Source organism: Flavobacterium sp. DG1-102-2 (genome assembly GCF_033042555.1).
Taxonomy (GTDB): Bacteria; Bacteroidota; Bacteroidia; order Flavobacteriales; family Flavobacteriaceae; genus Flavobacterium.
Genome location: NZ_JAWLIK010000001.1, coordinates 692,060 through 773,503 on the forward strand (window position 1 = coordinate 692,060; position 81,444 = coordinate 773,503).

Annotated in this window: 68 protein-coding genes (1 of these 68 running past the window's edge); 32 read left to right on the forward strand and 36 right to left on the reverse strand. The window is 39.4% G+C overall.

Annotation, left to right across the window (positions count from 1 at the left end; genetic code table 11):
* The 3 genes in view from R1T16_RS03045 to R1T16_RS03055 are tightly spaced (at most 36 nt apart) and all read right to left on the reverse strand, a layout consistent with a single transcriptional unit that may run on beyond the window.
* A protein-coding gene (locus R1T16_RS03045) for a DUF5458 family protein (RefSeq protein WP_317499586.1) crosses the window boundary here: on the reverse strand, nucleotides 1-1,034 show its 5' portion. It extends 334 nt beyond the left edge of the window; 1,034 of the gene's 1,368 nt are visible here — the first part of the coding sequence; it begins with the start codon at nucleotides 1,032-1,034; its stop codon lies beyond the left edge, outside the window.
* A gap of 9 nt (nucleotides 1,035-1,043) precedes the next feature.
* The gene (locus R1T16_RS03050) at nucleotides 1,044-1,508 is read right to left on the reverse strand and encodes a hypothetical protein (RefSeq protein WP_317499587.1); all 465 of its coding nucleotides are present in this window, start codon (nucleotides 1,506-1,508) and stop codon (nucleotides 1,044-1,046) included.
* A 36-nt stretch (nucleotides 1,509-1,544) separates the two neighbouring features.
* Entirely contained in the window at nucleotides 1,545-2,537 is a 993-nt protein-coding gene (locus R1T16_RS03055) for a PKD domain-containing protein (RefSeq protein ID WP_317499588.1), read from the reverse strand.
* Between the two features lie 313 nt (nucleotides 2,538-2,850).
* Here R1T16_RS03055 and R1T16_RS03060 point away from each other — a divergent pair, with 313 nt between their 5' ends.
* From R1T16_RS03060 to R1T16_RS03145, 19 genes are all read left to right on the forward strand, one after another.
* The gene (locus tag R1T16_RS03060; protein ID WP_317499589.1) at nucleotides 2,851-3,441 is read left to right on the forward strand and encodes an NlpC/P60 family protein; all 591 of its coding nucleotides are present in this window, start codon (nucleotides 2,851-2,853) and stop codon (nucleotides 3,439-3,441) included.
* Between the two features lie 3 nt (nucleotides 3,442-3,444).
* A complete protein-coding gene (locus R1T16_RS03065; protein ID WP_317499590.1) occupies nucleotides 3,445-4,374 on the forward strand; it encodes a hypothetical protein in 930 nt (309 codons plus the stop codon).
* A complete protein-coding gene (locus R1T16_RS03070) occupies nucleotides 4,374-5,237 on the forward strand; it encodes a TssN family type VI secretion system protein (RefSeq protein WP_317499591.1) in 864 nt (287 codons plus the stop codon). Before R1T16_RS03065 ends, R1T16_RS03070 begins: the two co-directional genes overlap by 1 nt.
* A 12-nt stretch (nucleotides 5,238-5,249) precedes the next feature.
* On the forward strand, nucleotides 5,250-6,437 hold the full coding sequence (locus tag R1T16_RS03075) for a hypothetical protein (RefSeq protein WP_317499592.1): 1,188 nt from the start codon (nucleotides 5,250-5,252) through the stop codon (nucleotides 6,435-6,437).
* Nucleotides 6,438-6,441: 4 nt separating this feature from the next.
* The gene (gene tssO / locus R1T16_RS03080) at nucleotides 6,442-6,957 is read left to right on the forward strand and encodes a type VI secretion system TssO (protein WP_317499593.1); all 516 of its coding nucleotides are present in this window, start codon (nucleotides 6,442-6,444) and stop codon (nucleotides 6,955-6,957) included.
* A 2-nt stretch (nucleotides 6,958-6,959) separates the two neighbouring features.
* Nucleotides 6,960-9,404 carry an ATP-dependent Clp protease ATP-binding subunit gene (locus R1T16_RS03085; protein ID WP_317499594.1) on the forward strand — a complete coding sequence of 815 codons (2,445 nt, stop codon included), beginning with the start codon at nucleotides 6,960-6,962 and terminating at the stop codon, nucleotides 9,402-9,404.
* A complete protein-coding gene (locus R1T16_RS03090) occupies nucleotides 9,385-9,816 on the forward strand; it encodes a hypothetical protein (RefSeq protein ID WP_317499595.1) in 432 nt (143 codons plus the stop codon). The genes R1T16_RS03085 and R1T16_RS03090 overlap by 20 nt, the downstream gene beginning before the upstream one ends.
* A 6-nt stretch (nucleotides 9,817-9,822) precedes the next feature.
* On the forward strand, nucleotides 9,823-11,682 hold the full coding sequence (locus R1T16_RS03095) for a hypothetical protein (RefSeq protein WP_317499596.1): 1,860 nt from the start codon (nucleotides 9,823-9,825) through the stop codon (nucleotides 11,680-11,682).
* 214 nt (nucleotides 11,683-11,896) lie between these two features.
* Nucleotides 11,897-14,671: an aconitate hydratase AcnA gene (acnA, locus tag R1T16_RS03100; RefSeq protein WP_317499597.1), complete on the forward strand. Its 2,775-nt coding sequence runs from the start codon at nucleotides 11,897-11,899 to the stop codon at nucleotides 14,669-14,671.
* 158 nt (nucleotides 14,672-14,829) lie between these two features.
* Nucleotides 14,830-15,558, forward strand: a complete 729-nt coding sequence (locus R1T16_RS03105) for an MBL fold metallo-hydrolase (protein ID WP_317499598.1) — start codon at nucleotides 14,830-14,832, stop codon at nucleotides 15,556-15,558.
* 52 nt (nucleotides 15,559-15,610) lie between these two features.
* Entirely contained in the window at nucleotides 15,611-16,966 is a 1,356-nt protein-coding gene (locus R1T16_RS03110; protein WP_317499599.1) for a sigma-54 dependent transcriptional regulator, read from the forward strand.
* 166 nt (nucleotides 16,967-17,132) lie between these two features.
* Entirely contained in the window at nucleotides 17,133-17,414 is a 282-nt protein-coding gene (locus tag R1T16_RS03115) for a hypothetical protein (protein WP_317499600.1), read from the forward strand.
* Nucleotides 17,415-17,515: 101 nt separating this feature from the next.
* Entirely contained in the window at nucleotides 17,516-17,593 is a 78-nt protein-coding gene (locus tag R1T16_RS18390; RefSeq protein ID WP_411162014.1) for a potassium-transporting ATPase subunit F, read from the forward strand.
* Between the two features lie 30 nt (nucleotides 17,594-17,623).
* Entirely contained in the window at nucleotides 17,624-19,312 is a 1,689-nt protein-coding gene (kdpA, locus tag R1T16_RS03120; protein ID WP_317499601.1) for a potassium-transporting ATPase subunit KdpA, read from the forward strand.
* 9 nt (nucleotides 19,313-19,321) lie between these two features.
* On the forward strand, nucleotides 19,322-21,355 hold the full coding sequence (gene kdpB, locus R1T16_RS03125; protein WP_317499602.1) for a potassium-transporting ATPase subunit KdpB: 2,034 nt from the start codon (nucleotides 19,322-19,324) through the stop codon (nucleotides 21,353-21,355).
* A gap of 10 nt (nucleotides 21,356-21,365) precedes the next feature.
* On the forward strand, nucleotides 21,366-21,932 hold the full coding sequence (locus R1T16_RS03130; protein ID WP_317499603.1) for a K(+)-transporting ATPase subunit C: 567 nt from the start codon (nucleotides 21,366-21,368) through the stop codon (nucleotides 21,930-21,932).
* Between the two features lie 60 nt (nucleotides 21,933-21,992).
* The gene (locus tag R1T16_RS03135; protein ID WP_317499604.1) at nucleotides 21,993-23,369 is read left to right on the forward strand and encodes an outer membrane beta-barrel protein; all 1,377 of its coding nucleotides are present in this window, start codon (nucleotides 21,993-21,995) and stop codon (nucleotides 23,367-23,369) included.
* Nucleotides 23,370-23,371: 2 nt separating this feature from the next.
* Nucleotides 23,372-24,499 (forward strand): sensor protein KdpD, encoded by a 1,128-nt coding sequence (locus tag R1T16_RS03140; RefSeq protein ID WP_317499605.1) that lies wholly within the window; start codon nucleotides 23,372-23,374, stop codon nucleotides 24,497-24,499.
* Nucleotides 24,500-24,501: 2 nt separating this feature from the next.
* Nucleotides 24,502-26,220: an ATP-binding protein gene (locus R1T16_RS03145; protein WP_317499606.1), complete on the forward strand. Its 1,719-nt coding sequence runs from the start codon at nucleotides 24,502-24,504 to the stop codon at nucleotides 26,218-26,220.
* Nucleotides 26,221-26,222: 2 nt separating this feature from the next.
* On the opposite strand, the gene R1T16_RS03150 is transcribed toward R1T16_RS03145, so the two are convergent.
* The 12 genes from R1T16_RS03150 to R1T16_RS03205 form a co-directional block, all read right to left on the reverse strand.
* Entirely contained in the window at nucleotides 26,223-26,726 is a 504-nt protein-coding gene (locus R1T16_RS03150) for a methylated-DNA--[protein]-cysteine S-methyltransferase (protein ID WP_317499607.1), read from the reverse strand.
* Nucleotides 26,727-26,777: 51 nt separating this feature from the next.
* Complete coding sequence (locus tag R1T16_RS03155) at nucleotides 26,778-27,815, reverse strand: LacI family DNA-binding transcriptional regulator (RefSeq protein WP_317499608.1); 1,038 nt, start codon at nucleotides 27,813-27,815, stop codon at nucleotides 26,778-26,780.
* Nucleotides 27,816-28,031: 216 nt separating this feature from the next.
* Nucleotides 28,032-31,133: a CusA/CzcA family heavy metal efflux RND transporter gene (locus tag R1T16_RS03160; protein ID WP_317499609.1), complete on the reverse strand. Its 3,102-nt coding sequence runs from the start codon at nucleotides 31,131-31,133 to the stop codon at nucleotides 28,032-28,034.
* Between the two features lie 11 nt (nucleotides 31,134-31,144).
* On the reverse strand, nucleotides 31,145-32,239 hold the full coding sequence (locus R1T16_RS03165) for an efflux RND transporter periplasmic adaptor subunit (RefSeq protein ID WP_317499610.1): 1,095 nt from the start codon (nucleotides 32,237-32,239) through the stop codon (nucleotides 31,145-31,147).
* Nucleotides 32,239-33,504 carry a TolC family protein gene (locus tag R1T16_RS03170; protein WP_317499611.1) on the reverse strand — a complete coding sequence of 422 codons (1,266 nt, stop codon included), beginning with the start codon at nucleotides 33,502-33,504 and terminating at the stop codon, nucleotides 32,239-32,241. The genes R1T16_RS03165 and R1T16_RS03170 overlap by 1 nt, the downstream gene beginning before the upstream one ends.
* Before the next feature lie 138 nt (nucleotides 33,505-33,642).
* Nucleotides 33,643-34,032: a hypothetical protein gene (locus tag R1T16_RS03175; RefSeq protein WP_317499612.1), complete on the reverse strand. Its 390-nt coding sequence runs from the start codon at nucleotides 34,030-34,032 to the stop codon at nucleotides 33,643-33,645.
* A 234-nt stretch (nucleotides 34,033-34,266) separates the two neighbouring features.
* Nucleotides 34,267-36,282 carry a glycoside hydrolase family 97 protein gene (locus R1T16_RS03180; RefSeq protein ID WP_317499613.1) on the reverse strand — a complete coding sequence of 672 codons (2,016 nt, stop codon included), beginning with the start codon at nucleotides 36,280-36,282 and terminating at the stop codon, nucleotides 34,267-34,269.
* Between the two features lie 20 nt (nucleotides 36,283-36,302).
* Nucleotides 36,303-37,547, reverse strand: a complete 1,245-nt coding sequence (locus R1T16_RS03185) for a glycoside hydrolase family 71/99-like protein (RefSeq protein WP_317499614.1) — start codon at nucleotides 37,545-37,547, stop codon at nucleotides 36,303-36,305.
* Nucleotides 37,548-37,624: 77 nt separating this feature from the next.
* Nucleotides 37,625-39,127 (reverse strand): RagB/SusD family nutrient uptake outer membrane protein, encoded by a 1,503-nt coding sequence (locus R1T16_RS03190; RefSeq protein ID WP_317499615.1) that lies wholly within the window; start codon nucleotides 39,125-39,127, stop codon nucleotides 37,625-37,627.
* A 30-nt stretch (nucleotides 39,128-39,157) separates the two neighbouring features.
* Nucleotides 39,158-42,091: a TonB-dependent receptor gene (locus R1T16_RS03195; protein WP_317499616.1), complete on the reverse strand. Its 2,934-nt coding sequence runs from the start codon at nucleotides 42,089-42,091 to the stop codon at nucleotides 39,158-39,160.
* Between the two features lie 28 nt (nucleotides 42,092-42,119).
* Nucleotides 42,120-43,196: a hypothetical protein gene (locus tag R1T16_RS03200; RefSeq protein ID WP_317499617.1), complete on the reverse strand. Its 1,077-nt coding sequence runs from the start codon at nucleotides 43,194-43,196 to the stop codon at nucleotides 42,120-42,122.
* Nucleotides 43,197-43,204: 8 nt separating this feature from the next.
* Entirely contained in the window at nucleotides 43,205-43,723 is a 519-nt protein-coding gene (locus R1T16_RS03205) for a DUF5004 domain-containing protein (protein WP_317499618.1), read from the reverse strand.
* Between the two features lie 394 nt (nucleotides 43,724-44,117).
* Here R1T16_RS03205 and R1T16_RS03210 point away from each other — a divergent pair, with 394 nt between their 5' ends.
* Nucleotides 44,118-45,713, forward strand: coding sequence for a DUF6377 domain-containing protein (locus tag R1T16_RS03210; protein ID WP_317499619.1), 1,596 nt, complete (start codon nucleotides 44,118-44,120; stop codon nucleotides 45,711-45,713).
* Nucleotides 45,714-45,764: 51 nt separating this feature from the next.
* On the opposite strand, the gene R1T16_RS03215 is transcribed toward R1T16_RS03210, so the two are convergent.
* Nucleotides 45,765-47,231, reverse strand: a complete 1,467-nt coding sequence (locus R1T16_RS03215; RefSeq protein WP_317499620.1) for a sigma 54-interacting transcriptional regulator — start codon at nucleotides 47,229-47,231, stop codon at nucleotides 45,765-45,767.
* Nucleotides 47,232-47,249: 18 nt separating this feature from the next.
* Nucleotides 47,250-48,368 (reverse strand): vWA domain-containing protein, encoded by a 1,119-nt coding sequence (locus tag R1T16_RS03220; RefSeq protein WP_317499621.1) that lies wholly within the window; start codon nucleotides 48,366-48,368, stop codon nucleotides 47,250-47,252.
* A gap of 183 nt (nucleotides 48,369-48,551) precedes the next feature.
* Between R1T16_RS03220 and R1T16_RS03225 the strand changes: the two genes are divergently transcribed.
* Nucleotides 48,552-48,983, forward strand: a complete 432-nt coding sequence (locus R1T16_RS03225) for a DoxX family protein (protein WP_317499622.1) — start codon at nucleotides 48,552-48,554, stop codon at nucleotides 48,981-48,983.
* A gap of 31 nt (nucleotides 48,984-49,014) precedes the next feature.
* Here R1T16_RS03225 and R1T16_RS03230 read toward each other — a convergent pair whose 3' ends face one another.
* The 3 genes from R1T16_RS03230 to R1T16_RS03240 are packed head-to-tail and all read right to left on the reverse strand — an operon-like array spanning nucleotide 49,015 to nucleotide 52,780.
* On the reverse strand, nucleotides 49,015-50,616 hold the full coding sequence (locus tag R1T16_RS03230; protein ID WP_317499623.1) for a Na+/H+ antiporter: 1,602 nt from the start codon (nucleotides 50,614-50,616) through the stop codon (nucleotides 49,015-49,017).
* A gap of 53 nt (nucleotides 50,617-50,669) precedes the next feature.
* Nucleotides 50,670-51,566, reverse strand: coding sequence for an aldo/keto reductase (locus R1T16_RS03235; RefSeq protein ID WP_317499624.1), 897 nt, complete (start codon nucleotides 51,564-51,566; stop codon nucleotides 50,670-50,672).
* A gap of 8 nt (nucleotides 51,567-51,574) precedes the next feature.
* Nucleotides 51,575-52,780: a glycoside hydrolase family 88 protein gene (locus tag R1T16_RS03240; RefSeq protein WP_317499625.1), complete on the reverse strand. Its 1,206-nt coding sequence runs from the start codon at nucleotides 52,778-52,780 to the stop codon at nucleotides 51,575-51,577.
* A gap of 157 nt (nucleotides 52,781-52,937) precedes the next feature.
* Here R1T16_RS03240 and trhA point away from each other — a divergent pair, with 157 nt between their 5' ends.
* Nucleotides 52,938-53,573 carry a PAQR family membrane homeostasis protein TrhA gene (gene trhA / locus R1T16_RS03245; RefSeq protein WP_317499626.1) on the forward strand — a complete coding sequence of 212 codons (636 nt, stop codon included), beginning with the start codon at nucleotides 52,938-52,940 and terminating at the stop codon, nucleotides 53,571-53,573.
* Between the two features lie 46 nt (nucleotides 53,574-53,619).
* On the forward strand, nucleotides 53,620-57,657 hold the full coding sequence (locus R1T16_RS03250; RefSeq protein WP_317499627.1) for a PAS domain S-box protein: 4,038 nt from the start codon (nucleotides 53,620-53,622) through the stop codon (nucleotides 57,655-57,657).
* A gap of 5 nt (nucleotides 57,658-57,662) precedes the next feature.
* On the opposite strand, the gene R1T16_RS03255 is transcribed toward R1T16_RS03250, so the two are convergent.
* The 4 genes from R1T16_RS03255 to R1T16_RS03270 form a co-directional block, all read right to left on the reverse strand.
* Nucleotides 57,663-58,322, reverse strand: a complete 660-nt coding sequence (locus R1T16_RS03255) for a response regulator transcription factor (protein ID WP_317499628.1) — start codon at nucleotides 58,320-58,322, stop codon at nucleotides 57,663-57,665.
* Nucleotides 58,323-58,325: 3 nt separating this feature from the next.
* Nucleotides 58,326-59,099 carry a sensor histidine kinase gene (locus R1T16_RS03260; protein WP_317499629.1) on the reverse strand — a complete coding sequence of 258 codons (774 nt, stop codon included), beginning with the start codon at nucleotides 59,097-59,099 and terminating at the stop codon, nucleotides 58,326-58,328.
* Nucleotides 59,089-59,499: a hypothetical protein gene (locus R1T16_RS03265; protein WP_317499630.1), complete on the reverse strand. Its 411-nt coding sequence runs from the start codon at nucleotides 59,497-59,499 to the stop codon at nucleotides 59,089-59,091. The genes R1T16_RS03260 and R1T16_RS03265 overlap by 11 nt, the downstream gene beginning before the upstream one ends.
* Nucleotides 59,500-59,761: 262 nt before the next feature.
* Nucleotides 59,762-60,421 (reverse strand): hypothetical protein, encoded by a 660-nt coding sequence (locus R1T16_RS03270; RefSeq protein WP_317499631.1) that lies wholly within the window; start codon nucleotides 60,419-60,421, stop codon nucleotides 59,762-59,764.
* Between the two features lie 289 nt (nucleotides 60,422-60,710).
* Here R1T16_RS03270 and R1T16_RS03275 point away from each other — a divergent pair, with 289 nt between their 5' ends.
* From R1T16_RS03275 to R1T16_RS03285, 3 genes are all read left to right on the forward strand, one after another.
* Nucleotides 60,711-61,586: a carbon-nitrogen hydrolase gene (locus R1T16_RS03275; RefSeq protein WP_317499632.1), complete on the forward strand. Its 876-nt coding sequence runs from the start codon at nucleotides 60,711-60,713 to the stop codon at nucleotides 61,584-61,586.
* A gap of 87 nt (nucleotides 61,587-61,673) precedes the next feature.
* The gene (locus R1T16_RS03280; RefSeq protein WP_317499633.1) at nucleotides 61,674-62,120 is read left to right on the forward strand and encodes a four helix bundle protein; all 447 of its coding nucleotides are present in this window, start codon (nucleotides 61,674-61,676) and stop codon (nucleotides 62,118-62,120) included.
* Nucleotides 62,059-63,159: an agmatine deiminase family protein gene (locus R1T16_RS03285; protein WP_317499634.1), complete on the forward strand. Its 1,101-nt coding sequence runs from the start codon at nucleotides 62,059-62,061 to the stop codon at nucleotides 63,157-63,159. Before R1T16_RS03280 ends, R1T16_RS03285 begins: the two co-directional genes overlap by 62 nt.
* Nucleotides 63,160-63,240: 81 nt before the next feature.
* Here R1T16_RS03285 and trxA read toward each other — a convergent pair whose 3' ends face one another.
* Entirely contained in the window at nucleotides 63,241-63,543 is a 303-nt protein-coding gene (gene trxA / locus R1T16_RS03290; protein ID WP_317499635.1) for a thioredoxin, read from the reverse strand.
* A gap of 272 nt (nucleotides 63,544-63,815) precedes the next feature.
* On the opposite strand from trxA, the gene R1T16_RS03295 reads away from it, so the two are divergent.
* Nucleotides 63,816-65,396 carry a murein L,D-transpeptidase gene (locus R1T16_RS03295; protein ID WP_317499636.1) on the forward strand — a complete coding sequence of 527 codons (1,581 nt, stop codon included), beginning with the start codon at nucleotides 63,816-63,818 and terminating at the stop codon, nucleotides 65,394-65,396.
* Nucleotides 65,397-65,560: 164 nt separating this feature from the next.
* On the opposite strand, the gene R1T16_RS03300 is transcribed toward R1T16_RS03295, so the two are convergent.
* A complete protein-coding gene (locus R1T16_RS03300) occupies nucleotides 65,561-66,088 on the reverse strand; it encodes a C40 family peptidase (RefSeq protein WP_317499637.1) in 528 nt (175 codons plus the stop codon).
* A 315-nt stretch (nucleotides 66,089-66,403) separates the two neighbouring features.
* Here R1T16_RS03300 and R1T16_RS03305 point away from each other — a divergent pair, with 315 nt between their 5' ends.
* Nucleotides 66,404-67,198: a prohibitin family protein gene (locus R1T16_RS03305; RefSeq protein WP_317499638.1), complete on the forward strand. Its 795-nt coding sequence runs from the start codon at nucleotides 66,404-66,406 to the stop codon at nucleotides 67,196-67,198.
* 83 nt (nucleotides 67,199-67,281) lie between these two features.
* Here R1T16_RS03305 and R1T16_RS03310 read toward each other — a convergent pair whose 3' ends face one another.
* A complete protein-coding gene (locus R1T16_RS03310; protein WP_317499639.1) occupies nucleotides 67,282-67,575 on the reverse strand; it encodes a putative quinol monooxygenase in 294 nt (97 codons plus the stop codon).
* On the reverse strand, nucleotides 67,565-68,170 hold the full coding sequence (locus R1T16_RS03315) for an NAD(P)H-dependent oxidoreductase (RefSeq protein WP_317499640.1): 606 nt from the start codon (nucleotides 68,168-68,170) through the stop codon (nucleotides 67,565-67,567). The genes R1T16_RS03310 and R1T16_RS03315 overlap by 11 nt, the downstream gene beginning before the upstream one ends.
* 101 nt (nucleotides 68,171-68,271) lie before the next feature.
* On the opposite strand from R1T16_RS03315, the gene R1T16_RS03320 reads away from it, so the two are divergent.
* The 3 genes from R1T16_RS03320 to R1T16_RS03330 all read left to right on the forward strand — a co-directional run bounded on the left by R1T16_RS03320 (nucleotide 68,272) and on the right by R1T16_RS03330 (nucleotide 70,093).
* Nucleotides 68,272-69,186 carry a LysR family transcriptional regulator gene (locus R1T16_RS03320; protein WP_317499641.1) on the forward strand — a complete coding sequence of 305 codons (915 nt, stop codon included), beginning with the start codon at nucleotides 68,272-68,274 and terminating at the stop codon, nucleotides 69,184-69,186.
* Between the two features lie 75 nt (nucleotides 69,187-69,261).
* Nucleotides 69,262-69,690, forward strand: coding sequence for an SRPBCC family protein (locus R1T16_RS03325; RefSeq protein ID WP_317499642.1), 429 nt, complete (start codon nucleotides 69,262-69,264; stop codon nucleotides 69,688-69,690).
* Between the two features lie 106 nt (nucleotides 69,691-69,796).
* Entirely contained in the window at nucleotides 69,797-70,093 is a 297-nt protein-coding gene (locus R1T16_RS03330) for a hypothetical protein (RefSeq protein ID WP_317499643.1), read from the forward strand.
* A 62-nt stretch (nucleotides 70,094-70,155) separates the two neighbouring features.
* Here R1T16_RS03330 and R1T16_RS03335 read toward each other — a convergent pair whose 3' ends face one another.
* The 4 genes from R1T16_RS03335 to R1T16_RS03350 form a co-directional block, all read right to left on the reverse strand.
* Nucleotides 70,156-71,553, reverse strand: coding sequence for a HAMP domain-containing sensor histidine kinase (locus tag R1T16_RS03335; RefSeq protein WP_317499644.1), 1,398 nt, complete (start codon nucleotides 71,551-71,553; stop codon nucleotides 70,156-70,158).
* The gene (locus R1T16_RS03340) at nucleotides 71,540-72,211 is read right to left on the reverse strand and encodes a response regulator transcription factor (RefSeq protein ID WP_317499645.1); all 672 of its coding nucleotides are present in this window, start codon (nucleotides 72,209-72,211) and stop codon (nucleotides 71,540-71,542) included. Before R1T16_RS03340 ends, R1T16_RS03335 begins: the two co-directional genes overlap by 14 nt.
* Before the next feature lie 61 nt (nucleotides 72,212-72,272).
* On the reverse strand, nucleotides 72,273-73,043 hold the full coding sequence (locus tag R1T16_RS03345; RefSeq protein WP_317499646.1) for a phosphatase PAP2 family protein: 771 nt from the start codon (nucleotides 73,041-73,043) through the stop codon (nucleotides 72,273-72,275).
* Nucleotides 73,044-73,214: 171 nt separating this feature from the next.
* A complete protein-coding gene (locus R1T16_RS03350; protein WP_317499647.1) occupies nucleotides 73,215-75,191 on the reverse strand; it encodes an LTA synthase family protein in 1,977 nt (658 codons plus the stop codon).
* Between the two features lie 243 nt (nucleotides 75,192-75,434).
* Here R1T16_RS03350 and R1T16_RS03355 point away from each other — a divergent pair, with 243 nt between their 5' ends.
* The gene (locus R1T16_RS03355) at nucleotides 75,435-76,853 is read left to right on the forward strand and encodes an alkaline phosphatase (protein ID WP_317499648.1); all 1,419 of its coding nucleotides are present in this window, start codon (nucleotides 75,435-75,437) and stop codon (nucleotides 76,851-76,853) included.
* Nucleotides 76,854-76,900: 47 nt separating this feature from the next.
* Here R1T16_RS03355 and R1T16_RS03360 read toward each other — a convergent pair whose 3' ends face one another.
* From R1T16_RS03360 to R1T16_RS03375, 4 genes are all read right to left on the reverse strand, one after another.
* Nucleotides 76,901-77,263 carry an Atu4866 domain-containing protein gene (locus tag R1T16_RS03360; protein WP_317499649.1) on the reverse strand — a complete coding sequence of 121 codons (363 nt, stop codon included), beginning with the start codon at nucleotides 77,261-77,263 and terminating at the stop codon, nucleotides 76,901-76,903.
* A gap of 251 nt (nucleotides 77,264-77,514) precedes the next feature.
* Entirely contained in the window at nucleotides 77,515-77,877 is a 363-nt protein-coding gene (locus tag R1T16_RS03365) for a putative quinol monooxygenase (RefSeq protein WP_317499650.1), read from the reverse strand.
* 148 nt (nucleotides 77,878-78,025) lie between these two features.
* Nucleotides 78,026-78,874, reverse strand: a complete 849-nt coding sequence (locus R1T16_RS03370) for an SDR family NAD(P)-dependent oxidoreductase (protein WP_317499651.1) — start codon at nucleotides 78,872-78,874, stop codon at nucleotides 78,026-78,028.
* 188 nt (nucleotides 78,875-79,062) lie between these two features.
* Nucleotides 79,063-81,444: T9SS type A sorting domain-containing protein (locus tag R1T16_RS03375; RefSeq protein ID WP_317499652.1), on the reverse strand; the 2,382-nt coding region annotated here is incomplete at its 5' end.

Genomic DNA, 81,444 nt, shown 5'->3' on the forward strand with positions numbered 1-81,444 from the left:
CCAAGATTATCTCCGTTAAATAAAGTCTTGCCCGAAAAAGCCATTACCTTACCATATTCGTTTACCATAGGAATAAGCCCAAGGTTTTCAAGGTTTGCAATTTCGCTTTTCTTAAGGTCAAACTTCACACCGTCTACCTCATTGATACCACCATATTTTTTACCGGCAGTAACCTGAGACATCAACGTGTTGTATATCTTACCTGCCAATGCAGTAGATGGCGGTATGTATAAATGATCATCTTCCTCTATTTCGTCATGTTTGCCACGACCTACAAGCCAGTTACACGTCATCATAACGTTAGATCTGTAGGTGTCGCCTCCTGTTAAGTTAGCCGATTCAAACATTTCCATAACGTCGTCCGGTTCGTCAAGATGTTGAAAATCAGTAATAAGCATTACTTTGTTGTCATAAGCTATTTTAGCCCACTTTTCTATAACCTTATTCGAACCAAGGTAACCCGGAATTACAAGCATAGAATAGTTTTGCCTAAGATCTAAACGGTCAAAACCGTTTACAAGCTCTTCCTGAATATTATCAATAAAACGCGAGTTATCAAGATCTTTTAGCTGATCCAGCTCTGCGTTCATGATAGCTATGTTTTTCACTTTACTTTCTTCAGTATTTTTGAAGAAAAGTGATAGTGTCCTATAGTTTTCCTCAAGTTCTTTAGACTCGTCAACAGCAGAAGAAAGATTTTTCTTTAGCATTTTTTCAGTTTGCTCAGACTGTTTTACACACTCTTCAACAAGGTCTACAAGATTATCAGATTTTTTTAAAGATTCTGACCAAAGTTTAAGAACCGTTTTTAAAGAGTTACGTTCAGCTTTTTTAGCATTTTCGCTCAAAAAGATATTCTTACGGGCTTTTCTCTCAGGATTAAGGTTTTGTATCCCTTCAATAGAGCCTTCAAGAAGGTCAAATCCTCCGTATTGTATAAACGAATCTAAGCTTTGTTCCAGTGATCTTGAACCGAGAACCTGCTCTTCCTGAGCAGCACTTACAGCAGTTTTTGTATTTTCAGAATTTATCATAGCGAAGAATTATTTATCGGTTTGTTCAAGTTCCTGGATCAATGCCTCAAGAGAAGCGATTACAGCTCTTTTTGCATCAGGATCCTGAAGCGCTAATTTTAAAACTTTATTTGTTTTCAACTGCTTAATCATTTTTTGATATTGCTCATTTTTAGTCTTAAGATCCTGTAAAAACGGACTTTGTGCAGTTAATCCGTTAAGAGAAAAATCGCCTACACTTTTAAAGGCTAATTCCTCATGAGTAATGCGTCCTTCATTATCTTCAAAGGCTACTTTAACCCTTGGGTCAAAATGTTCAAACACTTCATCCATATTTTGAAGGCCGGTAACTATTTCGGGCCTTACAGGTGTATTTGGTGTAAGCTTTTGTGCTATCAGGGTTTTATTTTGTGGAATTTCCAAAATGGCTTCCTGCCCCTCCTGCCTTACCTCATTACCACCTATTCCGTAGCTGTTAGAAAATGTATTTGCCATGCTATTATTATTTTAGAATATTGAAACTTTGTTTTATTAGAAAAGTGAACGGGTTTTATAATCAAGCACTATCAGCGTTACGCAATTATCTTTATCCCTGTGTAGTGCAACATGCTTAATTTTAACAGTTTTATTCCTTACCGCCTCGTCAAGCGCTTTAAGGCTTATAGTACCTCCTTTTTTAACCTGCACAAGAGGTAGTTCATCTTCACAGAAATATTTTGTAAGGTTCTGGTAGGATAACTTATTCTCTGCAATGCCCAGCAGCAGAGCGGTGAATTTAGCCTCGTTGATATTGTCTATCTCAGGACCTCTTTTAGGAGCTTCAGGTACCTGGCTAAAGTATTCTTTAACAGGGTCTACCCTGCTGTCGCTTCGGCGCTCTATCCTTTCTTTAATCCAATCCTTCTTAGACGTCTTTGCAGGAAGAACTGTAATTTTATGGTATTGTACATATTTTATATCGCCGTTCACTACCAGTGTAACTATGCGTTCACCCGGTTTCCTGTAAACGTGTTTTGGATTTTTATCAATTGCATCAATCTTATTACCATCGCCAAACCTCCATTCCCAACTTTTAGCGTGAGGTGTAGCGTCTACAAATCTCACCTCTTCACCCTCATGTACAACTGTAGGACCTGAAAATTTTGGAATCAGTGCCGTGTTGAGTACTTCTTTCTTAGGGATAATGGTTATTTCTTTTTCAACAGTACAATTATTATTCACGAGCAGCTTTACAGTATACTTACCTGATTTGGCAAATGAATGCCCAACCCTTGATCGGAATGAAATATCAGTTCCATCACCAAAGTACCATCTCCACTCATAAGCGCCCGGTGTAACGTCAGTAAAAGTGATCAACTCGCCCTCTTTGAAAGAGTTAGACTTTATGTTAAAAGCTTTAACGTTACAGTCGGCAACAGCATTTATCTTGAATGCCAGCAAACCGCATGAAATAAGGAATACCACTAATAAAAGCAGTATTACTTTTCCGTCAAAATGGGTCTTTATTTGTACTTTTTTGCTCATTTAACAGTTATTTAAATAATAACTAAATCATTAAATATTGAATAAAACACGTTTATTTTTCACGGTATAACAAAGCAATCAAATTTTTGTTAGTAAAAACTCACTATTAACATAACTTTTTAAAATATTTAACAAAACCTAAAGATGTAAGATTTTATTCCCATAAAATTTTGTTAAATATGCTATAACAAAAAGTTAAGAGAGAACCAGCTCTTCTAAAATATACTAATTTAACCTCGTTTTATTATGTAATTATTGCTTACAAAAAGATAACATAACGGTAACCGTATTAATAGTTTAAGATTTTAAAAGAATGATTAATGATTTACTCAAAAAAACGTTTTTAGTGGGTTTTACGCTGATTTTGGTCAGTTCATGCCGTTCTAAAAATGATTTTGTGATTACAGATGACTATGTGGATAAAGAGCTCGGGATTAAACCCGGCAAAGATGGAAAACAGGTTACATTAACAGAAACGGAGAAAAAATATTTTGCGCTTAAGCTTGAAGTTATGCCGTCTGAAATTAATAATGACAGGCTGTATTCATTTGTAAAAAGATGGGAAGGGCAGACACATAATCCGGATGATAAAAAGAAAAGCGTTAATGACGTTTATGTTACAAAACAGCTATATTCTTTTGTGTATAATAAAAAACTGAGCGGCCTTCCTGCCGATATGGTTACTGATAAAAAAATAGAACTTTTTAAAGCAACCGAGAACCTTAAGGAAGGTGATCTTTTATTTTTCAGGCTTAATGATGACGATATTATATCTCACGTAGGTGTATACCTAAAAAACAACAGGTTCTTTTCTGCAATTCAGGGAGACGACGCAGAAATATTCAACCTTAAAAAAGACTATTGGAAAAACAATTTTGTAACAGCCGGCAGGTATAAACAATAGCGTATGATTAGTAATCAGTTTATAATAAACAATTACCGCCAGCTTGCCCGTTTTGATGCACGGGTTGAAGTTCTTTTTGAAGCGCTGCTCTCAAGAGGCATAGACAATTCTGATATCATTATTAAACCCGGCGGACTCTTTTACAGAAAGTTCAGTAAAGACTTAATGGGAGTTACTCAAGACCCGCACGATTCTGATATTCTGAATTTGAGTATCAGCCGAGATGGTTTTTACGACATACTACCCGAGAGCTTAACGCATAATTATAGAGGCCGTGAGTACAGGGAAGATCCTGTACAGGATTTTAAGACCCGGAAAAAAGAGGAAAAAGAAGCAAGACATTTTTATAACCCGCTGGAAAATGAATTTTTCAGGTTTAGGCATTCTATAGAAAAATATGAGTCAGACTTCTTCTCTACCCTAAGCATTAATGGTGTTGCGGACATTATTAAGGACATACTGGGCATAGAAAAGAAAGTTCCTGACTTCTTATTGGTTAAAATGTTTTATGCACTTATGAACCAAAAAACAAATCCTAAAAGCGACAGCAAAGATATTGCCGCCGTATTAGAAAACATTTTGGGAGAACATGTAACATATACGCGATCGCATATTCAGCTTGAGCATAATTTTGATATAGAAGATGCAAAAGAAGAAATGATAATGGGTATTAATACAACCCTCGCCAGCAGTGAGCAGATATTTCTATATAAATATCATTTTAAGGTAGGGCCACTAAAAAACCCTGATAACCTGCCGCTTTATTTTGAAGGCGAAGAGCTGGAAAATTTTATCCATACATTTTTTGACCTGTTTGTTCCATTTCATTCACAGTTTTCATTTGAGATCAATCTGAATCATGAAGACGAAATGTTTTCTATGGACGACACTACAATTTACAAATCTAGATTAGGAATTTCAACGGTATTATAATGCGTAAATATTTATCTCAGATAGGCGGCGGAGAAGCTATGCTTTACATTTTTATTGCCATAGCTTTTGCTATGATAGCCTGTGCACTTTTAGCGACTAAAATACCTAAGATGCGACAGGAAAAAAAGAAGTACTTTTTTTACACAGTGCTTCAGGGGCTTTTCTTTATAATTTTTGGAGCCATACTTTACAATCTTAAAAACACATCACTAAACGCCCGTTTCATATCAATACAGTCTTATATGCTTATTGCCGGTATTATTCAGGTACTTGCTTTCAGGCATTTTTTTCAGCGTTTTGAGACAAGGGCTATTATTAAAGAAATTGGTGTTGCAGTAGTATCTGCCATATTTCAGGCTGCTTTCCTTATTATGGTGGTAGTACACTTTAGGGAACTCACCTATATGTACTATCTATTAGGCACATTGTTATTTTTCATTGTGCCTACACTTTGCTACTGCCTTTTTGAAACTGCCGTATCTATACCCGCAAAGCTGCATAAACGCTGGTTTTATCCTGTTAACTTTAAATATCCGGCGCCTCAGGCATCAGATATGCGTAACGTGATAATACTCAATTTTGTGTTTCAGAAAAAAGAGAACGATAAAGACTTTATAAACTTCAAGGTAAAAGCGCCACGCGCTTTCGAATTTGGCAAGCTGTTCTATTATTTCATTAATGATTATAACGAAAAGAACCCCAACAGCCAGATACGCTACATGGATAATAAGGACGAACCTTACGGATGGTATTTCTATACCAAACCCAAATGGTTTGGATCTTCAGACTATATCGACCCCGAACTCGCTATAGATACCAACAATATTAAAGACGGTGAAACAATAATTTGTCAACGAATATAATTACAAAATAAAATGGCTGAAAATATTAAACACTTTCCAGTTAACTGGATTGACGGAATGAAGATCAATAAAAATCACTTTATTGACCTGCAAAACAATATAGAAGACATTATACGCGATGCCAGGACGCTTAACGTTAATACTATTGATTACGGACTTATGCCTACACATTTGGCAAGGCCTTTTCAATATACAGTATCTATAGACACACATAAGGAACTAAGCGTAAACATAAAATTCCTTAAAGCCCTTACGCCTGGCGGCGGAAGAATTGAGATTACCGACTTTACAGGAGATTTTAACGAAAGGCTGGCACTTAATGATTTTGATTTTAAGGAAAATAATTACTTCCTGCTGCTAAATATCAACCCGTTTAAAAGGATTCCGTCAGGTGAGCAGAATATGGAGGAAGTTCCTCCCCGCTATCCTAATGCACTGCCGCAGTATTACCTGACCAGTGTACTTGAAAGTGAAGTGAACCAAAATAATATAGGGCCGCTACAATTTCCATTAGCTAAATTCAGGACATCTTCAGAAAATTATGAGATCCTTACAGATTTTATTCCACCGAGTCTCGTTGCTAACAGCCATCCTACGCTTGTTACCCTGTTTGAGAATTATGAAACTTTCTTTAAGCAGCTTGAATTTACAAGCGTGCAAATATGCCAGAAAATTCGTTTTAGGAATAGTACAGAAGACGAAAACATCATTGCAAAAATGGTATTTGACGCTTGCGAAAACATAAAGACTTATGTAGCCCAGGCTATAACCCGCAACAAATGGGTAGGCTTTAACATGAAGCCAATGGACATTCTTGAAAATACGGTGAGCCTTGCCAGGGTAATGAAAAATACCTTTGATTCATTTTCGGGAGATGGAAAGGAAATGCTGTTCAATTATTTTTCAGAATGGACAGATATGTCAAGCGGGGATTATGAGAGGCTTTTTAGTGAGACTATCAATGTAAAATATAATGCGTTTGATAGCGCTCCAACAGTGGCTCAGGCAAATAAATTTATTGAACGCATTGAGCAGCTGTTCATTATACTAAATCAGCTTGATTACATCGGCAAGAAAAAAGATGCAGGAATATTTGTTAACGAGAATGTACTAAAAACAGAAAAAACAGCTATGTGGGGAAGCTACGCTAATAACAATAACGATCAGCAAAGTTCTTCACCATCATTTTTAGCAGAATAAGATTATGGAAATACTAAATAAAAAAGAGCGACTGTCGGCATTTTTGCTGTTTTTATTAATGTTTGCAATTACTACGAGCGTACTTGTAGCTGCAATATTTTTCAATTTCAGGCTGCCCTTAAAGGAAAATGAAGTGTTGAAAGCTGAAAACGAAAAAATACTATCGGAATTCAACTTCCAGAAAACCTTTGCAGACAAGGTAGAATATATTGCTACCCTTGTGGACTCACTTGATAAAGCACCTGAAAGTTTTCAGTTTACAGAGCAGACTATTAATGTTGAGCTCGTAAACCTTAACGAAAAGATACAGGCAAAAGGAAGCAAAGAGAACAACAAACTTTATGACAACACTATCATCACTATCAAGGAGCTTGTAAATACTAAAAAACAGCTGCTTACAGTAGCCGATTCTAAGAAAGATCTTGAGGCTCTTAACAGCCAGATAAAGGCTTACGAAGAAGAAAACAAAGATTTATTACGTGAACTTGAACTGTCAAGGCAGCTAAGCAGAAGAAATTAATTATGGCTAACGAAGATATTTTACAGGCGGTACACATTGCAAAACATCTGGCGAAGGATAACCTTAATGCCAAATATGCTCCTGCTCATTTACTTAAGGCTTTACTGAGCCAGCAGTTCTCGTTTATGAAAGAACTTGACGCTAAGGGCATCGATGTTTTTTACCTGGATGAATGGGCGGATATAAAAATGGGAGAATGCTCTAAGACAGCACGAACTAGCGACGATCCTGAAGGCGACAGCGCAGTTAATACCGTACTTGCTGAAGCCGAATCGATGGCTGCTAAACAGGGAGACGAAATTAACTTTTCTTATCTTTTAGCCGCGATTGTAACTCCTGGTGTTGGTTTCTCACACGATCAGTTAAAATCATTACCCCTTTCTCCAAATGAAATCATTACTCCTAAAGACAGCAGCGGCAAAGCAAGACCAAATGCAAGCCCTTCAAGAAACGGAAGCACAGCAGCTTCTTTACTTGACAAGTATACGACTGATAAAATAAAGCAATTTCAGAACAAGGAATTTATGCCTATCATTGGCCGTGATGAAGAGCTTAAAACCATAACTGAAGTACTTAACCGAAAACTGAAACCCCACATTATAATAACCGGCGACAGCGGTGTGGGAAAATCAACCCTTGCAGAAGGTTTCTTTCATAAGATAGCGAACAAATCGTCTTTGAATATTTTTCACGATGCATCGGTTTTTGAGCTTAATATGGGTGCCCTTTTTGCCGGAGCTTCTTATAAAGGTGAGGTTGAAGACAGGCTTCAGAAAATATTTAATGAAGTAAAAGCTCACTCGCGCCCTATTATTTTTATAGATGATATTCACGAGCTTTTTGATTCAAATCAGGGATCGGGTATTGCGAGTATTATAAAATCAGAACTGAGCAAAGGTGAAATCACTTTTATAGGCGCCACGACCATAGATAAATACAGGAAGTCATTAGGCAAGGATGATGCCCTTTCTCGCAGGTTTGAAACCCTCGAAATCTATGAGCCAAGTGTAGAGCTTGCGCAAAAAATGATAAAGAACGTCATAGAACATTACCAGTCGCATCATGGATTTACTATTGATGATGACAGCCTTGCAGAATCTATACGCCTGTCAAAACGATACCTTAAGGAAAAATCACTCCCGGATTCAGCGCTTGACCTGATAGACAGGACAATGTCGTCTCTTAAGGTTGCAAAGGAAATTATCAAAAAAGAACTGCCTAATTTAAAACAGCAGTCCGAAGACATAGGCACATCATCTGAAACAGAAAAAGAACAAATGCTGCATGATCTTTACACAGAGATTGCTTCAAGAAGCCACAAACTTTTTGATGATGATGACACATCCTCATTCCATTCATTAGAAAATGAAGAAGGGAAACAGCAGTATATAAATGCACTATTAGATAAGCTGGACCAGCTGAATACAGAAGATAATAAGGTACTTCCCGCACATCTTTCTATTGTGGTGTCAGGAATTACAGGTATACCTGCCGGAAAAGTAAAAGAAAATGAAAGGGAAAGGCTTCTTGATATAGAAAACACTTTAAAAAAGAGGGTTATAGGACAGGATCATGCCGTTAAGGTCGTGGCAGATGCCATACTTGAATCACGCTCGGGTTTAACAAAACCGGGGCAGCCCATAGGTTCGTTCTTTTTCCTTGGCCCAACAGGTACAGGTAAAACCGAACTCGCAAAATCATTAGCTGATTTCCTTTTTGGTGACGAAAATGCAATCATTCGCTTTGATATGTCGGAATTCAAAGAAGAACATTCGGCAGCGTTGCTTTATGGCGCACCTCCGGGATATGTGGGCTATGAAGAAGGCGGTATGCTGGTTAACAAAATACGTCAGCAGCCCTACTCAATTGTGCTTTTTGATGAGATTGAAAAGGCACACAAATCGGTTTTTGATGTATTCCTTCAGATACTTGATGAAGGAAAACTGCACGACAGGCTGGGTAAGGAAGGTGACTTTAGTAACGCGGTAATACTCTTTACCTCAAATATAGGATCAGACTATATCGTTAAATCTTTTCAAGAAGATATAATCCCGGATAGCAACAGCCTTATAAAAATAATGAGTTCGTTTTTCAGGCCTGAATTTTTGGGAAGGCTTACAGAGATAATTCCCTTTGCACCTATCAGTTCTAAAAGTGTTGCAAAGATATTTGATATCCACCTTAAAAAAGAACTCCTGCAATTGCTTGAAAAACTTGACATGACATTGGAAATTGAAGAGAAAGACAAGGAAGAAATTGCCCTGAAAGGCTTTAGCCCCGAATATGGTGCAAGGCCGATTAAAGGGATTATACGTAACCAGCTAAAAAGGCCTTTATCGCGTATGATCATTTCGAACGAACTTCAAAAGGGAGATAAACTGAAAGTGACGATCAATGAAGACGGAACCCTAAATTTTGAGAATACAAATGAAAGATCTGTATTATAAAATTCCATTAGATTTTAAAAATTTAACACGTGGCGAAGATATTCCTAAGGTAACTATAGAAGAATCGTTAGCACAATACATTTCGCTTATCATTACCACCATTTTTGGTGAATATAAACATGATGACGGTTTTGGGACCATGATCTGGGAAACCGATTTTAATCTCCTTGCAAATGTTAACCAACTGAAAGATACCATTAAAGAATCGGTATTTGCTAAAGTGAAACAATATGAAAAGCGCATGAACATAACCGACGTCACTCTTGGAATAAGCGAAGACACCGTTAGTTATGCGACAAACATACGCGTTAAAAAGCGCCTTGATATTGTGGTGTATGGCGTTATAAAAAAGACCAATCAGCCTTATTATTATAAGAGCTCTTATTTTTTGGCTCCTTTTTCCTTTAAATAAAAAAACATGAAAGAGTTATCTAAAGAACATATAAAAGACCGCCTGCTAAAACGAGCAGCAAGGCAATGGGGCTACAGTGACATTGAACTTGAAAATGTATTTGATCCTATTGTAAACCTGCTTTTTGATGTTTGTGCCAAAGAGCTTGAAAAGATAGCAGGAGAAATTTACTCCAGCAGAAGAAGGATGACTGAGCGTTTAGTAGATATCCTGACGCCTACAGCAGCTACAAAAGCGGCACCCGCACGCGGAATACTAAGAGCCTATCCTGCAGAAAATGAAGTTATATTAAGTGACCATCATCAGTTTTACTATCAAAGAAAGGAAACCAATCCGTATAACCCTACCGAAAGCAATATTAAAAATTACTTTTTTGGCCCCACAGCTCCTGTAAAGCTAACACGTAATAAATTACAATATGTAGTATTGCCTAGTGGAGTACAGGAAGTGGTTAAAGAACAATTCCGTGAAAGTGTTGCCGGAGATAAATACCTTAAATCATCTCCACATGGTTCTATGTGGCTTGGTATAAAACATGAAGGCAGCGGAATTATTAAAGACCTTATGTTCTACTTTTTCCTCAAAAATATTGATAACAGAAACGTATTTTTTCATTTCCTGCCTAAGGCCAAATGGTATATAGGAAATCATCTTTTGCAAACCGAACAAGGCTATAATACAAATGAAGATCTTGGAACGCTTAAAGGAGGACTGATAAATGACAGCTTTTACCATATCGAAAAAATGCAGGAACAGGTAAATGACTTTTACAGGAAGCAGTTTATAACTATAAAAGACATTATGAGCATAGACGCGGGTGATTTTGCACTACCCGAAGAATTTTCTTCTTTTATAGACGCGGAAAACCTTAAAGAACTTGATAATCAAAAATTATTATGGATCAAGATTGAATTTCCTAACGTAATCAATAACGAAATTTTGTCTCAGGTATATAGTGCGGTAAATTGTTTTCCGGCCATCAACAAAAGGCTTAATGAGACTCAGGGCAGCATTAAAAGCTTATTGAACATTTATCCGTTAAGCACTAACGAAGAATATTTTCTTGAGGTACTCTCGGCATCAGATGATAAAAATAATGATATAGATATCATGGATGCCATAGACGACAGTGCTAACGATAATGACCTTGATCATGCATATCTTAGATTTGGAGGGATTGCCCGTTTTGACGAACGCAATGCCGGCGAAGAAATTAATTACCTGATTGACCTTGTACGTGACGAAGCTGCGGCATTTTCAAGGCTGGGGCATGATTTTACCGATGGTAATCTTAAAGAGATCAACCAGATCATATCAAGGTTTAAAAACAAGATGTCACAACTTGGCATGCAGGACACAAGCAATCCATATCTTGTATTCAGAAGTAAAGACCCAGACAAAAAAGGGACGTTGTTTGTAAAATACTGGACTACAAATGGCGAGGCAGCAAACAAAATTAACACCTTTTCAAGGCTGGCACTTCACAAAGGGGCCGATTTTGAAAAGGATTCCATCATGTTCTTATCAACAACTCAGGGCGGTAAAAATGAGCTTTCAAATTCTGAAAAGATATATGCCTACCGCGAAAACCTGATTTCGAATCAAAGGGTAGTTACAAGGCAGGATATAATAATCCTTTGCAAAAACCATTATGGAGAAAGTGTGGGTACTATTGAGATAAAAAACGGGATACAAACCAGCCTTGAAGAAAATGTTGGATACACACCTACCATTGATATTCATCTTCACCGAAAAGATACCGAAACCTATACCGATGAAGAATGGTATTACCTTAGCGAAAATTTAAAGCTTTCTATTGAAAAACGAGCTTTGGATATCGTTCCTTTCAGGATATTTTATAATTAAAACCTAAACCGCCAATCGGAAAGCCTGCAAAGATTTTTTGCAGGCTTTTTTATGTTTTTATCCCTTTAAATTATCTTATTTATATTACAGATAAATAACAGTAATCAATGATTTAAGGTAAAAAATCTCTAACTTTGGGTAAACCCCTTCTTTTGGAGTCTTTACAAGTCAAAAGAAAACAAACACTAACAATCCGATTAAATATTCTTTTACCATGACAAATGATATTTATCAAATCAAAAAGCTGTTAAATACTAAAAACGGCACTTTCACTTACTATAGCCTTGCCGAAATGCAGAAAAAGGGATTTAACATTGAAAAACTCCCGTTTTCCATCAGGATACTTTTAGAGAATGTGCTGCGTAATTATGATGATTTTGCAATTACACGCGAAAGTATTGAAACCATATTAAACTGGAAACCTGAACCATCAGATAAAGATATTCCTTTTAAGCCTGCACGGGTATTAATGCAGGATTTTACCGGAGTGCCTGCCGTGGTAGATATTGCATCTTTACGCGCAGAAGTTGCCAGAAAGGGCAAAAACCCTGACGAAATTAACCCGCTGATACCTGTAGACCTTGTTATAGACCACTCTGTGCAAGTTGATTATTTTGGAACCCAATATGCGTATGAGCGCAACATGGACGAAGAATACAAGCGTAACAAGGAGCGCTATCAGTTCCTTAAATGGGCACAGCAATCATTCAGTAACTTTAGTGTGGTACCCCCAGGTATGGGAATTTGCCATCAGGTTAACCTTGAATACCTTTCTAAAGGCGTTATCGAGCGTAATGGAGAATTATTTCCTGACACCCTTGTAGGAACCGACAGCCATACACCCATGGTAAATGGTATAGGCGTAATTGCCTGGGGTGTAGGTGGTATAGAGGCTGAAGCCGCCATCTTAGGTCAGCCTATATACTTTATCATGCCCGAAGTCATAGGGCTAAAGCTTACTGGCAAAATTCCGTTAGGATCTACTGCTACCGATATGGTACTTACAATCGCCGAACTATTGAGAAAATATGGCGTTGTGGGCAAATTTGTAGAAGTTTTTGGCTCTGGGCTGGATAACCTTTCGGTACCCGACAGGGCGACAATAGGTAATATGTCACCGGAATTTGGCTGTACTGTAACCTACTTTCCTATAGACGACAAGACGCTTGAATATATGCGCCTAAGCAACAGGTCTGAAGATCAGGTAAAACTTGTAGAAGATTATTGTAAAGCTAACCTACTCTGGAGAACAGGTAATGAAGATATTACATATACAGATGTTTTAGAACTCGACCTTTCTACCATAGAGCCTACAGTTTCAGGTCCAAAAAGACCTCAGGATAAGATATTGCTTAAAGATTTTAAATCTACTTTTATAGATGTGCTTCATAAGAGCTTTGGCCGAAAATATATAAAGCCACAACAGCTAACGCAGTGGTTTGCCGAAGGTGGAGGGTCTGCACCCATACCCGTAGTGACACCGATGCAGCCCGAAACTAAGATAGAGGAAAAAATAGAAGATGGCAGCAAAGTGGTAGCTGTAACCGTCGGACAGGAACAATTCATGCTTTCAGACGGTTCTGTGGTAGTTGCAGCGATAACATCCTGTACTAACACCTCTAACCCTTATGTAATGATAGGCGCCGGACTCGTAGCCCGAAAAGCCCGTGAGCATGGCCTTAATGTAAAACCATGGGTTAAAACATCTTTAGCGCCGGGATCTAAAGTGGTAACGGATTACCTTATCAAAGCTGATCTTTTGGATGATTTTGAGTCTATGAAATTCCACGTTGTGGGTTACGGATGCACATCTTGCATAGGGAACTCCGGTCCGTTGCCTTCACACATTGCGAAAGCTATAGATGAACACGAACTTGTAGTTGCATCTGTACTATCGGGCAACCGTAATTTTGAAGCCAGGATACACCCACAGATAAAAATGAACTTCCTGATGTCGCCAATGCTTGTAGTGGCTTATGCCATCGCAGGCCGTGTGGATATAGACCTTATTAATGAACCTATCAGCTACGATCCTAACCAGCAGCCGGTGTATCTTAAAGATATATGGCCTGCCGATGACGAAATAAATACTGTATTACGCGAAGTTCTCTCTCCGCAGCAGTTTGCTGACAGCTATGGAACTATTTTTGACGGTAATGAAATATGGCAGAATCTTGAAATCCCGCAGGAAAAAATATATGTCTGGGATGATAATTCAACTTACATAAAAGACGCGCCTTTCTTTAAAGACCTTCCAGAAAATCCTCAGCCATTAAAAGATATTGAAAATGCAAATGTGCTATTATCACTAGGCGACAGCATTACTACAGACCACATTTCTCCCGCAGGATCATATAACGAAACTTCTGCTGCTGGTAAATACCTCCTTGAACGTGGAGTTGAAAAAGCAGATTTTAACTCATACGGTTCACGACGCGGGCATGATGAAGTTATGATAAGGGGAACTTTTGCCAACGTACGCATCAAAAACCTTATTGCAGATAAGGAAGGCGGATATACCAAATTTTTGCCTACAGGTGAAGAAATGAGTGTTTATGATGCATCTGTAAAATATAAGGAAGCACATATACCATTAGTAATTCTCGCCGGTAAAGAATACGGAAGCGGTTCTTCGAGGGACTGGGCTGCAAAAGGAACTTTCCTTTTAGGTGTTAAAGCCGTGCTGGCAGAAAGCTACGAAAGAATTCATCGAAGCAACCTTGTGGGTATGGGTGTATTACCGTTACAATACAAGCCAGGAGAAAATGCTGCAAGCCTTGGCCTTACAGGAAAAGAGCAATTTACAATAACCGGAATTGCAAACAACATCAGTCCGTTAAAAGAAGTTGACGTTACCGCTGTAAAGGAAAATGGTGATAAGATACAGTTTAAAGCCATAGCAAGGCTCGACTCTAAAGTAGAAATTGAATATTACAGGAACGAAGGCATATTGCAATACGTATTGAGACAGTTTCTGCAAAAAGCATAATATTTTGAAATACTAATATGAAGCAGGATGAAAGTCCTGCTTTTCATTTTTCTCCTTTTCATAGGTATTAATAACTAAGCATTAAGGCGTGCCATTGTTTTTTATTTGTTATAATTTTGTTTTTCCATTACTATTCTAAAATACCATAAACCAAATTCATGAAAATTATTGCACTAAATGAAGGTACGTATGCTGTAACCAAAGAAAAAGATTTTACACTTGTAACCACTACAGATCGTCAGGAAAACCAATTTCTTACCATGGCTGTATGCCCTTTTTTAATAGTCACAAAAACCGATATACTGCTTCTTGATACAGGTTTAGGATTTAAGAATAATGACGTGCCGCTAATTGTAGACCTTATTGAAAAGAATGGTTATAAAGCATCAGATGTTACAAAAGTGCTACTATCTCACCTGCACAAAGACCATGTAGATGGAATAGGCAGATTTGAAGATGGTAAATTTGTGTCTAACTTTCCTGAAGCAGCGATATATATACAGGAAAGAGAACTCGATTATGCGTTATCTCAACAAACAGGATATTCTTTCAACCAGGAAGTTTTAGAAGAGTTGTCGTCACTCCCAAACCTTCATTTGATGAACGAAGATAAGGGAACGATAGGCGACACTATTTCTTTTGAAGTTACAGGTGGGCACTCCCCTTTTCACCAGGTATTCTGGATCAGGGAAAATAACGAAATTGTTTTCTACGGAGCTGATAACCTGCCTCAGCGCAGTTACCTTAAATTTCATATAGCGTATAAAAGTGACTTTGACGGCAAAAAAGCCATGGAACTTCGTCAGCATTGGGAGCAACTGGCTAAAGACGAACAATGGCAGGTATTGTTCTACCATGATATAAAAAACAATATTGTTCAGTACTAATAATGCATTTAGCAATTTGTTTTTACTATAACTTTGCTTCAAATTATCTGCATTGAAAAAGAAGATCCTTTTAATTGACGACGAAGAAAAGCTGAGAAGCTTAATGGCCCGCATTATTACCCTTGAGGGTTTTGAAGTGATACAGGCCGCCGACTGTAAGGCCGGTTTAAAGAAACTTCAGCATGAAGTCATAGACATTGTGCTTTGTGATGTTAAGCTGCCTGATGGTAATGGCGTAGACCTAACGCTTACTGTAAAGCAAGCCTATCCGCATATTGAAATCATATTACTTACCGCTTATGGCAATATACCAGATGGTATACAAGCCATTAAGAACGGCGCTTTTGACTATATCGTAAAAGGAGATGATAATAACAAGATCATTCCGCTTATCCATCGCGCAATCGAGAAAGCCGGACTTCAAAAGCGTGTGGATATTCTGGAAGCAAAACTTGAAAAGAAATACTCTTTCGAAGGCATTATAGGTAAATCTAAAAATATAGGCGAAGCCATAAGCCTTGCCCAAAAAGTAGCCCCAACAGATACTACCGTTCTTCTTACCGGCGAAACCGGAACAGGAAAAGAAGTATTTGCAAATGCCATCCATCAGAACAGTGCACGGAAGAATAAAAACTTTGTAGCTATTAACTGTTCTGCGTTTAGCCATGACCTGCTGGAAAGTGAAATGTTTGGGCATGCCGCAGGTGCCTTTACCGGAGCTATTAAAGACAAAAAAGGCTTATTTGAAGAAGCCAATAACGGAACCATATTTTTGGATGAAGTTGGCGAAATGCCCATTGACCTCCAGGCGAAACTGCTCAGGGTTATAGAAGTGGGCGAATTTATAAAAGTAGGCGAAAGCAAAGTCACAAAAATAGATCTCAGAATTGTAGCGGCAACAAACCGTAACCTGACAAAAGAGATTGAAGCCGGTAACTTTAGGCAGGATCTGTATTACAGGCTGTCTATTTTCAGCATCTACCTCCCTGCCCTGCGCGAACGCCTTGTAGATATTGAAGAATTATCTAAATTTTTCCTGAAATCATTTTCGAACAAGACCAATAAAAAAATACACCAGCTCTCTGCCGAATATTTACACTTCTTAAAACTGCACAATTGGCCCGGTAACATCCGTGAACTTAAAAATGTTCTTGAACGCAGCGTGATACTGGAAAACAGCAATACCCTTACTATTGACAGCCTTCCGTACGAAATTCAGCAGCTAAGTGATATAAAAGAAAACGAAGATGGCAAAATGCTGTCGGCTTTTTCATTGGCTTCTGCCGAAAAGATACATATCCAGAAAGTGATCAATTATACCAATGGCAATAAGACCGAAACTGCTAAACTGCTCAATATTGCCCTTACCACTCTTTACCGTAAGCTGGAAGAGTATAAAATACAATAAAACACTATCGTTTTGAAAGTGCCAACCCTATCATTTTGATAGGGTTTTTTATTGGTACAACCTCATTAATACATATAATCGCCTATATATCAAAACATAAGGAGGTTTTTAGAAATAAGGGCATTCATTTTGGCTATTAGTGGTAAAACAAATAATAATTATCAAAATGAAAAATCAGGCCAAATCTGCTTGTGCAAAAGCAGTTCAGTTTGCAGAGATCACTAAAAACCTAATACGTAAAGGAAACATTCTGAGGGTTAAAAAATGCCTTAGCGTTGCAGAACAGCTATTAGCAACAGGTAATACAGAAACTAAAAACGTAATCTCTAACATTTATGTCTTTTCGGTTTCCACTTTTATGGAAATGCATAATTGCAGCATTGCCAACCTTTTTCCGCAATCGCTGCGAAAAGAATACATCGCACAGGTTAACGCATCCGGGGTTTAATTTCATTCACTATGATACTTACCATAGTTCTTGTGGCAGCGGGCGCAGCGCTTTTTGCCATCTGTTTTAAATCGATTGACTTTTTTGATAAAATCTAGACCATGACAGCACTATTTATACTCGCCGTTTTTGTTTTTGTGTACATCTGTTATGTACTTATTAAGCCCGAAAAATTTTAACCTGCACGTTGTGCAATCACACATTAAGCAATGAACACCGAAATCTTAGGCATTATACTAATGTTTGCCCTTACACTGCTGCTGGCAATTCCTTTTGGAAAATACATAGCGCGCGTTTACCAGGGCAGCAACACTTTTCTTGATCCTGTTTTTAATCCGATCGAAAAATTGTTTTACCGCGCCAGCGGCATAGACCACACTGAGGAAATGGGATGGAAAAGACACCTAAAAATTCTACTTTCTATAAACTTTATTTGGTTTATTTGGGGAATGACAGTGCTGATGTGCCAGGGATGGCTTCCTCTCAATCCGGACAGTAATCCGAATATGACAGCCGACCTGGCCTTTAACACCTCCGTATCTTTTGTAGTTAACTGTAACTTGCAGCATTACTCCGGCGAAACAGGATTAAGCTATTTGTCGCAATTATTCCTAATGTTCTTACAGTTTGTATCAGCAGGAACAGGGCTTGCTGCCGCTGCCATATTGTTTAACGCCTTAAAAGAAAGGACAACCGAAACACTGGGTAACTTTTATGTGTACTTTATTAAATCGTGTACACGCATATTACTACCCTTATCTATCATAACTGCTGTTATCTTAATGGTTAACGGTACGCCAATGACATTTGACGGAAAGCAGGATATGCTAACCATGGAAGGCAAAACCGTACAGGTATCTACAGGGCCGGTGGCTGCATTAACAGCGATAAAACACATCGGCACAAATGGCGGCGGCTTCTTCGGGACCAACTCGGCCCATCCGTTTGAAAACCCAAATTACTTTACCAATATCATAGAGATGACCGCACAGATGATTGTGCCGTTTGCCATGATATTTACTCTTGGATTTTACCTGAAAAGAAAAAAACTGGCTTTAATGATATTTGGCGTTATGACAGTCGGTTTCCTGCTGCTAACGATACCAACGGTCATGGCCGAAATGAATGGGAATCCCGCGCTGAGCCAAATGGGTATTGATACTTCGGCAGGAGCTACAGAAGGAAAAGAGACACGGTTTGGCGCAGCCGCTTCCGGCTACTGGAGCATTGCTACCACTGTAATATCTACGGGGTCTGTAAACTCTATGCACGACAGTGCCATGCCAGTATCAGGCCTGTCTCAATTACTGGCCATGATGGTAAACTGCTTTTATGGTGGCTGCGGCGTAGGCATCCTTAACTTCTACATATTTATTATACTGGCAGTCTTTATAAGCGGGCTCATGGTGGGCAGGACACCGGAATTTTTGGGTAAAAAGATAGAAGCCCGCGAAATGAAGATTGCCATGATAATTGCGTTGCTGCATACACTCCTTATCCTTTCGGGTACAGCGTTAAGCACTGCATTGCCGGAGTATGGCGCAAGCACGCTTAACAATCCTGGCTTTCATGGCTTTAGCGAGATACTATATGAATTCACCTCATCTTCCGCCAATAACGGCAGCGGCTTTGAAGGCCTTGGCGACAATAACCTCTGGTGGAATATTTCTACCGGAATCGTATTACTGCTATCACGCTTCCTGCCTATCATCGGCCCGATAGCTATTGCGGGTATACTGGCTTCTAAAAAGCATATCCCGGAAAGTTCAGGTACACTGAAAACAGACACCTCAACCTTTGGACTAATGGTATTTGCAGTAATTTTCATCATCGCTGCACTATCCTTCTTCCCTGCCCTGGCCCTTGGCCCAATAGCCGAATACTTTTCACCAGCTTAATATAATTGTATGAAAAATAATAAATCACTGTTTCAGAAAGAACTGGTGCTTGAAGCATTAAAACAGTCTTTTGTGAAACTGAACCCTAAGAGCCTTTCCCGTAACCCAATTATGTTTACGGTAGAGATAGGCACTGCAGTTATGCTGTGCGTATGCCTATGGATACTTAGCGGTGAACAGGGACAGGGAAGTTTTGCCTATAACTTTGTAATATTCCTTGTCCTCCTGTTTACGTTGTTGTTTGCCAATTTTGCCGAGGCTATCGCCGAGGCACGTGGCAAAGCACAGGCGGACAGCCTTAGAAAAACCCGTGAAGAAACCCCGGCTAAAAAGATATTTCCTGTGGGTGAAGTGTATGTAGACGAAGTAAATATTGTGCCCTCTTCTACCCTTATTAAAGGAGATGTTTTTATCTGCGAAGCGGGAGATATTATCCCAACCGATGGTGAGATCATTAAAGGGCTCGCTACTATTGACGAAAGCGCCATTACTGGTGAGAGCGCCCCTGTAATACGTGAAGCGGGAGGCGATAAAAGTTCGGTTACCGGTGGTACAAAAGTATTATCAGATAAGATAACCGTAAAGGTTACAACCAATGCAGGAGAAAGCTTTCTTGATAAAATGATTGCCCTTGTAGAAGGTGCAAGCAGGCAGAAAACGCCAAATGAGATCGCACTAACTATATTATTAGCAGGCTTTACCCTTGTTTTCATAATAGTTTGCATCACCCTTAAGCCTTTTGCCGATTTTGCCCACGCGCCTATTACCATAGCTGCTTTCATTTCGCTGTTCGTTTGCCTTATACCTACTACCATAGGAGGACTGCTATCAGCCATTGGTATAGCAGGTATGGACAGGGCATTGCGTGCCAATGTAATTACTAAATCAGGTAAAGCGGTTGAAACTGCCGGAGATATAGATGTATTGCTTTTGGATAAAACCGGGACGATAACTATAGGTAACCGTAAGGCTACACATTTCTACGCTGCCGATGGTGTGACCGAAAAACATTTTATTGAGGCAGCTGTATTAAGCTCGCTGGCGGATGAAACCCCTGAAGGCAAAAGCATTATAGAGCTTGCGGGTGTAGATCCTAACTTTAAAGTAAAAGACTCTGTGTTCATAAAATTCACAGCTGAAACAAGAAGCTCAGGTGTTGATACCGATGGTAAGAGAATTCGTAAAGGCGCTTCAGATGCCATGAAAAACCTGGTGGAAAAACACGGTAATCTTTATCCTGATATGGTAGCTAAAAAAGTGGCAAAAATATCAGGTAAAGGCGGAACACCACTGGTTGTCACCGAAAATGAAAAGGTGCTGGGCGTTATAGAACTCCAGGACATTATTAAAACGGGTATTCAGGAGCGTTTTGAAAGGCTGCGTAAAATGGGTGTAAAAACGGTAATGGTTACGGGCGATAATCCGCTAACTGCCAAATTTATTGCCGAAAAAGCAGGTGTGGATGATTTTATAGCCGAAGCAAAGCCTGAAGACAAAATGAACTACATAAAAGATGAGCAGGCAAAAGGTAAGCTGGTTGCCATGATGGGTGATGGTACTAATGACGCCCCTGCGCTTGCCCAGGCCGATGTGGGCGTTGCGATGAACAGCGGAACGCAGGCTGCAAAAGAAGCCGGCAATATGGTAGACCTTGATAATGACCCTACCAAACTTATTGAAATAGTAGAAATAGGCAAACAGCTGCTAATGACACGCGGTACGTTGACCACCTTTAGCATTGCTAATGACGTTGCCAAGTACTTTGCCATTATCCCGGCACTGTTTATAGCCGCTATTCCTGCGCTACAGGGACTTAATATTATGCACCTGCACAGCCCTGAAAGCGCCATACTATCGGCCGTACTATTTAATGCAATAATTATCCCGTTCCTTATTCCGCTGGCGCTTAAAGGCGTTGCTTATAAACCTATTGGGGCATCGGCATTATTGAGGCGAAACCTATTTATCTATGGACTCGGAGGTGTAATCGTTCCATTCATCGGCATAAAAATTATAGACGTTGCCGTGGCTTTCTTCATCTAAAATTAAAATCATGAAAAATATATTTTTACAAACCCTGAAGCTCACTGTTATATGTATTGTTTGCTTCTCGGGAATATATACCGCAATAATATACGGCGTTGCACAGGCAATGCCCAACCGTGGTAAAGGCGAAACGATTTCGGCTAACGGAAAAACATATTATGCCAACATTGGGCAGGAGTTTAAAAGTGAGGGTTACTTTAATGCTAGACCATCGGCGGTGGCATACAATGCCGCCGGTTCCGGTGGCAGCAACAAAGGCCCGTCTAACCCTGAATATCTTGCCGATGCACAAAAAAGGATAGACAGTATACTTTCTCAAAACCCTGATATGCAAAAGAAAGACATTCCTGTAGAAATGGTAACGGCAAGCGCCAGCGGGCTTGATCCTCACATCTCGGTACTATCGGCTAAATTCCAGATGAAAAGAATCGCTAAAGCGAGAAATATAAAAGTAGCCGAACTGGAAACCCTTATAGAAAACAATACAGATAAACCATTACTAAGGTTATTTGGCCCGGAAAAAATAAACGTATTGAAACTAAATATCGCTTTAGATAAGTTGGCAAACAAATAATATTAAATCAAACCCCTCCTGCAAGGTTTTCAAACAAATTAAAAACAAATAAACATTCTCATGAAAGCAATTAGCACAGTTGTACTACTATTTATTACTGTAATGGCCGTACAGGCTCAGGACACCATAACTAAAAAAGTTCCTTTTGACGGTATGGACCTAACATGGATAAACGGACAGAACAGACAGAAAAATTTTCCGCTAACATTAAAAGACAAGGATGGCGAAACAATACTTACAGGCGTAACTTATCTTGATGCCTACTATAATTATAACTTTGCTAACCCGACTGATAACACCCAAACCATATCATCTACAATTGGTCGTCATAATGAGTTTACTTTAAATTTAGCTAGTATTGGTCTTGAAACCAATTACAAAAACATTATTGGCCGTGTGTGGCTTCAATACGGGCAGATGGGATCTATTGTTAACGATCTTGACGGATCTGTAAACAGAGGCCGTAACACGAGCATCTATAACCTAAAATATATCCGTGAGGCAGCAGCAGGATACCATTTTAATACTTGGTATGGCATCAATGTAGAGATGGGTATATTTATGAGTTACATTGGCTTAGAGAGTTATGTAACCCAGGAAAACTGGAGCTACCAGAGAAGTATGCTGTGTGACTTTACTCCTTTCTATTTTACAGGTGCACGCGTTCAGGTACATCCTTCTAAAAATCTTAGGACTGAATTATGGCTGCTAAACGGATGGCAAAGCTACAACAGCTTTAGTAAAGGCCCGGGTCTTGGAAGCTCAACCTATTATCGCCCGAGCGAGAATCTCCAGTTAGTTGCTAACTTCTATTTAGGTCGCGATACGCAAAATCCCGATACAGAAGGTAACCAGTCTGAAAGGGTTCGTTTTCACCATGACAATAGTATAGTAGGTCGTTACTACAAGAATCCTGAGTCTAAAGGAATTTCGCAGGCGGCATTCAGCCTTAACTCCCACTACGGTTTCCAGAGTAACGATCAGGAGGGCGACATCGTAAAAGCAAAGGACAACTTTATGATAGGTACATCGTTGGCTAACCGTGTATGGTTCAATAAAAATAAAATGGCGGTAACACTAAGGGCTGATTATATGACAAATCAATCGGTAGTTAATGGTGTAAATGTTTCACCTTACCTTGCCTTTACTCCTGCCACTACAGGCGATGTACCCAACAATTATGATAGTGCTATTGCCAATGGCGACAAGCTGAAGATATTTCAGTTTACCACTACTTTTGATATTATGCCAAGCGATTTTGTAACATTTAGGTTAGAATATGGATACCGTAACGCAAGCGTGCCTTACTTTACAGGCAGCGGCGGAACAACATCGGCAAGTGGATGGACAAACGGCCCAACAGGTACTACGCCCTGGGCTGCAGATTTAAAGAAAAGCGAAAACAGAATTACCCTTGCAGTTAACTTCAGGTTATAAACGTGGACAGTGAAAAAGAAAATAATGTAAAACATTTTCTCGACCTGATCCAGAAATCGAGAAAAGGTAAGTTTAAGGTCTACATCGGCATGAGTGCCGGTGTAGGCAAAACTTTTCGTATGCTACAGGAAGCGCATACCTTACTGCGCAATGGCATTGATGTTAAAATAGGCTTTATTGAAACCCATAACCGCAAAGAGACACACGATCTTTTAGACGGATTGCCAATAGTGCCCAAACGCTCTATTTTCTACAAAGGCAAATACCTCGAGGAAATGGATGTGCAGGCTATAATAAACCTTCGTCCTGAAGTAGTAGTGGTGGATGAACTGGCACATACCAATATTGAGGGCAGCAAAAATGAAAAACGCTGGCAGGATGTAATTGACATAATTGACGCAGGTATCAATGTGATTAGCGCTGTAAACATTCAGCATATTGAAAGCCTTAATGATGACATAAAAGAAATTACCGGTGTTGAGGTTAAGGAAAGAATACCTGATAGCGTACTTAAAGCCGCTGATGAGGTGGTAAACATTGACCTCACTGCCGATGAATTGATTACACGTTTAAAAGAAGGTAAGATCTACACGCCCGATAAAATACAATCGGCTCTGTCTAACTTTTTTAAAGCAGAGCATATCCTACAACTGCGCGAACTTGCTCTTAAAGAGGTAGCCAGCCAGGTGGAACGAAAAGTAGAAAGCGAGATTACGGGTATAGCTAATTTTAAACAGGAACGTTTTATGGCCTGCATAAGCAGTAATCATAACACAGCTAAAAAAGTGATACGTAAAACAGCCCGACTTGCCAATTATTACCACAGCAAATGGTTTTTACTTTATGTAGAACTGCCGCATGAAAGCAGCGACAGGATTGCGCTCGACAAACAACGCCACCTTATAAACAACTTTAAGCTGGCAACCGAACTGGGAGCAGAAATAATAAGAATTCAGCATACAAAAATAGCCACAGCCATTATAGAACAGGCCGAAGCACGTAGGGCAACCACGATATGTGTTGGCAAACCGCACCTTACTTTATTTAAAGTTATCTTGTCTACAAACATTTTTAAGGAATTGCTAAATAAACTATCTTCGAGTGAGATTGACCTCATCATTTTGTCCTGATCATGAAAATTAAAACAAAACTCATTATAGCCGTCAGCCTGTTATTCCTGATGATAACAGTGCTTTCTGCCATTGGCATCCGACAGGTAAACGTATTGGCCGGCGAAACCAAAAACATATTAACGGACAACTACCATTCGCTTGATTATTCACGTAATATGTACAAGATTCTTGATGAACAGGAAACCGGGCCCGATCTCCAAAAGTTCAGGGTATTTCTTGAAAAACAACAACAAAATGTTACTGAAGTCGGCGAAAGTGAAATAACATCAGACCTGACAGAACATTTTGCTGCCTTTGAAAAATATCCCAAAGACACTATACTGCTTGAAAAAGTAAGAGCCGATCTTAACGCCATCATGAAACTCAACATGGACGCTATTCAGCGGAAAAGCAATTCGGCAGATAAGACAGCAGATGATTCTATTGTATGGATGTCGCTGGTAAGTTCGTTTTGTTTCATTATTGGCTTTACGCTTATCATTAACCTACCAGGTTATATAGCCAACCCGATACGCGACCTTACAGAAAGTATCCGCCAGATTGCTGCTAAAAACTATTCGCAACGCCTATACTTTAAAGGACATGATGAGTTTACTACACTGGCAAAATCGTTTAACTCAATGGCAGAGAAGCTTCAGGAGTATAATGCCAGTGATTTCGCCAAACTGATGATGGAAAAGAAACGTATAGAAACGCTTATAAACACTCTACACGACCCTGTAATCGGCCTTGATGAAAGAAACAGGATACTTTTTATTAATGAAGCTGCATTGAAAGTCTCCGGGCTAACCAATGAAGACCTTACAGGTAAACAAGCTGAAGAAATTGCACTGCATAATGACCTGATGCGATCGCTATTGCAGCACTTGGTATCGGATGACAGTAAAAACGAAACCCTAAAGATATACTCTGATAATAAAGAAAGCTATTTTGAAAAACAGATTGTAAACATTGGTATAATACCAACCGGCGAAACCGAGAAGAAAGAAATTGGCTCGTTTATTATATTAAGGAACATTACACCCTACAAGGAACTTGATGCCGCAAAAACCAATTTTATAGCAACAGTATCGCACGAATTCAAAACACCAATAGCTTCTATGAAGATGAGCCTTCAATTGCTGGAAAATGAACGCACCGGCAATTTAAATCGCGAGCAAAAAGAATTAATAGGTGGATTAAAAGATGATGCCGAAAGACTCTTACGCACCACGGGAGAATTGCTTAACATAACACAGGTGGAAACAGGAAAATCAGAATTAAAAATAGAGTCTTGTGATGTTTCTGAAATTGTAGATGACGCTGTCTTAGCAACTCAAAAGCTGGCTAAACAAAAAACAATTATTATACAGGATTACCTTGAAAACAGTTTACCTGATATAATATCTGACAAAGAAAAAGCTACCTGGATAATTTCTAATCTGCTTTCGAATGCTGTACGTTATTCTTATGAAAATTCCTCAATAGAAATCAAAAATAAAATTATGCCGTTGCATGTTGAGGTACATATAACAGATCACGGCGTAGGTATAGACCCGCAATTTCAGGATAAGGTATTTGATAAATACTTTCGGGTGCCGGGTACAGAAAAAGAAGGTACAGGTCTTGGACTTGCAATAAGTAAAGAGTTTGTAGATGCTATGGGAGGTTATATATCCTTAGTAAGTGCGCTAGGCAGTGGTAGTACATTTATAGTAGGGTTCAGAAGAAATGCATAACGTTACCAAAGTGTCGGGTTTTTAAACGATGACTCAATATGCAGTAGTCGCGCTTTATTTTCAAGGCCTCCTGCAAAACCGGTCAATTTACCGGACGCTCCAATTACACGATGGCATGGAGCAATAATAGAGATAGGATTTTTACCATTAGCGGCGCCTACCGCCCTCACTGCATTTATATCACCTAACTGCCTGGCTATATCTCCATAGGTTCGGGTTTCGCCAAAAGGAATTTTAAGCAGTTCCAACCAAACCTTTTTTTGAAATTCAGTTCCGGTAAAATCAAGAGGAATGGTAAATACATATCGTTGCTGTAAAAAATATTCACTAAGTTGCTTTTCAGTTTCGAGAAGTACAGAATGATTGTTATCCTCAATACTGTCTGTACCTGTTTTTACTCGCTCAGGGTTATCATTTTCCCATAGTATGGCAACAAGGCCCTTCTCGCCTGCAATAAGCTTTAATTCTCCTACAGGGGTTTTAATAAATTTATGATAATACAGCATAACCGCGAAAATTTTTATAAAATTAAAGAATTTGCAGCTAGCAGCACCTTATTATTTTAAGCGCCTCTTTTCAGTTGAAGACTCTCTTACTTTTAGTTCTGCTTTTAATACGATTTTTTGAGTATCTTCTTTTACGTCTTTCTTTTTGAGGAGTTGAAGCATCACTTCCATAAGTTCGGTACCAATTTGCCACATTGGTTGGGCAACAGCTGTTATTGTTGGGCTAAAGATTCTGAAAAGGTCGTTATCGTCAAAGGTTACTATCCCCAGATCATCTATTAACTGCGGGCTCTCGTTCTTAAATACTTCAAGCCCTAAAAGGGCTAAATAGTTAGTAGCAAAAAAAACAGCATCAGGTTTAGCAGCATTCTTTACAAAATCTGTAATAAGTTTTTTTCCTGCCTCTGTTCCCGCCTGTGTAAAGGGTACAAATACTACTTCCGGAGCTAGGCCGGCTTCATTTACAGCCCTCTTATAACCTGCAAGGCGATCCAGCATTTGTGTCTGTTCTGTATCAGTGGTTATAAAAGTTATATTTTTATATTTATTGTCAATAAGATGTTTTGTTGCAGTGTAAGAAGCTTCTTCATTGTCAATAACCACAACATTACTTTCAAGGTCTTCAAAATACCTATCCAGCAATACAACAGGAATATTATCATCTATGAGTTGTCTTACTGTTTCTTTTATACCTGCCGAAGGAACTATTATGAAGCCATCTACCTGCCTGAAGTTGAATACCTCAATAAGATCATTAGATTTATCATCATCATTTTCATTACTGCAAAAAATCACCTTATACCCTTTTTCATATGCTATATCCTCGATACTCCTTGCAAGGTTAGCAAAGAAGCTGTTAGATATATCTTCTACCATAAATACAAGAATCTTCGATTTACCTGTACGAAGGCTCTGTGCGATCTGGTTAGGCCGATAATTTATCGCTGCAGCATAATCAAGTACTTTTTTTGTAAGCTCTTTAGAAATATGTTTCTCTTCTGCCTTACCATTAAGTATAAAAGAAACAGATGTAACTGAAATACTTAGCGCATCTGCAATATCCTTTATTGAAACTCTTTTCTTTTTCATAGACAAACGGATAAAAATTAAAATTTATATAATTTTTAAGAAAAACACTTCAACAAATATAATAAAAGTTATGTAAACGCCCCTTTTATTGATTATTCCATATAATTTAATTTATATAATTGACAATATAGTATCAATATTAAAATGGAAACCCGACCGAAACATTACATTCCGGCCGGGCTTCACTTAACAAAAACCAAATCTAAAAATCTATCGTTATTCCATCATTTTCTGATGTTTTTTTCGCATTGCCCAGTAGAAGAAATTAGGGAAAACCAAAAGTGTAAATACAGTCGCAGTTACTAAACCACCAATGATTGATACCGCTAATGGTTTCTGGGATTCTGAACCGATACCTGTGGACAACGCTGCCGGCATAAGCCCAATAGCTGCCATGAGTGCCGTCATTACAACCGGCCTTGTCCTTGATTTCACGCCCTCAATAATCGACTCATGAAGTGACATCTTGCTCTTAAGATTCGTATGGAATTCCGAAACGAGGATAACGCCATTCTGGATACATATACCCAGCAATGCGATAAACCCTACCCCTGCCGAAATACCAAAATTGATACCCGTAATATGAAGTGCCAGTATACCGCCTATTACAGCAAATGGTACATTGACAAGGACCAGTAGCGAATCTTTTATATTACCAAACATTATGAACAGCAAGACAAATATCAAAACCAATGATATTGGAACTACCTGAGCCAGTTTAGCACTCGCCCTAATCTGGTTCTCATATTCACCCGTCCATCCTATAGAATAGCCCTCAGGAATCTTAACTGCTTTAACCTTAGCCTGTGCATCAGCAATTGTGCTTCCAAGGTCACGGTCACGAACAGAGAATTTGACACCTATAAAACGTTTGGTATTATCCCGGTAAATAAGTGCCGGGCCTGTTTCTGTGCTAAGCTGCGCTATCTCTTTAAGCGGCACTTTAGTTCCGCGAAGCGTAGGCACCATAAGGTTCATGATATCCTGTTCATCTTTACGGTAATCTTTCTGGTAACGCAGCCTGATGTCAAATTTCTTTTCGCCTTCATATTTCTGCGTTGCTGTTTTACCGCCAATTGCCATTTCTATTATACTTTGCGCATCTTGTTTCTGTACACCATATAGCGCCATTTTTTCTTCATCAAACTTAACGCTTATGCCCGGCTGACCAAGATTACGAAGTACACCTACATCTTTAACACCATCAACGTGTTTGATCTTTTCCATCACCTGATTGGCAAGCTTATCAAGTTCTTCTAAGTCATCTCCATATATCTTGACAGCATTAGACGCTTTAAATCCTGCAACGGCCTCAGCCACGTTATCTACAACAGGCTGTGAGTAATTCCATGTAATACCCTGATAGCGACTGAGCTTATGGTTCATTTCCTCGATAAGTTCATCCTGAGATACTCCCCTTGTCCATTCATCCTTTGGCTTAAGGTCCACCTGAAACTGAAGGAAGCCAAATCCATTTGGATCGGTACCATCATTACTACGTCCTGTTTGCGACAATACATCGTCAACTTCAGGAAATTCTTTTAACTCCTTTCGGATGATCTTCGCCATTTTTACACTTTCGGTAAGCGAATTACTAATCGGTAACTCTGCGGTAACCCAAAGCGCACCCTCATTAAGAGGCGGTAGAAATTCTGATCCCAGGAACCTTGTAGAAAACAGGGTTAGCCCTAATACTATCAATGAAATGATGATAGATATCTTCTTGTGTTTAAAAGTAATATTGAAACCTTTAGTAACTATTTTATTAAAGAACTCAACAAATACATTGTGTTTCTCTTTTACATTTTTGTTCAGTAAAATAGAACACAATAAAGGTACAAGGGTCAATGTAAATAATAATGCTCCAAGCAGCGCAAAACCTAATGTCCATGCCAATGGAGAGAACATTTTGCCTTCTACTTTCTCAAATGAAAATATTGGCAGTAATGCAGAGATTATGATCAGTTTACTAAAAAAGATCGCTATACCAAGTTTAGTTCCCGCTTTTCTTATAAGTCCAAGTTTAGAAAGCTTATTGTAACGTTCAGGCCCTATTTTATGCTGGAGCTGGTCTAAGGTCACAAAGAGCCCTTCGACCATGACGACGGCACCATCTATGATAATACCAAAGTCAACCGCACCAAGTGAAAGCAGGTTGGCACTCATTCCTTTCAGCTTAAGGCATAAAAACGCAAACAGCAGTGCAAGCGGAATAATTATGGAAACGATTACCGTAGTACGCCAGTCGGCCATAAATAAAAACACAATAACGGTAACCAGGATAATACCTTCAACAAGGTTGTGCGTTACAGTATGTGTACAGTACTCCATAAGCCTGTCACGGTCATAAAATGTTTCCATTTTTACATCCTTAGGCAGTACATTTTCCTGAACATATTCAATTTTCTCTTTGAGGCGGGCCAATACTTCAGACGGGTTTTCGTTTTTACGCATTACTACAATACCCTCAACAACGTCATCATTGCCATTAAGACCTGCCTGCCCAACACGCGGAATATTAGATTCAGTCACCTTAGCAATATTCTTAATAAGAATTGGGTTACCGTCAGATTGTGCAACGATTGTATTTTCAATATCTGCACGCGAATCAAGTAAGCCTACACCGCGCACTACATACGCCTGGCCATTTTTCTCAATAATATCGCCACCTACATTTACGTTGGCTTTGCTTATCGCCTCATACACTTCAGGAGATGTCAATTCATATTTTTGCAGTAAGATAGGGTCTATTTCTACCTCGTATGTTTTTTCGCGTCCGCCAAAAGCCACAACATCAGCGATACCCGGTACAGCTCTTAATTGTCTGTCTATAACCCAGTTTTGTATGGTAAGAAGCTCACGTGTGTCTTTCTCTTTACTATTTAATGTATACCTAAAAATTTCGCCTGTAGGCCCATAAGGAGGCTGAACTTCAGGGTCTACGTCATCAGGCAGCTGCACGTTCTTAAGCTGATTATTAACCTGCTGACGGGCAAAAAAATCGTCTACATCGTCATCAAAAATTATCTTTATCACAGAAAGCCCAAACATGGTAACACTACGCACATTTTCTTTTTTCTGTACCGAGTTCATTGCAATCTCAACCGGAGACGTAACAAAACGTTCTACCTCTTCGGCACTTCTACCCGGCCATTGCGTTACAATTATTATCTGTGTGTTGGTAACATCAGGAAATGCCTCAACAGGAATGTTTTTATAGCTTATAATACCTGCAATAACTACTATACCTATCCAAAAAAAGGTAAACAGCTTATTGCGTAGGGAAAACCCTATTATGCCTTTAATTAATTTGTTCATTGCTGTTTAATTTAATCGTTTATAGCGTCGTATATAAGTAAATTGCCTTTCACAATAACTTTCTCTCCCTCTTTAAGGCCGCCTTTGAGATATGTTTTGTCATCAAGTGCCCTGTAGATAGTAACCTCGCGTGTTTCTACATCATCTTTCGCTTTGTATACCATTACAAAGTTTTTGTTTTTGTCAAAAACTACGGCGGCTGATGGCACTGCTATATATTTCTCGTTATCTGAATAATGTACGGTAACTGTAGCATTCATTTCAGGCTTAAGCGATCCGTCATTGTTTGGTACTTTGATAAGTGCTTTTGCTGCCCTTGTTTGTGGATCTATCACGTTAAATATCTTGTCTATTTTACCAGTAATCTTTTTATCAGGATAAGCAATTGTCTGGATGCTTACCTCCTGCCCTTGTTTAATTCGTGCAAGGTCACTTTCGTTGACGTTAGCTAAGACCCATACATTATCAAGCTTTGCGATAGTAAAAACTGCTTCGTCCCTGTTATTGCTAAGCATTTCGTTCGGGCTTATGTCTTTAGCCACCACATAGCCGCTTATTGGCGCATACATATTATAAACCGATCCGCTTTTTAAACGATATATCTTGTTTACTTCGGTCATTCTTTCTTTTTCGGCACGTGCCTTATCAAGCTCTTTCTTTGCCATTACAAGTTCCTTTTCAGACGCAAGTTTTCCGTCATAAAGATCTTTTACACTTTGCAGGTTACGTTCGGCAATGCTAACATCGGCATCGGCATCACTTGTCTGGCTCTGGAAACCTGCGACCTCACTACTCTGAACGCTTGCAAGAAGCTGCCCCTGTTTTACATAGTCTCCAAGTTCTGCTTTAATGCTCATTACGCTCCCGCCTACGGCTGGAAATACCTGAGCCATATTATTATTTTCGGCAGTTACCTTACCAAATAGCCTTATCTCATTTTGTGCATCTTCCATTTTAACATCGGCAAAAGTGCTGGTGTTAAACATAGTATCGCTCATTACAAACTTCTTGTTCTCGTCAGTATGTGTTTCTTCCTTTTTAGAGCAGCTTGTTAGCGCTGCTGTAAATAATGCCGTAAGGAATATATATTTAAATGTTTTCATCATTAAAAGTTATTTGTGCCTGTTACATAATTAATTTGAGCTGCTGCTATTGCCAACTGCTTCTTTACTCTCTCAACTTCAGTTTGTGCTTCATTATATGCTTCAAAAAAATCGGTAAACTCAATCATAGAAACATTACCTTTCTGAAAGTTGGTATTGATACCATTAAACACAGCATCAAAATCATCATTAACCAGAGCGTTTATATTTTTATATTCTTCTACGCTCCTTGTGTAATTTTGATAAGCAGCAAGTGTTTGATTTTGAATCTCAAGCTCTTTGTATGAAACATTCTTTGTTTGTTGTTCCTGCCTAATTTTCGCAGACTGTATGTTACCCCTGTTCCTGTCAAAAATTGGAAGCGGAATACCTATTCCCACATTATATTGATTATTAAAAGCATCTCCCTGCTGGTTATATCCTGCCCTAAGTGTTACATCAGGAATATTTTGTTTTCTCTGTAGCGAAACATTAAGTTTTGCCGATTCTATTTCAAGCTTTGCCTGGTTAAGATCCGGCCTGTTCTCTAATGACTCATTCAGTATCAGGTCATATAGCAACGGTTTCCCTGAATATGCTTTTGCGTCATTTACAGTATAAACTGTCTGTATAACTGTATTAGTTCCTAATAGTATATTAAGCTTAGACTGTTCTTCAATAAGCACTTCTGATTCTTCAGATTTATCATTGTTTATTTTTACATAAACTGATTTAAGCCTTACAAGGTCTTTAAGCGCAATGTTGTTCTTTGCCACCTGGGCTTCATAACTTGTTATAAGCGACTGAAGCCTGCTAAGCAGATTATTATATTTTTCAATAAGTTTCTGCTGATGGTGAAGCGTGTAAAAAGACTGCCATATTTGTAACTGAAGATTTCTGGTAAGATCTGTAAGCTCGGCCTCAGCGATCTTTTTATCCATTTTAGCAATCTCAATCTGCTTACGGCGTTTTCCGCCCATAAGGATAACCTGTTCAAGACCTGCTGCAAAATTGCCGTGATTCCAGCTTGGAAAATATAAATTTTCCTGTCCCTGATAGGCAACCATATCTGCCGTAATTTGCGGGTTCGGATATACTTTAGACTGAATGATCGCAGCACCTGCCCTGTCAATATCATATTGCTGGGCTAAAAGCATAAAGTTGTTCTTGAAGAAAAGTTCCTCCGCCTGTTTTATTGTGAGTGTCACCGGTTCAGTAGTCTGCGCTACACCCACTGCCTGGATAAACAATATAGCTATCCAGCCAAAGAATTTACGTTTAAATTCCATAGGTAAAATTGTGTTTAAATACTATATAGGAAATAATATGCAGGAGTATATGCCAAACATTGAAATAGCATCAATGATAACATAAGGCATGCAAAAGTCTCTCGACAGTATAACTGTCAAGCCAAAAATAAATAGTATTTAAGCCTCGGGCGGCGGGGAAAATATACTCACGAGAGGTGAGTTATATATAGGATTTTTATAACTGATGTCCGGCACTACAATTTTAAAATTTACAACCAGAGGTTCGTTAAATTTTAAAGCTGCAGGCTCTTCAAACATCATTACAAATTTCTTAACGTTGAATTTGTGCGATAGCGGCGTTTTAGAGTGATGTTCGGGTATTGCATTATCAATATTTAAAACATCTTCAAGTACAAGCTCTACAACACTATCCACCTCTTCAAAGTCAGAATCTACTTTGCTGTGTTCAAAAAGAGTGTGAGGGTTATCAATACTAAAGTTGAATATGTGCAATGCCATAAGCACCCACATAATTCTTAAACCTATATGTACCTTGTTAACTCTCATTTGTAATTGCAAAAGTATTACATTAAATTTTATCAAGCACAAATCCTGCCAGAATTATCAATTTTTAATTTTTTGTTAAAATATTTTACTTATAAGTGCAAAATAGTGCTCATAAATACTAAATAAGCTGTTCCCTTAAAACATTACATTTTGTTTTCACGCAAAAAAAGCGGGGCATCCCTGCCCCGCTTACCCAAAAATTAACAAATTACTGAAGTCAATTTTTTCCAATTATTATTTGCTTACCGGTGTAAATTTAATTGCTGTTCCCCCACCTGCTGCCAGGTTTAGGTCAAGAACCGATTTGCTATTCACTTCCTTAGAAGAGATCGTTACAGGCGTTGGATTTGTCTTATAATTAGCCCCTGCACCATCAGCATAGATTTCTGCTTTGTATGTCTTACCTACTTCAAGGAAATCAAGCGATACCGTTAATTTACGTGAATTGCTGTTAGATATAGCGCCTAGGTACCAGCTGTTGCCATCCCAGTCCTTACGCGCTACAGTAACATATTCTCCTATTTTAGAATCAAGCATTTTAGTTTCAGACCACTTGCATGGTACATATTTTACAAACTGGAATTCTTTTTTGCCTTCGTAATTCTTAGGCTCGTCTGATGCCATTTGAAGCGGGCTGTAAATAACTACATAAAGCGCAAGCTGTTTGGCAAGTGTTGTCTGTACTTTTGCTCCTGACGGTGTTTTATAATCAAAATTAAATGTACCCGGCGTAAAATCAAACGGCCCTGCAAGCATCCTTGTAAAAGGTATTATCGTTGTGTGCTCAGGGTTGTTACCCCCATCTGCCGACCATGCATCATATTCCTGACCTCTTGCTCCTTCCTGAGCCATAAGGTTAGGATATGTACGGTTAAGCCCGGTACCTTTTACCGGCTCATGATTATCTATCATGATGTGGTATTTAGCAGCTGTCTCAATAACTTTTCTGTAATGACGAACACCGTATTGACCGTCGTGCCATTCCTTTTTATCAAGAAATTTGTTTACATATCCTGTCTTTACCGTATTAACGCCAAACTTGTTATACATCTTGAATGCCTCATCCATCTGGCTTTCGTAATGTTTAGAAGCTCCGGCAGTTTCATGATGGCCAATAAGGCGTACATTTTTTGATGCAGCATATTTAGTAATCTCTTCTATATCAAAATCAGGATAAGGCTTTACAAAGCTAAATGAACTGCCATCTGCCGTCCAGTCGCCATCCCAGCCAATGTTCCATCCTTCTACAAGAACACCATCCAGCTTATTTTTGGCTGCAAAATCTATGTATTCTTTCGTATTCTTTGTTGTTGCGCCATGCTTAGGCCCCTGGCTCCAGGTATAGTTATCTAAGTGAATACCCCACCATATACCAATATATTTAGAAGTTTCAATCCACGAGGTATCCTCAATTTTTGATGGTTCGTTTAGATTTAGCGTAAGCTGAGATACTGCTAAATCACCCGGTGTTTTACCAACTATGACTGTTCTCCATGGCGTATAAAAAGGTGTTTCTGCATATACCTTAATACCATCTGCCCAAGGCACAAGGTCACTTTTGTATTGATTACCTTTACCTTTAACAAGCGTCATGGATGCGAAGTCTGTAAGGTTTGCCTCGTGTATGGCTACATACAGCTTGTTTTTCATTTCAAAAGTTGCCGGAGTGTTTATGGTATCCGTCTGGCTCATTGGCGACTTTTTGTAATAACTTTCATAGTAGCTGTTTTCGTTATGTACCGGTGTCCACCACACGTCATTATTATCCGCAAAAGTAAATTGCGTTACTTCGTTAGAAATTTTCACTTTACCCAGCTTAGGCTGTTTCGGAAAGTAATACCTAAAACCAAGTCCGTCATCAAATACCCTGAAGATAAGGTCAACAAACCTTTGCTCACCCTTAGCCTCTTTTAAGTGTACAATAAGTTCGTTATGCTTATCGGTCATTTTTCTAAACTCGCCCCATGGCTGTTCCCAGTTTTGGTTTACCAATTTTTGTTCAGTACTAACCACCATAAAACCAGTAGTCATTTTTTCAAGATCCTGAAATTCGAATCCAAGTAATGACGGCTCTATTACTGATTTTCCGTTAGCTTTAAAACGGTATTCAGGCTCGCCCGTTTTAGTGAGGTCAAAAATAAGTTCATTATTTTTTCCCGGAGATTTAATCGTGTACGTTTTTTGGGCACTGCACGACAGCGAGACAAATACTATCGCCGCCAGGCACTGCTTGTAAATTCTGTTTTTCATTCTTTAATATGTGTTTATCCTTATTCTATTTCATTAAGCAGCGCTACTGCTTTATCCGGCTGCATAGAAACAAAATAGTCAAATGCTCTATTTAGTTTAGCCTGGATGCCGGAGTTGTTCTTGTGTTGCTTTCTTAAATTATAAAGCCTGCTGATTTCAGAAAATGCTACGGGAGCACTCTGAACGCCTGCAAATGCCTTTACCTTCTCGATATATGAATAGCCAAACTCAATCGTTGGTTCAAACATAGTACCCTCTCCAAAATCGTTCCACGTTATTAGCTGAAGGTATTTTAAATTAGCATTTTGAGCCATAGCCAGAGTTTCATCAAGCGTAGCGCCATTATTATGATCTATTGTCCAGCCAATAGCTTCTCCTCCACCTCCCTGTGCATAAAAATCATTAAAACCGGGATAAGCGCTGCCCATTGCTACAGGAAGAGTAGGAAGTTTATTAGCATAAAAATTACTTATATGCGTATTATCCTGATACACCCATGCATATTCTCCCGATGCATTTGCCCCGGCATCGCCAGACTCATACCAAAGGGTTAAAAACGTAGGCTTGGCACTGAACACGCTAAATGCATTGGTCCAGTCAGCAGGAGTTGCAAGTGTAATTGGCCCGAAGTTTAACAACAGCGGTTTGCCATCAACCTTAATGTAATTAGCATCGTTAAAATAGTTGTTCTGCATGTAGCTGAAATCTGTTTTAGCGGCACTTATCACCGTAGGCGAGAGCCCTGCATCTACAATGTTTGTTAAAAAACGGTCTTCATATACTATGGCATACTCAAGCCCTACTTTGTCAAGCATATCAATAAGCGCTTCGGCATTGTCACGGTTAATCCTGTAATCGTTTAGGTTATATGTACCATACCAGTCAATTAATACGCCATCTATTCCTGCATATTTCATAAGCAGCAAGTGGTTTTCAATAACCTCTTTATCACCCGAATGATAAGGCCCAATAAGCGGATAGTAATGTGATGCAATCTCGCGTTTGCCATTAGCATCCACATTGTCAGGATTTTTATTAGCCATTGTCCAGTGATAACCCCACTGATTGTTAGTACTACTTTCCTTAGTTTCAAACCAAGGCATATAATGCATATATATCTTGGTATTGTTTGTCTTAACGACAGCAACCGGATCTAAATTTTCCGGCTGTGATGTTGCAGAGTTCTTATTATCGTCACTGCTACAGCTCATTATAGCAGTAACGCTTAATAAGCCGGCAAACAGTAGTGTTGTAATTTTTTTCATTAGCTATGCTATTAATTTAATATGAGATGCCGATCCCCTATGACTAACCCCCCATAGAAGACCGGCACTCAGATAACTTAGTATTGAGGATTCTGCACAAGATTTGAATTGGTATCCATTACCGCTTTAGGAATAGGGAAAATGCTCCTGTAAGCAGGAGTAGCTCCTTTTTCCCACCATGGCTGGAAGAATGTACCAAACCTAATGTTGTCTGTCCTTCTTCGCCCTTCAAACACAAATTCACGGCGAAGTTCCTGGTCTATAAATTCAAGATCTATTGCTGCCGGCGTATCAAGGCCTGCACGCGTCCTTATCTGTTCAACAAATGGTGCTGCAAGCGTAGGAGAGCCTAAACGAACATAGCATTCTGCCTGCATCATAAGTATCTCCGCATAACGAATTACAACCCAATCATGGTCACGTTCCCACTGCTCACCAGCTTTCATCTCATATTTACCAAGCCTTACACCTTCATTTTGCTTAGCATTTGTAAAATTTACGATGTCTTCTGTATACGTAAGTGGCAATCCGCTGTCCATAATAATTACCGATCCCGATGCAAGGTTGATCTGGTCACCTTCAATCATCGATTTCTTTCTCTTATCGGCATCATCAAAAGACGAATAGAGGCCGGGCTGTCCGCATATCCCGTTTGCACTCCATGGGTAATCGCCTGTAGGAGAGATTGCAAACCTTTGCATATAATGGCAGCTCATAGAAGAAAGGTAATTACCTACAGTCCCTGCTTTCTGGTCATACGGTATAGCAAATACAATTTCCGGAGACGTTTGGTTATTTGTCGTAAAGCTTGCAAAATAGTCGGGCGTTATTGTGTATCCAGAGATATTCTGGCACATATCTATGCATTCCTGCCAACGGGCAGTACCTACAAACGCTTCAGAGTTTAAATACAATCTTGCCAATAAAGCATACGCTACATTCTTAGTAAATTTAGAATATACCACATTTGGTTTAAGGTATGGCAAAGAATTAACCAACTCGCTTTCCACAAAGTTATAAACTTCCTGACGTGAAGAGTTAGATGGCAATCCCTGATCTTCAAAATTGGTAACAATAGGCACATTACCAAACATATCAAGAAGCATATAGTAGTAATATGCCCTAATAGACTTAAGCTCGGCATAAATAGGTTTTCTTGCCTCTTCTGTCAAACCTGACTTATCTACCTGGTAAATGATAGAGTTTACCTTTGCAATACCGGCGTAACAATAACGCCATGCCGAAAGTATCATCCCATTTTCATAGTTCCATTGGTGCCTTTGCACATCCTGATAACGCCCGCCGTCAAACCAGTCTGTTCCCCTTGTAGGTATTACTGCTTCATCTGAAGCTACCTCGTTCAAAAAGAACACATATTCGCAGGTAGGAAAAGAGTTTGATATCGCATCGCTAAATCCTCTAAGTGAAGAATATGCACCACCTACAAGCGCTTCAATTTCTGTTGGTGTTTTTCCAAATTCGTCGTCCGGTACCCTATCATACAGATCTTCTTCCAGATTAGTACATGATAAAGTAAAAAGCGAGCTAAAAAATAATGCTGCTATTATTTTGACTTTCATTTCGTATATTTTATAATTAATCTGTTATGTTTAGTCTGCCAGTGTAAAATTCAATCCAAAGGTTATTGTCCTTGGCCTTGGGTAGTTATTAAACCTTTCAATACCAGGGCTTTCAAGTCCGCTGTAGTTTACCTCAGGGTCTACACCTTTGTATTTTGTAAATACGGCAAGGTTTTGTCCTGTAACATATAATCTAAGTTTAGATTTAGTATCCTTAAAAGGTATTGTATAACCAAGGCTTACTGTTTGCAGCCTGAAGAAAGAACCGTCTTCTATCCAGTAGCTTGAATATTTAGGCGATGATTTTATACCGCTTCCTAAATAATCATCGCTAACATTGTAAGATGGCAGCCTGTTAGGGTCGTTAAGCATCATATCTGTTGCGTTAAGTATATCCTGTCCAAACATTCCGTAACCTGTAAAGCCAAAATCTACATTTTTGTATGTAAAGTTCATTCCAAAACCAAGCGTGAAGTCCGGTTGTGCATTACCTATCACTTTGTCTTCAGTACCTACAATTATGTTTCCGTCAGCATCAAGTCCCTGTGCTTCCGGTCCCCAGAATGTACCTACCGGATATCCTTCTTTAATAACCTGAGAAAACTGGTTAGACATACCCGATAATCCGTGAAGCGATCCGCTGTAAATAACATCTGTTTTATACGCCTGGTTAGAAAGTTTTTCTATTTTTTGTTTGTTCTTGGCAAAGTTAAAGCTGGTATCCCAGGTAAAGTCTTTGTTGTTAATGATGTTAGCATTAAGCGTAACCTCTACACCTTTATTAGAAAGATCACCCACGTTAGCAAGCATTGTACCTACTAAATAAGGGGGCTGTGGTACCTGATACGTATATAATAAATCTTCAGTCTGTTTGTCATACACCTCGATCGAACCTGTAATCCTGTCAAAAAGGCTGAAATCTAAACCAATGTTAAGCTGTCTCGTAGACTCCCATTTAAGGTCAGGGTTAGGGTTTTGCGTTGGCGAATAGGCAAGGCTCCACGTTCCAGTTGCAGGATCATAATAACTGTCTCTGCCTACCCCAAGGATCGAAAGAGATTTGTATTCGCCAATACCATCCTGGTTACCTGTAACACCATAACCGGCCCTAAGTTTAAGGTTAGATAACCAGCCAGACGTTGAACTCATAAATTCTTCTCCTGAAATTTTCCACGCTGCAGAAGCAGAAGGGAACACACCCCACTTGTTGTTAGCTCCAAAACGGCTTGAACCATCTCTCCTAACAGTTCCTGTAAGCATATATTTTCCGTCAAACGAATAATTAGCCCTACCAAAGAAAGACACGAGATTAGACTTTCCCTTGTATGAATACACGTCACCTAAACGGTAGTTGTATCCCGCGCCAAGATTGTTGTATCCAAAAAGATCTGTTACGAAACCACTTCTCTGTGCGCCAAAGCCTTTATAGATATTTTCATAGTATGAATAACCTGCCGTTGCGCTAACGCTGTGTTTGCCCAGCATTTTACTGTACCCAACATACGCCTCAAGTTGTGCATTAGTGTATTCTTCGTATGTTTTTTGTGCGTAACCACGTTCAGTACGGCCTTCCATCATTGCGTAAGATGGCTTGTAAGTACTTCCCTGCATAGCATTATGCTCTAAAGAAAGGTTTACCGTAGCTGTAAAATCATTGAGGAATTTAGCTTCTGTCTTGAAGTATCCAAGAACCCTGTGCCTTTCGTTATCAGCAGCCCTGTTTGTTTGTATCTCAACAGGGTTTTCATTTAGCGTACCGCCTACCTGAGTAAAATCTCCGTTAGCATCTCTTACCGGTATTGTAGGGTTAAGGTTAAATGACCTTTCAAAAATTCTGTAATCTAACGGCTGCCATTTATCAATATTAGCAAAAAGTCCGGTATCAAACTTAAGAGCTTTATTGGCAGAATATTGTGTGCCTACGATATTAGCGCTTAAACGTTCTAACCCTGTTGTTTTAACAACACCATCATTTTTAAGATAAAGTATAGACGTACGCAGGTTACTCATCTCACTTCCTGAAGTAATGCTAAGATTGTGCGACTGTGTAAAAGCAGTTTGCTGCAATTCTTTCTGCCAGTTTGTGTTTCCACCATAATCTACAGCATCGGTAAGGTTATTTTGTCTTACATACCCCCTCCACTGATCAGCAGAAAGAAGGTCAAGATTGTTTGAAGCCTGGCTTACACCTGTGTATCCATTATATACTAACGACGTTCCGCCTTTGCTTCCGTTTTTTGTTGTGATGATAATTACACCATTAGCACCCCTTGAACCATAGATTGCAGTTGCAGAGGCATCCTTTAATACATCAACCGATTTAATATCTGACGGCTGAACAACATTTATGTCTACACCTGCTATACCATCTACAACAATAAGCGGGCTGTTGCTTGCTGTAAGCGATGTTCCTCCCCTTAAGCGTAATGTTGCACCGCTGCTTGGATCACCAGTGCTCTGCGTCACCGCTAAACCGGCAACTTTACCCTGAAGTGCCTGCTCCGTAGAGGTAATAACACCTTTTACAAGGTCTTCCCCTTTTACTGAAGATATGGCTCCTGTAAGGTCTGATTTTCTCATGGTACCATAACCTACAGATACAAGCTCCACGCCTTCAAGCATGATTGCGCTTTCTTCGAGTGTAACAGAAAGATTTTTTGTCGAAGCATCTACTATAATATTCTGTGTAGTGAAACCAACAGAAGATATGATGATCGTGCTTCCCGTTTTTACCTCAAGTACAAATTTACCATCTGCATCTGTAGAGGTAGCATTTGTAGTTCCTGCCTCAAGAATGTTGGCTCCCGGCATTGGAAATTTGGTATTATCATAAACAACACCCGTAATCAGCTTTTTGTTCTGGGCAAATGCGCCTACAGAAAGAAAAAGCATGAAAAGAATGAATACCAACGATTTATTACCCCAATTATGACCCTGGGACACATTTGTATTTATATTATTCATTAGAATTTGTTTTAGGTTGATCAGGTTTTTAGTCTACCGTCTTAAGCGGCATTACAGTATCAGAAATCGTTCTTCCATTATTATCCTTCACAAGGACATGGATCTCGGTAGCATTAACCCCGTTCAGTTCTGATACCAGGTTAACAAAACCTTTAATTTCACTTACACCTCCCGAAAATTCACCGTTAATGATGTGATCGCCCGCTGTAACCGTATAGATCAGTTTATTTACGTTAGACTCATTGTTAGTCCTGATTATTCCTAAAAAGTCTTTTTTACTTACCTGAGACGGGAAAAACATAAATTTAGGCGGCGGTGGCGGAATGTATTCTGCTGCATTGATAACCTGATCAGGTGATGTTCCTGCCCAATCGTCTTTAACCATCAAGAAAACCAGGTTTTGCATTACATAATCAGCTGGGGCGTTATAATAAACGGATGGTATAAGATCCATTTTGTAGATACCGCCACCTAAGTTCTTAAGTTTTGTTTTTTCTACTATTTCCGGTAACCACGCCTGATATTCCTGTTTAAGATCCCAGTTGTTAAGACCGCTATGAAAATGTACACTTGTAGCGTCTTCAAAACCCGGAACAAGGTTAGCATTAAACAATATGCTCAATCCTCCTGTTAACGTTGGCGCCGGCGGATAAGCCCTTATAATCTCATTCGCAGTACTAAAATCATCAAACGGAGTATATACGACATTGGCAACCTCTGTCTGTTTAGTTCCTGTTTTATCTTTTAGCCTGCACCAAAAACCAGCACTTGCAGCAATTTCTGCGGGAGTCTTAGAGAAATAAACTGTAGGAGTAAGTTTAAAGCTCCACACTTTGTTACCTACGTAAGTAAGTTTTGCAAATTCTGACGAGTTTTCAAAGTTACCCGCATCCGGTTCAGATGGCGACCATATCCAAAGATATACGTCTTCATTTTCCGCAAACGTTGTAGTGGAAAGATCAAAAAACCACGTTACTTCTTCGTCGTATTTATAAACAACCGGGTACGACCAAATCTTCCCCGGAGTACCTGTAGATTGCTGCGCCTGTACAAAATTTGGTACCATTACAAAGGCAAGCAATAATATATGTATTAGTTTTTTCATACCGATATTTAGTTAATTGCATTTAGTTTAAATGAATAAGAAACGAATGCTATTCCTCCGGATGTCCTCAATAATTGTAATTCCATCTCTTCATTGCTTCCCGGTACCGCTGTAAGCCTAAGTTCATCTGTCTTAATGGTCTTCTGCGCATCGCTATACAGATAAATTCTTACAGGCTCTCCGGTAGACTGCTGAAAATCTGAACTTAACTTCCAGTAACCGCTAAGTGCAAATAGTGGCGGTACATCTCCGGTAACTTCATAAGAAGTAGGGACCATGTTGTCGTCAACATTAAATTTAATCCTGAAATTGTCATAATTAAATAATGTGCTCAATACCTGTTCAGACGGTTCCAGCTTGTTTGTCTTAGCTACCTCGTCTACCATTTTAAGGTTCATCAGTCCCCATTCACCTGTAATCTTTTCATTAAGGGTAATTGGGTCTACATGGCTGCCATCATCCATTTCATTGCAGCTTACTGCAAGGAGCGAAAAGAAGGCCAGCAAATAGATAATTTTACATCTCATACGTTTGTTGTTTTTTGTTAGGTTAAATTGTTGTTTGAATAGGGCGAAGCTAGACGTTAAAATCATCTTAAAAAAAACATTCAGCTAAAATCAAGATACTACAACGATATATTTTATTTCAAAATACTGTTAAACAACCAATTGAAAACAATATGTTATAGAAAAAATCAAGATTTAATTTAGACCAAAATAGCCCATACAAAGGCTAAAGAAATACCAATATGAAAATTTTAACCACCCTTTTTTTAATATATAGTTGCCTTTAAAGATTTTTTTTAATGAATTATAATATTTTGAAGTATATTTAACACCTTTAAGGATTATGTTAAAATTTAGACCTCGATTTTAGCAAAAAGGCTCTTTTGAGACCATAAAAACTATCTGAATAATTCTGATGCGTAAATTTTATCTACTACTATTATTCCTGACAAGCGTTTCTCACGCAGCTATTGTTGACCCTATAATTGACAGTCTTGACCATATATTGTTAAAGAAAGAAATCTATGTTAAGCAGAAACATGCCAGGATAAGAAACCTAAAAAAGAACGTACATAAGTTTACTTTAAGCAGTGATAATAAAAGTCTTTATCATGATTATATGAAACTGTTTGAAGAGTATAAATCATTTAAATATGACTCGGCTTATTATTACCTTGAATCGGCTAAATCAAGGGCGCATGTCTTAAAAGACGGTAGACTGCTTTCTAAAACCAAAATAAAAGAGGGGTTTGTGCTCCTATCTTCAGGATTGTTCAAGGAAGCTATAGATACGTTAAACAGTATAGATATAAATCTGCTTGACGTACACAATAAGTATGAGTACTATTCGGTTAAAGCACGTGCGTTTTACGATTTGGCAGATTATACTAAAGACCAGCGCTATAATATAAACTACCTGCAAAAAGGCAACCAGTGCCTTGAAATAGCAATATCATTAGTGAAACGTAACACAAATGATTACTGGGCTGCAGAAAGCCTTCAAAGGTTAAAGCAACAAGATTGGGAAGGTGCAGAAAAAGCATTTAGCTATTGGGTAAATAACTTTAAGCTTCCACCTGAATATTACGGTATAGCGACATCCAGCCTGGGTTATATTTATTCTGAAAAAGGCAATACTGATAAGGCTATCTATTACCTTACACTCGCCGCAATTGCCGACGTTAAGAACGCTACAAAAGAAACCGTAGCCCTGCGTAACCTTGCTAACGAACTTTTTAAGAAAGGACACCTTGAAAAGGCCAACCAATACATTAACCTGGCTATGGACGATGCTACCTTCTATGACGCAAGGCATAGAAAGATTGAGATATCATCCATACTTCCAATCATTGAAAAGGCACAGCTTAATAAAGTAAATGACAAAAATGACCTGCTTGAAAAAATTGTGATACTTCTTACCGTATTAGCTTTAATAATCATACTGTTCCTTGTCATCATCTTTAAACAACTTAAGGAACGTAATGCTTCGCGAAAAGCAATGGCCGAATCGTATGAAAAGCTACAGCATATGAACAAGAGCCTTAGTGAGGCCAATACCATTAAAGAAGAATACATAGCCTATTTTATAAGGGCGACATCAGAATTTATTAATAAGATAGACCATATCCAAAAAAGTACAATCCAGAAGATAATATCTAAAAAAACCGATGAAGTGCTTACCAGCCTTAAAGGTTATAATGTAAAAAAGGAGAGAGAAAACCTGTTCCATCAGTTTGATGAGATATTTCTAAGGCTTTTTCCTTCTTTCATTGCCGACTTTAACGCACTCTTCCCTCCTGACCACAGGACTATTGTAAAAAAAGGAGATCTTCTTAATACCGAACTTAGGATATATGCCCTGTACCGACTTGGCATACAGGACAGCAGCCAGATAGCTGACTTTTTAGAGCTTTCAGTATCTACTATTTATACCTACAAAACCCGTATAAAAAGTAAATCTGACTTTAAAGAAGTTTTTGAAGAAAAAATAATGGCTATAGAAACGATATAAAAAAAGCCTGCTGTTATGAGCAGGCTTTCATTTTATATAAATCAGAATAAATTATAAATTCTTACTGATATAACTTCCGTAAAGATCTTTAAACTGGTACCCTTCGGTATAGCGATCTTTGCTTAGCTTTTTAAATTCAGACAATCCCCAAAGGATAAACTCTTTCAGGAAGTACTGGTCTTCTTTTGGCGCATGAGGATGGTATTTCTGCACTAATTGTTTTAACGGAATGATAGAATCCAGCAGCTTTTTATATTCTTTGTCAGATGCATCATCAGGTAGTTCAAAGCCGCTTTCGTTAAAGAACCAGTCTATAACTTCCTGATACTCGTTTTTTTCATTCTGTTTTTCAAGTTTTTCAATTTTCGGAAAGAAATCAGGGAAAAGCGTTTTAACAGCTTCACTTAATAAATGTTCCGCCACTACCGCTGCGCCTTCCTGCTCGCCTTCATAAACCAACTCTACTTTTCCTGTAATTGCAGGAATGATACCCATAAAGTCAGACAGCCTTACCGTAGTCTTATCGTCACCCGAACGTAATGCCCTTCTTTCGGCAGTACTTAGCAGGTTCTCAAAAGCTGTTATGCTCATCCTTGCGCTCACTCCACTTTTATAGTCGATGAATTCACTTTCGCGGGCCTCAAAACCTATCTGTTCCAACAAGTCTTTTGCTAACGATGGCACATGGATAAATTCGCTTTGGCGCCCGTCAAGATTGGCTTCCTGTTCTGTAATGGTTCTTGCAATTTTAATGGTCTCAGGGTAGTGTGTCAGGATCTGCGAACCTATCCTGTCTTTAAGGGGTGTCACTATGCTTCCCCTGTTTGTATAATCTTCAGGGTTTGCTGTAAAGATAAATTGCAGGTCAAGATGCATACGCACTTTAAAGCCGCGTATCTGGATATCGCCTTCCTGCAGGATATTGAACAATGCTACCTGTATTCTTGCCTGAAGATCGGGCAATTCATTGATTACAAAAATGCATCGGTTGGCACGAGGAATCATACCAAAGTGGATAACCCGGTCATCAGCATACGATAGTTTAAGGTTGGCTGCCTTAATAGGGTCAATATCGCCTATAATATCTGCAACGGTAACATCGGGTGTTGCGAGTTTTTCATAAAAGCGTTCGCTCCTGTGCAGCCAGCTTATTGGCGTATCGTCGCCTTTTTCTTCGATAAGGTTTTTTGCATAGCGAGAAATAGGCTTAAGCGGATCATCATTAATCTCAGAACCTTCAACAAACGGGATATATTCATCAAGCAGGTTTACCATAAGCCTTGCCAGCCTGGTCTTCGCCTGCCCTCTTAAACCTAAAAGGTTAATGTTGTGGCGTGATAATATGGCGCGTTCCAGTTCAGGTATTACGGTATTCTCAAAACCCCAAACACCTTCAAAAACTGTTTCGCCTTTGCTTATTTTCTTTCTGAGGTTATTTCTTAATTCGTCTTTAATGCCAATGCTTTTGCACCCTGCTTTTTTAAGGTCGCCCAGCGTTTTTATCTTTTCTATATTCATCGTTCCTTTTCTAAATTCTTATTTAACTCTTTTTTTCCTGTTGGTCTCATAGTCTTCAAAGATCATCTCTCCAAGACCTTTAAGGCCGGTATAAAATGCCTTGCCCTGATTGGCTTCTGTAAACTGGTTTACAAAACGTTGCAGGTAAGGGTCGTTTGCAATCATGAATGTGGTAATAGGTATGTGCAGTTTCCTTGCCTGAGAGGCCATGCTGTAACACTGGTCTACAATATACTCGTCAAGCCCGTTACTGTTCATGTAATAACTTCCATCTTTTTCCTTAACACAGCTTGGTTTACCATCAGTAATCATAAAGATCTGCTTGTTGGTATTACGCTTTCTGCGCAGCATATCCATAGCCAGCTGAAGCCCCGCTACAGTATTGGTATGAAAAGGCCCAACCTGAAGATACGGCAAATCCTTAATGGCGATTGGCCATGCATCATTACCAAATACGAGTATATCCAGCGTGTCTTTAGGATAACGTGTCGTGATAAGTTCTGCCAGTGCCATAGCCACCTTTTTAGCCGGAGTGATACGGTCTTCGCCATACAATATCATACTATGGCTAATGTCTATCATCAGCACCGTACTCATTTGCGATTTATGGTGCGAATCTTCAACGACCAAATCATTTTCGGTAAGCATAAACCTGTCTACCCCATTGTTTACCTGTGCATTTTTCAGGCTTTCGGTAAGGGCAATCCTGTCAAGGCCGTCTCCAAAATGATATTCCCTGAATTCGCCGGTATGCTCATCGCCGCTGCCGGAATGTTTTGTTTTATGATTACCCGATCCGCTCCGGTTTAAATTACCAAAGATCTGGTTAAGTGCCTGCTGCCTGATAGACCTCTCGGTTTTTGCCGTAATCTTTAACCCGCCGCTGCCATCGTCCTTAGTTTCGTCTTTTATATAGCCTTTCTTTTTAAGGTCTTCAATAAAATCGTCTATGGTGTAGTTTTCGTCGGTAAGCTTATATTCTTTGTCCAGCTGTCGCAGCCAGTCTAAGGCTTCATCAAGGTCGCCTGATGTATGTGTGATTAATTCGGTAAAAATCTCGAAGAGTTTGTCAAACGGAGACACATACGGAGCTTCATATTGCTTAAATATAAAGCCTCTTTTATTATTTGTTTCCATAGCCTATAAAATTATTACATAATTGAATTGGCTCAACAAAAAGCGAAATAAATTTTTAGTTAAAAATGATCAATTATGTACGTCAACTGATTTAGAGAAGTAAAGACAAGCATTTCTTAATCATGATTAAGTTTTTTGATAAAATCAATTACCAACTTTGCATCATAACAAAATCACCTCATCATGAAAAACACAATTCAGCTTTATCTGCGCCTGGCACTGGGCATTGGTTTTATACTTCCGGTAATGGATCGTTTAAGTATGCTTGGCCTTCCGGGCTCACCTAATGTGGGCTGGGGCAACTGGAGTAATTTTGTAGATTATACTAACTCGCTTATGCCCTATCTCAACCGAAGCCTTGCCGAAATATTCGGCGCAATAGCTTCTGTAGCCGAAGTAGTGTTTGGCATACTCCTGATCATTGGTTACAAAACAAAATATGCTGCTATAGGCAGTGGATTGCTGACACTTACTTTTGCGGTAAGTATGATGTTCTTTGCAGGTTACAGGGCACCGTTTAACTATTCGGTATTTACCTGTAGTGCTGCGAGTTTTTTGCTTTCGGCTATTGAGAATTATAAGTGGAGTATTGACGAGAGGTTAAACGCCAATTAATACGATGGCGCGGGTTTGCGGTATGTCCTAACTACCCATCATACATATCCATATTCAGTCTGGTCTCTTCAAGGTCAAGTTCGCGCTCAATCTTGCGGAGTATCTCCTCATTGGCTTTGCCCTGGCGGTGCATTTCGTCTATTTTTTTGCGCTCTACATTTAACAAATCAATTTGAAGTTGGGTATACTCATTAAAGATATTAGTCGATAATGGTGCTCCGTTACCAAAGAAATGCGACGGAAGCTCGGTTTTTTGGAGCCGGTTGAATTTTACCTCATATTTGCTTTTGATGTTATTCAGCAGTTCATCCTGCAATAGCGAATAGTTCTCTTCAATATGCGCGATGGTTTCAGACACAATAATGTTACGCACCTCATACTCTTCGGCAAAGATGGAATACGGGCTCATTTTCATCTTTTTGATGATCCAGGGCAGCGTAAAGCCAAGCGGTATAAGCGTTGCCAATATCACGCAAAATGTAAGGTATATGATAAGATTTCGGTGTGGAAAAGCTGTACCGTCATCGAGCGTAAGCGGAATCGCCAGTGCTGCCGCCATAGATACAACACCACGCATCCCTGCCCAGCCAAATATTACAAGGTTGCGTTTGTCTAAAGCTTCTGTTTCCCTTATGTGTTTACTAAAGTACCGGGGCAGCATTGTTGCCGGCACTACCCAGAGAAAGCGGACAATTATCACCACAAAACTTATTACTGCTCCCCAAATTAGTAAAGACAATGTAGAGTAGTCGCCTATGCCATCCATGATCTGGCGCAGCTGAAGTCCGATCAATATAAAGATGAGTCCGTTTAGTATGTAGGCAACAACATCCCAAACGGTAACAGTCATAACCCTGCTTTGATGCGTAAATATCTCACCGGATCTAAAAGAGAGATATAATCCTGTAGACACAACGGCAAGAACCCCTGAGAAATGAAAGTGCTCTGCAAAAAGGTAGGCTGCAAAAGGCGTAAGGAATGTAAGTGTCACCTCAACAATTGGGTCGCATACAAATCTTTTATGGATAAGGTACATGATATATCCCATACCAAGGCCAATAGCTACTCCTGCGCCTGCTACAACTATAAAGTTTAGCCCTGCCTCCCATAACACAAAGTTTCCGGCAGTAACAGCGGCAAGCGCATATTTATAGGCTACAAGTCCGCTGGCATCGTTAACAAGGCTTTCGCCGTCAAGTATGGTTAACAGCCTGGGGTGAAGCCCAAGCCCTTTTGTAATAGAAGTAGCGGCAACAGCATCAGGAGGCGATACAATAGCCCCTATAACGAATGCCAGTGGCCAACTTAAATCGTCTATAAGCTCGTGTGCTACGACGGCAACTGACAGCGTAGTAAACAGTACTAACCCAATTGCTGCAAGGGTAATAGGTCTTCTTGCCGCTTTAAAATCGTGCCAGCTTGTGTGCCACGCGGCGTGGTACAGCAATGGCGGCAAAAATATTATAAACACAATATCGGGGCTCAGCGTTATTGATGGAAGCCCGGGAATAATACTGATAAGCAGTCCTGAAAGCACCAGGACAATGGGAAATGGAAAATTAAACCTGTTGCTCAACAAGCCTAAAAAAGCAATGCCAAACAAAAGCATAATAATTATAGTAACGTTTTCCATATAGAGAAATAATCTTTTTAACTTTTTAAATATACATACTTATTGGCAATATCTTACCTATGCTCGTTGTAATGATTTCCCTTCCATAAAGAGCGTAATTGTTCTATATCACTTGCCGATAGGCCTGTTACGTTAGATGCCTGCAATGCATCCTCAAGCTGCGGAATAGTCCTTATTCCCGCCACGGCTGTGGTCACAGCCTGATGCCCGGTTACATATTTCATTACGGTATCCTGAATTGTTTTGTCCTCCGGCAGATGCTGCTTTAGGACGTTAACAATGTTCTCCACTTCTGAAGCTTTCAGGTCAAGGTAATCCTTAGCAGGTTTATCTATAAGTAATCCCGATGCCATACTGCCACGTGCAAGCACACCAACATTGTTATGATGTAACAAATCTAATGTTTCTTCTTCCGGCCTGCGGTCAAGATAACTGTATTGCGTCATGACGGCAGCGATGTTAGAGCGGTTTGAATATTCCCGTATAACATTGGGGCGTATTGATGACAACCCATAACTGCGAATCTTTCCCATATCTACCAGCCGTTCAAAGGCTTCGACGGTTTCATCTATAGGGTCTTCCATCGTGCCGCCGTGCAGCAGGTACATATCTATGTAATCCGTCTGAAGGCGTTTCAGGCTTTCGTCAATCGCTTTAAGAATATATTCTTTGCGCGGACACCATTCCCAGCCGGAGCCATCTTCTTTCCATCGGTTACCTACTTTGGTACTGATAAAAACATTATTGCGCCTGTCTTTAAGGGCTTTACCCAACAATATCTCATTTTGCCCTTTTTCATAAAGGTCAGCTGTATCAAATAAATTGATGCCTCCTTCTATGGCATTGTGGATTATAGTATTGTTATCTATAGCATCACTTTTAAGCGACATACAGCCAAAACTAACCTCGCTTATTTTAAATCCTGTCTTTTGTATCGTGTTGTATTTCATTTTTAGTTTTAAAAAAAGCGTTTAACCCATCGTAGTTTTTCCAGCCTTACAAGGCATTCCAGGTAATAGTAGTCGGCATAAATGATTGAGCTGTCAATCTCGCCATTCGCCGGTTTATGGCCTGTAGAATGCATAAGCAGTGCATTGTTGGCATATCGGCTCTGATAGTGGGCTGTAAGTTCGGTAATCATTTTCATTGCCTTTTCTTCGTATTCCCTTTTAAGGGTCCTGTCTCTTGTAAAAGTGGCAAGTTCCAGTAATGCAGATGCCGTTATGGCTGCCGCCGAAGCATCTCTTGGCGCAGCAGGAATATCGGGTGCATTAAAATCCCAGTACGGGATAAGGTCTGCCGGAAGGCGGTCCAAATATACACGGGTAATCTTGTGCGCAAAGTCAAGAAATTTACGGTCGCCCGTTTCACGATATACCATTGTAAAGCCATAAATAGCCCATGCCTGCCCTCTCGCCCACATGCTTTCATCAGAATAGCCCTGAGCAGTTACTGCCTTTATTTTTTTACCTGTTACAGAATCATATACAACTACGTGATATGCACTGTAGTCAGGCTTAAAATGGTTTTGCATGGTCGTTTCGGCGTGTTTTACAGCAATCTTATATAGCTTCTTATCACCACCGTGCTTAGATGCCCAGAAAAGCATTTCAAGGTTCATCATATTGTCTATTATGGTATTATGACCTCCATAATCATTATGAGGCCACGATTGTAGTGTCCCTACTTTTGGGTTGAAAAGCGTCGCCAGTGTATCCGCTGTCCTCAGTACTGCTTCTTTATATTCCTTTTTACCTGTGAGTTGATAGCCGACGCCAAAACTATTGAACACCTGAAAGCCCAAATCGTGATCTGCGGCCTTTGTTTTGGTTAACGGTAACAGGTACTGGGTATACTTATCTGCGGCTACGGCCCATTTTTTATCATTAGTTGTTTCATAAATAAACCACAGCTGCCCTGGCCAAAAACCGCTTGTCCAATCTTTGTAATCTACATAGTTCCAGTCTTTGTTTCCTGCGGGAACACTACGGGGGATGGACTTACCATCATTCGGAATCGCAGCAAGTGAATTGGCAGTATGCACTTTGCAATATTCAAGCTGGGTTAATACATCCAGTTTTACAATATCTTTTTTGAGCGTTTGTCCATTGGTATAGGTAACAGCCAGTAAAAGCAGGCCGGATAATTGTAATCTTATGTTCATTAGCATCGTTGGTTCTTGTATTGGAATCTCAAAAGTAAAAAAGATTATTGGCTATGGCTATTATTGGCAGCATTTTTAGATTGTAACAAAAATTTATAATTTCTATAATATCGGTACACTATGTAAAATGTATCTTTGTTTATTATACTTATAAACAATGCCTAAGAAGAACAGGAAAAGGGAAGAATTATGGAATGTAATCACGCACGGAACAGGGGCTTTGCTATCTGTAGCTGCGTTGATCGCGTTACTAATTTTTTCTATGCTAAAAGGTACTAAAATGCATCTGGCAGCATCCCTTGTTTTTGGCATTAGCCTGGTGCTATTATATTCTGCATCTACCATTTACCATGCTGTTTACAAACTTAAATGGAAACGCATTTTTCAGCGTGTAGACCATTTATGCATTTATGTACTTATAGCAGGTACATATACACCAATTGCCCTTTTAGGGCTTAAAGGTGCCTGGGGATGGAGTGTGTTTGGGTTTATTTGGGCTTTTGCTATAGCAGGATTCATATTTAAATTTTCTCCGTTGCGAAAATCAGAAAAATTGTCGCTAACGCTTTATGCACTCATGGGATGGTTAATAATTGTAGCGATCAAGCCGCTTATAGAAAACGTAGCGGCAGGAGCATTATATTATCTTTTAGGCGGAGGCCTTTGCTATACCATAGGCATCTATTTTTTCGCTAAAGAAAAAATCCCATATAACCATGCAATTTGGCACGTATTTGTTTTGGGCGGCAGCGCATTGCATTTTTTTGGTATCTTCTTTTACCTGATACCCTGATTACATTTATATTTTATTATTTTAGTTAAAACATATTTCCTTACTATTGAAACATAATTCTACACAATATCCTTACTTGCAGGGTGGCGGCGAAATGGGTGAACTTACCCGAAATTACGATTGGTCATCTACAGTTCTTGGCCCTATTGAGCAGTGGCCGTTAAGCTTGCGCAATACGGTATCTATGATATTGTCGTCTAAATTTCCTATGTTTTTGTTTTGGGGGCCTGACCATATACAATTTTACAATGATGCTTACCGCCCGAGTTTAGGCAGTAGTGGTAAACATCCTATGGCTCTTGGCCAAAAAGGCGTTGATTGCTGGCCGGAAATATGGGATACCATTAACCCTTTAATGGTGAAGGTATTAAACGGAGAAGATGGTGTATGGTTTGAAGATCTTTACCTGCCAATATACCGCAACGGGCAACTTGAAGATGCCTATTGGACATTTAGCTATAGCTCTGTATATGGAGATACCGGAACCATTGAAGGCATACTCGTTATATGTAATGAAACGACCGAAAAACTAAATGTCATAAAACACCTGGAAGATGGTAGGAATGAACTCGAATTTGCCATAGATGCTGCAGAATTAGGAGTTTGGGATTTTAACCCAAATACATGGACTTTTTCCGGCAATACAAGGCTTAAAGAATGGTTTGGGTTACGTCATGACGAATATGTAAATCTCGACCTGGCTACGTCTGTAATTGCTGAGGAGGACAGAGAAAGAGTAAATGCAGCAATTGCTTTTGCTATGCAATATGAGTCCGGAGGAATTTATGACACTGAATACACCATAATACATCCTGTCACAAAATATGAAAGGATAGTAAGGGCAAAAGGACGTGCGTGGTTTAACGGTGACAACAAAGCATATCGTTTTAACGGTACGCTGCAGGATATTACAGAAAGTAGAAAAGCAGAGCAAAAAATTGCCGAAGCCAATCATCTTAACGACCTGATACTTAAAAGTGCAGGTATAGGTTTGTTTAGGGTAGACCTTCTTACAGGCCACATAGAATACAGCCCGTCGTTTGCAGCTATAGTTACTGGAAATCCTGAGAAAAAAGAGATTTCACGAAAGGTTTTTAGCAATTATGTTCATCCTGAAGATCGCGCCGAACGGGAGGCTGCACTTATTGAAGGTGCAAAAACCAACGAATTTTATTACTCGCCCCGCGTAATTTGGGATGACGGGACGATACACCGTATACACGTAATGGGTACCAACACCCTGGATGCTAATGGTAAACCCTTAATTTTTTCAGGTACCGTTCGCGATATAACCATGCTGGAAGACCATCGTGTGGCACTTGAAAAGGCAGAGACACAGCAGCATGAAAGTGATGCCATGTTTCGTACCGTTACCGATAGTTCCCCTACCGGACTTTGGCTGTCTGATACTAATGGCATAATTACCTACGTGAATAAAGCGATGATAGAATGGACGGGATTGTCGTATCAGGAATATGTAAGTGGTGATTCCCAAAGTTCTATTTATAAAGAAGACAGGCAAAAGTGTGCCGACGCATTTGCCTTAGCTAGTGCCACTAAATCTCACTATAACGTAATATTCAGGCTTAATAAAGTTGATGGAACTACCTTATGGTGCCGCGCCGGCGGTGATCCTTATTACAACAGTAATGGCGATTTTGAAGGATACGCAGGATATTGCATGGATATAAATGAGATAATGCAAAGTCGTAAAGCACTGCTTGATAGTGAGGAGCGTTTTAGATCAATGATTGATCAGGCTCCTATAGCAACCTGCCTATTCACCGGTTTAGACATGAAGGTAGAAGTAGCAAACGATCTTATGCTTAATCTCTGGGGAAGTGATAGTTCTGTCATTGGAAAACCTCTAAGTGAGGCAGTACCTGAATTAAAAGGCCAGCCCTTCCTTGATATATTAAAAGAAGTTTATACAACCGGTATACCTTACCAAATGAATGCTGCACCTGCACAGCTAAAGTTAGGTGGCGTCTTTGGTACATACTACTTTGATTTTACTTATCAGCCTGTTTTCGATGTTAACGGGAACGTATATGGCGTTATGGATATGGCAATTGACGTTACTGCTCAAGTACTTGCACAGCAACGTGTAAAAGAAAGCCAGCAGCAAATACTGGATTCTTTTGAACAGGCACCAGTTGGAATAGCTGTTTTATCGGGTAAAGGCCTCATTTTTACCATGGCAAATCCTTTTTATGGAGAACTTGTCGGAAGAAAACCTGAGGAAATTATCGGAAAAACACTTATGACAGCCCTACCTGAACTTGAAGGACAGGGCTTTGATAAATTACTGGAAAATGTCATCATAACCGGTATACCATACGCTGCAAAAGAAGTTGCTGTTACTTTACTAAGAAACAATAACCTCGACGTAATTTATGTTGACCTTACCTACCAGCCAATGTATGACCGCGATAGGAACGTGGTTGGCGTACTTGTGGTTGCTACAGATGTTACCCAACAGGTACATTCAAGAAACAAGGTAGAAATGAGTGAAGCAAAACTGCGCTCTATCATTGCTACCGCTCCCGCAGGAATGGGACTGTTTGTAGGCAGGGATCTTATCGTAGAAATGCCTAACCAGACATTTATTGACATTGTAGGTAAAGGATGGGATATTGTTGGTAAACCGCTTCGTGAAGCAATGCCTGAACTGATAACCCATGGACAGCCGTTCCTTAAAATACTTGATGATGTGTATACCACAGGTAAGATGTACCAGAGTTATGGCGATCAGGTAATTATCATTCAAAATGGAGTTACCACATACAACTATTATAATATTACCTATACCCCGGTATTTGATGAAAACAACGAAGTATATGCAATATTAGACATTGCTATTGACGTTACTGATGCTGTTATGGCCCGTCAGAAAGCCGAAAATACGGGAGTAGCACTACGAGGGGCAATTGAACTTGCCGGACTTGCTACATGGCGGTTTAACATTAAAGACGATACTTTCACTTATTCGCAGCGATTTATGGACTGGCTGGGCTTCTCTGAAGAAACTGCGTCTATAGATCAGGCTTACAATCCGCTTCCGGCAGATTATGTGGAGCTGGTAGATGATGCCATAAGGGCTGCAATTGCGCAGGGATCTAACGGTATATATGATAATGAACACCCTATAATTAACCGTGTTACGGGGCAGATACGCATTATCCATGCGCAGGCACAGGTAACCTATGACAGCGCCGGAAATCCTGAATTCCTTACAGGAAGCGCACAGGATGTAACCAAAGAACGTAAACTCCAGCAAGAATTGGAATTTCAGGTTAAACAGCGTACTGAAGAACTTCAGGCTGCCAATAACGAGCTTGCGGGAGCCATAAATGCACTGCAGCAAAATAACACTGAACTTCAGCAGTTTGCCTATATAGCCTCACACGATTTACAGGAGCCTACCCGCAAAATAAGCATTTTTGCAAAAATGCTTATGGAAAGCCTTGGGGCGATAGATGACAGATCTAAAACCTACCTGAAAAAGATAAACATATCGGCAGACAGGATGAGCGACCTTATCAGTGATATACTTGCCTACTCCCAACTTTCAAAAGATAACAGCCTTGTAATGCCTGTAGACCTTAACAAGGTACTAAAAGATGCCGTTACCGATTTTGAACTTGTTATTGAACAAACCGGTGCCGTAATTGATTTTGAAGAGCTGCCTGTTGTAGAAGCTATTCCAAGACAAATGTCGCAACTATTCAGTAACCTTATTTCCAACTCGCTTAAATACAGAAGGGCAAACGTTAATCCGGTTATAAATATAACGGTAAACCTGCTTCCTGTAGATGAAGGCTCGGCCGACGATACCCTTTACTACCGCTTTGATTTTACAGATAACGGGATAGGATTTAGCCAGGAATATGCCGATAAGATCTTTAATATTTTCCAAAGGCTTCACGGTAAGTCGGAGTACTCAGGAACAGGTATAGGGTTGTCAATCTGTAAAAAGATCGTACAGAACCATCATGGCTTTATTGAAGCCAAAGGTAATGAAGGCCATGGCGCGGCATTCATTATAACCCTGCCCGCAAAACAAAACTTTGCAGAAGAATAAAGAACTTATATAAAAGGTGGTGTAAGCTTGTATTTATAAGAAAAAAGCACCAGACCCACTTTAGATTTGATGTTATATTTCTCGAAAAGTGCTGTACGGTAGGCCTCTATAGATTTGACAGAAACCGACATGATATCTGCCATTTGCTCATAAGTATATTCTTTTTCATTGCACACAAGCGTGAGAAATTCCTGTTCCCTTGCGGTGAGTTTTATCCCATTATCAGGTTCAGCTGTTGCCGAAGGATCATATTTGCGTACACGTTTTAATATCTCAACCACGTTATTATATCCTATTGTAGCGATATTGTCTATTGCAAATTTAAGGTCCTGTGCTGTACAGTTTTTATGAAGGAAACCGCGGGCTCCATGATGATAAGCAGCATCAATGATCTGCTCATCAAAATGCTGTGTAAGCAAAAGAACTTTGTATTCTTCGTCTATATCTTCCAGAGCCTTAAGTACCTCTACCCCATTAAGCCCGGGCATTGAATAATCTATGATAAATAAGTTAGGCTTATCCTGCATTGGCAATGCATCAAGAAACTCATTACCCGTCTCAAATTCGGCAACTACCTTATAATTGCTTATTTTTTCGAGCAGTTCCTTAAGCCCCTGCCTAACGATCTTATGGTCATCTACAATACCGATAGTAATTTTTTCCATAGGCTATTTTTGAGAAAGTGTTATTGTTGTTCCTGTTAAAGGGATTGCATCAATCTTAACCTTAAAATTAATAATCCCTGCGCGATTTATAATGTTTTTAAGTCCCATTCCTGCCTTAGCAGTAGTATTTTCACTAAGATCAAATCCCTTACCATTGTCTGAAACCGAAAGTTCAAAATGTGGTTCGGTCTTCAAAATAACACCGACACTTGTTGCCCCTGAATGTTTGAGTGCATTATTAATAATTTCCTGAAAAATGCGGTATACTACAATTTTTTCATTGTTATCTAATGTATTCTTCCGGATGCCGAACAGTTTAAATTCAAATTGTATGCGTGTATTGCTCTTAAGGCGCTCCACCTCTGCTTCAATAGCCTTCACGATGCTTTCCTGAACCAATAGCTGGCTGTTTAACGAATGGCTTATGCTGCGGATGGAACTAGACAATGTACCGATAGACTGGCTAAGTGGTGTGAGCGCGTCATTAAGCGCAGGGTTATCGTATTTTAAGTTCTCTACAACAAAGTTAATATAGGTAAGCTGCTGGCCGGCATCGTCATGCAAATCCTGTGAGATGTTATTAAGTACCTGCTCCTGAGTTTCCTGTATAGTCACATTTAGAGTTTTCTGAAAATCAATGTCTTTTTGGTAAATAAGCTTTGTGTAGTTCTTTATCTTATTGATGTATAGCTTAACAATCAAAACGCAAAACAGCACTATCAGCGCTGAAAAAAATACAGCTATCAAAATACCAAAAGCTATAGTACTATTTTGCATTTCTTATTCTTTTTTCACGTAATATAAAAACAGTAATTAAACCGTAATAAAGTATATTTACAAAGTAAATTATAACATCATATAACCTTAAATCTTTAATTATTTCAACATTCCCTATTGATGAATCCTTAAAACCAAAATAAAAACTTAAACCAAGAAAGAAAAATACCGGTGAAAATAACAGCAAGTAGTCATTTGAGTAAAAAAAGCTAAAATTCTCAAGTTGAAGGTGTTTAAAACTAACAATTAAAAATACCGACAAGTATAAAAACCCTCCACTTACAAATGTGTATCTGTTAAAATATTCAATCCCTTCAAACAGTAATAAGTTTAAAATAGAGAATAAAATATAGGCGGCAATGAGATATCTAAAAAGCCTATTGTTTAAAATTTTATCCATCAGTAACAGCCATAAACAATTATGAACAATCGCACTAACTGAGTAAGAAAGTCCGTAATTGCCACCATTGGCTATGAGGATAAGTACTATTACCTCATTAATAAAATTGCAACTTAATATACCTACTAGAAATTTATGGGATATTTTTTTTGATTCAAAATTAAACAACACTATGCATAAGGCTAAAAAGACCAATACAAATACGAGATTTAAATATGAAACTAAATTTACAAACATACATTACTAATCCTGATATTTAATATTACTTTTTGTAAATAGACGTAAACGGCGGATTACGAGAGAAATCGTAGTAAAATGACTGAAATGTATTGTTAGGCAGATATCTCTTAACTTCAAAAATAAATTTATCTATTCCATCTTCAGTGGTTCTTGTGAAACAAAATTGATCTCTGTGTGACAGTGCTAATTTCTTTCCTATCGATGACAAAAAAGGTTTAGAATAACAGGTTTCATCTGTAGTAAAAAGTTGTACTTTTTTGAAACCCAAATTATTGTTTTCAAATGTAAATCCTACATATTCATCATAACACTGGATATCGCTAATAAAATTTTCTACATCCTGCCATGTCTTTGTGTAAAACTTAATTCCTGTAGCATTATCCGGGTGGAGATTTGCCAGGGAATCAAACTTAGCCTTGCTGTCAATCTTATGCAATGGTTCTATACATTCTATTAATTCGCCATTCTCTCCATCACAAATTTGCTTTCCGTTTAACTTTATCCAGGCAACTATTTCATCTTGATTCTGATCACGCATTTGGATAATTAATGGGTGATTATCACAGTCTACAGAAGCATTTGCTGAGGCCTGTATATTAGATTTATCAGAATCTGTGTTATCCTTCTCTTTGCAACTTACAGCCACTGCAAAAATCATCACTAAAAATAAAATTCGTTTCATATAATAAAGTTTTAATTGGTTACTAATTATCCCTTCAAAGTTGGTTTAATAATGCATCAACATACTAGGCAAAACCCTATTCTGCCTATGGTTGTTTACCTCAGGACTTAATTGTTAAAAATAACAAAATTTTTCTGAATAAAATATTCAAAATTTAATATTTGGGTTACGAATTAGTAAAGCGACGATATATTACGATACCGTTTCATTTTAACCAAACCCTAACGGTAACGACTTTAAAAAACCAAACTTTTTGCGTAAATTTGCCCCTCAATTTTTATGTAACGCCATGAGTAAAGTAAAAGTAGGATTAGTACAGATGAGCTGCGTTCAAGACAAGCAGCCTAATATTGATAAAGCAATCAGGGAAATTCGCAAAGCTGCTGCCGATGGCGCACAGATCGTTTGCCTCCAAGAGCTGTTTACTTCGCTGTATTTTTGCGATGTAGAGGATTATGAAAACTTTAAGCTTGCCGAAGCTATTCCGGGACCAAGCACAGACGCTTTGAGTCCGCTTGCTAAGGAACTGAATGTGGTAATTATTGCATCTCTATTTGAAAAACGCGCGGAAGGTCTTTACCATAATACTACTGCTGTTATTGATGCCGATGGTACTTACCTTGGTAAATACCGCAAAATGCATATTCCGGACGATCCGGCTTTCTACGAAAAATTCTATTTTACTCCGGGCGACCTGGGTTATAAAGTATTCCAGACTAAATACGCCAAAATTGGTATCCTTATCTGCTGGGATCAGTGGTATCCTGAAGCCAGCCGCATCACGGCGCTTATGGGCGCTGAGATTATGTTCTACCCTACTGCTATTGGTTGGGCTACAGATCAGGAAGAGGAAACTAATAAAGAGCAGTATGATGCATGGCAGATCATCCAGCGTTCGCATGCGGTGGCTAACGGTGTTCACGTAGTGAGCGTAAACCGTGTTGGCTTTGAGCAGGATGGCGCTATGAAATTCTGGGGAGGCAGCTTTGTAGCTAATCCTCAGGGCAAGCTGATGTATCTTGGGTCTCACGACAATGAAGAGACTACAGTTGTTGAGCTTGATACCCAAAAAACAGATCATTACCGTACGCACTGGCCTTTTCTTCGTGACAGAAGAATTGACAGCTACCAGCCTATAACAAAACGCTATATTGACGAGGAGTAGATTTAAAGTCGGATGTCCGAAGTCCGAAGCTGCAGTTGGAAGTAATATGTTTTTTTTGTTATTGTTGAATCATAAACCGTCAATCATATGATACAACTCAAACAATTTAAATTTGAAAAACTTCAGGTCTGGGAAATAGCAATGGATTATGCTGAAAAAATACAGTCAATCTCTGCCAATTTTCCACCTAAAGAATTATACAATCTCCAAAGTCAGATTAACAGAGCTTTAGACAGTATTGCTTTAAACATTTCTGAAGGAGCGACAGGTAATTCAAATCCAGAGTTTCGAAAATTTTTAGGATATTCTATTCGCTCAATTGCAGAAGTAGTTTGCTGCCTTTTTAAGGCAAAAAGAAGAAATTATATAAATGAGGAAACATTTAATGCACTCTATTCTGAAGCATTTGTATTAATGAATAGAACAGCTGCCTTAAAAAATTCTCTTGTAACAAAAAATAACATTTTGTCTCATGACAACAAACAATATACATCCGACACTTCGGACTTCGGACTTCGGACATTCTACTCCTAAACAATTAGGTTTTTCTTTTCCGGCAGAATTTGCACAGCAGCGTGCACTATGGCTTTCATGGCCTCATAAAGAGGCTTCGTGGCCGGGTAAGCTTCATACTATCTATAAGCCATACTGCGAGTTTATACTTCAGGTATCGCGCCACCAGAAAGTATGCATTAACGTTGCCGATGCTGCCATGCAGCAGTTTGCACTGACTGAAATTGAAAAATTTGCACCTACTGTTCCCGGAGCAAGACTAAACGAAATTAGTTTTTACCTGCATCCTACTAATGATGCATGGTGCCGTGATCACGGGCCTGCATTTTTGGTGAACAAACAAACGGGTGAAAAAGCTATTGTAGACTGGGGTTATAACGCATGGGGTGATAAATATCCTCCATACGATTTAGACGATGTTATCCCTACGCGCATAGGTGAGGCTTTAGGTTTTAAAGTTTTCCATCCGGGTATTGTGATGGAGGGCGGTTCTGTTGAGTTTAACGGCAGGGGTACAATAATGACAACTACAGCATGCCTTTTAAATAAAAACCGTAACCCGCACCTTAGCCAAAAACAGATCGAGGAATATCTTTCTGAGTATTATGGCGCTGACCATATTCTGTGGCTGGGCGATGGTATTGTTGGTGACGATACTGACGGGCACATTGATGATATTACCCGTTTTGTGAATGAAGACACAGTAGTAACTGTTGTTGAACACGACAAAAACGATGATAATTACGAACTGCTTCAGGACAACCTGAAACTCCTTCACAAAATGCGCCTTGAAGATGGCAAACAGCTTAACGTTATTGAGCTGCCTATGCCTAAGGCTGTTATTTATGAGGACCAAAGGCTTCCGGCTTCGTATGCTAACTTTTATATTGCAAACAAAAGCATTATCGTACCTACTTTTCAGGATAGCGTAAACGATGATAAAGCTTTAGATATTATACAATTATGCTTTAAAGACCGTGAGGTTATTGGCATAGATTCTACCGACCTTATCTGGGGGCTTGGCAGCTTTCATTGCCTTAGCCAGCAGGAACCGGTTTAATAGTTGGCAGTTTGCAGTCTTAGTTTGCAGTAAGTTTCACTCGGAGTGAACACTGAAAACTGAGACTGCGACTGAAAATTTTTACTGGAAACTTGTTATCGTCCTTATCAGCTCTTCTTTAGGCACAACGCCGCTTTGTCTCCATAACATCTTTCCGTTTTTAAACAGCATCAGCGTTGGTACACCTTTTACCTGAAACTGAGGGTTTATCATAAGCGACTGATTCTTATCTACATCTACCTTTATAATCTTTATACGGTCTCCAAGCGTGTCCTTAACTTCTTTAAGTATAGGCGCCAGCATTTGGCATGGGCCGCACCAGGTGGCAAAAAAATCTACAAGTACCGGCTCAGTACTGTTTATAAGAGCTGAAAAGCTTTCCATAGCATCTAATTTATTCGGTTATACCCAAATTTACAAAAAACGAATGCCTTATCCTAAATCTAAGATTTGGCTTTACGTTAATATTTAGTTAGAAAATCAGGCAGCCTTCAGTTCCCTTTCAAAGGTGAGTTCAAAGCGATTGGCAGGGGTCAGTGCGTATTTGTAATCTCTTAAGGGATAATCACAATTGTAAGTTAAACCAATGCCTTAGGGCTGCAAATCCCATTTCTATAACAAAATATTTCTTACTTTTAATCTAAACATAAAACGCCATGAAAAAAACAAATGCATTATTAGCCTTTATCTTAGGATGCACCTTTTTGGTTACCTCGTGTAACAAGAAAAAGGATGGGGAAAACGTATCTGACAACACCGAAGTACACGATCACGATGACGCGCAAATACCATTAGACACAACTCAGTTTGCCGCTTTTTTTCAAAAGCACCCCGACTTTAAACAATTTGAGGGTGAAGTAAGTAAACTATATTCAAAACACCACCACTACATATGGCATGACAAAGGAGGACTTATTGAGTTTGCCGATGTGGTGCATAACAGGGTAAACCAACTTGATAATGAAGGATTGGAGATTAAAGTCCCTTATAAAGAAGAACTTAATGAGGTTTTTGACAATCCTAAAAGTAAGCCGGATACTAACAGTGAGTTGCTTATAAGCTCTATGTACTTCTATTACACAAAGAATGTACTGGAAGGATTAGACAAAACGAAGAGCCAGCAAACAGGGTGGTACCTGCCACGCGAGAGGGTAGATTATGTAGCCTATCTTGATACGCTGATGCAGGATCCTAAACTGATAAAACGCGACGAGTCTGAGCTTTTTAGCCAATATTATAACCTGCGTAAAGGACTTCAGAAATACCGTGAAATTGAGAAGAAAGGTGGATGGGGAGCCATAAAACTTGACGAAGGCGTAAAATCACTTAAAGAAGGCGACTCTGCGGCGGCTATTGTGCAGATCCGTAAACGCCTTGTTCTTGAGGGGTATATGAAAAATGATTCGGGTAAATCGGTTTACGACAGCGAACTGAAAGAAGGCCTTAAGGCATACGAACAAAAACACAACCGTGAGTTTGACGGTAAAATAGGGCCGGCAATCGTAACCGAAATGAATATGCCGGTAGCCCAGCTTATCAAAGCAATTTCCATAAACATGGAACGCTGCCGATGGATCTCGCCAAAAATGGACAAGGCACCTGAGGTTATTGCGGTAAATATACCATCGTACCGACTGGTATATTTTAAAAAGGGTAAACCTGCCTTTACATCTAAAGTCGTAGTAGGTAAAGAACTGAATAAGACAGTAGTGTTTAGCGGAAACATGAGTTACCTTAACTTTGCTCCGTATTGGAATATACCAACCAGTATATTAAATAAAGAGATAAAACCGGGTATCGCAAAAGATCCTAACTACTTAGCTAAACACAACATGGAATGGGTGGGCAAAAGAGTACGTCAAAAACCGGGTGGACAAAACTCACTGGGTAAAGTAAAATTCATGTTCCCCAACCAAAATAACATCTATCTGCACGATACACCTGCCAAAAGCCTGTTCAACCAGGATGACAGGGCATTTAGCCACGGCTGTGTACGTGTGGAAAAAGCGCGTGACCTTGCTATAATGATCACAAAAGAAGATGGCAACTGGACCGAAGCAAAAGTAGACAAAGCCATGAATGCGGGCAAGGAAAGCACTTACAGCCTTAAGAAAAAAATACCGGTTTACATCGCTTATTTTACAGCGTGGGCTGATGAAAACGGTAACGTTGCTTTCTTTGAAGATATTTATAAACGTGACGAAAGGCTGGCAGGATTACTGTATGCTGCAAAATAGTTTCAGGGTTATTGCGTTCTGGGTTTGAGGCTGCTGACTCATGCCGTCCAACAGACACCAAAAAATAAAACAGGTTATTCCAAAATGGAGTAACCTGTTTTGCTTTATGATTCTTTTGTCTTTTCTATTATCCGACAACTGTCAGCTACAAACTGACAACCAATTTACAATTTAAAAGGATCAATACACTTATAAAACCTTTTGGTGTACATGTCAGATCCTAACTCGCTTATTGTAACCGCCATTTCTTTTCCTGACGAAGAGTGGATAAATTTAGATTTCATGCCATTGGCTTCGTAAACTATACCCACGTGCCCTACAGATTTGCTGTCTTTGTATCCGTAAAATACCAACACATCCCCTACTCTAAACTCTTCGGGTTTTAATGGTTTACCAATATTTGTAAATCCTGATGAACTCCTTGGCAGTTCCATATCAAAATGTTTGAATACAAAATTTACAAAGCCGGAACAATCAAAACCTTTCTCAGGGCTCCCACCGGCATAGCAGTACTTGGTACCCATGTATTTTTTGGCAAAGGCTATTATCTCCTCACGTTTGGTGTCTTCCGCTGTAGTTTTAATTGCAGCACTATTAGATTCTTTAACTACTACATCCTTTTTTTCACCCGGATGGCAAAAGGAAAAGGCGGCAGCAGTAAAAAGAAGTACAGGTATCTTATATAATCTCATAGGTCAGTTTTTAGATAGGTCTATAAGTTACCCAAAAACTAAGCCATTACAACAGTAGTGTTGTAAAATTGTGTAAAACTTTATATCTTGACCGCACGAAAATTTTGTTAAAACAAAAGAAATGAAGAACGGAACATTACTGCTCTTAGGCATAGCAATAGTAAGTGCACTAATACTTTCATGGATATTTACACAGGCTTTCCGCCTACTCACTGCACCATCAGACCTGTCGGTTGCAGAGGGAATTCTCTTATTAACCCTTTGCGTTTTAGCGACAATCAAATTATCAACTTATCTATTAAAAAAACTGTTTAAATGAGATCTAAAGTTACCTATGCTATCAGCGGTATATTTGCTGCAATATTAATTCTTATTCTTTTTAACTCCTGCAATGAGCGTATTGACGCTGGCTATGAAGGTATACTCGTAAAACTTTATGGATCTGATAAAGGAGTACAGGATGTAAGCCTGGTTACAGGCCGCGTGTGGTACAATCCTTTTACTGAGGATGTCTATGAATTTCCTACGTATGTACAAACCATAAACTATTCAGCATTTACCGTTAATGCAAAAGATGGTTCTGTTTTTACGGTAGACCCTACCCTTTCTTTCAAAGTAAAAGATGGGTTTAGCCCGGTTATCTTTAAAAAGTATAGGAAAGATATCGCTGAAATAACAGAGACCACACTTTTTAATTATATAAAAGACGCATTCCGTATCGAATTCAACAAATACACGACAGACAGCATAATAAGCAACCGTGAAAAATTTGAGAATTCAATACAAAAAAATATGGGTAAACTTTTAAATACAGAAGGTTTCTCCCTGGAACAAATGACAAGCGGCATACAATATCCCGAGGCCATCACTAAGGCCATTAATGCTAAAAATGCTGCTGTTCAGCAGGCAATGCGTGTAGAAAATGAACTTAAAATAGCGCAGGCCGAAGCCCGAAAACTAATTGTACTTGCCGAATCGGAAGCGAAGGCAAATGAATTAAGAAAAATGTCTCTTAATCCACTATTGATACAACAGCAGTTCATTGAGAAATGGGACGGAAAAACCCCAATTTACGGAAATGCACCTGCTTTTTTTAAGAGTGTTCAATAAAATAAAAGCCGGTTGTCAGATATGACAGCCGGCTTTTAAAATCCCTTAATGAATACCTCAAACTTCAATTTGGTAACCTGTGGTTATTCACCTATCCTGTTTGTTATGTAAATCCCCGGTGCATCTGCCAGTAGCGGCTTAGCGTCTTCAATAAATTTTAGCACGTGCGGGGTTTTATTATGCTGTTCCAGGCTTTTGGCGTCTTGCCATATTTCGTGAAAAATGAATATGTTAGGATAGTCTGCTGCCTGATTAAGCTCGTATTTGATGCAGGCTGCTTCTTTAGTTGAACCCTCTACAAGTTCCAGCAACACTGCTTTAAGCGCTTCTTCTTTACCCGGAAGGCTTTTTATTACTGCGGTTAAATTAATTTGCATATTCTTTAATAAATAGGTTTTCTAAATGTTCTTTGTATCGTTTCATATCACGCATTATGTCTGAGTTTTTCTCTACATCGTGAAAGTGCATTGATGGCAATTGTTCCATACCCGTAAAGGCATTCATTCGGTGGAAGCCAAATAACGGGCCATCATCTACACTGCGTTCATTAAAGAACTCACCGGGAAGCGTAAAGGCTTCTTTAGGCGCATTCCATGATGTGGTAAGCATATATTTACGCCCATGCATCGTTCCGCCAGTACCATAATTAATGGCAGGATTAGCAGACGAACGCCCGTCGCTGTTATAGATGCCCTTCGCATGGCCCTCGGTAAATACCACATCAATGTATTTTTTAAAGTTATGCGGCAGCTGAAACCACCAAACCGGAGTGTGATATATAACCACATCTGCCCATACATATTTTTCTACTTCTTCGGCAGGATTATAATCGTCGCTTACATTGGTTATTTTTACTTCAAATCCTTCGCTATTGGTAAAAAAATCAAGCGTTTGTGCGGCAACTGTTTCGTTAAACTTTCCGCCTGAATGGCCAAAGCTCTGGCCTCCGTTAATGATGAATATTTTTGTCATAATGTATATATCTAATTCTATGGTACAAATTTACGGCAGGATATACTATTATAAAAATAAGATAATTTATACCTTTACATCATAATTATAATAGTTTAGCTATGGTAAATTTAGAATGGTACAGAACATTTAAGGCTGTATACAAAACCGGAACCCTTACCGGGGCAGCACAGGAACTGTTTATTTCACAGCCTGGGGTAAGCCTGCATTTGAGTTCTCTCGAAAATTACACCGGCTACAAACTGTTTGACCGCAAAGGCCGCCGTATGGCACCTACCGAACGCGGTAAAGCGTTATACAACTTTATAGTAGATGCAATGATAAAGTTAGAGGAAGCCGAGAAGCACTTTCAACGCAGTACAGAAAAGCATACGCCTACTATTAGTGTGGGCATGTGTTTTGAAACTTTCCAGATTACACTTGAACCTTACATTGCAACCTTGCCATTCAACGTGATCATACAGTTTGGGGAATACCCCGAAATGATAGAAAATCTTGAGAAGGGCATTCTTGATCTTATCATTACACCTCAGATGGTTATCAGCAAAGACATTGATTATGAAGCTTTCAGTAAAGAAACCATTGTGCTTATTGGCGGTAACAACGTTGACAAGGAAACGCTGAATGCCGTAGCATCGCTCGGTGACCGTAATGCATTAGAAGACTGGCTAAAACAGCAAAAATGGTATGGCACGACCGGTGATATGGAGCACCTTCGTCGTTTCTGGCAACTGAACTTTAATAAGTATCCTGATTTTCGCCCGAACTATATCGTGCCCAACCTTAACTCTATTGTACGCTGCATGGCAAGCGGTATTGGACTTGCCGTGATACCTGACTTTTTGTGCCACCGCGAAATTGAAAGCGGGCAGATTCAGCTGCTATGGGAGGGTGATCCCAAATTGACCAATACGCTGCATTTTGCAACACGCAAGAAGACAATTTATGCCGATGAGATCGAGGTTATAAAAAAGATTTTCCGGGATGAAACCGTATTGGCAGAGATGATTATGTAACATCTTAACCTGACCTTAACTAGCTGCCGCATTTAAGTTTGTTATTTTTATAAATCAACAAAAAAGCAGACTATTATGAAAGGTACTTACATCGCAGAAGCAAAAGTAACTATTGATGCACCGGCAGAAAAAGTGTGGGAAGCGCTCACTAATCCTGAAAAGGTTGCGAAATATCTTTATGGCACTAAAGTAACTTCTGACTGCAAGGAAGGAGGTAACATATCTTATAAAGGAGAATATGACGGTAAATCGTATGAAGATAAGGGTACCATTAAAACCTTTAAACCGAATAAGGTATTTGCCTCGACGTATTGGAGTTCCATCGGCGGTAAGGAAGATAAACCGGAAAATTATAATCTTGTCACCTACACTCTTGAAGAAGGAGGCGATAAAACATTGCTCACCCTTACGCAGGATAACATAGCCACTGATGAAGAACGGCAGCAAATGGTTACCAACTGGAATGGTGTTTTAGCGGGATTAAAAGAAGTTTCAGAGGCTTAAACAGGTTAGACAACTGTGTTAAAATACAGATTAAACTTATGATTACTTAGGCTGCCCCATCTCATTTACCTATATTTGAGTATATTAACTTTAAAATACAGTAAATATGGATTTTACAGCGAATGACCTTGCGTTTAAAAACAGTTACTCATGGCCTGAAGGCGCTAACGCTCCAAAGAACAGCAGCGGACGTGAAAGCATTAAGGTAGACAAAAAAGAAGGAACAGAAGTGGTAGATTTCTGCAACCAGTTTTTGGCGAGCTATGGGAAACCGTTAACTAAACGCAACTTTCAGTTAGTGGAAAAAATTCTTGCAATGCCTGAATTCAAAACCACAAAACTGAGGAGCCACCTAAACAACAGTATTAATACCAACTGGAAAAGATACAGCTTGCAGGCCTAACGCTTAAATCTCTTACTATACACTCTACTACCCCATTTCATAAAAGATTTGGGGTATTTTATTTACTGCCTGGCAAATTCCAGCGTTACTGTAGTACCTACATCTTTAGTGCTTTTAATATCAAGGTGAATACTTAAAAGATCACACAGTCGTTTAACGATAGAAAGTCCGAGGCCTGTACCTTTTACGTCTGCATGATCTAAAGCTTCAGAACGGTAAAATTGTCCGTATATTTTACCAAGGTCATCATGGGCAATCCCCATTCCTTTGTCCTCAATTGTACACTTAACCCCTTTTCCGTCAACCGATAGCGAAATTATAATACTGCCTCCATCACGAGAATATTTTATAGCATTAGACAGGATATTTTCTATGATCAAAGTCGTCATACCGGCATCTGATATTATTTCAAAATGTTCTTTAAAATCAAAGATTACTGCAATATTCTTCGCTTCAATTTTAGGGGAATAGCGCTCCAGCGCCTGCAATATAACCTCATCTAATACGACAGGCTTCAGTTGGGCAGCAAGCTTCTGGTCTTCAAAGCGTGCCATGAGTAATAATTGGTCTACCATGTGGTTAAGGCGGTTTACTTCACGTATACAATACTGTACCTTTTCGTTATACTCTTCAGCTGTACGGGGTTTTCGTATCATTACTTCAAGAGTACCTTTTATAACGGCCAGTGGAGTCCGCAATTCGTGCGAGGCATCAGATGTAAATTGTTTTTCTCTCGCTATGGCATTTTCAATCCTGTCCAGCAATCCATTGATAGCCAATGAAAGAGCATATAGCTCATCCCTTTTTTTAGGGAGAGCAATCCTTTCGTTAAAATTGTTATCAGTAATATTACGCGTAGCAGCAATAATATCAAGTGCCGGCTTAATTGTTTGCCCTGCTACTATTCTTGTTACAAAAGTAAGTATCAGTAATACCACAGGATAAGCTACCAGAAGTACTAATAATAAATTATCAAGCACCATTACAGGCTGTTCTATAGACATTGCGATAATAACATATCCCTTTAACTGCCCTTTGTAAAACAGAGGCGATTGTACCTGCCTGATGGCAATACCTGCAACATGGGTGTCTCCATAGTCTTTTGAAATAGTATTCATTTGAAACCTTAAGCTCTCCCCTTTTAAGTTAGGCGACTTTTCTACCGAATTTCCCTTTGTATCAAATGCCTGTACAAAAACGGGATTGATAACAATTTCCTGGTGTTCGGTTTCGGTCCATTCTGCTTTATCTACAAGTCCGATAAACACATCCTGTTTAGCAACATAAGCTGTATGCAGATTAATTTCTACCTGAAGGTCGTTGTTAATATCCCTGTTTACCGAAAACGAAACAATTCTGTAAATTACAGTAAACACCACAAGGATAAGCAGCGCCGTACTGATGAGGTTATACAGTGCTATCCTGTTCTTGATGGATGCAGGCTTTTTAATTGGTTTCATTGGCAATGTATCCCACACCACGTATGGCTTTAATATAATTTTCTTCTTTTGTAAATCCCAGTTTTTTACGTATCCCGTTTATAAAAACATCTATAACACCTGTATCATAATTAAAGTGGATATTCCATACTTTTTTTATTATGTCGGTTCGCGTGCAGACTGTTCCTTTATTTTTAAGCAGGAATTCTAAAAGGGCAAATTCTTTTTGCGTAAGCACTACTTCGGTTTCATTGTAAAACACCTGGTAGGTATCAGTACGCAGAGTTACAGGGCCAAGGGTGTAGAGTGGCTTATCATCGTTAACATTCCGAAGCTGCACTTTTATTCGCTCCAGCAGTTCTTCAAAACTAAAAGGCTTTTTGATATAATCATTGGCACCTGCCTGAAGCCCTGCAATGGTCTCCTGCACTGTATCTTTCGCAGTAAGAAATATAATGGGTGTTGTTTTGTTTGATTTCCTTATGGTTTTACAAAGTTCAAGCCCCGAAAGCTTTGGAAGCATCCAGTCAAGTAAAATAACATCAAAATGAGTTTTTAATGCGGTAACAAGCCCGTTATCCCCTGATGATTCTATAGTAATTGTGTACCCTTCTTCCTCAAGCCCCTGCTTCAGGAAATCATAAATACCTTTTTCGTCTTCAACAACCAGAATATCCATCTGCCAATTTTTAATAAAGTTAAATATTTTGGGACTGCCTCAAACTGTTTCAGGTATTTTTTTAAAATTGTATAACTAAAGAGCACCCAAATTGGCTGCCGTTATAAAAAGGTGCTATGGCCATTTTATATCTTTGTTCGCCATTACTAATACCCCCATTAAACAGCCTGCTTGTGTAAAGATGCAGCCAGTAGGCTATCTTTGTACTCATTATGCCTATACCTGCCCCGGCAGCAACGTCTGTAAGCCAGTGCCTGTCGTTGTATATTCTGAACATACCGGTACCGGTAGCCACGGCATAACCGGCAATACCGTACCAAATGGACTTGTCCTTATACTCCTGCCATAAAAATTCGGCTCCTGCAAAAGCAGTTGCGGTATGTCCTGACGGAAACGAATTTTTAGAGCTTCTATCGGGTCTTTCTACCTTAGTAAGAGATTTAAGGCCCAAAACAGCACCACTCATTATGAGGTAAGACGTCGCCATTACAATAGTCCTGTCCTTAAAATTATTTTTTCCCTGTATACCCATCGCATTTAGGGCATATACAGATGCAATGGGCGCATACTGCGAAAAGTCATCAATCGTTATCTTCACGTCAATATCTTCTTTTACCTCGTCCCTGAGCTGTCTGTTGAGGCCTATCAGCGTATGGCTTTCGAGCCCTATCACACCATAGCTTATAAGTACTGATGGCATAATAAGCTGTTTGCAATTAAATTTATAATACCCTGAATTGTTCAATGTGTCGGCAGTTATTGAGTCGTTAACCACCTGTGCAGCAAGTATTGATGTGCACAATACCAGCGCTAAGAAAAACTTCGCTTTCATAAAAATATTATAAGGGGGATTTCAGCATGCCCTCGCAGCACGCAAAGCGTAGTTTTATATCATACTTTTTAGAATTGAGTAGTGTGATTTTATATATTAGATAATAGACGATAGACAAATAGCTCCGATCTGCCGGATTTCAATACTCAAACCTATTATCCCACTACTATTTTACTCCTTCAGCAGCTTATGGCTAAACAAATAATCTGCGGTTTGATACCACGATATCGCTTCGTTTAAAAATCCTTTTTCCATCTTTTGAGGTTTGAGGCTGTTGTCTTTAAGTGAATAGGAATAAAAGTTTTGCTTTTTTTGGTCAGACAGTATCATAACCTTATCCTGTTTCATAAGTGTAAGCTTACGGTATGTACCCATAAGCGTCCTTTCTGTAAAATCAGGCTGCAGCACATCTTTTCCAAAAAAATTAGATTCATAATCCCAATTCATTAACGAGAAAAAGGTTGGAAAAAGATCAATTTGCGAGCACTGCCTGTTTATCTTCTGGTTAACCCCACCCGGCAGATTGTAAATGAAGGCAGGTATGTGGTAATTGGCAACATCAATCTCATCTTTACCCGCACTGCTGGCACAATGATCTGCAATAATTACAAATACGGTATTTTTAAACCAGGGTTTCGTGCGAGCTGTTTCTAGCATTTTACCCAAGGCAAAGTCAGCATATTTTACCGCACCTTCGCGCCCCGTGCCCGACTGTATATCAATCTTATTATCAGGATATGTATACGGCCTGTGATTAGATGTCGTCATTACAAAATTAAAGAATGGCTTCCCCGCTTTATACTGCTTATCAGCAACTGTGAGCATTTTATTGTAGATATCCTCATCGCAAACACCCCAGGCATTTTCAAAAGTCACTTCTTTGTCATCTATAGTATTACGTGGGGTTTTTATGTCGTCATTAAGCACACTGCCCCTGCCCCTGTCGTAAATGGTAAACCCATTACCGCCAAAGTAGCTGTTCATATTATCAAAATAACCATCGCCGCCATAAAAAAAGTTATTGTCGTAACCACGATTTTTAAATACTGTAGACACAGTGAACAGGTTGTGGTTATCAGGTCGCTTTACAATACTTTGTCCCGGTGTTGGCGGAATGCAAAGGGTAACCGCCTCCATACCCCTTACTGTACGTGTTCCTGTAGCATAAAGATTAGAGAACAGTATGCTGCGCTGCGCAAGACTGTCCATATATGGCGTAATGTTTTTCTCGTTGCCAAACTCATGCATAAACGAGGCGCTCATACTTTCCATTAATATAAAAACCACATTAGGTTTTGCAACTATACCATCTTCGTTCACTTTTCTCTTTATAGAAAATGAATTGTCGTTAAAATGGGTATTGCTTTCGTGCACATTGTTGCGTGCCATTGTAAAAGCTTCTTTATCATTTAGTGTAGTATAGAAGTCGGCATAATCCATGCGGTTGTTACGAAACTCGGCAAAAAAAGAATAGATTCCCGCCTTAGATATCTCATTATTATAACGGTTAGCAGACCACTCGGCATCGGTATTCTTCACCAATCCAATAAAAAGAAACATAACCGTAAGTACCAATCCTAAACTTACAATACGCTGCCTGAGTGATATGCCTCCCGAAAAAGTATCTTTGAAAATGTTTTTCCTGACAAATATTACCACTACACCGGCAGTGGCCAATAGCACCAGGCTTACTAAAAGCGGCAGTGGATACGATTCTTTAATGTTACTGATAACCTCGTGGGTATATATTAGATAATCTACTGCAATAAAGTTAAATCTTGTCCTGAACTCCTCCCAAAAAGTGATTTCTGCTAGAAAGGTGAACATGAGTATAAAAACAGTGAGTGTAAAAAAGATATATGTAAGTAATTTATCTGCCCACGAACCTATAAAACGGTTAGGCATGATAAAAATGTACAGCATTGCAGGCAGTACAATAAAACTACACGTACCCATATCAAAGAAAAGGCCTGTAACAAATGTCCTTATGATACTTATCGGGTTAAATGACACATCAGCCGACTGCCAGAAGTAGAATAGTATTCTCAACAGAAGAGACAATAATATAAATAATTTTATAAAATTAAGCAGTAAGCTTAGCCTTCCTGATAGCTGCAATTGATATTTAAATGATCCCTTAATTTTCATAATCGTTACTTTGTGATTACAAAATAACGCCTGTAAAATGTGTAAATTGGACGAGGAGATCTCTCTTAAGCAAATCTTAAGAAAGGTAATCTAAGTTGAAAACAATAAGCGTAAAATTATGAAGCTGAAATTTTAAGAACGCTTTTACAAACCAAAATTGCAATATTAACGCTTAAATAATATGCGCTTTCACCGCTATTTTGCCATGGTTTTTTACCTTTGAGCATCTAATAATAAATTACAATGAACAGGAGAAAGTTTTTTAGGAATGGCTCACTTTTTACCCTTGGAGCGACACTTATCAATCCGTTTGAGACCACTGCCAATATACTGGACGCAAATACCTTAAATAAAAATAAAAAGGCAAAAAATATTATCTTCATGGTTAGTGACGGCATGAGTACCGGAACCCTAAACATGGCTGACCTTTACCTAAACCGCAAAACAGGAAAAGGCTCTAACTGGCTTCAATTATATAAAGACCAACGCGTTAACCGCGCATTAATGGATACAGCCTCTGCAAGTTCTATTGTAACTGATTCCTCTGCCGGGAGTTCTTCATGGGGTGGCGGCGTGAGGGTAAATAACGGTGCCCTGAACGTGGGCCCTAATGGCGAAATGCATATGCCCATATGGCAAAAATTTAAGAAGGCGGGTAAGATGGCAGGGTGCGTTACCACAGTGCCAATTACACACGCTACTCCTGCGGGATTTTGCGTAAACAGCAAGAGCCGAAATGCTCAGGAAGATATTGCTGAACAGTACCTTGAGCTTGGTTTTGATATTATGATGGGTGGCGGCAATAACTACTTTAGCCCGGACATACGCAAAGACAAAAAAGATGTTTATGCAGCCTATAAAGCTAAAGGCTGGCAGGTAGCGCGTACAAGAAATGAGATGATGGCAGCTGATATAGCCAAACCCATTTTAGGTGTTTTTGCAGATGACGGCCTTCCCTATAACCTTGACCGTACAAACGATAAAACATTAACCGATACGACTCCTACCCTTGCTGAAATGGCCCAGAAAGCCATTGACCGGATGAAAAACCACAAAAATGGCTTTGTGCTTCAGATTGAGGGTGGTAAGGTAGACTGGGGAGCTCATGCTAACGATATCGGCGCTTTATTATATGACCAGGCTGCTTTTGACGCCGCTGTTAAAGTAGCTATAGACTTTGCTGAAAAAGATGGAAATACACTTGTGGTAATCACTACAGACCACGGCAATGCTAACCCCGGAGTTATATATGGCAAGGATGCCAATACCAACTTTGACAGCATACAAAATTATACTCATACCAATGAATGGCTGCTGAATTCCATTAAACCGGACAATACCGTGGCGCAGGTAAGGGAAATTATCCAAAGTGGTAATAAAACAACTCTTTCGGAAGACGACGCGAAAACAGTTTTAAGCTACTACGACGGGCTTCATAAAGAAGAAGGCGGACTGTATAATTACAAAAAGCTGCCTTTTAAAGCATTCTCCCAACTACAGCAAAAAACAAACTCTGTGGGATGGATCAGCATGGATCATTCTGCCGATTATGTTGAACTTGCAATGTTCGGCCCGGGAAGCAACCTGTTAAAACCTTTCATTAAAAACACAGATCTTCACTATCTTATGCTCGAAGCGGCAGAAGTAGAGAATAAATTTTAAGACCTTAAAATAGAGGAGGCAGCCTATAAGCTGCCTCCTCTATTTAATTATTTCTGCCTGTAGAAGATATAACCTCCGTGGTACAATATATCGCCTTTAAACTCTCCGTCTGCAGTAAATCCTGTGTCGTCTTTATAATCGATATGATTTCCTGTTATGGCATAATTACCCTGATAGGCACTTTTCTTTCCTCCCCTTGCTTCGTCATAACGACCTCCGGAAAGTAATTCGTGGCGAATGTAACCGTCCTCAGTTACCCACATTCCTGTAAAATCTTCTTTTGCTTCCATAGCTGTTGAATGGTTATTTGTTGGTTTTATTAAAGTGCTGAGCGATATGAGCCCGGCCATTGCTAATGTGGCTATAACAGATAATACTAATCCACTTAGCATCATGTAAACTGCTTTCATACGTTTGTTAATTAATAATTATTATTGGTTTTGAAATCAGGCGGTATACCTGCTTTCGGTGTGAGCATTCCCTACTATATGCACAGGCACAGAATGGGAAATTCCTTTTAGTTGTAGCGACTGCGTTATTGTACCGCGTTTAATAATGATGTCGTTTTCATGATTGATGATTTGACATTACAATACAAATTTGCAGATATGTACCGTTTTAAAAGTATCCGGATTGGCTATTGTCGTAGCCATATCCACGATTAATTAAGCCCTATACCGTGCGTAAGGAGCGGGTTTATCCAGTCTGCTTTAAACGGCATAGAAAGGGGCATTATGGTAAAAGGGGCTGCCAGCATAAGTTTGCAGTGCTGTACAAATTCCAGTACGTGGCTTTGGGTAAGGTGTTTTTCTAACGCCCATTCGCCCGACCACGTTTCCAGTACAAAATACTCAAGCTGATTATTATCTGAGCGAAATACTTCGTACCTGATTATGCCTTCTTCATTTTTACTAAGGTCAGCAAGATAGTTAAGGGCATTTTTAAGTTCGATTGATGATTTTTCGTCTTTTGCTGAAAAGCTTGCCAGCAATGTTTTTGTTGTGTTTATGGCCGATTTCTCCATGACAATTGCGTTTAAGACTCTTTATTTTGATGAAACAAAGTTACTTTACCACTACAGGTTTTATATTGTAAGATTCACAGTATTGATTACACAATTCAAACAATTTGAATAAAAAACAACGGCTCCAATGATCGGAGCCGTTACAACTTTAGTTTTCAAAGTTTGTTGAAGTGGCAATTTCCCTTACTGCTTCAAGGTCTTTCTGCACATCCTTAATCTTAACTTCTGCAAGATTGTAAGCATCAGGCCCAAGGAATAAATGCAAAGGCGGCTGGGCAAGTGCTGCTGTTTTTATAATAACATCTGCACCTTTATCAGGATCTCCCGGCTGGTTGTTATTGATTTCATTCTCATGAGCACCCTGAACATCCCTAACCGATTTATAATCCTCTATGGCATTCTTTGGCACCGCAAGTGACGAACCTTCTAAGAAGTTAGTCCTGAAATAACCCGGAGACACTACCGTGGCACGAATCCCGAATTCAGCAACCTCAGCGGCAAGCGACTCTGTAAAACCATGAACAGCGAATTTTGTAGCGCGGTATATCCCAAATCCCGGGAAGTTTCCTGTAAAGCCACCTATAGACGCAATGTTAAAGATGTGCCCAGACCTCTGTTTTCTTAATTGAGGCAGTGCCTGACGGATAACATTAAGCGATCCGAATACATTAACATCAAAGTTCTGCCTGCTTTCAGCATCTGTAAGTTCTTCAATAGCGCCCACAAGCCCGTAGCCTGCATTGTTTACCACTACATCAAGGCTTCCAAATTTACCTACTGTTTTGTTTACTGCCTCAGCAACGCTCTGTTCATTAAGAATGTCTACTACAAGCGGAAGGAAGTTAGTATGATTACCTACTGCATTTTCAAGATCGCCAAGGCTTCTTGAAGTAGCAACAACTTTATAGCCTTCATTTAATAATCTTTTTACAAGGCTAAGGCCTAATCCTTTTGATGCTCCTGTAACGAACCATACATTTTGATTTGAATTTTCCATTTTTATGTTCTTAAATTAATTGTTCTTATTTGATAAGGCAAAGTTATGGCAGGCATAAGCCCTTGTGATTGTATGCTGCAAAGCAATAATTGCTAAAATCAAACAAGCTGTTTAAAGTGGGTCAGAAACAGAACAATTTAAAAGCTGAACATAAAAAAAGCGCCCCTGTTAAGAGGCGCTTTACAATTTTAAAGTGTTTTATTCACAACGATCTTTTTATCTATCCTTCCGGTATCAGATGTTATCGTGATGATATATACTGCCGATTCCAGTCCCGTAACATCAATATGGTAATTGTCAGATGTTATGGCTTGTTCGTTTCTTATTACCCTTCCGTTTAGGTCATATACCGCAACTTTCAGGTTTTCAAAATACTCAAAATCAGGTATCCTTATATACACGTTTGTCGATGCCGGGTTAGGATATACCGTCATGCTAAGTTTCCTTACGTCTTCAATTGCTGCAACCGGTGCAGTTACCGTCAGGTTAGCATCGTCTGATACAACAGGGCAGTTGCCGTTTTGCGAAACGATAACCCTGTATAGGTTTCCATTAAGCCCCATCGTGATGTTAGCAATAGAGAACTGCGCTGTTGTACCACCTGAATAATGAGGCGATGCGCCACCGTTAGGTACGTTAGCCCAGGTTGTTCCACCATTGGTACTAACCTGCCACTGATATTTGGTTGCGTTCTGAACTGTAACAGAGAATACCACCCACTGCCCTGCCTCTACCGAAGCATCCTGTGGCTGGGAAGTGATCACTATCGTTGCAGGCTCTGTTATAGTTGTGCTTGTTGTAAATGTACAGTTATGTGCGTCGGTTACCGTTACACTGTACATTCCGCCTGCAAGGTTTTCAATGGCTGCTGTTGTAGCACCATTAGACCACAGGTATTGATACGGTGCAGTACCGCCTGTAATATTTGCTACAGCAGATCCATTTTGAGCACCGCCACAACCTACATTAGTAACTGCAATAGTTCCTGTAAGCAGCGAAGGTGATGTAACACTTAGGTATCTAAGATCTGAACATCCGTTAGCATCTGTAACTACAACTTTATAGTTACCTACACCAAGTCCTGTAGCACTGTTAGTCGTGCTTACCGCAGGAGTCCATGTGTAGGTATAAGGACCTGTACCGCCGGTCAAATTTACGCCAAGTGAGCCATCAAAACTACCATAACAGGTTACGTTAGTTTGCGAAGTTGTTAAATGTAATGGAGCGGCAGGCTGTGTAATAGTTACACTTGCAGTTATATGGCACCCATTAGCATCCGTAACTGTTACGGTATGGCTGCCAGGAGCAAGATATACTGCTGTTGCTGTAGTCTGCACCGGATTTGTATTCCAGCTATATGTATAATCAGGTGTTCCGCCTGTTACGCTTACGGTAGCTGTTCCGTTAGCTGCATTATAACATAAAACATTTGTAAAACTATCTACAGCAGCTGTTAAAGCATCCGGCTGTGTTATTGTAAACGATTGTGTAGTTTCACAAAGGTTAGCATCTTTTACCGTTACGATATAAGTTCCCGGAGCAAGATTACCTGCTGTTGCAGTAGTCTGAACCGGAGTTGTATTCCAACTATAGGTATAAGTTCCTGTACCGCCTGTCACATTTACCGTAGCCGATCCGTTGGCAGCGCCAAAACAGGTTATATTATTCTGCGTTCCCGCTGAAGCAACAAGTGCAGTTGGCTCTGTAATGATAAAGCTGTTTGATAATGTACATCCATTAGCATCAGTTACATCAACAGTATAAGTACCTGCTATAAGATTTGTAATTGAAGCTGTGGCTGCGCCTGTATTCCAAAGGTAAGTGTAAGGTGCAGTACCGCCGTTTATGGCAACAGTTGCCGATCCATTATTACCTCCAAAACAAGATACATTTGTATGAGTGGTATTTGGCGTTAGAGCCAAAGCCTGTGAAGGCTGTGTAATGGTATAGCTGTTTGATAATGTACATCCATGTGCATCAGTCACAACAACGGTATATATACCTGCTGCAAGGCCTGTGATTGAATTTGTAGTTGCTCCTGTACTCCAAAGGTATGTATATGGTGATGTTCCTCCATTTACAGCAATTGTAGCCGATCCAGTTGCATTACCAAAACATAGTACGTTAACCTGCGTTGTGTTTGGTGTCAGCGCCAATGGTGCTGCAGGCTGAGTAATGGTATAGCTGTTTGATAATGTGCATCCGTTGGCATCGGTTACTGTTACGCTATATGTTCCTGCTATAAGGTTTGTTATTGTACTCGTTGTCGCACCTGTATTCCAAAGATAAGAATAAGGTGCAGTACCGCCATTTACAGCTATGGCAGCCGATCCTGTTGCATTGCCAAAACAAAATACATCGACCTGAGAAGTATTTGGCGTTAAAGCCAATGGTGCGACAGGCTGAGTAATGGTATAGCTGTTTGATAATATACATCCGTTGGCATCGGTTGCTGTTACGCTATATGTTCCTGCTATAAGGTTTGTTATTGTGCTCGTTGTCGCACCTGTATTCCAAAGATAAGAATAAGGTGCAGTACCGCCATTTACAGCTATGGCAGCCGATCCTGT

Excerpts from the sequence above, each read along its gene's own strand:
- R1T16_RS03090 (WP_317499595.1), top strand. The coding sequence starts at position 9,385 with ATGAAAGATCTGTATTATAAAATTCCATTAGATTTTAAAAATTTAACA.
- R1T16_RS03215 (WP_317499620.1), bottom strand. The coding sequence starts at position 47,231 with ATGAATATAGAAAAGATAAAAACGCTGGGCGACCTTAAAAAAGCAGGG.
- R1T16_RS03350 (WP_317499647.1), bottom strand. The coding sequence starts at position 75,191 with ATGAAAATTAAGGGATCATTTAAATATCAATTGCAGCTATCAGGAAGG.
- R1T16_RS03270 (WP_317499631.1), bottom strand. The coding sequence starts at position 60,421 with ATGAAACGAATTTTATTTTTAGTGATGATTTTTGCAGTGGCTGTAAGT.
- R1T16_RS03180 (WP_317499613.1), bottom strand. The coding sequence starts at position 36,282 with ATGAAAAACAGAATTTACAAGCAGTGCCTGGCGGCGATAGTATTTGTC.
- R1T16_RS03115 (WP_317499600.1), top strand. The coding sequence starts at position 17,133 with ATGAAAAATCAGGCCAAATCTGCTTGTGCAAAAGCAGTTCAGTTTGCA.
- R1T16_RS03050 (WP_317499587.1), bottom strand. The coding sequence starts at position 1,508 with ATGGCAAATACATTTTCTAACAGCTACGGAATAGGTGGTAATGAGGTA.
- R1T16_RS03265 (WP_317499630.1), bottom strand. The coding sequence starts at position 59,499 with ATGGATAAAATTTTAAACAATAGGCTTTTTAGATATCTCATTGCCGCC.
- R1T16_RS03260 (WP_317499629.1), bottom strand. The coding sequence starts at position 59,099 with ATGCAAAATAGTACTATAGCTTTTGGTATTTTGATAGCTGTATTTTTT.
- acnA (WP_317499597.1), top strand. The coding sequence starts at position 11,897 with ATGACAAATGATATTTATCAAATCAAAAAGCTGTTAAATACTAAAAAC.
- R1T16_RS03370 (WP_317499651.1), bottom strand. The coding sequence starts at position 78,874 with ATGGAAAATTCAAATCAAAATGTATGGTTCGTTACAGGAGCATCAAAA.
- R1T16_RS03285 (WP_317499634.1), top strand. The coding sequence starts at position 62,059 with ATGACAACAAACAATATACATCCGACACTTCGGACTTCGGACTTCGGA.
- R1T16_RS03190 (WP_317499615.1), bottom strand. The coding sequence starts at position 39,127 with ATGAAAGTCAAAATAATAGCAGCATTATTTTTTAGCTCGCTTTTTACT.
- R1T16_RS03085 (WP_317499594.1), top strand. The coding sequence starts at position 6,960 with ATGGCTAACGAAGATATTTTACAGGCGGTACACATTGCAAAACATCTG.
- R1T16_RS03105 (WP_317499598.1), top strand. The coding sequence starts at position 14,830 with ATGAAAATTATTGCACTAAATGAAGGTACGTATGCTGTAACCAAAGAA.
- R1T16_RS03195 (WP_317499616.1), bottom strand. The coding sequence starts at position 42,091 with ATGAATAATATAAATACAAATGTGTCCCAGGGTCATAATTGGGGTAAT.
- R1T16_RS03235 (WP_317499624.1), bottom strand. The coding sequence starts at position 51,566 with ATGAAATACAACACGATACAAAAGACAGGATTTAAAATAAGCGAGGTT.
- R1T16_RS03150 (WP_317499607.1), bottom strand. The coding sequence starts at position 26,726 with ATGCTGTATTATCATAAATTTATTAAAACCCCTGTAGGAGAATTAAAG.
- R1T16_RS03240 (WP_317499625.1), bottom strand. The coding sequence starts at position 52,780 with ATGAACATAAGATTACAATTATCCGGCCTGCTTTTACTGGCTGTTACC.
- R1T16_RS03070 (WP_317499591.1), top strand. The coding sequence starts at position 4,374 with ATGCGTAAATATTTATCTCAGATAGGCGGCGGAGAAGCTATGCTTTAC.
- R1T16_RS03160 (WP_317499609.1), bottom strand. The coding sequence starts at position 31,133 with ATGAACAAATTAATTAAAGGCATAATAGGGTTTTCCCTACGCAATAAG.
- R1T16_RS03060 (WP_317499589.1), top strand. The coding sequence starts at position 2,851 with ATGATTAATGATTTACTCAAAAAAACGTTTTTAGTGGGTTTTACGCTG.
- R1T16_RS03135 (WP_317499604.1), top strand. The coding sequence starts at position 21,993 with ATGAAAGCAATTAGCACAGTTGTACTACTATTTATTACTGTAATGGCC.
- R1T16_RS03230 (WP_317499623.1), bottom strand. The coding sequence starts at position 50,616 with ATGGAAAACGTTACTATAATTATTATGCTTTTGTTTGGCATTGCTTTT.
- R1T16_RS03205 (WP_317499618.1), bottom strand. The coding sequence starts at position 43,723 with ATGAGATGTAAAATTATCTATTTGCTGGCCTTCTTTTCGCTCCTTGCA.
- R1T16_RS03145 (WP_317499606.1), top strand. The coding sequence starts at position 24,502 with ATGAAAATTAAAACAAAACTCATTATAGCCGTCAGCCTGTTATTCCTG.
- R1T16_RS03315 (WP_317499640.1), bottom strand. The coding sequence starts at position 68,170 with ATGACAAAAATATTCATCATTAACGGAGGCCAGAGCTTTGGCCATTCA.
- R1T16_RS18390 (WP_411162014.1), top strand. The coding sequence starts at position 17,516 with ATGACAGCACTATTTATACTCGCCGTTTTTGTTTTTGTGTACATCTGT.
- R1T16_RS03210 (WP_317499619.1), top strand. The coding sequence starts at position 44,118 with ATGCGTAAATTTTATCTACTACTATTATTCCTGACAAGCGTTTCTCAC.
- R1T16_RS03170 (WP_317499611.1), bottom strand. The coding sequence starts at position 33,504 with ATGGAATTTAAACGTAAATTCTTTGGCTGGATAGCTATATTGTTTATC.
- R1T16_RS03065 (WP_317499590.1), top strand. The coding sequence starts at position 3,445 with ATGATTAGTAATCAGTTTATAATAAACAATTACCGCCAGCTTGCCCGT.
- R1T16_RS03165 (WP_317499610.1), bottom strand. The coding sequence starts at position 32,239 with ATGATGAAAACATTTAAATATATATTCCTTACGGCATTATTTACAGCA.
- R1T16_RS03130 (WP_317499603.1), top strand. The coding sequence starts at position 21,366 with ATGAAAAATATATTTTTACAAACCCTGAAGCTCACTGTTATATGTATT.
- R1T16_RS03330 (WP_317499643.1), top strand. The coding sequence starts at position 69,797 with ATGGATTTTACAGCGAATGACCTTGCGTTTAAAAACAGTTACTCATGG.
- trxA (WP_317499635.1), bottom strand. The coding sequence starts at position 63,543 with ATGGAAAGCTTTTCAGCTCTTATAAACAGTACTGAGCCGGTACTTGTA.
- R1T16_RS03200 (WP_317499617.1), bottom strand. The coding sequence starts at position 43,196 with ATGAAAAAACTAATACATATATTATTGCTTGCCTTTGTAATGGTACCA.
- R1T16_RS03220 (WP_317499621.1), bottom strand. The coding sequence starts at position 48,368 with ATGGAAACAAATAATAAAAGAGGCTTTATATTTAAGCAATATGAAGCT.
- R1T16_RS03225 (WP_317499622.1), top strand. The coding sequence starts at position 48,552 with ATGAAAAACACAATTCAGCTTTATCTGCGCCTGGCACTGGGCATTGGT.
- R1T16_RS03280 (WP_317499633.1), top strand. The coding sequence starts at position 61,674 with ATGATACAACTCAAACAATTTAAATTTGAAAAACTTCAGGTCTGGGAA.
- R1T16_RS03365 (WP_317499650.1), bottom strand. The coding sequence starts at position 77,877 with ATGGAGAAATCGGCCATAAACACAACAAAAACATTGCTGGCAAGCTTT.
- trhA (WP_317499626.1), top strand. The coding sequence starts at position 52,938 with ATGCCTAAGAAGAACAGGAAAAGGGAAGAATTATGGAATGTAATCACG.
- kdpB (WP_317499602.1), top strand. The coding sequence starts at position 19,322 with ATGAAAAATAATAAATCACTGTTTCAGAAAGAACTGGTGCTTGAAGCA.
- R1T16_RS03310 (WP_317499639.1), bottom strand. The coding sequence starts at position 67,575 with ATGCAAATTAATTTAACCGCAGTAATAAAAAGCCTTCCGGGTAAAGAA.
- R1T16_RS03295 (WP_317499636.1), top strand. The coding sequence starts at position 63,816 with ATGAAAAAAACAAATGCATTATTAGCCTTTATCTTAGGATGCACCTTT.
- tssO (WP_317499593.1), top strand. The coding sequence starts at position 6,442 with ATGGAAATACTAAATAAAAAAGAGCGACTGTCGGCATTTTTGCTGTTT.
- R1T16_RS03300 (WP_317499637.1), bottom strand. The coding sequence starts at position 66,088 with ATGAGATTATATAAGATACCTGTACTTCTTTTTACTGCTGCCGCCTTT.
- R1T16_RS03345 (WP_317499646.1), bottom strand. The coding sequence starts at position 73,043 with ATGAAAGCGAAGTTTTTCTTAGCGCTGGTATTGTGCACATCAATACTT.
- R1T16_RS03360 (WP_317499649.1), bottom strand. The coding sequence starts at position 77,263 with ATGAAAGCAGTTTACATGATGCTAAGTGGATTAGTATTATCTGTTATA.
- R1T16_RS03320 (WP_317499641.1), top strand. The coding sequence starts at position 68,272 with ATGGTAAATTTAGAATGGTACAGAACATTTAAGGCTGTATACAAAACC.
- R1T16_RS03340 (WP_317499645.1), bottom strand. The coding sequence starts at position 72,211 with ATGGATATTCTGGTTGTTGAAGACGAAAAAGGTATTTATGATTTCCTG.
- R1T16_RS03095 (WP_317499596.1), top strand. The coding sequence starts at position 9,823 with ATGAAAGAGTTATCTAAAGAACATATAAAAGACCGCCTGCTAAAACGA.
- R1T16_RS03325 (WP_317499642.1), top strand. The coding sequence starts at position 69,262 with ATGAAAGGTACTTACATCGCAGAAGCAAAAGTAACTATTGATGCACCG.
- R1T16_RS03255 (WP_317499628.1), bottom strand. The coding sequence starts at position 58,322 with ATGGAAAAAATTACTATCGGTATTGTAGATGACCATAAGATCGTTAGG.
- R1T16_RS03185 (WP_317499614.1), bottom strand. The coding sequence starts at position 37,547 with ATGAAAAAAATTACAACACTACTGTTTGCCGGCTTATTAAGCGTTACT.
- R1T16_RS03055 (WP_317499588.1), bottom strand. The coding sequence starts at position 2,537 with ATGAGCAAAAAAGTACAAATAAAGACCCATTTTGACGGAAAAGTAATA.
- R1T16_RS03355 (WP_317499648.1), top strand. The coding sequence starts at position 75,435 with ATGAACAGGAGAAAGTTTTTTAGGAATGGCTCACTTTTTACCCTTGGA.
- kdpA (WP_317499601.1), top strand. The coding sequence starts at position 17,624 with ATGAACACCGAAATCTTAGGCATTATACTAATGTTTGCCCTTACACTG.
- R1T16_RS03305 (WP_317499638.1), top strand. The coding sequence starts at position 66,404 with ATGAGATCTAAAGTTACCTATGCTATCAGCGGTATATTTGCTGCAATA.
- R1T16_RS03175 (WP_317499612.1), bottom strand. The coding sequence starts at position 34,032 with ATGAGAGTTAACAAGGTACATATAGGTTTAAGAATTATGTGGGTGCTT.
- R1T16_RS03335 (WP_317499644.1), bottom strand. The coding sequence starts at position 71,553 with ATGAAACCAATTAAAAAGCCTGCATCCATCAAGAACAGGATAGCACTG.
- R1T16_RS03155 (WP_317499608.1), bottom strand. The coding sequence starts at position 27,815 with ATGAAAAAGAAAAGAGTTTCAATAAAGGATATTGCAGATGCGCTAAGT.
- R1T16_RS03075 (WP_317499592.1), top strand. The coding sequence starts at position 5,250 with ATGGCTGAAAATATTAAACACTTTCCAGTTAACTGGATTGACGGAATG.
- R1T16_RS03275 (WP_317499632.1), top strand. The coding sequence starts at position 60,711 with ATGAGTAAAGTAAAAGTAGGATTAGTACAGATGAGCTGCGTTCAAGAC.